Raw genomic sequence first — 115,343 nt, 5'->3', positions numbered from 1 at the left:
ATTGTAATAAAAGGATTGTATTCCTTCGCTTCCCACCGTATTTATTTCCTTGTCAAAAAAAACCTTGCCGTCTTTAACCAGACGAAGAGAAACGGGGATAGCAATCCCATCCTTATCAATATTTCCGAACAACTTATCCCGCCTTTCCATTTCAACAAAACCATTCCCATTAGCAAACAGCAGGGCAAACTGATAATCCCCAGCCTTTCTCTTGCTGATTTCAAAATCAATTTTGACTGATTGACCAGACTTCGATACGTCAATCGGTCTGTATATATCAATGTACTTAGAGCAGGCCATTAATAATGTACAGCTCATGAAAATAATCATATTGCGCCAGTTTTTGAACCTTTCGTGTATACGTAATACTTTCATTTCATCACTCCAAATAAAGCAAGGCTGCGAAAAACATTAACGGTCATTTATCTCAAACCCGGAAAACGGTGAATATAGCGAGCCGGGTTCACAGAGCTGCCCTCACGGCCTACCGTTCTCTCAGACTTTCATCTATATGTTGCTGCAATGGGCTCAAGAAATAATCGATCACGCGACGTTGATCAGTTTTTATTTCTGCCGTGATCGACATGCCCGGAGACAGTGGGACTCGCTGACCATTGACCATCACGTGATCAGACTTCAAACGAATGCGGCTGCTATAGATGAGCCCATGCTTTTCGTCCTCGATGGCGTCGTTCGACACGTTGAGCACTTCGCCGTCAACGGTGCCGTACTTGGTAAAAGTAAAAGTTTCCACTTTGACGGTGACCGGTTGACCAACATGGACAAAACCCACATCCTTGTTTTCCAGCCTGGCCTCCACTTCTACCGATTGGTCTGCGGGGACGATGACCATCAGCGGCTGAGCCGGTGTCACCACGCCACCAACGGTATGGATAGCGAGTTGTTGAACTGTGCCGGCCACCGGAGCTTTGAGGCTGGTCAAGGTTTCCTGATAGCGGGCCTTCGCCAGCTCCTGAACCAGGGTCGCTGCTTTTTTGTTGGCTTCCTGTTGCAGGTCGAGCATGGCGCGGCGATTTTGCGCAACAACAGCCTCACGACGACGTCGCGCCTCGTCCTGAGCGGCTGAGTACTGCAAGACACTGGCCTGCTGTACGCTTAACTGGCGTTGCAGATCCAGCCGAGCCTGCTCTTTTTCCAGATATTCATGCCGCGACACATACTGTTTCGTCAATAACCGCTGGTAATCCTCGGCCAATCGCGTAGCAATCGGCAGCGTTTTTCGCAGGCTAGCCACCTGGGCTTGGGCAGACTGGATTTCGGCGCTGCGTTGGAGGATTTCTGCGTCCACTAACTCTAGGTTGCTGCGGTATTCCTGGTATTGTCCTTGAAGCCAGCGTTGGGCACTGAGCACCTGCTCAGGGTTGGCGTTGTCAATCGTTCCTACCAGAGAAGCCGGTGACTTTTGTTGATTGATCGCGTCGAGCATGGCAGCACTCCGCGCACTGTCGATACGAGCAGCCAGCAGCTCGCTCTGTATCCGGCTGACGTCGGCGCTCGCCGCCGTCGGATCGAGCTCAACCAACAACTCGCCAACTTTCACCGACTGACCGTCATTGACGTGGATCGCTCTGACCACCGCCGTTTCACTGGATTGAATCAACTTGGTCTTGCCATTGGGAACGACCTTTCCCGGGGCGATAGCCACTACCTCGATTTTGCCAATGTAGGCCCAGAGCAACGCCAATACAGCGAAACCCAGAATACTCCAAGTGAAAATTCTCGGTGCTGGGTGAACCGGTGTTTCCTGCAACTCCAAAGCCGTCGGTAAAAACTGTAATTCATGAGCGAGTCGCGGCGACACCTCCATGCTTTTACGTTGTCGCCAAGACTGACGCCACGCGTAACGATAACGCTGCAATAAGGAAAGGGTGGCGCTCATTTGAAATTATTTTCCTTGAATCGAAGTATGTTTATCTTGGTCACATCTGCCTCTGATTGTGTTATTAACCATTGCGTTATTAGCCGTTGATTGTGTTATTAACCATTGACTGCGTTATTAGCCGTTTTCATCGTACGTTCTGGAAATGGAAGCCTTTCAGCCCTGCTGCATTCGATAAAGTCGTGAATAATGGCCGTCCTGACGTGCCAGTAACTCGGCGTGGGCTCCCTGTTCAACGATCTGCCCGCGATCCATCACAAGGATACGATGCGCGTCGCGTACAGCGGACAACCGATGAGCGATAATGATGACCGTGCGCCCCTTGCAAATGCTTTGCATGTTCTGCTGAACCACCCGCTCAGACTCGTAGTCCAGCGCACTGGTCGCTTCGTCGAAAATCAAAATGCGAGGATTGCCGATCAAAGCCCGGGCAATAGCCACCCGTTGCCGCTGACCGCCCGAAAGTGATGCGCCGTGCTCACCGACAATGGTGTCGTAACCTTCGGGCAGTTCAAGGATGAATTCATGGGCTCCAGCCATGCGGGCGGCGTGCATGACTACTTCGAGCGGCGCACCCGGATCGCTCAAGGCAATGTTTTCGCGAATGCTGCGGTTGAATAGCATATTGTCCTGCAACACCACGCCAATCTGCCGGCGCAACGAGGACACATCAGCCAATGCCAGATCCATGCCATCGACCATGACCCGTCCGCGCTCCGGAACATAGAGCCGCTGCAACAAGCGGGTTAGGGTGCTTTTGCCGGAGCCGGAGCGGCCCACCACACCAATGATTTCTCCCGCGCCAATGGTCAAGTTGACGCCACGCAGCACCTCGGAACCATCAGCCCGATAACGAAAATGCACCTGTTCGAACTCTACCTGCCCCTTGAGCGGTGGCACCGTACTACGTGTAGCCTGAGACAATTCAGTACGGGAATTGAGGATGTCTCCCAGACGCTGCACCGAGACCCCGGTCTGCTGGAAGCTGGTCCACAGTTGCGCCAGACGCATGATCGGGCCGCTGACACGGCCAGCCAGCATATTGAATGCGATCAGTTCCCCCACCGACAGCTGCCCCTCTATCACGAGACGCGCACCGAGCCAGAGTGTGGCGACCGTCACTAACTTGCCGATAAGCGAGACGCTTTCATTGGCGAGGGTGGATAAGGTCTGTGTTTTGAAACCTGCGGCAACATAAGCCGCCAGTTGGTTGTCCCACTTGCGGATAGCCTGCGGTTCAACCGCCATTGACTTTAGGGTATCGATTCCATTTACCGTTTCGACAAGGAATGCTTGGTTCTCGGCATTGCGTGTGAAGCTATCCTGTAATCGCTTACGCAAGAGAGGCGTAACCAACACCGAGACGAGTGCATAGAGCGGCAATGATAACACCACAACGAGGGTCAACCAGCCGCTGTAATAGAACATCACGAGGATGAACACCAGAGAAAAAAGCACGTCGAGCATCAGGGTAATGGCGTTGCCGGTAAGAAAACTGCGGATGTTTTCCAGTTCGCGTACACGAGCCACAGAATCACCGACTCTCCTGGCCTGGAAGTAAGCCAGCGGCAGATTAATCAAGTGCCGAAACAGACTCGATCCCAACTGCACATCAATACGGCTGGTCGTATGGGCAAACACATAGCTACGCAGACCGCTCAGAGCCGACTCGAACAGCATGATGCCCAGCAATCCCGCCGCGACCACATCCAGTGTGGTTAGGCCGTGGTGCACCAGTACTTTGTCCATGACCACCTGAAAGAACAGCGGAGTCACCAAGGCAAACAACTGCAAGGCAAAAGACCCCAGCAAAACTTCACCCAACAACTTGCGGTATTTGACGATAGCCGGGATAAACCAAGTGAAGTCAAAACGAGAAGTCTCTCCAGACAGACTGTTACTGGAACGCACGAGCACCAATTGCCCTGTCCAACGCTGCTCAAGTTGCTCGAAGCTGATAACTTCTGGGCGAGCCGAACGTGGGTCCTGAATCAGAGCCTGCTCTTTATCCAGCTTAGCCAAAATAAAAAACTTCCCATCTCGGTCAATAGCAATAGCGGGCAAGGGAGTATGTTCAAGTCTGGCAAGTGTTGTGTGTACAGCCTTGGCTTTTAGCCCTGAATGACGAGCAGCCAGCAGCAGCTCTTTCAGGGTAAGACCTTGGCTGGCAGTGGAAAATTCGTGTGAAAGTTGTTCAGTCGATATAGCGATGTTGTGAAACCTAGCCAACATAGCCAGGCAAATCAGGCCGGTGTCCAGCTCCGGGGAAGAATGGGGTGACTCAGTACTCATTTCATTATCCTGCATCAGACAACTTAATCCTTAAATCAAAAATCTGGATATTCATCTCACCCCTAGCAAGCTATCCAGACATATCCGCAATTCCGCAATCCGTTTAGTAAACAAATCACAATTCATATAATTAGGCGTTTATATCATCAAATAATAATAAATTTCATTTAATATATTCACAAAGTGTGACATTAACCACACAATAATATTAAAATTTATTAAATTTATAATTTTATTGTTTACATTTATAACAAAATATAAACATCAACAATTTGATTCAGTCATTGCAACTATTTTTGAATCTTTTGAATCGGTGAAATTAAGATATCGATCAGTATGTAGCCACCACGATGAAACTACTCGGCATTGCTGACTGAACGATTACGGCTCACAATCAATCAACATGAAGGACTAAGAAAAGATATTTCAATTGTAAAATAACCAAAATTTGGCATATGGGCAGTTTTAATATAAATTTATCTTGCATATATCAATATAATATATAACTCACTGTACGAGAATTTTTCAATCACCCAATCGAGAACTTTTTACAAAAATAAAAAGGCATATTTACCGAAGTCAGTACAGCCAATCAGAAAGCTCATTAAAGGTATTAATGACTTTCTTATCAGGCTTAAAAATCCCAAACCAACATCTGCGCAAACAATGATCAAAAAACGTCAGAGAAGAGATGACCACATCATTAATATATAAATTTTTCTACACCAGTTAGTCTATCAGAACAAGCTCTAATCCACCTGTAAGCTAAGCCGCTCTGCTAACCCGCTTCGCCTTTGAGTTGGCGTCTGGATTGCCTGACGCAATACCGCTTCATGTGCATAAAGCGTCAGTTTTTCTCTGGCGCGGGTTATCGCTGTATAGACTAGTTCACGGCTGACAACCGGCACAAACTGCGTTGGCAATACTAAAGCTGTATGGTCAAATTCTGAACCTTGTGATTTATGTACGGTCATCACATATGCAGTTTCATGTTGTGGTAAACGACTTGGCTGGATTCCTTTAATCTGTCCATCAGGCAACTGAAAATAAGCGCGCAGTTCATGATTTTCGTCTCTGAGCATAATACCGATATCACCATTAAACAGGCCCAGTGTGCTGTCATTACGCGATATCATGATGGGGCGGCCTGCATAACCACGGCTGAAAGTCCCGACTGGGCGACGAATAAGCCCCTGACGATGCAATAGCTGTTCTATACGCTCATTAAGCCCAGTGACACCAAATGGCCCTTCTCTAAGTGCGCACAACAAACGATAGCGGTTAAATTCATCTAAAATCTCTTTGACAGGCGCCTGCTTTGCCACCAGACACAAGTAAGCGTGATAACCCGATACCGTTTCTGTCAGCAACCGCTGATAATCTTCATCGTCGGACAATGGGTAAAAACAGATATCCTTCAACGGTTGCTGCAAAATAGAGAGAGCTTGCCGACTCTTTCCTTGATTAACGGCCGCAGCCAACTGACCAATTCCAGAATCTACATTAAAGCGGTAACTTTTGCGTAAAAGACACAAATGTTCACGAACCTCTGGAATATTTTGCTGCTCACCCGCAACTAACCGACATCCTGTCAATCTGCTTAGCTGTTGTGCCCTCGTTATGCTGTATCCCAGTTCAGCAAAACGGCAAATATCGCCCAACACCGCGCCTGCTTCCACTGATGCCAATTGATCTCGGTCACCCAGCAGGACAATTTTCGCTTTCGGTGGCAATGCATCAATCAACCTAGCCATCATGGGTAAATCCACCATTGAGGCTTCATCCACCACCAGCACATCCAGACTCAGTGGATTATCTCGGTCATAGCGTAATCGCTGGCTATCAGGCTGCGCTCCTAGCAAGCGATGAATCGTCTGCGCCTGATCGGGCATACATGCAAACTGTTCCGCCGTCAGCGGCAATTTTCTGACCGCACTATTAAGAGATTCGGTCAATCTGGCGGCTGCCTTTCCTGTCGGAGCCGCCAGTTGGATAACCCGTTTTTTATCAGGTTCAAGTTTAATTAAGGCAGCCAACAGCTTAGCAACAGTAGTGGTTTTCCCTGTTCCTGGTCCGCCAGAGATAACCGAAATTCTGCTAGTCACCGCGACAGCCGCAGCCACTTTTTGCCAGTCCACCATTTCCTCAGACAGCATGAATAATTCATCTAAAACAGCTCTCAGTTGCTGTTCCTGAATATTATCGATTGGTTGATTACCGGAAAAGAAAGCGGCCACCTGGCATTCGCTTTGCCACATTCTCTGCAAATAAAGCCGGTCATGGGAAAGTACAACCGGCGTTGGTTGAAAGCCGTCACTAACCGCAGCACAATTTTCCAGCGCTATCAGCAAACTCTGCTCATCAGGTTTTCTCGCAACCCGCCACAACTGCTCTGCAAATTCACGATGTCGCCCATCAAAAAAATATTCAGGTGTTATCCGATTAACCGGCAGGCAAACATGCCCGGCACCAGTTTCAGCACTCAACAGCGCCATCACCAACAACAAAACAGGATCTTTATTTTCAATCAATGCATGAGCAAACTGTAAGTCCAATGAACGCAAAAGCCTGAGGTTTACTGCCTGTTGTAATAACGAAATCATCAACTTTTCTCTTTCTCCGACTGTTCATTTCCACTGAAAAGCAGATCCAAAGCATCAACAAATTCAACCGATGGCCGACAACTGAAAATACCATTCCCCGGCTGTCGTTTATCTATTCCTCTCAGAAACAGATAAATCACTCCGCCGAAATGTTGTTGATAATCATAATTAACTAATCTGTGACGCAAGTAGCGATGCAGTGCCAGTGTATAAAGCTGATATTGCAGATCATAGCGATGCTCAATCATGGCTATTTCCATTGCCTGGCGGGTATAAAACTGGCTCTCCTCTCCCAACCAGTTTGATTTGTAATCCAGCACGTAGAATTTGCCTTGCCAACAGAAGACCAAATCAATAAACCCTTTCAACATTCCTTTCACCTGCTGAAATTCCAGTTGGGGGCAACGAGCAGAAATCGGATCATAACGACGCATCAGTGTATCCAATGTCTGAGATCGCAAAAGTTGCTCAACCGGCAGATAAAACTGCATTTCATCCTGTTGATGATGCAGCGGAATTTCTGCCAGTTGCACGCCTTCATCATTCAATGGAATGGTAAAAATATCGACCATCCATTGCTGTAATGTCCCACTCCAGCGTTCATCAAATCCGGCTGATTGCAGTTGTTCTACCAACCATTTCTCATCAGGTAATTGGCTGAAATTAAGTTCTTCTAAAATAGCGTGTAAAAAAGTCCCCGCGGAAGCTCCCCGAGGGAATGTATGGGGTGTCATTTCAGGTTGTTCTGCTAACTGCTTTTCACCACTAGCATCAACATCAAGCTTTGGCGCAATAGACTGGACAATTACGTCAATAGATTCTTCTCCAGCAAAATAAGCGGAAGCACTGCCACGATGAACCATAGAGTTCCGTAAACCAGAATAACTGGTAATACGCCAATCATCCTGGACTCTGCGTTTAAATTGCCTGGCCGACAGGACTAAATCATTTTTACTTGGCGACTGCCAAGGATGATAGTCAGTATCATTGATTAACGATACAACGATGCCATCCCCGCTTAATTCTTTAAGTGATGTCGCCAGAAAATCAGCATCCCCTTTAACTCCCTTTTGCAACAGGTAACCCAGAGCACACTGATGCAGATCAGTATCCCCGATCTTTTTTTTATTGCCTTTTACCAGCGGAGCCACGCCGACACTGCAATGGTAAACAGAACGCGTCAATGCGACATAGAGTAAACGCAAATCCTCTGCCAATCGCTCTTGTTCTGCCAGCTCAATCGCCTCGTCGTCAGGAAAGATATTGAGGCAAGCATTAAAGCTTGTCCGATCATGATATATCGCCTGCTTCTGCTCCCGGAAATTACAGACAAATGGCAGCCATACCAGCGGATATTCCAGACCTTTAGATTTATGGATAGTGCAAATTTTCACCAAATGACGATCGCTTTCCAGCCGCATCTGCTGGCTTTCAGATTGTGGATCAGGATGAGAAATTTGCTGAGCCAGCCAGCGAGTGACTGCATGTTCACTATCAAGTTGTAAAGATATTTCCTGCAACAACTCACCAATATGCATCACATCCGTCAAACGCCGTTCACCGTCATAACTGGCAAGCAAATTCTCAGCAATATGATGGTTGGCGATTACCGCTCGTAACATAGGTAACACACCACGGCGTTGCCACAGACGGAAGTAACCATCAAATTCATCAACTAACTGATCCCATGTCTTTTCATCATGATTCAACATGTCTATCTGCCTGGCAGTTAGACCAAATAAACCACTCGCCAACGCACTTCTCAAAACCCGTTCTTTTTCCGGTGATAACACCGCTTGTAATAACCAGAGAATATCCTTGGCTTCCGCGGTAGCAAATACACTTTCTCGGTTAGAAAGAAATACAGAAGGAATAGACAACAGGTTAAGTGCATTACGGATCAGTGTAGCTTCCTTTCTGCTACGCACCAAAACCGTAATATCAGCAGCCGTCACAGGTCGAGAACCTTCACTTTTATGTAATAAAGCCCGCCCTTCATTACCTGCCTGCAACCAATCACGAATTTGCGCAGCACAGAGCCGTGACATCGTTTGCTCATAATCTCCAGTAGAAACACCTTCTCCTGGTTGTAACCAGAAATTTAATGCAGCCTGTCCTTCGCCGTCATAACGAAAAGAGAGTCCTCGATTTTTCTCTGCCGCGGAAACCTCAATAAAAGGGATCTGCTCAAACAAAAATGGGTTTTCCGAACGCATAAATAGCTTATTTACTGCCTGTACCATTGAATAGGCTGAGCGCCAGTTTGTTTCCAGAGTATAGTGAGCACTTACCTGAGAACGGGCACGAATATAAGTGAAAATATCTGCGCCGCGAAATGCATAAATAGCTTGTTTAGGATCGCCGATAAACAACAACCCATTTTCAGACTGACTGCCATAGATGGTATGAAAAATCCGATATTGCTGTGGGTCGGTATCCTGAAATTCGTCGATCAACGCAACCGGATAGCGTCGGCGAATTGTCTCAGCAAGCAAATCACTGCCAGGGCCTCTCAGAGCATCATCTAGACGGGTTAATAAATCATCAAATCCCATCTGACCACGCGTTAATTTTTCCTGACAGATTGATTGGCGAATCTCAATAATAGCCTTGGAGATAATCAAATCACGTAAAGTAAGTGGTTGCTTATATAAATCATCTATCGCAACAAAAAGTGAATGTTCAGGCACCTCACCTTTTTTTGTCTTTTCTGCCAATACCGACTGTCGGAATTTTTCCAATGCTTTTGGCAACAGATAATCCTCTGTAGGCGCTTGAGCCCAATCCGAGACACTATTCAACCAATTTGGTAAGTGCTTACTACTGTAACTTCTTTTATCAACACCAGAGCCCGCAATTAAATCGTGCAATTCTCCAGCAACTTCATTCCATTGGTATTTAACATCGCTGATCAACTGGATAATTTTTTCATGGCGACTTAACAACGTTTCATCACTGTCCGGCGCATTAACAATATATGGCATATCCCCTTGTAAATAAGGATGTAATTCAGCCATCAGAGCTTCCGGCCCACTCCACTCCTGACTGATTACCTGTGCCATTGATAACGGCAATGGATAACAATGGCGCCGCCAGAAATCGGCACACCCCTGTCGTTCTAATGGCTGTTGATCCTGAATTAATGTCTGTTCAAACAAGATCCCAGCTTCAAAAGCATTATGCGCCAACATCCTCTGACAAAAACCATGAATGGTATAAATCGCGGCTTCATCCATTTGCCGCTCTGCGGCCAGTAACCAGATAGCCGCCCTCCCTTTATCTGGGATTTCATCCAATAGCTGTTGATAGGCTGGTTCTGCATCTTCTACTTCGTTTCGAATACAAGCGAGGCGAAGTTTATGAATATTTTCACGGATACGCCCACGTAACTCATTTGTTGCTGCCTCAGTAAAAGTAACCACCAGAATCTCTTCCACGCTCAAAGGTCGTGAAAAAGCGGCATCTTTCCCCAGTCCAAGTAAAAGACGCAAATATAAGATACCGATAGTGTAGGTTTTACCCGTCCCGGCCGATGCTTCGATCAGCCGCTGACCATTCAGCGGCAGAGTTAATACATTAAGCCTGTGAACAGATATCTCTGTGATCACTGCTCTCTCACCTCAACAGGCAACCGTTTCTGAAATTCAGTCACATTCTGATAGGTTTTCCAACCTTTCAATTTCGCATATCCATCCAAGTTTCCTGATTTACCAATCACTTGTGAAATTAATGACAGCCCCCGATGTTTGATTACCGCATTCCGATAGAAATTAATCAGTTGCTGCTGTGTAGTTTTCTTTAGAATCTCAAGCATTTTATCTCTGCTATCAAAATTAAAGTTATTGCGACTGAAATCACCAGAGAAGCGAGCAACTTCGGCATAGAAAGTTTGTGGCGGTTGCTGCTTTTCATTAATCAGCGCATTCTTGTACTGTTCAAAATCAGCTTGAGACATTGCTTTCAATTTATTACCAGCGTTCTGATAGAAATCTTGATAACGCTGATTCAAATATTTTGGTTGCTTACTATTACTTTGTAACAGGAACCCCAACCCCCACTGTTCCCCCACACTGGTATTGAAAGCAAACACCGCATACCCCAGTTGCTCTGTTGTTCTTAATTGATCATAGAACCACGGTTGGAGCATATTGCTCAACAAACTAGAATAAACATAACCTTCTATACGGTTATAACCTGTCGGAATATAAACCTCTGCTAAAGCACCATCTGTGCTGCTGCCAACACGCTGGAAATTAACCGGGTAATTTTTATCAATCACCACCTTATTCCCAATCCACCAGCCTGTTCCTTGATTAGCCAGTTGGTTATGGGCAGATTCAGCAATCACTTTGCTCTGCTGTTCGGTCAAGTTCCCAATGATCATCATCTGCAAGGCAGCGTTTTTTATCATTTCATGACGATACGTAACAATATCCTGAACCGTGATAGTCTCCAGCGCTTCCAGGCGAGTGGATTGTTCAGTGTAAGGCACCACAGAAAGGCGCTTCAATGGCTGCATAGCCATGTCATAAGCTTTAGCGTTATTAGAAACCGCTATCTGCTCACGATACCAGGACTTAGCCTGTGCCAGTTGCTCCTCAGTTGGCGTGAATGTCATGTAATTACTGATTAAAGAGGTTAAAAGCGCTGGCAGATTCTGAGTGTAACCACTTACTCCCAATTGCAGCCCCTGGGATGAACCCGTAGAAATATTCATTCCTGCAACAGAAGCCTGATAACTAAGCTGGTCAAGGGAAAGCCCTGCCAAATAATCAAGTAAAGAGGAAGTGACCTGCTCACGAGCGCTATTCAAACCTTCTGCGTTGTGCAAATCAAGCGTAATGCTGGCTTTAGGCTCATCAGCAAAATATTGGCTCGGCATGTAGAACAGGCGGACATTCTGCTGTTCAAGGATCATTTCTGGATGTTTTTGACTTTTACCGGCTTTTATCAGCTTCAAATCATCAGGAATATAAGGATTTGGTGCGGGCAGAGAAAAGCTCATCTGCTCCTCTAATTGCAGCCATTTAACTCGTTGCTGCAATGTAATTCGATCAACCTGATAAGGCGCCTGAACAAAATAAGCCTGTTTATTGTGCGGCTCTTTTGGGCTGATATACCAGATACGCGCATTTTCAGGAGTCAACTCATCAAGTCGGCTGGCAATAGCTTGCGGGTTATAGTCATCAGCCAGATAACCGGCATTAAGTACATTGGAAACAGGAACCCGCAACATAGCATCCGATAACCATTCGATATAATGCATATTACGAACAATAGAGCCATACTGGAACGATAGATTCAAAACCTTCGCGATTTCATCAAAATAACTTTTCTGAATACCTTTCTGTTTCAATAAATTAATATAAGCAAAAATAGCCGCAACAATCTGATCCCGTTGTGCAAGCCCTTTATCTGTCAACGTCACATAAATAAAAAAGATGCCTTTGTTGCGATCAACCATAGGTTCCGCGCCAGCACTGATACTTTCTGCCAACCCTTGAGTTTGCAGCCAATCTGATAATGTATTCAGGCTACGGTTGCTTATCATATAACCGAGATATTCATCAGTTTTACTGCGGAAATCAGTACTGTTATTGTCAATACTGAACTCCAATTGCAATGCCTTCTGCGGTTGGGCAGGAACATAATGGATGATAATCCCTTTCTCTTTTTCCGTTACTGCCGGCACAGTAATCACCGGCACACTCGCTTTTCTATCCGGTATCCGGCCAAAAGTATCAACAGCAATTTGAGTCAATTTATCAATAGGCTGATTACCGTAAATGACACCTTTCATCAGGTTGGCTGAATAATAACGCTGATAGAAATCCACCAGTTCTGTCTGTAATTTACTCCCCGGTTTATCTTTCAATGTTTCTAGATTACCACCAGAAAAACGGGCATTGGGATGTTTAGGATTCAAGGTTTCTGCCCGTATTTGAGCAACCCGCATCCCATCACGCGAACGCGCCATTGTCAGCTCTGCATTAACAGCGTTTCGCTCCCGATCTGCATTCACTGGGTCAAGTAACGGCTCAGCCAGTGCATCAGCCAGACGATCTGTGGCTTGAGCTAACGCTTCATTTTCTACTTCAAGATAAAAAGCCGTGCGGTAAGAAGCCGTGCTGGCATTATAGCTACCACCATGTTTTTGCAAAAATTCAGATAAATCACCTGATTGTGGATAATGTTCAGATCCCATTAGAACCATATGTTCCAGATAATGTGCAAGCCCGAGCTGGCTGTCAGGGTTTTCCATACTACCAACCGGAATTGCTACCGCTGCCAGAGATTTGGTTGCTTTCTCATCAGATACCAGCAAGACCGTCATATTGTTTGCCAGTTTGATTCCCTGATACTGACGATGATCACTCTCGCTTTTATAAATTGTCTCTTGCAGTAGCTGCCACTGTAGTTGTGGTGATTGCGCATAACTCGTCGTTCCCCAAAAAAGCAGGAACATCACAGTAATCATGCGAACAAAATATTTATGCATTATCTGATATTCTCCCTATGTATTCTGATATCGCGCTATCGGTAACAAATAACTGAGCGCTTCCTGTTTAAGTTTTGCCAAAAATGATTTATCCACTTGCCTGAAAGCTCGTTGAATATAAGGATCATCCCCTTCGCCTCTGCGTCCTTGATCTCCAAGCCATGCTTTCAATAACTGGCTTTCAGCTTTTGATTGAATTTCATCACTATCATCAATCTCACCAGTCTCTTTATTCATACATGCTGAAAGCCACGCCCAACCACTTTTACACAACAGCGGCAAAGGCGCTGATATTCCTCGCTGATAGCCTTCAATCAATTGATTCAGATAATCTCTAGCATGCGCTGAAGGTACAGGAGCAAAACGCCATTCGTTGCCATCACGCCCATAGCTGCGACTTTCACCTTCACCACCTGTCAGACAATAAGCCAGATGCTCAATCCACAATTGCATACCATCATTGGCTGTCAAACTGGCAGGCCGCCAACGTAGCAAACCATCCGGTTGCACCTTATTAATACGCCCCATCAGAATCACCTGGCCTAAATCATGATGTAAATCGACAGATAAAGTTTCCATTTGTTGTTCACGAATTTTATCCGCCAAAGGCTGCATCTCTTTTTGCTGTCTTAACCAATAAACCTCACCAAAAGCACCAAAAGGTAATCCTCCAGCAGCACGCAGCCGATTGAAAAGGGGTTCAGGCGATTGCTGTTCAATTAACGCATTCAACAATAACTGATTAAACTGATAACGTTGAAGATTATCTAAAACGAAAGGTTCTTCCTCTGGTAATTCCGTTTCTTCAATAACGAAATTTACTTTCAAGCAACGTTGGAAAAAAAACCGAACGGGATGGCGGTAAAAACTGCTCAAATTATCAAGTGTAATTTCTTGAATTTGCGCCATTTCAATAGATTGGCAAAATTCAGCGTATGCTGCACCTTGCTCAGTTGCCGCCGGGAACCACTCTCCGGCATAGCTTTGCTGATAACTGCCCGGTATAAAATTTTCCGGTGCAAATGGAACGCGGGCATGAAGATACAACAGATGTTTTCTAACATGGGTAGCACTTTCATCAACATTCAGTTTTTCATTTCCCGGTAAACAAAAACTTTGGCAAACATAATCCAGTAATTCATTCACCAACACAGAAGGATTACATTCCGTATCATCACGAATAGACTTACCAATATAGCTGATATAGAGAAACCGTTCGGCAGATATCAAGGCTTCGAGGAATAGATAACGGTCATCATCCCGCCGTTTTCTGTCTCCCCTCTGACCTTTTTCCGCCATCAGATCAAATCCAAGCGGTGGAATTGAACGGGGGTAGATACCATCATTCATTCCCAATAAACAGACAACCTTAAAGGGAATAGAACGCATCGGCATTAGAGTGCAAAAATTGACAGATCCGGCGAGAAAACGCTGACTGATTTTTTCATTATCAAACTGAAGTGCCAATTCATCTCGCAATAAAACCAATGGCACACTTTCCTGATAACGGGCATTCAAGCCATTGACTATGACTTTCTGCCATTGCTGTTCTATCATTGCCAGTACTAATTCAGTCTCATTATCTGATACAAAAAATGTTTCCAGCAACTGCTGGCAGACAGGTAACCAACCCGTTAATGTCCGGCTCTCAGCAAGAATTTTGCGCCAGTAGCTTAATTGCATTAAAAATTCAGCCAATTGGCCGGCAAGCTCCGCGGCTAAACCACTGGATTCATCATAAGGCAATACCTCTTTCCAAGGGCCCGATCGGCTATCCATTGCATAACCCAATAACATTCGGGTCAGTCCAAAACGCCAGGTATGCTGACCTGTCACCGGTAAAGATAGCTCTTCGACATTATCGTCATCCAGCCCCCAACGAACACCTGATTCTTCAACCCAACGTCTTAACAAACGCAAACCATCTTCATGTATGTCAAATTTATTCGCCAGCGCGGGTACTTCCAACAATGCTAAAACCTGTTCTGTCGTAAAACGGCTTTGAGGTAAATCAAGCAGTGTAATAAATGCCTGTAAAATCGAATGTGCCTGGAGGGCCTTACGATCAGAAATAGCAAATGGAATATAGCGTTCAACAGAGACATTACCAAATACTGCCTGAACATAGGGAGTATAACTGTCAATATCCGCGACCATCACAATAATATCCCTTGGCGTCAGCGATGGATTATCTTCCAATAATCTCAATAGCTGATCCTGTAAAACTTCCACTTCACGTTGAGGGCTATGGCAAACATGGAAAGATAAAGAACGATCCAACGGATCAAGTACTCTTTTTTTCAAACTGTTTTCAAATGTTTCTTTTGTTGAACCAATTTGGGCATGATCTTCCAGATAGAGAATATCCCTTTGCAATTGATGTAATAGATTATCCTGTTCTAATTCAACAAAAGCGTGAATATCCGAACTCTGCTCAAGTTGCGACAATAAATAGAGATTATCACGGCCCAACCGTCCCCACGATGCCAACAAGGGATTACTTACATCTTGTTCACCGTCACCGTTAAACAATGATTGAGCATTACCAGGATCTTTAAAATATTCCAACTCCTGTTCGCTCTTATAATGACGTGGTTTACGGCTACTCAGTTTTGCCAAAAAAGCATAATTCTGAATATCTCCCCAATAATATTTACATGGATTGGTAAACATCAGGTGAATATCAATGTGCCGTGCCAATGCCTGTAAAGCTTGTAAATAGACTGGTGGTAAGGCAGAAATACCACAGATAAATACCCGTTTCGGTAAACAAACTGAAAAGTCAGTACTATTTTCCAGTTCAGTACTATTTTCCAGTATCGAAATAAAACGCTGATACAAATTAGCACGATGCCATTGGGGTTGTTGTAACTGATGAGTATATTTCGTCAGTTCCAGCCATAATCTTTTCTGCCACAACTGATTATCACTCAAACCATCAATAAGCTGACCTTGCTGCCAACTTTCCAACCATTGCGGGCGATAAACGAGATATTGGTCAAACAGATCAGCAACCCGTCCAGCTAATTGATGAATCTTCCGTTTATCAAAATCTTGATCAAGGTAGTGCCTGAGTGCAACAAACTCTGCTTCAGGCAGCAATTGAGGCAATAACGCCATCAATTTCCATGTCATGGCATCTTTACTAAAAGCACTTTCTTTAGGAATATCAGGCAATACTTTGGTAAACATATCCCAAATAAACGTAGCGGGAAGCGGAAATGAAATATTAGCTGATATGCCTATTCTTTCGGCCAGTTGGATTTGCAGCCACTGTGACATACCTGGGCTTTGTACCAAAATGACTTCCTGCGCAAATGGATCAGTCAGTGGGTTACCCCCGATCAATATTGCTATCAATTCCTTAAGAAGATCTAATTGATTAGAATGATAAACCTTAAACATCGGAACTCCCATTTGAACAAATCAATCGGCTTGCTTTACTTTGCTGATTATAAGGCGTCATCACTATAACTGTAAGCTGATAGCAGCTAGACAACGGATAGGCCGTCTGAAATTCAGCATGCCATCCCGGTGGCAATGTTATTTCTGGTAAAGCATTTTGACCTGCAATTAATTCATATTGTTCCAGATACCCATAAGATAATTTATCCGCCTTTGATTGCTGCCAATGTTGCTGAAACCCAAATAATAACGCCTGATGATAACGCATTAATCCCAATAAAGAGACCGAAAAGACCATAACAGCAATCATTACTTCGGGCAAACTCATGCCTGCTTGATGCTCATAAAAAAGCTTTGACTTCATGAACAAAATCCCACATCTACCTCAGGACAAAAATCCAGCCAACCACTCTCTACCGGAATAAGGGAATCACTTCCACCAGATGAGTGTAATTTCATCCATTGATATAATCCAACAGATTGCCCGGATGCCACATCAGCCATACCTTTCAGTAGAAAAAAATGACTCGATTGCCTTTTTAAACAACTGGTCAAATGAAATTCTTGTTGTTGCTGGCAATACCACTCTTCTGTTTTATTACTATCAAGTGACCATGACTGAGCAATTCCCCATGCCAATGAAGATTCTGCTTGCTGAAAAGCTTTTAGATATCTGCGTTCATCGACCATCATGATTAAAGCGTTATCCAGATGATGATGCAAAGCCTTTAACATCATCAGGCTAACGGCCAGTAATATCAGCACTGAAATGAGCAATACATTACCTTGCTGATATTGAAAACAGACATGTGGAGAATGCTCAGCCACGGTACTTATCCCCTGATATTGCGCAAACGTATTACTGACTGATATTGGTAGTTTATCGATGGATGTTTAAACCAATGTGCAATAAGCACCAATTTGATAAAAACTAAGCCATCTTTTGCCGGTAATTTTTCAGCTTTAAAGGAATCTACCACTATTTCATTTGGATCAAACAGCCTTTCCCAACCATTTTCCTGACAGTTACCCGCCCCCCTTTTCCACTCTACTGACTTATTACTAAGACGATAGCCAAAGAATTCTGATTCACCGTGCTCTGGCGGCTCCCATTGGTTATTTATATTAAGATCGTATGCAATAATCAGGCATGAATCCTCACTCTCATCACTTTTATTATCGATGAATATTGGCTTTCCATCACAATAATGCTGACAATATCCAGCACGGCGAATATCCTTTTCTATAATATGTAATGTTTGTTTAATAAAATAACCTAAACGATATCTCTGATATAACTCCATGACTTGTTTAGTTAAAATAGGATAACTTTTAGCAATCGCTAGTAAGATAATACTACCAATAGCCATTGCTACAATAACCTCTAATAATGTCATTCCAGATTGGTTTTTATTTTTCATTATTCCAATAAAGTATCAATTATTTTAGTAGAAAAAGTATAATTAATCACAAGCTGGAATTTGATTAAACTTATTATTACTACATGATCTCATCCTACCTCGTGAAGAAAAAATAATGGATATTTCACCTGCGGAATTCGCCAAAGTAAAACTCGCAGGTATCATGGTGTTTCTTATTCCATGAAACTCTATCTGATCCTTAGTTGCTGAACTAATAATAACATCCTGATAGGGGGAACTTATTCCCTCAACATTTTCTAAATCACAATTAGCCAATACCGAATTAGAGAGCGCTATGCACCAGTTTTTTCCAGTTTTCAACCACAATATCACCCTTTTGTTCAAATAATTTGCCAAAGATTGTTGTCTGGATATAAATGTCAATATCTTCTGCGCTGATTCCTGTAACCTGGCTCTTTCCTGGTGATCGCCCCATTCCTGCACACCCCATAAGGAAAATATTGAAACCAAAACAATAACGATCATCAATTCCAATAAAGAAAAACCTGATTGATTATCAATATTATAATGACCGATTATATTCATATTATTTACCATTGATAATTACTTATTTCCTTTCGTAAAACATTTTATTCATTTTAAACACAGAGTAAATACATAATTGAATTTTATGCGAGAGTGCATCAATAAAAAAATAATAGTTTATCATTATTACATTTAAATTGCGTAGAGCTTCGCAAAAACCAATAAGAATAGCGATTTTTATTTATTATTATTGTCATGCATTGTAAGATTATATGGCTATGAGGAAGAAGCTTCATGAACATAATAAAGAAAAGATTGAGTGCTTGACATGAGGATGTTATTACTATTAATTTATTCTATAAAGATAAATAATATCAGACCAGAAAATAATTAATTGAGAATATTTTATTAAGTATAGCGTTCAATGTTTTAAATATATACCCTATGGATTTCAAGATGCATCGCGACGGCAAGGGAGCAAATCCCCGGGAGCATAGCGAACTATGTAACCGGGGTGAGCGAGCGCAGTCAACAAAGAGGCAACTTGAAAGACAACGGGTATATCAGTGTATGATCAGTAGTTGGTACAAGAGGGCAATTAAATCTTGGTTTGTGCTTGCGTATGCCAATATTTGAATTTCATCCCCAACTACATCATAAATAACACGAAATTGCCGATCTTTGGAAAGCCATTGGTGAAATTGCATTCCGTTATCCAGCAACATTGAACAATAGCCGTATGCTAACGGGTTCTCCCCTATCCGTTCCGATGATTCAATTAATAAATCATCCACCAAATTCTGAGCTGCTTCCAACCCTATAGTATTAGCCTTGTAGTCTTCAATAATAGAAAGTGTCTGGTAGGCTGTTTCGGTAATTTGAACTTTATATATCACACCCGACGTTCCTTGCGCCTACGAAGTGCTTCTTCAAGTGTCATTTTTCTACCTTCTATAGTATCTTTCTTAGACAACATCGCGATTTTAAGCAATGCTATCGCCTGTCGTTCTACGCCTCTTTCGGCCAACTCTCTCTCACGTTCTGCCATTGGTTGAATAAACAATTCAGATATCCCGTTTTTGGTAATAAACACACCACCCTCGAAATGCTTTGGATTACTAAGCAGATCCCTAGCTTTTTTTTGGGAAATAGTATTCATGGTCTTTTTCCTCTTAATTTCTACGTATCTGTATATTATATCATCAAAATGAAAAGAGGAACAATTTATTATAAATTGTTCCCCCAGATTGTCGACGAACATAGAAGCGCTATTTTAACCGCAACCGTTAAATAGCAACCGGAGCCTTTATTCCTGGATGCGGGTCATAATCGACTATTTCAAAGTCATCAAATTGATAATCAAAAAGTGATTCCGGTTTACGCTCTATCACCAATTTTGGCAGTGAGCGCGGCTCACGGCTGAGTTGTAACTTTGTCTGCTCCATATGGTTGCTATAAAGATGGGTATCACCACCAGTCCAGACAAAATCACCCACTTCTAGATCACACTGTTGCGCCATCATATAAACCAGCAATGCATAGCTGGCAATATTGAACGGTAAGCCAAGGAATACGTCACAGGAACGTTGGTAAAGCTGACAGGAAAGTTTGCCATCCGCAACATAAAACTGGAAGAATGCGTGGCATGGCGCTAATGCCATCTTATCCAGTTCACCAACGTTCCAAGCCGAAACGATGATTCTACGTGAATCTGGATCGCTTTTAAGCTGTTCCAATACGGTTTTCAATTGGTCAATCTGGCGACCATCTGCGGCTCCCCATGAACGCCATTGCTTACCATATACCGGCCCTAAATCACCGTTTTCATCCGCCCATTCATCCCAAATAGTCACTCCATTTTCATGCAGATATTTAATATTGGTATCACCATTCAGGAACCAGAGAAGTTCATGAATAATTGAGCGGATATGGCAACGTTTAGTTGTGACCAGCGGAAAACCATCCTGTAAATTGAAACGCATCTGATGCCCGAAAATCGAGAGTGTTCCCGTCCCAGTGCGGTCTGCTTTCGGAGTGCCCTCTGCAAGCACTCTTTTCATTAAGTCCAGATACTGTTTCATTTTACCTCTTGTACCTTATTACCTTGGTGTTTGTATGCCCATATCATCATTAATATTCCCGCCAAAATCATTGGTATAGAAAGAATTTGCCCCATACTGATCCCGTCGAATAAGCCCAGTTGTGCATCTGGTTGGCGGAAGAACTCGACTATCACTCGGAAAATACCGTAGCCAATTAAGAATAAACCGGAAACACTGCCCATCGGGCGAGGTTTACGGATATATAAATTCAAAATAATGAACAGAATGATCCCTTCCAACGCCATTTCATAAAGCTGTGAAGGGTGACGTGGCAGAACACCATATTGTTCAAGTACTGATAACAGTGAGGGATCTGTTGCAGCCAGTGCAATATCTTCAGCACGGGAGCTTGGGAATAACATCGCCCACGGCGTATCCAATGTGACACGTCCCCACAACTCGCCATTAATAAAATTACCGATTCTCCCCATGCCTAAACCAAAAGGGACTAACGGGGCAATGAAGTCAGCAACTTGTAAGAAATGGCGTTTCGTTCTGCGGCCAAACCACCACATTGCGCAGATAACCCCCACTAAACCACCGTGGAAAGACATCCCACCATCCCAAACTTTAAACAAATAAAGGGGGTTATCGAGAAATGCCGGGAAATTATAAAACAGGACGTAACCTAGACGGCCACCGACAAATACGCCAGCAAACCCCGCATAAAGCAAGTTCTCTACTTCGTTTTTTGTCCAACCACTATTGGGTTTCGCTGCCCTGCGTGTCGCTAGCCACATGGCGAATACAAACCCAACCAGGTACATGAAACCATACCAATGGAGGGCTATTGGACCTATTGAAAAAATGACCGGGTCAATATTAGGAAATGCCAGGTAGCTGTTACTCATCTTTCCCCACTTAATATTTAGCGTTAATGCCCTAAGGCAAGTGATTGAGAATCATAGCACAGGCCGTTAAACGGATTAAATGCCACCTCTGACCAAACCGCCCACCCCATGCTGCTCCATAAACGTTGCTGACAGCTCCTTTACTCTTAGGCTGGTTTCAGCTTGTAGTATTTCGGTCATTAATTTTTCAACCTGAGCCAACTCCAGATGACGTAATAAATACTTAATTCTTGGCACACTACAACCACTCATACTCAAACTGCGATAGCCAAGACCAATCAATAATAGCGCTCCCATAGGGAAACTTGCCATTTCACCACAAATGCTGATCGTAAGACCTGCCCGCTGGCTATTTTCAAATACCAGTTTTAATGCTCGAATCACCGCCGGATGTAAGCAATCATAAAGAGAAGCGACGTGAGTGTTATTCCGATCCACTGCCAATAGATATTGTGTTAGGTCATTGGTGCCAATAGACACAAAATCGACTCTGTTTTTGAGTTGTGGCAACAGAAAAATCATCGAAGGAACCTCAATCATGACACCGAGCTGAGGCATAGATATTTGGCGCGCCAACATTTGCTCGACTTCCTCTTTCGCTCTGTCTACCAATCGCTTAGCTTCATCAATTTCTTCTACACTTGTTACCATTGGCAGCAGGATTTTCAGATTACCCATATCAGCGTTAGCTCGGAGCATTGCCCGCAGTTGGATAAGAAAAATCTCCGGTTGATCCAGCGTCACTCGTATACCACGCCATCCCAAACAAGGGTTCTCTTCGCTGATCGGCATATAAGGCAGTTGTTTATCCGCACCAATATCAAGTGTACGCAATACCACTGGCTTATCGGGAAATAATTGTAACATCTCCTGATAACGCGCTTTTTGTTCATCTTCTGATGGGAAACCACAGTGCAGCATAAAGGGTATTTCGGTGCGATAGAGTCCAACACCATCAATACTATTACTGATCCGCAACTCATATTTCAGGCTCAAACCCGCATTAAGCTGAACCAAAATGCGCTCGCCACTTTTTAACCGTGCTTCCTGCTCAACATCTCCCTCAGCCAGTCTGCTAAGTGCTTTTTCTTCTTCGATAATCTGTTTATATTCCTGCGAAATCAGTGGCTCAGGTTCAATGAAAACTTCCCCACGGAAACCATCAAGAATTAGCATACGATTGTTCAGGAGTTCCGGCTGGATATCCGCCCCCATAATGGCCGGAATACCCATTGCTCGAACCAATATGGCAGAGTGTGAATGAGTGGCGCCATCACGAACAATAACCCCTGCTAATCTTTCCTGCGGCATTTCTGCCAATAGGTTAGCACTCAGTTCATCTGCAACCAGAATGAACCATTCAGGCCATTGATGGCTGGCAGTAAGTGAATCATCCAGATGAAATAATAATCGCTGTCCAAGTGCCCGTAAATCTGATGCTCTTTCCCGCATATAAGCATCCTGCAAGCAGGAAAATTGTTCTGCGTATTTCTCAATAACTTGTTTAACAGCCCATTGCGCAACAGAGCCCTGTTCAACACAGGAGAACAGATCTTGTTTCAACTGGGGATCATTCAAAAGGTAGGAATAAAGATCAAAAATCGCGGCGCTCTCTTTTTGAGAACCCGCGGTAAAACGTTTACTGAGCCGACGACATTCTGCTGTTGCATCTTCCAGTGCCTGAATTAAACGAGAACGTTCTGCTGCATGATCAAGGGTTGAGGCTTCAAAAATTTGGTCAAGTGAGGGTTGGGAGCAATCTTGCCATCCCTGAGCCATCACGATGCCATTGGAAATGGCCAATGCTTTAATTCTGGTCTGCCGATATCGACCAAACAAGCCTTTAGTCTGAGCTTGAGCAAGGATCACCGCGAGTTGTGTCGCAAGCGTCACCATAAAGGACTCTTCGGTTTCATTAAACAAGCGTTGTTCCTGCTGCTGAACGACCAAAACACCTTGCAACTGACGGTGGTAAACCACGGGAACGCCCAAAAAAGCGCGAAAGCTATCCTCTTTAACTTGAGGCAAATATTTGAAACTTGGATGGCTGCGGACATCCGCCAGATTAATCAGTTCAGACAATTGACCAACTTGCCCGACAACTCCTTCACCAAAAGCCAAACTGATAGTCCTTCCTCGGGGTTTTCTCAACCCTCGGGTTGCCATCAGGTAATAACACCGCCGTTGATGATCAGCAAGATAGATAGAACAGACATCCGTGCTCATTGCCAGACAGGTCTCGTTCACCAATAGCTCAAGCGCTTCGGCCAGATTGGTTGCCATAGCAACTTTTTCAACAATTTCCCGTAAACGCATGAGCATGGAACTCACCTAACTTCTTTTGCGACGGTAAAAATACGAAGAACGTGGCAGAGATACGCTTTCCTGCATTGGCATTACAACCGAAGCAAACTCTTTCATCACGCGCCGATAAACATCACGCTTAAAAGAGACTACCTGCCGAACAGGATACCAATAGCTGACCCAACGCCAACCATCGAACTCCGGGGTATTACTGTGTTGCACATTAATATCTTCTTCATTACAGAGCAGTTGTAATAAAAACCATCGCTGCTTTTGACCAATACAGACAGGTCGTGTATCCCAACGCACCAAACGCTTGGGTAATTTGTAACGTAACCAATTACGAGTAGAGGCCAGAATGCGTACATCTTTCCGACCTAACCCCACTTCTTCATACAGTTCCCGGTACATAGCCTGTTCTGGTGATTCCCCCGGATTAATTCCCCCTTGAGGAAATTGCCAGGAATGCTGCCCATAACGCCGGGCCCACAAAACCTGGCCTTGCCGATTACAAATTACAATTCCTACATTCGGGCGGTAGCCATCATCATCGATCACCAGACTACCTCGATAAACTAAATTTGAAAGATGACTAATTGTTTCACACTACCCTCAAGTGGTAAACCTCTATCATTGGACTTTGCAGTCGCTAGCTAAATCTCTACAATAGCGCCATCTCAACGGGGTGCTGGCTGTTTAAAACAGCCTTGCTGAGAGTAAACCCGCCGAACCTGATCCGGCTAATACCGGCGTAGGGATTTGAGCTGCTAACTATTTCACAGACGTTATCTCGCCGTTTAGCGCTTCCTCAAATCCTTTGCCAATCCTCTTAATTTAAGGAGAGCAAAGTGTTTAAGACGTTATTTTCCAAATTAATCGTACTGACAGTCCTATCAGCTCCTGCGTTGCTATTAAGTCAAATTGTACAGGCCAAGCCAGTATTAACGGTCTATACCTATGATTCTTTTGCCACTGAATGGGGACCCGGACCCGCAATTAAAAAAGCGTTTGAAGCTGAATGTCACTGTGAACTGAAACTGGTTGCTCTGGAAGACGGTGTTTCCTTGCTCAATCGCCTAAGAATGGAGGGCAAGCGTACTGCTGCCGATATTATTCTTGGGTTGGATAACAACTTGATTCAAGCAGCCCAACAAACGGGGCTGTTTACCGAAAGTCAAGTGGATACCAGCAAACTGACACTGCCGGTGTCATGGAATAACAAGGTATTCATTCCTTATGACTATGGCTATTTTGCCTTCATTTACAACAAAAAGACTTTACCAAACCCGCCAAAAAGCATGGATGAGCTAATCAACAGCCACAATAACTGGAAAGTGATCTACCAAGATCCTCGCACCAGCACACCGGGGCAAGGTTTGCTGTTATGGATGCAGAAAATTTACGGTGATGATGCCCCACAAGCCTGGCAAAAACTGGCAAAGAAAACGCTGACCGTTACCAAGGGCTGGAGCGAAGCTTATGGTCTGTTCCTCAAAGGAGAAGGCGATTTAGTGCTGAGTTACACCACTTCACCGGGTTACCACCTGTTATCTGAGAAGAATGACAATTACGCTGCGGCTACATTCAGTGAAGGTCATTACCTTCAAATCGAAGTGGCCGCACAACTGGCCTCCAGCAAGCAACCGGAACTTGCCCAGAAATTTATGCAGTTTATGCTGACTCCAACTTTCCAACAGGAAATTCCAACCACCAACTGGATGTATCCGGTCATTGATATCCCACTCCCGGAAGTATATTTGCAGCTTTCCATACCCGCAAAATCTCTTCAATATCGCGCGGAAGAAGTCGCAAAATACCGTAACCAATGGATTCGTACATGGCAAAGCGCTGTCAGCCGCTGATAGCCGGATGGCTGTTACCGGGGGCGATTGCCGCCGGTTTTTTACTGTTGGTCGCCTTACTGGCATTCGGAACGCTCTGGTTTAATTCACCTGCAAGTGACTGGCATTTATTGATAGAAGATCGCTATTTGTGGCACGTGGTACGCTTCACATTCTGGCAAGCCTTTTTATCAGCACTATTTTCTGTTATTCCGGCTATTTTTCTTTCCAGGGCACTCTATCGCCGTCATTTTCCAGGCCGAACCCTCTTTCTGCGCCTGTGCGCTATGACGCTGGTTTTGCCCGTGCTAGTCGCTCTATTCGGCATTCTGACGGTTTATGGCAGAGCCGGCTGGCTGGCTCAGTTCTGCCAATGGATCGACATCGATTACCATTTCATCCCTTACGGTTTACCAGGCATTTTGCTGGCACATATTTTCTTTAATATGCCACTGGCAACACGGCTTTTACTGCAATCGCTGGAAAACATTGCAGTGGAACAACGGCAATTAGCGGCGCAGCTAGGTATGAATGAATGGCAACATTTCCGTTTTGTTGAATGGCCTTATCTACGCCGCCAGATCCTGCCCACTGGCGCACTGATTTTTATGCTCTGTTTCGCCAGTTTTGCTACTGTGCTGGCGTTAGGTGGAGGACCTGCTGCAACAACTGTCGAACTGGCAATCTATCAAGCGTTAAGCTATGACTACGATCTTAACCGTGCCGCGTTACTGGCGTTAATTCAGATTACCTGCTGCCTTGGCCTTGTGCTCCTCAGTCAGAAACTTAGCAGCGCTCTATCTGTCGGCTACAGCAACCAACAGCAATGGCGTAATCCACAGGATACTTTGTTGAGAAAAATCTGCGACAGCCTGTTAATTATCACAGCATTATTACTACTCGTGCCACCATTGCTGGCGGTTGTCGTGGATGGCCTTAACAGCGGGTTGCTTAACGTATTGCGCCAGCCTGCATTGTGGCAAGCATTTATCACCTCAGCGGTGATTGCTTTAGGCGCGGGGTTATTATGTGTTTTATTCACTATGATGCTGCTGTGGAGCAGCCGTGAGCTGTACCTGCGTTATTCTCCTCACTGGGGACAAGCAATGGAGATGAGTGGTTTGTTAATCCTCTCTATGCCAGGCATTGTATTGGCAACAGGATTCTTTCTGTTGCTCAATGATACCGTCGGCCTGCCCCGTTCACCCTACGGTTTGGTGATTTTAACCAACGCACTGATGGCAATTCCCTATGCACTGAAAGTTCTGGATAATCCAATGAAAGATCTGGCGGCTCGCTATAATCCACTGTGTCGCTCCCTGAATATTCAAGGTATTAACCGACTGCGCTGGATTGAACTAAAAGCACTAAAAGTTCCGCTGGCACAAGCGCTGGCCTTTGCTTGTGTCCTTTCCATTGGAGATTTTGGCGTTGTCGCGCTGTTTGGTAATGAAGATTTCCGTACCCTGCCCTTCTACCTCTATCAGCAAATTGGGGCTTATCGTAGTCAGGATGGCGCGATCACTGCTTTATTGCTGTTATTGTTATGTTTTATGCTGTTTAGTTTACTTGAACGCTTACCGAGACCACGTAATGCTCAAACTTGAAAATCTGACTTACCGCTATGAACATCTGGTGATGCGCTTTGACTTGCAAATTCAGGCCGGAGAACGTATCGCAATCCTAGGCCCTAGTGGGGCGGGTAAAAGTACACTCCTGAACTTAATCGCCGGCTTTCAAACAGCAGAAAAAGGCTCCCTATGGCTGAACGGGGAAAATCATACCAGTACGTCACCTGCTCAACGCCCGGTTTCCATGTTATTTCAAGAAAATAATCTCTTCTCTCATTTGACAATTGAGCAAAATATCGGGCTAGGTTTACATCCCGGATTACGCCTTAATAGCATGCAGAAACAGACACTACAGCAAATAGTCTCTCAAGTTTCGTTGGAAAATTGTCTAACACGTCTGCCAGCTCAACTTTCTGGTGGACAACGGCAGCGGGCAGCATTAGCTCGTTGCCTAGTACGCCAGCAACCGATTTTATTACTTGATGAGCCCTTTTCAGCCCTAGATCCGGCACTGCGTAATGAAATGCTGGTATTACTGGAACAAGTTTGCCATGAACGCCAACTTACATTACTGATGGTTTCCCATAATCTGGATGATGCCGCTCGTATAGCTGATCGCGCTTTATTAATTGTTGATGGCAATATTCATTATGACGGTTCAACAAATGCACTGGTTGCCGGTACTGTTTCTGAAGCTGCTATTTTGGGGAGGAAAGTCGCTTCTATTTAAGTGTTATTAATGTCATCGCTATCAAAATAAACGGGAACAGGATATATACCCGTCATCTTTCAAGTTGCCTCTTTGTTGGCTGCACTCGTTCACCCCGGTCACATAGTTATCCATGCTCCCGGGGATTCACTCCCTTGCCGTCGCGATGCATCTTGAAATCCATAGGATATAGCTTAGTATTTCGATTATTTCCTTCTGTGACCAAAGTCTATATTTTAAAAATAAAACTGGGCAATATAAATCTTTTTTGTTATAAGTGTTTTTTATGTGTTAATTTTCCATAAAGGATTTAATAATGTCTAATTTGATTTATGCGACCATAAAAGGAAAGAACCAAGGGTTAATTTCAGCAGGCTGTTCTACTTTTGATTCTATTGGTAATAAATATCAAGAGAACCACAGGGATCAAATACTAGTTTACTCCGCTACACATTCTTTAACTCGAATACAACATGTAAGCCATCATCCTTTTAATATCATAAAACCCATCGATAAATCCTCTCCTTTACTTGGACTAGCAATTTCAAACAACGAAGAACTTCATATCCTGTTAGATTTTTATAGAACTTCATCAGAAGGTGCTCAAGAAAAGTTTTATTCAATAGAATTAACAAAAGCAAAAATAAATGCTTTTAATACTAATTACCCCCACTCTTTAACTCATGCAGAAAATCAGCCAGAAGAGAGTATCTCTGTCATTTATCAAAATATAACGTGGAGTCATCACATTGCTGGTACTTCTGCTTATAGCATCAGAGATGATGAGGTTTATTAAGAATGAATAAATTGCGTGACAGGGTATTAAGTAATAATTTTTGTACATATAACCCAAGTTCCAGGCCATCTTTTAGGCGATGGGATGAACTTGATCTTGTTATGTGGCAAGTCGATAAACATCTTCTAAGAAACAAAAATAGATATATAGACAGTTATAAAGATGCATACGTTAAATATAATCAGCAACTTATTTTAAAATATTCTCATTTAGAACAAATACCAACGAATCTTTTGGCTGCTGTTTCTAGAATAGAAGCAGGCGGTAAACCGGATATGTGGAAATTAAATACTATTGCAATGAGGCAATGGAACGAGCAGGTTTTTAATATTAATAAAACTCGCCATAAAGGTTCAAATGAAACCTCTACTGGTATAGTTGCAATGCAGATAAGACATGTAGCCGATATGATGGGGTTTGATTCAAACACATTAACCACTAGGGATCAGTTAGAAATTGCAACTTGCCTACAACTTGATGAATTTAATATTAAAATGGTCGCTCGACATTTAAAATATTTAATTCTCTATGATTATCCTAATGCAGATACTAGAAACTTAACAAAAGAACAGTATATTATGGTGGGTTCTAGATATAATCGAGGAATAACAAGAAAAAAAGACGATTTTATTAAAGCAATTTACAAATCAAAAGAGCAAAGGACATTAGCTGAAGATGAATGGGTCTCATACGGAGAAGCTGTATATAATCGACTAGATCATATAGATAATTTATTAAATAGATAAAAATGAAAATAAAATTTACAGACATTATAACATTCGTAGTATTGTCATTCTTATCTTTTCTTATTATTAACGGATTTGCCTTTAATATTAAGGAGCCTTATTTCGATTTTGGTTATGTTGATTGTGAACTTTGGCAATATAAAGAAGGCGGCATTGATATAATAACTCCTTTATTTATTTTAACTCCGCTTCTCCCTTTTTATATTGCATGTTTCTACAAGTCATTCGTTTTATTTAAAAAAAACAAAGTCAGATCTGTGATTTACTTCGTTTTTTCCGCTGTCTTTGTTCTTTATTGGTTCTATACTTACTACGCTAGATTTATGTTTTATTGTTAGATAAGATAAGAAAAATAGCTCTGGTTAAGTTATGAAATATAAAAACCTATCTCAATAGGAATTATCCATAGTAGATTATCATCCATAACTCATCTCTGACGAATTTTCGTAAAATGGAACACTTTATTCCTACCCATAAAGCCAGCCACTCTCTCGAACGTTACCGGATGGGTTACTCGTCAGATAAGATCTATACCCGTCATCTTTCAAGTTGCCTCTTTGTTGGCTGCACTCACCCCGGTCACATAGTTATCTATGCTCCCGGGGATTCACTCCCTTGCCGCCGCGATGCATCTTGAAATCCATAGGGTATAAATATTCCCAAACAATTTTTCTACTAATAATAACCACATTTTAATAACCATGATTTTTAACAATTTAAATAAATAGTTATTTAGAGTATTAAATATTTAGGTTCGTCAGGCATGCCTGCGAATATTACTATTCTATATTCCACCGTACCTTATGCCGGCAATGCTTATATATTAGCTAGACAAATGGGTGGTGACCATGAGGCAATGGCATCTATTATCACATGGACTACGTTATTATCCATCATTACTGTAACTTTAATTCTTGGTAGTATGTAATTATATAAATACAATTAAGAATAAAGCTAGATAATATTAAAAACATATTACTAATAACGAATGAAATACGTTTTCTACGACTATACTCTTATAGATATATTCAATAATACCTGCCTATCTCATTAGAGCTATTTTATTTTCCATTCTTTGCAATAAAGAGATAGTTTCGGCAATGTTTCGATTATCATTTATGCGCTACATCACAATATAGTGAGATTAGGCAACTGTATAAATAACCATGATTTAATGCTATAATTGTATACTCTATGGATTTCAAGATGCATCGCGACGGCAAGGGAGCGAATCCCCGGGAGCATAGATAACTATGAAACCGGGGTGAGTGAGTGCAGCCAACAAAGAGGCAACTTGAAAGATGACGGATATAGTTATTTTCAACAAATATAAGCGCCTGCCTCTATATGCAACAGAACCATGCTGAACAAGGTTTTATACTGACACGCCATTGGCGGGATACTCCCTCGGGTATTGAGGTGGAATACTGGCTGGTGACAGATCAGGGGCCACGTCATATAAAAATTCTTCACCAACAAGCTGTTGCTTTTATCTTGCAAGCTAATATGCCGCAGGTGGAAAAAATTCTGGCGCAAGAGCGCAACTACCATCTCCGCCCACTTTCATTGAAAGATTTCAATCGCCAGCCTGTTGCCGCGCTTTATTGCCAGCAATATCGCCAATTACAACGGATTGAGAAAGTGCTACAGCAACAGGAAATTCAGGTTTATGAAGCAGATATCCGTCCACCAGACAGGTTTATGATGGAACGTTTTATCACTGCTCCCATCTGGTTCAGTCAGGCACCTAATGGTAGCTATCAGATAAAACCTAACCCGGCTTATCGCCCAACATTGAAATGGGTATCCTTGGATATTGAAACCAGCCAGCATGGAGAACTTTATTCCATTGGATTAGCAGGATGTGATCAGCAAAAAGTATTTATGCTTGGCCCTGCTAACGGTAATGAGCACCCGGTAAATTTTGATTTGGAATATGTAGCAAGTCGTCCGCAAATGCTGGAAAGACTCAACGAGTGGCTGGAAAAATATGACCCTGACGCCATTATTGGCTGGAACCTGATTCAGTTCGATCTGCGGATTTTACAAAAACATGCTGAACGTTACGGTGTTCCACTGAAATTTGGACGGGCCGGAGGGTTACTGGAGTGGCGGGAGCACGGCTTTAAACCGGGGCACTTTTTCGCTTCCACGGCCGGTCGGTTGATTATTGATGGTATTGAAGCACTGAAAACCGCTACCTGGAATTTTCCTTCTTTCAGTCTGGAATATGTCTCGCAAGAACTATTGGGCGAAGGCAAAGCCATTGATACACCCTATCAGCGTATGGATGAGATTGACCGCCGTTTCCAGCAAGATAAGCCCGCACTGGCACAATATAATCTGCAAGACTGTATTCTGGTAAACCAGATTTTCGATAAAACCCACTTAATGAAGTTCCTGTTGGAAAGGGCAACAGTTACCGGTCTCGCCGTAGATCGCAGTGGCGGTTCAGTCACCGCTTTCACCCATCTTTACATGCCAAAAATGCACCGCATCGGTTATGTTGCCCCAAATCCAGGCGGGAAGTCTGAAGATAACAGCCCCGGTGGTTTCGTGATGGATTCTCGCCCCGGCTTGTATGATTCAGTGCTAGTGCTGGATTATAAAAGTCTGTATCCCTCGATTATCCGCACTTTTCTTATCGATCCTGTCGGTATGGTGGAAGGTCTGGCACAGCCGGACAGCGAGCATGCGGTTCCCGGTTTTCGCAATGCCTTCTTTTCCCGTACTCAGCACTGTCTGCCTGATATCGTGACGCAAATCTGGCATGAACGTGACGCAGCAAAAAAACAGCATAACGCCTCATTGTCACAAGCATTGAAGATCATCATGAACGCTTTCTACGGCGTTCTTGGGGCAGAGGGCTGTCGTTTCTTCGACCCACGCCTGACGTCTTCCATTACTATGCGCGGCCACGAAATTATGCTCCAGACCAGAAAGCTGATTGAATCTCAAAACTATCAAGTTATCTACGGTGATACAGATTCTATCTTTATATGGCTGAAACAGGCGCATGAAGAAGAACTGGCTCTCAGTATCGGCAAAAAACTTGCGCGATTCGTTAACCAATGGTGGCAAAAACACCTGCAAGAACATTTTGGGCTTAAAAGCACCCTTGAGTTGGAATTTGAAACTCACTATCGCCGTTTTCTGATGCCAACCATCCGTGGGGCTGAACAAGGCAGTAAAAAGCGTTATGCCGGTCTGAGTGGTGACCGCATGGTCTATAAAGGTCTGGAAACAGTACGCACTGACTGGACACCTCTGGCGCAAAATTTCCAGAAGCAACTGTATTCACTGATTTTTCATGAACAGCCTTATCAAGAGTTTATCCGTGGTTATGTTACCAGTACCCTAAAAGGAAAATTTGATGATAAACTAATCTACCGTAAAAGGTTGGGCCGTAAGTTGTCTGACTATCAGCGCAATGTACCACCCCATGTGAGGGCAGCAAGGCTGGCAGATGAATACAATCTGCAACATAACCGGCCCTTGCAGTACCAAAATGGGGGGTGGATAAGCTATGTCATGACACAATCCGGGCCGGAACCACTGGAAAATCTGCATTCATCACCAGACTATGATCACTATATCAATAAGCAACTTCAGCCTATCGCTGATGCTATCCTGCCGTTTTTACAGGATGATTTTATAACTTTACTCACCGGACAGATGGTAATGCCTTTTGGCTAATTACTATTTGGCTAATTACTATTTTTTGCAGGTGACGACCGGCTTTGCTTCCATTAACATATCGCCCCTTTGACGAGTGATAAGGGGATTGACGGGGTGTCTTGTTGTCTACCCATTATCTCCGTTAGATCAAATAAAAAGCTGTCGTCCTCCACCTATGAATAACATTATCTAACAGAAACTGAGTTAAAATTTATGCCATTTACCCTCGGTCAACGCTGGATCAGCGATACAGAAAGCGAACTTGGATTAGGAACCGTTGTTGCACTGGACGCACGAATGGTCACTTTGCTCTTTCCTGCCAGCGGTGAAAACCGCCTCTATGCACGCAATGATTCTCCTATTACCCGTGTTATGTTTAACTCGGGGGATGTTGTCACCAGCCATGAAGGCTGGCAACTCAAAGTAGATGAAATCCAACAAGAAAATGGCCTGCTGATTTATACAGGCACACGACTTGATACTCTGGAAGAAAATATCAGTCTGCGCGAAGTGTTCCTTGACAGTAAACTTACCTTCAACAAACCACAGGATCGCCTGTTTGCTGGTCAGATTGACCGTATGGACCGCTTTGCCTTACGTTTTCGCGCCCGTAAATACCAAAGCGAACAATTTAAACTGGCTGAAAGTGGTTTGCGGGGTATCCGCGCAAGCTTGATCCCTCATCAACTTCACATCGCAAATGAAGTCGGCAAGCGCTACGCACCAAGAGTTCTATTGGCCGATGAAGTCGGTTTGGGTAAAACCATCGAAGCCGGGATGATCATCCACCAGCAATTGCTGGCCGGTCGTGCTGAACGTGTTCTGGTGATTGTGCCGGATAGCCTTCAACATCAATGGTTGGTAGAAATGCTGCGCCGTTTCAATCTGCGCTTTGCCCTGTTTGACGATAGCCGCTATATCGAAGCACGGCACGACAGTGACAATCCATTTGAAACAGAACAATTGGTACTCTGTTCACTGGATTTTGCCCGCCGTAATAAACAGCGTTTTGAGCATATGCTTGAAGCCAGCTGGGATTTGATGGTGGTGGACGAAGCTCACCATCTGGCCTGGAGCGAGGATACACCTAGCCGTGAATATCAGGTTGTCGAACAATTAGCTGAACAGATCCCAAGTGTACTGCTATTGACTGCAACACCAGAGCAGCTAGGACAGGAAAGTCATTTTGCCCGTCTACGCCTACTTGATCCAAACCGTTTCCACGATTATCAGACTTTTATCGACGAACAACAAAAATATCGTCCAGTTGCCGATGCTGTCACACTGCTGTTATCAGGTGAACAACTTAATAATAATCAATTAAACCTAATGGGTGAGTTGATTAGTGAGCAGGATATTGAGCCTCTGTTGAAAGCCGCCAATAGTAATAGCGATGAAAGTGAAACTGCACGACGTGAACTGATTTCCATGCTGATGGATCGCCACGGCACCAGTCGTATTCTGTTCCGTAATACCCGTAATGGTGTGAAAGGCTTCCCCCATCGGGAATTGCACCAGATAAAGTTGCCTCTGCCATCCCAATATCAGACCGCCATTAAAGTCTCCGATATTATGGGCGCTAAAAAATCGCTGGAAGCACGCGCATGGGATATGCTCTACCCAGAACAAATTTATCAAGAGTTTGAAGGCGAAAACGCTACCTGGTGGAACTTTGATCCCCGCGTAGAATGGCTACTCGGTTTTCTGATGGCAAATCGCCATGAAAAAGTGCTGGTAATTTGTGCGAAAGCAACCACCGCTCTGCAATTGGAACAGGTACTACGTGAGCGAGAAGGGATTCGTGGTGCTGTTTTCCATGAAGGTCTATCACTGATTGAACGTGATCGCGCCGCAGCCTATTTTGCTTCCGAAGAAGAAGGAGCTCAAGTATTACTATGCTCCGAAATTGGCTCAGAAGGCCGCAACTTCCAATTCGCCAACCAATTAGTGATGTTCGATTTACCATTCAATCCGGATTTACTAGAACAACGTATCGGACGTCTGGATCGTATCGGCCAAAGCCGTGATATCCAAATTAGTGTGCCTTATCTGGAAAATACCGCCCAAGCAGTCCTGATTCGCTGGTATCACGAAGGTTTGGATGCATTCGAGCATACCTGCCCAACGGGTCGTACTATTTACGATCACTATTATGAAACTCTGCTGAACTATCTTGCCAAACCCAATAACCAGGAGCAGGAAAAATTTGGTGAATTTATTGATCAGTGCCGTCAGCAACATGAGCAACTCAAACAGCAACTGGAGCAAGGCCGTGACCGGCTGCTGGAAATGAACTCCAATGGCGGCGAGCATGGTTTGCGGCTGGCAGAAAAAATTTCAGAGTATGACAATGATACTGATTTGGTGAACTTCTCTCTCAATCTATTTGATATCGTTGGTATCAATCAGGAAGATCGCAATGACAATATGATAGTACTGACACCATCCGATCATATGCTGGTCCCAGATTTTCCTGGATTACCAAAAGATGGTTGTACTATCACTTTTGATCGTGAACAGTCACTGTCCCGTGAAGATGCCCAGTTTATCAGTTGGGAGCACCCAATTATCCGTAATGGGTTGGATCTGATCCTTTCCGGTGATACAGGTAGCTGTGCGGTATCCCTTTTGAAAAATAAAGCATTACCTGTTGGAACTCTGCTGGTAGAGCTGATCTATGTAGTTGAAGCACAAGCCCCTAAACGCCTGCAATTGACCCGCTTCCTTCCACCAACGCCATTGCGGATACTGATGGACCTAAAAGGCAATAATCTGGCGGGTCAAGTGGAGTTTGAAAGCTTTAACCGCCAGCTTAATGCAGTGAATCGTCATACTGCAAGTAAACTGGTCAATGCGGTACAAAAAGAAGTTCACGCTATTTTGCAACAGGCCGAAGGTTTAGTAGAAACTCAGGCAAAATCATTGATTGAACAAGCAAAACAGGAAGCAGATGAAAATCTTGCTGCTGAACTTTCCCGTTTGGAAGCATTGAAGGCGGTCAATCCAAATATTCGTGATGATGAATTGGAATCCATTGAAACCAATCGCCAACAGTCACTGCTTAACTTAAATCAGGCAAGTTGGCGTCTGGATGCTATTCGCCTTGTTGTCGTTACACACCAGTAAATATTAGCAATACCTGGAGGCTGGTCCGGGATAGGGTAACCTTTACTAAGAACCCTATTCCCGCGCCTCCCCTGATATTCAGCTACCGGAGCCTTAATGGAAGCTTATAATCCTCCTACCGATCCTTGGTTACATGTGCTCTATCAGGATCAATATATCATTGTGGTCAATAAACCCAGTGGGCTACTTTCTGTTCCCGGTCGGGCAGAAGAACATAAAGACAGCATTATGACGCGGATACAACAACAGTTTCCAGCGGCAGAATCTGTTCATCGGCTGGATATGGCAACCAGCGGCGTAATGGTAGTTGCACTGACCAAAGATGCAGAGCGTGAACTGAAACGTCAGTTCCGTGAACGAGAACCGGAAAAAACCTATATTGCGCGGGTTTGGGGACGTCTGGAACCAGAAACGGGTCTTGTCGATTTACCGCTGATTTGTGACTGGCCGAACCGGCCAAAGCAGAAAGTGTGTTTTGAAACCGGGAAATCAGCCCAGACTGAATACGAAGTACTCGCTTACGAAGATGAGGCAACTCGCATAAAACTCTCACCGATAACGGGTCGTTCACATCAGCTCAGGGTGCATATGCTAGCACTTGAACACCCTATTTTGGGAGACCGGTTTTACGCTCATCAGCAGGCAAGAGCAATGGCACCTCGCCTGCAATTACATGCACAAGAATTATATATCACACATCCGGTCTATGGAACGCCAATGCATTTTCAGTGTAAAGCCGATTTTTAATTAATAGACAAATACGGTAACCGAATCCAATGAAGCCAATATCAGACACAAGGCCAAGCCACAGCAAGCCAAAAGAACACGGATATTTGCCATTTTTTGCATTCCTCTCTAAGTTAAAACAAAATAAAACATAAAATATTCTAATATTTTAGAGGAATAAAAAATAAACTCAACAGCCGTAGGGGATATTATTCCCCTATACATTTAGTGACATGTTTTTAAAAATAAAAAATGGGTTATTTAAAACCCTTCTCTTTTTTAATGAGATCATAGGCAGCCTGAATTGACTGGGCCTTTTGTTTAGCAATCTCCATCATTTCCGGTGGTAAACCTTTTGCTACCAGCTTATCCGGATGGTGTTCACTCATCAATCTACGATAGGCACGTTTAATTGTCGTCGCATCATCCTTTTCACGCACCCCCAACACCTTACAGGCGTCCGCGAGTGTTGGCCCCTGCGCAGCCTTCTGATAATCGCCATACTGCCGTTGCTGCCACTCTCCTCCATCACCGAAATTGCGGCCACCTTCCATCATGGCAAGGAATTGTTCGAATTGGTTACGAGAGATCCCAAGTTCATCAGCAATAATAAACAGCACCGTCCTCTCGTTCGGATGCAATTGACCATCAGAAAATGCCGCCTGTAACTGGATCTCCAAAAACATGCGAATTAAGTCAGACCGGCCAAAACAGGCACGACGCAATTGTCTTAGTGTCTCACGCAAAGGAAAATTAGACTCTTTACCTTCACGAAAAGCCTGCTGTGCTGCAATCCTAGCTTGCCCGTGAAGTTGCATTCGTTCCATTAACTGGCTCGCAAGCCGGATATCTGTTTCAGTCACCCGCCCTTTTGATTTAGTAATATGGCCCATCACCTGAAAAGTACTGCTGAAAAATAGCAGTTGGCGAGACTGATTATTTGCAAAAAAACCTTGGTTTCTCCGTACACTGGCCCTATCAAGCATATGGCCAATAAATAGGCCAATGACAATACCCCAGAAGCCTGCTCCAGACACAACACCAAAGATCAGCCCAAGCAATTTTCCCCAATAATGCATATACTCCTCAATTCACCAATGCTCTGAGTGTAGTTTTGCATTATCATACTATTCATTCAGCTCTGTGCCTAACGGCAAGATATACCCTATGGATTTCAAGATGCATCGCGACGGCAAAGGAGCGAATCCCCGGGAGCATAGGTAACTATGTGACCGGGGTGAGTGAGTGCAGCCAACAAAGAGGCAACTTGAAAGATGACGGGTATAAGTAAAGGTATGACTTTACACTGGCGTATATTCATCGAGTACGCTAGTCTCTTGAGGTTTGCCCGGCATAATGCCACTGATGACGGAACCGCATAAATATCTATGAAGAAATGTTATCCAACTTTGCTGGCCACAACGGTATGGGCCGCACTTTATGGTCAGCATGCACATGCTGATCTCGCAGCGCAGTGTATGCTGGGGATACCTGTTTATGATCAGCCAATCATTAATGGCGATTTAAATCAACTTCCTATCAATATTCTGGCAGATGATTCACGCGCAGGTTATCCGCGTTCTGCTAAATTTATCGGTAATGTTAATATTAAACAGGGTAATAAAACCCTGACCGCCGATCAGGTACAACTTGATCAAACAGAAGATAAAGTTCCGTTAAGAACCGTAACTGCAACGGGCAATGTCCATTATGATGATCCCCTGATTATTCTGAAAGGTCCACGCGCTTGGTCTAATTTAAATAATAAAGATACCGATATGTATCAAGGTGATTATCAGATGGTCGGGCGTCAAGGACGCGGCACCGCAGACAAAATGAAACTGCGTGGTGAAAACCGTTATGCCATTCTGGATAACGGTACTTTTACTTCCTGCCTGCCGGGTAATAATAGCTGGAGCGTTGTCGGCTCCGAAGTCATTCTTGATCGCGAAGAAGAAGTGGCAGAAATATGGAATGCCCGTTTCAGAGTGGCTAACGTTCCCGTATTTTACAGTCCGTATCTTCAATTACCGATCGGTAATAAACGCCGTTCCGGTTTTCTTATTCCTAACGCCAGCTATTCCAAAAATGACGGCTTTGAATTTCTGCTGCCTTATTATTGGAATATTGCACCAAATTATGATGCCACGATTACACCGCACTATATCAGTAAACGTGGTTTAAAACTGGATAATGAATTCCGTTACTTGACCAAAGCAGGCACAGGAACCCTTGCTCTCGACTGGCTGAATAACGACGAACAGTATGTCAAAGACAAAAAGGCAAACACACGTACCGCCAGAGAAAGTGATAATCGCTGGTTATTTTATTGGAGACACAGTGGTGTGATGGATAGGGTATGGCGTTTTAATATCGACTATACCAAAGTCAGTGATCCCGAATATTTTTCTGATTTCAGCTCTCAATATGGTTCCACCACCGATGGCTATGCCACACAAAAATTCAGTCTGGGCTATGCTCAACAAAACTGGAATGCCACGCTATCAACTAAACAGTTCCAAATTTTTTCTAAAGATACCAGTAGAAAAGCTTACAGAGCAGAACCTCAGTTAGATTTGAATTATTACAAAAACGATCTGGGGCCATTTGACCTTAAAGTTTATGGTCAGGCGGCGAAATTTACCAGTGTAGGTAAAAATAACCCGGAAGCAACCCGCTGGCATCTGGAACCCTCCATTAACCTGCCACTCTCCAATGGCTGGGCCAGTATGAATAATGAAGTTAAGCTGATGGCGACTCACTATCAGCAGGATATTCCCAAAGCTACCGAGAATGCTGAATATAAAGAATCTGTTAACCGGGTTCTGCCACAGTTCAAAAGCGAAGCCAAAATGGTATTTGAGCGTTCAACGTATCTGAACAACAATTACACCCAAACGCTAGAACCGCAGGTTCAGTATCTGTATGTGCCATACAAAGACCAAGATAATATCAATAACTTCGACTCATCTTTACTGCAAACTGACTACAGCGGCCTGTTCCGTGACCGCTTTTATGGTGGCCTGGACCGTATTTCATCGGCCAATCAAGTGACTACCGGTCTCACTACCCGTATTTATGATGAAGGTTTGGTTGAACGTTTTAACCTGTCATTAGGTCAAATCTATTACTTTGAACGTCCACGCACCGGTAAAGAAACCATCATCAACAGTAAAGATAGTACCGGCATGATGACCTGGGCAGGTGATACTTACTGGAAAATTAATGATTCCTGGGGCTTGAAAGGGGGTATGCAGTACGATACTCGCCTGAGTAGCGTAACGATGGGAAATGCAGTACTAGAATATCGCCGTGATGAAGACCGACTTGTACAGTTGAACTATCGTTTTGTTGACAGAGATTATATCCAAGCTACAGCTAAGAGTGCTCCGGCTTTCCAGCAAGGGATTTCTCAAGTTGGTCTGGTTGCAAGTTGGCCGTTAAGTGATCGCTGGGGTTTAGTAGGTGCTTACTATTACGATACTAAAGAACAGCAACCAGCAAGTCAGTTAGTGGGTTTGCAGTACAACACTTGTTGCTGGGCAATTAACGTTGGCTATGAACGTAAGATCGTTGGTTGGAAAGACAACAATAGCGAATATGACAACAAATGGTCATTTAACTTTGAACTTCGTGGCTTAAGTAACAATCATAGTTTGGGTAGCAAAAAAATGTTGCAGTCTGGCATCATGCCATACCAACGTGCATTCTGATGCTATACCCTATGGATTTCATTTTGATATTAAACATGATAAATCCGCTATTGCGGAACCTACATATGATGGGAAAAGTATGAAGAACTGGAGAACTCTCATTTTCGGATTGATGTTTTCAGTGAGTACTGCCTTAGCTGCGCCTCAGCAAATGGATAAAATTGCTGCAGTCGTTAATAACGGGGTGGTACTGGAGAGCGACATCAATAACCGCTTACAATCTGTCAAACTGGATGCGCAACATGCTGGCCAGCAAATACCAGATGAACAAACGCTACGTCATCAGATCCTTGAGCGTCTGATTATAGATAATATCCTGCTACAAATGGCAAAACAGATGGGGATCACCATTCCTGATCAAGCATTGGATTCTACAATTGCCAATATTGCAGCCCAGAACCACATCACAGTGGATCAAATGAAACATCGCATTGCTGCTGACGGAATGAGTTTCGATACTTACCGTGATCAGATCCGTAAAGAGATGCTGATAGCAGAAGTGCGCAATAATGAAGTCCGCCGTCGTGTCACCATTTTGCCTCAAGAGATCGATGCCTTAGTTAAACAAATTAGCAGCCAGAATACTAACGATACTGAACTGAATATCAGTCACATTCTGATCCCATTGCCAGAAAATCCTGATCAGGCACAAATGGAAAAAGCCATGACGGTAGTGCAGAAAATTATGTCTGAACTTAAACATGGTGTTGATTTCGGTAAATTGGCTATCGCCTATTCTGCCGATCCACAAGCGCTGAAAGGCGGTAATATGGGTTGGAGTAGGCTTCAGGAGTTACCAACTCTGTTTGCTGAACAACTGCAATTAGCTCAGAAAGGTGCCGTTGTTGGCCCAATTCGTTCCGGTGTTGGCTTCCATATTCTCAAAGTTAATGACATCCGTGGCGGTAATCCAACCATCGCCGTCACTGAAGTTCATGCCCGCCATATTCTATTAAGAACTTCTCCTGTCATGACCGATGATCAAGCGCGTACCAAGTTGCAGCAAATCGCCAGTGATATTCGCAGTGGAAAAACTGATTTTGCCGATGCCGCCAAAGAGTTTTCAGATGATCCAGGCTCCGCCCTGCGTGGTGGTGATCTCGGCTGGACTACCCCTGATATCTACGATCCTGCTTTCCGTGACGCATTAATGCGACTGAACAAAGGTGAAATCAGCCAGCCAGTTCACTCATCTTTTGGTTGGCATCTGATCCAACTGCTGGACACTCACAAAGTTGATAAAACAGATGTCGCTCAGAAAGATCGTGCTTACCGTATGTTGTTCAACCGTAAATTCACCGAAGAAGCACAAAGCTGGATGCAGGAACAACGCGCCTCAGCTTATGTGAAAATTTTAGATGGCAGCGATGCACAACAATAAACCGATTGTTATTACCCCCGGCGAGCCTGCCGGGATTGGGCCTGATTTAACAGTGGCTCTTGCTCAACAAAGTTGGCCAATGCAATTGGTCGCTTGCGCAGACCCCAACCTGCTTCTCGACAGAGCCAGACAACTTAATTTACCTTTGCAACTACAAGAATATTCTGCTGACAAAACCCCCGAACCACAGGCTGCCGGGACGTTGACAATACTGCCAGTTCCTCTTCATGTACCCGCAATCGCTGGCGAATTGAATCAAGAAAACGGTAGATATGTCACCGAAACACTGGCACAAGCTTGTGACGGTTGTTTAAACGGGGAATTTTCAGCATTAGTCACAGGGCCAGTTCATAAAGGGAATATCAATGATGCCGGCGTGCCTTTTATCGGCCATACTGAATTCTTTGCCGACCGCAGCGGATGCCAACGAGTCGTCATGATGCTTGCGACAGAAGAACTTCGGGTTGCCCTAGCAACCACGCATCTACCCATTGTTGATGTACCAAAGTCCATCACTTTCGATAGTCTGCGAGAAGTGATTACTATTCTTAACCATGACTTAAAAACAAAGTTTGGCCTGGCAAAACCCTGTATTTATGTTTGCGGTCTGAATCCTCATGCGGGAGAAGGCGGCCATATGGGACGGGAAGAGATTGATGTTATTATTCCTGCGTTAGCCAGTCTGAGAGCAGAAGGCATCGTGCTGGAAGGCCCTTTACCGGCAGATACTTTGTTTCAACCTAAATATCTTCAACATGCAGACGCCGTACTCTCGATGTATCACGACCAGGGATTACCCGTGTTAAAATACCAAGGTTTTGGCAGAGCAGTGAATATTACATTGGGCCTGCCGTTCATCCGGACTTCGGTCGATCATGGCACAGCACTGGAACTGGCCGGGACAGGTCAAGCTGATGTGGGAAGCTTTATCACCGCATTAAATTTAGCAATTAAAATGATACAAAACAGTAATGAATAACAGAGTCCACCAAGGGCACTTTGCCCGTAAACGTTTCGGGCAGAACTTCTTAACCGATCAATTTGTCATTGATAGTATTGTTGCCGCTATCAATCCACAACCCGGCCAAGCAGTGTTAGAAATTGGCCCCGGTCTTGGTGCATTGACAGAACCGGTCGGCGAACGTATGGATAAAATGACCGTGGTTGAACTCGACCGCGATTTAGCCGCACGTCTACAAGTTCATCCACAATTAAAAGATAAACTGACCATCATCCAGCAAGACGCCATGACGGTTAATTTTGGCGAATTGTCTCAGCAAAGAGGGAAGCCGCTACGCGTCTTTGGTAATTTACCTTATAATATTTCCACGCCGTTAATGTTCCACCTTTTCAGCTATACTGATGCTATTGATGATATGCATTTTATGTTACAAAAAGAGGTGGTAAACCGTCTGGTATCTGGCCCCGGAAGTAAAGCTTTCGGGCGTTTGAGTGTCATGGCCCAATATTATTGTCAGGTTATCCCTGTGCTGGAAGTACCGCCAACCGCGTTTACTCCCGCACCTAAAATCGATTCAGCCGTTGTACGTCTGATACCGCACAAAAGCATACCTCACCCCGTCAAAAATATTCGTATGCTGAGCCGGATCACGACTCAAGCTTTCAACCAACGGCGTAAAACTATCCGTAACAGCCTCGGTGATCTTTTTACTGTAGAGCAGCTAACAGAACTTGGTATCGATCCAAGCACTCGTGCAGAGAATATTTCTGTTGAGCAGTACTGTAAAATGGCAAACTGGCTATCAGAACAACCTGAAATGCAGTCATAACAGGAGTCAATTATGATTAATACGCCCAGGGTTTCTATTCAGGTACAAAGTGTTTATGTAGAAAGCCAATCGTGTCCCGATCAACAGCGTTTCGTTTTTGCCTATACAATTACTATTCGAAATCTTGGGCGTGAACTGGTTCAGTTAATTAATCGTTACTGGCTGATTACCAATAGCGATAGCCATCAAACGGAAGTTCAAGGGGAAGGTGTTGTTGGTGAGCAACCCATAATCCAGCCAGGTACCGAATACCGTTACACCAGCGGCGCGATATTGGAAACACCCTTGGGTACTATGGAAGGCCATTATGAAATGGTTGACCACAATGGCGAACCATTTCGCGTTGCCATTCCGGTTTTCCGTCTGGCTATCCCAACGCTAATTAATTGATTATGTCTACATATCTCATTGGTGATATTCATGGCTGCTACCGTGAATTACGTGCTTTATTAACGAATGCTAATTTTGATCCTAAAAAGGATACATTGTGGTTAACAGGGGATTTAGTTGCCCGAGGCCCAAACTCTCTTAAAGTTCTCCGATATGTTAAACAGTTAGGTTCAGCCGTAAGAATGGTATTAGGTAATCACGATCTCCATTTATTGGGCGTTTATGCCGGGATCAGCCGTAATAAACCTAAAGATAAAATTGATACGTTACTATCTGCACCAGATGCCGATGAATTAATTAATTGGCTACGTAAACAACCATTACTACAGTTCGATGATGATCTAAAACTGCTCATGACACATGCCGGTATTACGCCTCAATGGGATTTGGAAACAGCCAAAATGTGTGCCAGCGAAGTTGAAACCATGCTCAACAGTAGCTGTTACCCTCTGTTTCTCAATTCCATGTATGGGGATATGCCAAACAACTGGTCACCAGAACTCTCTGGGCTGGCACGTTTACGTTTCAGTACTAATGCATTGACACGTATGCGTTACTGTTTTCCAAATGGTCAGTTAGACATGTTGTGCAAAGATAAGCCCGAAAACGCGCCTGCGCCGCTAAGACCTTGGTTTGAACTGGAACGTCAGATCCCATCAGAGTATGCCATCGTTTTTGGTCACTGGGCATCATTGGAAGGCCAGGGAACACCCGAAAGGTTTTATGCATTAGATACAGGCTGTTGTTGGGGAGGACAACTGACGATGTTGCGTTGGGAAGATAAGCAATATTTTACACAATCATCGTTACCGGCAGTAAAACAGCATTAAGCCAGACACGCCGTGAAAAAAGCTCATCGGCGTGTTCTATCAATTAGAGACGACGTTGCAAAATCTCAAAACAGTAGCTGTGAGAATTTAATTCATCGGCATCATGGTACTCAGTAAATACAGAATCCCATTCATCCGGTTCATAGTCAGGAAAATGTGTATCACCTATCACTTCTGCATCGATGTGAGTCAGGTACATACGACTCGCTCGTGAAATAAATTGGCCATAAACTTTACCACCACCCATGACCATAACCTCTTCTGCATCACCTGCTACAGCCAGTGCTTCATCAACTGAACTGACCCAAGTTACACGCTCGTCATTACCCAGCTGACTACTCAATACAATATTGAGTCGGCCGGGTAACGGGCGACCTATGGATTCATAAGTCACCCTCCCCATAATAACGGGTTTATTCAATGTATTACGTTTAAACCAGGCTAGATCCCCCGGTAGATTCCACGGCATTTTATTCTCCATGCCGATAACCCGATCCATAGCTAAAGCAGCGATCAAGCTGATATTCATTAAGCCACCTTAATAGGCAAATAGTATAAAAATTGATGACACTATACGGAAAGGGATGTACCCAGTCGATAGGCTCAACGCTTTCTTAAGTACAAAAGATTAATTTATACTTGGTTTATTACTTAAGACATTTATTGATCAAAATAATAACAAAGCTAATATTAACCATAGGGTACATTATGCTGGAAACATCACTAGTCGTCATCATTATCTCAACGTTGGGTATGCTCTCTCCCGGCCCCGATTTCTTTCTGGTAGTCAAAAATGCCATACGTTATCAACGTTCTGCCGCCATGATAACAGTTGCGGGCTTAATCGCCGCTATCACTTGTCATATGGCTTACTGTGTCGCCGGGTTGGCTATTGTTATCACCACAACGCCGTGGCTATTTAATCTGATGAAATATGCCGGAGCGGCTTATCTTATTTGGATCGGGATCAATAGCTTGCTTTCTCGCGGAGGCAATAGCATTCTCCTAGACAATCAGCCACGACAGATTATCACTTTCAAAAAAGCGTTTATGCAGGGGTTTTTATGTAATTTGCTCAATCCCAAAGCAACGTTATTCTTCCTGGCAATATTTACTCAGTTGCTAAATATCAATTCTGGTGTTAACGAAAAATTGTGGTATGCCTCTATTATCTGGGGATTGTCGGTCATCTATTGGCCACTGTTAGTCATATTGATCCAAAGCACACCGGTACGCCGCAGATTAGCTAAGGCTCAGAAGATCATCGATAAACTACTTGGCATTGTTTTGATTGGTTTAGGTGTCAAAGTGGCACTGGGATAAATAAATCATAACCCCAGCCACTGCTGGGGTCTGGTCAGAGACTAACTATTAATCATCGCATGCATTTCCTGTACAGAAATCACCTGCTCAGTTGGATCGGCACTCAGTGCCATTGTTGTAGCAAATCCACCATTTAATGTGGTGTCATAATGCACTTTATATTGCAGTGCACTACGGCGAATAAGTTTGGAATCCTCAATCGCCTGACGACCCGCAGTCGTGTTTACAATATAGCTATATTCACCATTTTTGGTTCTATCCTGAATATGCGGACGCCCTTCGTGAACTTTATTCACCAGACGAGGGTTAATCCCCGCTTCACCTAGCACAACCGCAGTACCGTGAGTCGCATCCAGTTCAAAGCCCTGTTTCAGCAACTTAGCGGCCAAATCCACAACCCGGCCTTTATCACCTTCACGCACGGACAAAAGTGCTCTACCATTTTGCGGCATTCTGGCGTTACATCCCAATAGTGCCTTTGAGAAAGCTTCGGCAAATGTACGCCCAACCCCCATCACTTCTCCAGTTGACCGCATTTCAGGCCCAAGAATCGGATCCACACCAGGGAATTTGTTGAAAGGCAATACAACTTCTTTCACTGAATAGTATGGTGGAATGATCTCCTGAGTTGCATCTTGCTCAACCAGAGATTGACCAACCATCACACGAGCCGCAACTTTCGCCAGTGGTAAACCGGTCGCTTTAGAAACAAATGGCACAGTACGAGCCGCACGCGGATTGACTTCAATCAGATAAACTTCGTCATTCTTGACAGCAAACTGGACATTCATCAAGCCACGTACACCCAATTCAAACGCCAGTTCTTCTACCTGCTGACGCATGACATCCTGGATTTCCTGACTTAGGGTGTAAGCAGGCAGTGAACAAGCTGAGTCGCCGGAATGCACACCGGCCTGTTCAATATGTTCCATAATGCCGCCGATTAATACACGCTCACCATCACAGATAGCGTCAACATCCACTTCTACTGCATCATCAAGGAAACAATCAAGCAATACTGGGGCATCATTAGAGACATTGACCGCCGTCTGGAAGTAACGACGTAGGTCAACTTCGTCATATACGATTTCCATCGCACGGCCACCCAAAACATAGGATGGACGAACCACCAACGGATAACCCAGAATATTTGCCTTCTCAACTGCCCGTTCTATCGTGGTCACTGTGGCATTTTCGGGTTGTTTCAGGCCGAGGCGATTTACCGCCTGTTTGAAACGTTCACGGTCTTCCGCACGATCAATCGCATCCGGGCTGGTACCAATAATGGGAACACCGGCAATTTCCAGTTCACGAGCTAATTTCAGCGGAGTCTGCCCACCATATTGAACAATCACCCCTTTTGGCTGCTCAACACGCACAATCTCAAGAACATCTTCCAAAGTCACCGGTTCGAAATAGAGACGGTCCGAAGTATCGTAATCTGTTGAAACGGTTTCCGGGTTACAGTTCACCATGATGGTTTCATACCCATCTTCACGCAGTGCCAAGGCCGCATGAACACAACAATAGTCGAATTCAATCCCCTGCCCAATACGATTAGGGCCACCACCCAATACCATGATTTTTGGCTTGTCACTATTCGGATTAGCCTCACACTCATCTTCATAAGTGGAATACATGTATGCAGTATCAGTGGCAAATTCTGCCGCACAGGTATCAACTCGCTTGTAAACCGGATACAGATTATATTTGTGGCGCAGTTTGCGGATCTCTTTTTCGGCCACACCGACCAGTTTCGCCAAACGTGCATCAGCAAAACCTTTACGCTTCAGATGGCGCAGGAAGTCGGCCGTCAAGCTGTTAATGCCCTGCTCTGCTACTTGCTCTTCCAATCGCACGAGTTCTTCAATTTGCACTAAGAACCAGCGATCAATATCAGTCAGGTTAAAAACACCATCAACAGACATACCCGCACGGAAAGCATCCGCGATATACCAGATACGCTCAGCACCTGCATCTTTTAATTCGCGACGAATTTTAGTCAATGCTTCTGGATCATCTAAACTGACTTTCGGGTCAAAACCGGTTGCCCCCACTTCCAAACCACGCAATGCTTTTTGCAGAGATTCTTGCTGAGTGCGACCAATCGCCATCACCTCACCAACAGATTTCATCTGGGTTGTCAGACGATCATTGGCTCCAGCAAATTTCTCGAAATTAAAGCGAGGAACTTTAGTCACTACGTAGTCGATAGAAGGTTCAAAGGAAGCTGGCGTGCGACCACCAGTGATATCATTCATCAATTCATCAAGGGTATAGCCCACAGCCAATTTAGCGGCAATTTTAGCGATCGGGAAACCTGTCGCTTTCGAAGCCAGCGCAGAAGAGCGAGAAACGCGTGGATTCATTTCGATGATAACTAAACGGCCATTTTTTGGGTTCACCGCAAACTGTACGTTAGATCCCCCAGTTTCTACACCGATTTCACGCAATACCGCCATCGAAGCGTTACGCATGATTTGATACTCTTTATCCGTCAGCGTTTGCGCCGGGGCGACCGTGATGGAATCACCGGTGTGAATCCCCATTGCATCAAAGTTTTCAATAGAGCAGACGATAATGCAGTTATCGTTTTTATCCCGCACAACTTCCATTTCATACTCTTTCCAACCAATCAGAGATTCATCAATCAAGAGTTCGTTGGTTGGTGAAAGATCCAGGCCACGCTCACAAATTTCCTCGAATTCTTCGCGGTTATAGGCAATACCACCACCGCTTCCGCCCATAGTAAAGGAAGGACGGATAATACAAGGAAAACCGACTTGATCAGCAACTGCCAGCGCTTCTTCCATTGAATGAGCGATACCAGAACGCGGAGTTTCCAAGCCAATCTTTTTCATTGCTATATCGAAACGGCGGCGATCTTCCGCTTTGTCAATCGCATCTGCGGTAGCGCCAATCATGGTAACGCCAAACTCTTCCAGTACTCCCTGACGCTCTAGTTCTAGCGCACAGTTGAGTGCAGTTTGTCCGCCCATTGTTGGCAGAATCGCATCGGGACGCTCTTTTTCAATGATTTTACGTACCACTTCCCAGTGGATCGGCTCAATGTAAGTGGCATCGGCCATTTCTGGATCAGTCATAATAGTAGCAGGGTTCGAGTTCACCAGAACGACACGATAACCTTCTTCCCGTAACGCTTTACAAGCTTGTGCTCCTGAGTAGTCGAATTCACAAGCCTGACCAATAACAATTGGACCAGCTCCCAGGATCAGGATACTTTTAATATCAGTACGTTTTGCCATTTTATTTTCTCCTGATTACTTGGTGTTATGACGATTATTTTTCTGACAATACTGCTCAATGAGTTCAATAAAGTGATCAAATAACGATGCAGTCTCATGTGGACCGGGGCTAGCTTCTGGGTGCCCCTGGAAGCTAAATGCAGGTTTATCGGTATGATGAATCCCTTGCAACGTGCCATCAAACAGAGATTTATGAGTAACGCGCAAATTTGACGGCAGTGATTTTTCATCCACGGCAAAGCCGTGGTTTTGTGCAGTAATCATTACAACATTACATTCAAGATCTTTCACCGGATGGTTACCACCATGATGGCCGAATTTCATTTTCATCGTTTCAGCGCCACTGGCTAACGCCAACAATTGGTGTCCAAGACAGATACCAAAAATCGGAATTTCTGTCTCAAGCAGGGTTTTGATTGCGTCGATTGCATAACCACAAGGCGCCGGATCTCCTGGCCCATTGGACAAGAAAATACCATCCGGATTCAGTTTCAGTACATCTTCCGCCGATGTCTGGGCAGGAACAACTGTCAGGCGGCAGCCACGATCCACCAGCATTCGCAAGATATTACGTTTTGCACCAAAGTCATAAGCAACAACATGATAAGGCAGATCCTGTTCTTGCTTATCTTCCGGTAATCCCCCCGCCAGCTTCCAGCTCCCCTGTAACCACGGATAAATCTGTTTAGTTGTCACCTCTTTTGCTAAATCCATCCCCTCCAGCCCCGGAAACGCTTGTGCTTTTTCCAGTGCAACCTGAGCGTCAATCTGTTTACCTGCTATAATACAACCATTCAGTGAACCCTTTTCTCTTAACAAACGCGTCAGTTTACGGGTATCGATATCTGCTATCGCAACAATATTATGACGTTTAAGGTAATCGGAAAGCGTTTCTTCGCAGCGGAAGTTACTGGTCAACAGTGGTAGATCACGAATCACTAGCCCTTGGGCTTGTACTTTTAGTGATTCTTTATCGACTGAGTTAACACCGACATTACCAATATGGGGATAAGTAAGAGTGACAATTTGGCGGGAATAGGAAGGGTCTGTGAGAATTTCTTGATATCCGGTCATCGAGGTATTGAAAACCACTTCCCCAACTGCCGCCCCTTCCGCACCTATGGCACGACCGTGGAATTGGGTTCCATCTTCCAGAACCAATATAGCTGACTTAATCAAAACACCCTCCAAAGAATAATTACTCGCAATTAGTGCATATTAATTCAGATTTATTCCTCAAAATCAATGCAAAAGCTGCTTTTTAGGCAAAATTTTGGCAAATTGCGCGCATTCTAATGATGAGAGGGAGAGTTGTCTACAAAAAATGTTACTTTTCTTATTTTTTTGCACACTTCGCCAGACAGACCAATGAAATAAGACTGAAAATAGCAATAAAGTTAATTTATAAAATGGTAATTAGCATAGAAGATTTGATTTTCAGATGAAAAGTTGAAAATAATCACAAAAAGGAGAAGAAAGCAGAAAATTAAGGTTATAAATAAGACAAAAATAGAAGAAATAAACCAAAAAACAATAGGATTAAACAAAGAAATTAAAAATCGCACAATAAAATATTTAATTATGCGATATCAATAAGTTACAAAAATAGCTTTTTAAAGTAAATCGAGATTTAGTACATCTTTCATATCAAAAAGGCCACTATTTTTACCACTTAGCCATAGAGCAGCCTTTACCGCGCCATTTGCAAACGTCATCCGACTGGAAGCCTTATGAGTTATCTCTACTCTCTCCCCAATATCTGCAAACATAGCGGTATGCTCACCCACGATATCCCCGGCACGGATAGTCGCAAAACCAATACTTTTCGGATCACGTTCACCGGTATAACCTTCACGGGCATAGACAGCACACGCTTTAAGATCCCGCCCCAAAGCATGAGCAATGGACTCCCCCATTGCTAAAGCTGTTCCTGATGGTGCATCCACTTTATGGCGGTGATGTGCTTCAATAATTTCGATATCACTATACTCGCCCATCACTTTCGCTGCTTTTTCCAATAATTTAAGCACCAGATTTACACCAACACTGAAATTCGCGGCAAATACAATCGGGATATCAGCAGAAGCCTCTTTAATTGCCTGTTTACCCGCCTCATCAAAGCCAGTTGTACCGATCACTATCGCTTTACCGTTCTGGCGACAAATTTCAAGATGAGTCAACGTTCCTTCCGGGCGGGTAAAATCGATAAGGATATCAAAATCATCAACGATACTTTTCAGGTCATCACAAACAGTCACACCGGTATGACCAATACCCGCCAACTCTCCGGCATCTGCGCCAATCAGAGAAGAACCGGAGCGTTCCAAAGCTGCACCAAGAGCAACACCATCTATTTGATATATGGCCTGAATCAACTGACGTCCCATACGCCCACCAGCGCCAACAATCGCAACACGAATATCTGTATCAGCCATAAGCCCTCACTATGAAGTTAGTCCTTTTCCTGATTTAACACAATGATCAGTCAGATGAATGTTTTAAATAAAATGTTTTAAATAAAGAATATTTGCAATACTTTATCCTTATTTATACCCGTCATCTTTCAAGTTGCCTCTTTGTTGGCTGCACTCGCTCACCCCGGTCACATCGTTATCTATGCTCCCGGGGATTCACTCCCTTGCCGTCGCGATCCATCTTGAAATCCATAGGGTATATATTGATAATTTAGCTAATTTCTTTAACTTCAACACGTAACTCTTTTGGCACTTCAAATACAATATTTTCTTCTCTACCGTGTAATTCTTGGACGGAATCAGCACCAAGATATTTCAGGCGTTCAATAACTTGCTGAACTAAAATATCCGGTGCCGAAGCGCCCGCAGTTACGCCAACCAAAGAGATGCCGGTAATCCACTCTTCTTTAATATCCTCAGCGGAATCTATCAGGTAAGCAGGTTTACCAACCCGCTGAGCTAACTCAGCAAGGCGATTAGAGTTAGATGAATTCTTCGAACCCACAACCAAGACAACATCGGCGTCAGACGCCAGATCCCGTACCGCTTCCTGGCGGTTAGTCGTCGCATAGCAGATATCATCTTTACGGGGACCAACGATGTTTGGGAATCGTGCATTAAGTGCATCAATCACTTCTGAAGTATCATCAACAGATAATGTGGTTTGAGTCATAAAACATATGTTGTCTTCATCTTTGACTTTCAAGTTCCATACATCTTCCGGAGATTCAACCAGATACATTCCACCTTCCGCATTGTTGTACTGACCCATTGTACCTTCAACTTCGGGATGTCCAGCGTGACCAATCAGAATAGCTTCTTTGCCCTTGCGGCTGGCTCTTGCTACCTCCATATGGACTTTAGTCACTAGAGGACAAGTCGCATCGAACAACATTGTCAAATTGCGAGAACGCGCTTCAGCACGAATAGCCTGTGAAACACCATGTGCCGAAAAAATCAGAATCGCATCATCCGGTACTTCTGAAATTTCTTCAATAAAGATAGCACCCCGCTTGCGCAGGTTATCTACAACATAACGGTTATGCACAACTTCATGACGAACGTAGATCGGCGCACCATATAATTCCAGTGCGCGCTCTACAATACTGATAGCACGGTCAACACCGGCACAAAAACCGCGGGGGTTAGCCAGCAATATCTGCATGGTTTTCCTCCAATCGTGGATCAATTTCCAACACTTCAATTTCAAACGTGACGTTCTGCTCAGCTAACGGGTGATTGAAATCAACAGTCACAGATTCTTCTGTTACGGCTTTGACTATGCCCGGCATTTCACTGCCATTCATTGCCGTAAATAACATTATAGTGCCAATTTCAGGAATACCCGTTTCAGCAAAATCACGCGGAGTAAAATATTGGATCAGATCAGGATTTGGTTTACCAAATACATTCTCACCAGCCAGAGTAAAGGTATGTTTATCTCCGTCTTTTAGCCCAGTAAGCTGCTGTTCCAAAGGTGAAGAAAGGGTTCCATCACCTAAACGAAATAATGCAGGTTTGCCCTGAGTGTGAGTGGAATCGACAATAGAGCCATCTTGCAGTTTTAAAGTGAAGTGCAGTAAAACTGCACTATTCGCCTGCACCTGGTTTGACATATTACTTATCCCACTTTGATGGTCTTTTCATCCGGGCTTAGAAAGCTATCAATGATAACCAATCCAGCCCCGATGCATATCGCCATATCAGCGATATTAAAAGTTGGAAAGTGCCAATCACCGACATAAAAATCAATAAAATCGATGACAAAACCATGAACCAACCGGTCAAACAGATTACCCAATGCTCCACCAATAATCAGGGCATAAGCGATATTACTCAGTTTCTTCTTTGCACTGGCACGATACATCATCACCATCAGTACAACTGAAATAGCAACGGCAATGAATGCAAAGAACCAACGCTGCCAACCATCTTTCTCTGCAAGGAAACTGAAAGCCGCCCCAAAATTCTGGGCATAAGTCAGATTAAAATAAGGTATCAATGGAACGGATTCATACAGATGAAAGTGTTGCAACACTAGCTGCTTACTACCCAGATCCAAAATCAATACCACAACAACTAACCAAAGCCAGCGAAGGCCGGTGGAGCAAATGGGTTTATTCATCAGGCAAACTTACGCTCTTCGCCGTTACCGGCAACATTAGTTACACAGCGGCCACAAAGTTCTGCTTGTTCCGCCACCAATCCCACATCTTTAGCGTAATGCCAGCAACGAGGACATTTTTCGCCATCCGCTTTGCAGAAAGCAATTTTCAGACTACCGATTTCGCTTTGTTGCGCATCTTCACCAGCCTGCTCATAATCTGCAACAACAACCTGAGATGTTAGCAGAACAAAACGCAATTCATCTCCGAGGCTATTCAGTTTGTCCGCCAATTCATTATCGGCGTACAGCGTCACTGCGGCTTCCAGTGAACTACGGATATGTTTGTCTGCACGTGCCTGCTCCAGCACTTTGTTAACCTCACCACGCACAGCCAACAAATCAGCCCAGAAAACATCATTCATTGGTTCGCCTGCGGCCAGACCAAACAAACCGTCGTACCACTCTTCGGTAAATACATATTGAGCACGTTTGCCAGGCAACTCATTCCAAACTTCATCAGCAGTAAAGGAGAGGATAGGTGCCATCCAGCGAACCAATGCTTCCGCAATATGATACAGCGCAGTCTGACAACTGCGACGAGCCAAACTATCGCTCTTAGCGGTGTATTGACGGTCTTTAATGATATCGAGATAGAACGATCCCATCTCCACCGAACAGAATTGCATCATACGTTGAACAACGGTGTGGAAATCATATCTATCGTAACATTTGGTAATGTCCGCCTGCGCCGCTTGAGCACGCCCCACAGCCCAACGATCCAACACAGCCATCTCTTCTGGTTTAACCCTATGCTGTTCAGGATCGAAACCATTCAGGTTTGCCAGCAGGAAACGCGCCGTGTTACGGATACGACGATATGCATCAGCAGAGCGTTTCAAGATCTCATCGGATACCGCAATTTCACCGGTGTAATCGGTAGAAGCAACCCATAGACGCAGAATATCTGCCCCTAATTTATCCATGACATCCTGCGGACTGATGGTATTACCGATAGATTTAGACATCTTACGGCCCTGACCATCCACAGTGAAACCATGCGTTAACACCTGACGGTAAGGTGCTTTACCTTTTATTGCCGTTGAGATCATCAGGGAAGACATAAACCAGCCACGGTGCTGATCTGAGCCTTCAAGATAGATATCCGCAGCATTACCTTGGAATTCAGGGCGAGCATCAACCACCGATGCGTGGGTTGATCCCGAATCGAACCAGACATCCAACGTATCAAAAATTTTGACATAGTTAGCCGCATCATCACCTAACAGTTCGGCTGGCTCCAGATCCCACCACGCCTGAATACCGTCAACTTCAACACGTTTTGCAACTTCTTCCATCAATTCGATAGTACGTGGATGAAGCTCTTCCGTCTCTTTATGGACAAAAAGAGACATCGGCGTACCCCAAGTACGTTGACGTGAAATACACCAGTCAGGACGGTTTTCAACCATTGCCTCAATACGGGCCTGACCCCAACCCGGTATCCACTGAACCCCTTTGATCTCTTGCAACGATTGTTTACGCAGACCATTTTGATCCATGCTGACAAACCACTGCGGCGTGGCACGGAAAATGATAGGTGTCTTGTGACGCCAGCAGCAGGGGTAACTATGCTGTAATTTTTCCAAATGCAACAATGCATTGTTTTCACTCAGGATATTCAGCACAATATCATTCGCCTTAAAGACAAACATGCCATCCAGAGAAGGATAAGTACCGGGTAGATAACAACCATTAGGTCCAACCGGATTTGCAACTTCCAAATCATATTTCTGACCGAGAACAAAGTCGTCCGGGCCGTGACCTGGTGCCGTATGCACAGCACCGGTACCCGCATCCAAAGTCACGTGATCACCCAGTACAACCGGTGAATCAAAACCCATAAATGGATGTTTAAAGCGCAATAACTCCAACGCAGCACCCGCACAATTCCCTAGCACTGCCCACGAGGTTATACCCGCACGCTGCATCACACTTTCTACCAAATCAGCAGCCAGGATCAGGCATTCACCCTCAATCTGTACTAATTGATAGCTAAATTCAGCATGCAAAGCGATCGCTCGGTTAGCCGGCAACGTCCACGGCGTGGTTGTCCAGATAACCAAAGAGACCGGTTGATCTGGTGCCTGCACACCAAATTTCTCACAAACGGCAGCTGCATTAACCGCATTAAAACGCACGTCAATCGATGGCGAAATTTTGTCGTAATACTCAACTTCAGCTTCGGCCAGTGATGAACGGCAATCGGTACACCAGTGAACAGGCTTGGCACCTTTCAACAAATGACCATTAGCGATAATACGGCTCAATGCGCGAATAATGTCAGCTTCGGTCTTAAAATCCATAGTCAAATATGGCCGTTCCCAATCACCTAATATGCCCAGACGGATAAAGTCTTTCTTCTGACCTTCGATTTGCTCTTTGGCATATTTGCGGCACTCGGCACGAAATTCAGCGGCGGAAAATTTTTCCCCCGGCTTACCAATAATCTGCTCAACCTTAAGCTCAATGGGTAAACCGTGGCAATCCCAACCAGGGATATATGGCGAATCATATCCCGCCATTCCTTTGGATTTAATAATAATATCTTTGAGAATCTTATTGACTGAGTGACCAATATGAATACTGCCATTCGCATAAGGAGGGCCGTCATGCAGAATAAATGTTTTTTTACCGGCTTTTGCTTTACGAATTACCTGATACAACTCATCTTTGTACCAACGTTTTAACATATCTGGTTCGCGCTTTGCTAAATCTCCGCGCATTGGAAACCCTGTTTCTGGCAGATTCAGGGTGTTTTTATAGTCACTCATTCGATTCTCAATTCCAATTTTCCGCTAGATACATGACACAGGTAGCTGCTTAAAAAATTCCTTCGCAGCAACCAAATCATTCGCAATTTGCTGCTTGAGTGCATCAAGGGAAGCAAACCGCTGTTCATTACGCAATTTTTTGCGTAACACCACATCAATATAACGCCCATAGAGATCCATTTGGGTATCAATTAGATGTACTTCAAGTTGTTGACCCTGACCAGAGACTGTTGGACGTGTACCAATATTGGCAACACCCGGTAAAGGCTGGTCTCCCAAACCATAGACTTCAACAACATAAACGCCGTGTACCGGAACCACTAATCGTTTTAACGGCAAATTTGCTGTTGGAAAACCAATAGTGCTCCCTAGTCGCTTACCATGAACGACCCGGCCACAAATGCTGTATGGATGTCCCAATAATGTTTCGGCTAATACCAAATCATCATCTTGCAGTGCTTGACGAATAGCTGTGCTGCTAATCCGTAAACCATCATCACAAAAACTTTCACTGCTGGTCACATCAAAGCCGTATGTCTCACCGGCTCGCTGCAAAAAGGCAAAATCACCACTGCGAGATTGACCAAAACGAAAGTCGTCTCCTACAGCGAGAAACTTAACACCCAATTTTTCCACCAGCAACCGTGAAACAAAGGCTTCTGGCGTATTTGCCGCAAAATTTCTATCAAATTTCACGCATAATAAATAATCCACTCCACATTGGGCGAGATATTTGGCTTTATCCCTCAATCTCGTTAGACGCGCAGGAGCATTACCCTTAGCAAAAAACTCCAAAGGTTGTGGTTCAAAAATCATGACCATTACTGGTAATCCCAGACGCTGCCCTTCGTGTTTTAAGTGTTTCAGTAGTGCCTGATGACCTCTGTGGACACCATCAAAATTACCAATCGTCAACACGCAACCGCGGTGACATGTCCGGATATTACGTATACCGCGAATTAGCTCCATAGCTGGCTCAATACCCTGGAAATTACCAAATTATACCTTGTACAAAGCTCAAGGTTAACCCACCATCATAAGATGATTTAAATCAATAGCCCTGATTCATACAACAAAAACGAGCAGGAATCCCGAAAAATATTCATTTTATTTCTATCTGGACTATTCAATGAGATTTTTATTGTGAAAGACTGTATTCCCACTAAGTAAACTGATAAAATCCTGCGCCATCACAACGAAACAAGTTGCCGCGGTACAACGGCGCTTATTTGCACAAATCCATTGACAAAAGAAGGTTGAACAGGCATATTCCTCGGCCTTTGAATTGTCCTCGATAGAATATATTTGGGAGTTGGACCTTGGCTAATATCAAATCAGCTAAGAAACGCGCCATACAGTCTGAAAAACGTCGTCAGCATAACGCTAGCCGTCGTTCTATGGTGCGTACCTTTATCAAGAAGGTATATGCTGCTATCGCTACTGGCGATAAAGAAGCTGCGCAGAAAGCATTTCATGACATGCAACCTATTGTCGATCGCCACGCCTGTAAGGGTCTGATCCACAAAAACAAAGCAGCACGTCATAAATCTAATCTGACAGCGCAAATCAACGCAATGTAATAATTTGCGTTTGAGTTACTGAAAAACCGGCCTGCGCCGGTTTTTTTGTGTTTGCAGTTACTATCAATTATTTTTTAAGTACGCTTCTTAGATAGCACATTAAACAACGCAGAAAAATCTTTATTACATACCCTTTGAACAGCCGGGTGTTGAATCATTCGCTCAGCAAAAATCACATAATACTCTTCCTGCACGGCATCCAACCGACCAATCTCGGCAATATCATTATCTGTAAAAATATCATTGGTATACAAAGATGGCGCCACGAAAATCGCATTATGATACATACCAAACGCTTTCATTAACGCAGCATCATCAAACTCACCTAGTACTTCAACCTGAAGATTTTTATTACGTATCCAAGTCAACAACTTACGCCCCAACATAGAGCGACGCCCTGGAACCAATAAGCGACGTTCCTCCAAACACTCCGGGAAAGGTTTTTCCGGGATAGGTTGTCGGCAGAAGAAACTCACATCACATTCACCCAGTTTTACCGAGAACAGCCCTTCCTGTTGGGAAGAATCCACCGGGCAATCAGACAATATCATATCGAGTTTGTGCTGGCTGAGTTGTTCCAGCAACAATTCATGGGTTGATTCAAAACAACGTAGATGAATCTGTTCATGTTCCACAACCGCCGTTTTCAATACCTGGCTAACCAGACGTTTGGACAGTGCATCAGCAACACCAACATCAAATAAAAGATTAGATTCACGGCTGTAATTAACGATATCCAACATCTCCTGGCTTAGCATAAACATCTTATCCGCATAGCGGAAAATAAGCTGTCCTAGCTCTGATGGCACTAATCCCCTGCCCTGACGTTTGAACAGTTTCCCTCCCAGACGCTCCTCCAGCGCTTTTATCTGTCCTGTGATCGTTTGAGGTGTTAGATAAAGCGCTTCTGCCGCCCCAACCACTGATCCTTCCTTGCAAACATGCCAGAAATAATAGAGATGATTAAAATTCAGATGTGACACCCGCATACGTTTTTCCTTATGTATCGCTTACGTCTGGTAGACAACGCCAGCCATACATTACTAATCCACCGTCTCCCGGTGATTTTCTGTTTTTTCACTACATAAAGTATCCGCGATACAATTTGAGTTGTTGTACCGCAAATACAAAAATGATGAGTCAGTCCAGAAATTTTCTCTAAAATGTAGAACTTCATTTGGCTAAGTTAATGAATTTATCCCCACTCTGCCATCACTTTTTCTTTGGTAAGACCATTCGTAACAAGCCATACCCTATAAACGCAGCGATGGTTGAACCCATCAGAATGCCAAGACGGGAATAGACACTGAAAGATTCATCCGCTCCTTCAAAAGCCAATCCTGAAATAAAGATAGACATAGTAAAGCCGATTCCACAAAGAACAGAAACCGCAAATATCTGTTTAAGATTAATCTGCTGTGGCAATTTAGCAAATCCGATCTTAATAGAAATATAGCTAAAAAGAAAAATGCCCAATGGCTTACCAAGAAACAGAGCCACAGCAATACCTAACGGTAATATATCGGTCAAACCATTTAACGTAACGCCATTCAGGGCTACACCTGCATTGGCAAATGCAAATAATGGCAAAATGAGATACGCCACCCAAGGATGCAAACCGTGCTCAAGTAATTCAGATGGTGAATGACCATTCTGACCACGCAGAGGAATCAGAAAACCAACAATGACGCCGGCTAGTGTTGCATGAACACCCGATTTCAAGATGCAAACCCAAAGGATAGTGCCAACAGCCAGATAAGCCGATGTTTTTTCGACACCGCGCCAATTCATCCAAACCAGCAAAGCAATCATTGCCGCTGACAATCCAAGCGCCACAAGAGAAACTGTTTTGGTATAAAACAGAGCGATAATCACGATAACGCCCAGATCATCAATAATCGCAAGTGCCAACAAGAAAACCTTGAGTTCTGTTGGTACTCGCTTAGACAATAGCGCCATCACACCCAAGGCAAAAGCAATATCGGTTGCCGCAGGAATAGCCCAACCCTGACGGGTAAACTCATCATTGCCATTAAAGAGTAGATATATTAGTGCCGGAGCGACCATACCACCTATCGCCGCTATCACCGGAAATAGTGCCTTATCACGCCCTGCCAAAGAGCCTTCCAACAGTTCCCGTTTTACTTCCAAACCAACAATCAAAAAGAAGACCGCCATCAAGCCATCATTAATCCACAACAACAAAGGCTTATTGATCTCCAGTGCAGCGAATTGTACTGCCACCGAAATATTAAGAAATTGCTGATAAATACCCTGTAATGGCGAGTTTGCCATTATCAACGCAATAATGGCAGTGATGATAAGAAGAAGCCCTCCAGCCGCTTCTAATTTCAGGAATTGACGAATAATTGCTGTCACGATGATTAACCTCTGAAACTGATCGGACTTAAATGGTACTCTAGCTATGGTTTCGAAAAAAATCGATTTTATGACCAGAATAATTCGCTATAACCGATCTATTGATGATCTACATCTCAATAAAATAGATTATCAATCAGAGGAAATCGTTAAGTGGAGCGTGCCTATTTATCTTACATTAGCACCAATTTCCCGCATCTTAGCCAAAATGCGGTTTAAATCATCTTCTGATAGTGTTAACTGTGTTGCTATATAAAATAGAATGTGCGGAGAAATAACACGTGGCATTTTCCCACCCGTGTATTTTCTCCATTGATTGTTACCGGAAACTCCCGCTAAATCGGCCATTTGTTCTCCCGTGAAACCTAATTCTTCTTTGAGTTTAATGAGATCTTCTGTAGTAGGAGGAGAATAATTGCCGATCAGTCGCATAAGTATTCCAGAACAAAGCCCCTTACGGGGCCAATCAATTAAATGAATTTGAGCAATAGAGTTGTGATAGTCGCTACCGCACCAATAAGAGTAGAAGCAACAACAATCGGATACCACGTCGCCTCACGATTTATCTTTGTCGTTTCTGCCATTAATTTTGCTATTTCAGCGTGGATTTTTTCGAGTTCAGCAGTAGTCATTTCAGTAGTGCTCATCGTTCTTCCTTTTTAGGGATGTCAGGCTGCGGCCATTCCGCTACCTTATATTATTACACAATAAAAAGTAGCCCTTTTAGGGTTAATTGTCAATGTAGATTGTTTAATTTTTCACCTCAAAATATGAGTATTCAATATGACTTAATATTATGAAAAATATATTTTTTCAGAATTTATATAGCTAGATAATTTCTAAGAATTCGACAGAAAAGATAAAATAAGACAATAATAACGAGAAAACAGCATGAATAATTAACAGGTATTAAAACTGGTCATATCGCAATCTTTAAATAAAAAAAAGCATTAAGAATATTATCAACATACACTAATTACTTGGAAAACAAATCAACATCGATTAATAACCAACAAATCATCTTTACATCCAATAACTCTTCTTCTTTTAGTCGGCATTATTGAGTGATATTCCTCACTATTAGTGACGATAATTGGCGATATAATCTGAATTTTATTCTCTTGAAGAAATTCCAGATCAAAATTAACTAATACCTCACCGGCAACCACTCTCTGCCCTTCTATAATTTGTAAATTAAATCCTGCGCCTTGCAAACCTACCGTTTCAATACCAATATGAATTAATAACTCTACTCCTTGATCGGAAATTAAACCAATAGCATGTCCAGTCGGAGTAATCATTGAAACCTTACCATTAAAAGGCGATTTAACCACACCTTCGGTAGGAATAATAGCAATACCATCACCAATAATTTTTTCAGAAAAAGTATCGTCAGGTACTCTTGAGAGAGATTCTATTGTGCCGGTCATCGGAGAACGTAATATGATTTTCTTCTTTTTTGAAAAGCATGGCTTTATTAATACTATAGAATCAACATTAGATTCTAATTTCATTAATAAAGTGGATATAAATGCCACTAAGAAACTACTAAAAATGCCAAGCAAAATAAAAATAAAATTATTGCTATCTTTTTGCATATAAAAAGGTAATGACACCAATCCCGGCACACTAAAAGCAAATATTTTCACAGAGAAAATACCTATAATAGCGCCACCAACGGCTCCACCCATTAATGCAGCATAAAAAGGTTTTCTTAATTTAAGCGTAACGCCATACATTGCAGGTTCAGTTACGCCTAAAAAAGCAGAGAATGAAGATGAATAAGCTAATGATTTCATTTGCCTGTCTTTAATTTTAATTGCGACTGCTAATGTCGCACCAGCTTGTGCAATATTACTCGCAAAACTGATAGGTAATAACATAAAATCGTATCCAAGAGACTTAAAGTTAGCAAAAACACTTGGCAAAAAGGCATAATGCATCCCAGTAATAACTAAAATAGGTATCAATCCACCTAACAATAATCCCGCAAACGGTCCAGCCACGGAAAATAATATTAAAAGCCACTTTTCAATATACAAACCAATTGTATTTCCCAACGGTGCAGCAACAATCAATAAAATAGGTGCAGAAATTAATAAGACCAATAATGGTGTAAATATTATTTTCAATACCGTTGGAATAAACCTATCTACCCATCTATGAATATAACTGAGCAACCAAACCCCTAAAATAATTGGAATGGCAGTATAACTATAATGAATAGCGGGAATAGTAATACCAAATACATTGAAATATTCGCCACCAGAACTGCTCACAAGGTCAGATAATGTTGGATAAATTAAAATACACGCTAATGTGGCGGCAATAAATTCATTTGTTTTAAATTTTCTTGCCGCTGAAAAAGCCAAAAGAACAGGCAAAAAATAGAGAGGTGTATCAGAAAAAATATATAATAACTTATACTCATTACTCTGCTCTGAAACCCAATCCATCATATAGAAAAAAATTAATCCGCCTTTAAGTAAACCCGCCCCTACAATTGCTGGCAATATGGGAACAAATATGCCTGAAATGACGTCAAGAATATGACTAATGAAACCCTTTTTTGGACCATAATGATTTCCTTCATTTTCTTTTAACTGCTTAATTATTTCACTAAATATTTCAACAACTCTATTACCAATAATTATTTGTAATTGCCCGCTGTGAAAATGCGCCCCAATAACCCCCTGCATTTTTCTAATCGCAGCAATATCCATTTTACTATCATCTATAATATTAAAACGCAATCTGGTAACACAATGCCAACTTTTATTTATATTTTCTTGTCCGCCAATAAATCTAATGATCTCTTTTGAAAAATCTTCATCTCTCATTTTATCCCCCACCTCTAATCTGTTACCCAAAAAATCTAAATCACATAAATATACTCATCTAATACCATTAGCGATTGACACTTATTTGACGATCCATTTACTTATCATTCTCTGCCCTTATAACTATCATTAACCACCCGTTCTATATGAATGACTAAATAAATCAATTCATCATCGGGCACTTTCCATTGGTATTTCTCCCTCAGATATTTAATTAGCTTAACTGCACAGTTGTAGCTTTTGAAATACTTTTCTTCTATCAACTCTTGCAGAGAAAAATCCACCTCAATCGCAGAAGAATGCTCATTTTTATTTTGTCTAATCAGGAAATAGCGCAAATGCGTAATAAAACGAGAGTAATTTACCGAGGTTGTATCAAGGTTAACATGAAAATAGTAATGAATGAGCTTAACCGTTTTATTAATCAAATTCGTTAATTTTAATGTATCTCCCATTGTTTGCCCTTCATATTGAGCATTGACAAAATGCAAGGCAATCAATGAGGCTTCTATCGGCGGTAATGGTTTTTCAATCTGGTCATTAATATAGATAAGCGCCTGTTTACCGACTTCATATTCCAACGGGTAAAGATGAGGGATCTCCCATTGTAAGACATTACCAATCTGATACCCTTTACTCACACGCTCAAATGCAAAGTTTAAATGCTCTGACAAAGTAATGAGTAATGAATCGTTGAGAGATTTGCCAAGAAGATCTTTCCCTAATGCGATAATTTTCTCGGTTAGCTCTATAACTGAGACTGGAATAGTCGCAATAATTTGATTAATTCTATCGTTCTTTTCAACAGTGAAGACTTTTGCAACATCTTGAATATTCAGCCTATCACCTTTTTTTCTATTAAAACCTATGCCCTTATCCATTAGAATAACTTCATTATTATTCTCATCAATGGCAAGAACGACATTATTATTTATGAGTTTTACTATCGTTAACAAAAGAGATACCTTACAGGATAAACTATTATATGCGCCAACCTAAGCCTATAAAATAGGTGAAATATATTTGTGACCTGGTTGTGCCTGATCTTATCAGTAACACTCCTGTACACTATATTCATTATGTTATCTTTCAGGCTAAGGCATTATTTTTACAAAGTCAACGACACAGCAACATATCCACTTACCCAAGGTATTTATGATAAGCATCACATTTTTACCAAAATTACATTTAATAACTTGCAAGTATCGCAAGGAGTAATTAGTTTTTGACCAACTGATATAGGCTTGTTACCGACTTAGTTGCGACTGACGTCGGGCAAAACCTAATCCATCACGTCACGATCCCCTTATTCCAGGACGATTGTAGATGATGGATTAGGTTTTTTTTTGCCTTAAATTCGGTCTTTCGCTGTTTTCAGCGTATTAAATGAAGGGGAAGTCTAATGAGATACGAAAGTCTGGCAGAGAAAATAGTTAGCGCAATAGGTGGGAAAGAGAATATATCTAGCCTGGTCCATTGCGCGACTCGTTTACGATTTAAACTTAAAGATAGCAGTCTGGCCAATAGCGAATTACTCAAACAGACTAAGGGAATTATTACCGTAGTAGAGAGTGGTGGGCAATATCAGGTCGTCATCGGTAGTCACGTAGGGGATGTTTACGATGATATTAATCATAAATACTTACAAGATGATGCAGAAGCAGCACAAAATATAACTTCACAGCAAGAGATAAAACGAGATAACGCCAGAGGTTTAAAACGCATTCTTGATGTCGCCATTGATATTATTTCCAGTATTTTTACCCCGCTATTAGGTGTATTGGTCGCCGCCGGATTAATTAAAGGCATTCTCGCTTTATCCAACGTATTCAATTGGATGAGCATAGACAGCGGGACCTATAAAATTTTATACGCTACCGGTGATGCCATGCTCTATTTCATGCCTATTTTATTAGGGTATACCGCAGGTAAGCGGTTCGGAGGCAACCCGTTTATTACGATGGTTATCGGGGCCGCTTTAACCTATCCCACCATGACCGAGGCATTTAAACTTTCGCAAACGACTCCTGCTGTTCACCTCAATTTCCTTGGCATTCCTATCTCTTTCATTAATTATAGCTCAACCGTTATTCCCATTATCTTATCAGCATGGTTTAGCTGCTTGCTGGAAAAGAAGTTTAATAGCTGGTTTCATTCCTCCGTCAAACTGTTTGCCACACCTTTCCTGTGTCTATTGATTACGGTTCCTTTGACTTTTGTAGTTATTGGCCCTATAGCAACAGAGCTCAGTGATAGCCTGGCTGCCGGATATCTCTTTTTCTATCAATTAAATCCGGTCATTGCTGGACTTTTTATGGGTGCATTGTGGCAAGTTTGTGTCATTTTCGGTCTGCATTGGGGACTTATCCCAATAATGATCAATAACATGATGACCCAGAAAAAAGATATGCTCTCCCCACTGCTCCAGCCAGCAATATTTGGTCAAGCAGGCGCAACTCTGGGGGTATTTTTACGTACACGTGATAAGAATATGAAAACATTATCAGGTACCGCACTGATATCAAGTCTCTTTGGCATCACCGAACCTGCTATTTATGGTGTCACACTACCACTAAAACGTCCATTTATTATCGGTTGTATTGGTGGGGCGCTTGGCGGGGCAATTGTCGGTTTCTATTCAGGAACAGCATATAACGTTGGCGGCATGGGTATCTTTGCGTTTACCTCATTTATTTCTCCCGCCGGCATAGATAGTGCTTTCTGGAGTGTCATATTAGGTTCGTTAGGTTCATTTGTCTTCTCCTGTATCGCAACCTATTTATTCGGTTTGCCATCAGAAGTAAAAGTTCCACTAATAACATCCCATGCAAAAAATTAATTTAAACTCTGAAATGAAGAATCATATTAAGAGAATATCTTCCAAGTTTAACGAGCAATTAACAAGAGGAAAATCATGAAAAAACAATTTCCAAATAACTTCCTTTGGGGAGGAGCGCTGGCGGCAAATCAAGTTGAAGGTGCCTATCAAATAGATGGCAAAGGGTTATCAACCTCAGATATGCAACCTTGTGGAGTCATTGGTCACAGCATGGAACGCAGTTTGGGTGATTTTCATATTAAGGATATTGGCATCGATTTTTATCATCGTTATCCCGAAGATATTGCGCTATTTGCTGAAATGGGATTTAAATGCCTGAGAACCTCTATCGCCTGGACACGCATATTTCCTGAAGGAGATGAAAAAATACCGAACGAAAATGGTTTAGCTTTTTATGATCGCCTGTTTGACGAAATGATAAAATATAATATTCAACCACTCATTACGCTTTCCCATTTTGAAATGCCTTATGGCTTAGTAAAAAAATATGGTGGTTGGGGAAATCGTGAAACAATTGCGTTTTTTGACCATTATACCAGAACTGTTTTTAAACGTTACCAACATAAAGTAAAATATTGGCTGACATTCAATGAAATTAACATGTCTTTATTCTCTTGTTTTACCGGCGCAGGATTACCAGAAAAAAGTAAAATTCAAGATATTTATCAGGCGCTACATTATCAATTAGTTGCCAGTGCTAAAGCAGTTAAAGCCTGCCATGAAATTATTCCTGATGCAAAAATAGGTAATATGGTGGCAGCGGCCCCTTATTATCCATTGACTTGTCACCCTGATGATATATTAGAATCATTGAAAAAGAATCGCGAATGGTTGTTCTTCTTTGATGTACAAGCTCGTGGATATTATCCATCCTATATGTCCCGTCTATTTGAAGAACAAAATATTACACTTGATATCACAGATGAAGATAAAAAAGCACTCAAAGAAACCGTTGATTTTCTCTCTTTCAGTTACTACATGAGTAGCTGTGCAACGACAAATCCTGAGATTATCAAGACCTCAGGGAATATCATTAATCCGGTGAAAAATCCTTATCTGTCCAGCTCAGAATGGGGATGGCAAATCGATCCCCAAGGCATTCGCTATCTTCTCAATATGCTATATGACCGTTACCAGAAACCCCTGTTTATTGTAGAAAACGGTTTGGGTGCCAGGGATGTTATTCAAGACGATGGCTCTATTATTGATGATTATCGGATTAACTATCTCAACGATCATTTATTTCAGATACGGGAAGCCATTGAAGATGGTGTTCAATTATTAGGATATACCTCATGGGGGCCAATAGATTTGGTCAGCGCCTCTACAGCAGAAATGTCAAAACGGTACGGGTTTATTTATGTCGATCGCGATGACCAAGGTAATGGGACATTAGAACGGCGGCGTAAAAAAAGTTTTAGTTGGTATAAAGAGGTGATCAGCAGTCACGGTAATACCCTTCAAGCCCCGGAGGTAGAAAATGAAAATAACCAATAAATTTCTTTTACTCACGATTCCACTTATTTTGCTTTATAACAATATCACGGTAGCAGCGGAAAATAACTGTCACTCGTATGATACCCTTTTACCAAGAGGACTAGAAACACCTTCGGTTTCATCTGCATGCGATACAGTATTTCCTGAATGGGGCGGCCTTAGAAAAGAGATGGCCGATCGTGGCTTTTATGCAAATTTTCAACTACTTACTAATCTAACCTACGATATATCAAGAAGCTGGAAAAATACGCCTAATCCCAATTATATGGGACAGCGCTTAACGACCGGTAATATCGCCGCGACAGAACTCACTTATGATTTATCACGGATTGGTTTCACTGATAAAGCGCAACTGCGTTTAGGTTTAACCTATGCTTATAATAACTTCAAAAATAATGGTCAAGATGGACATCCTTTTGTCTCAGCCTTTTCCATTAATCAACCCTTATTGAATGATCGAGTCATATTAAATTATGGCTATACGACACTACTCTCCCATTTTTATGGCTTATTTTTGGGTAGCAGTACAGCATCATCAGCGCTAGGGCCAACCAGTGTGATGTTGTCCCAAGCTGGACTAACCATTAGCAAACCAAGTCCATCGATAGATATTCGGTTTTTATCGGAAAATAAACGTTGGTATGACCACATTGGCGTTGCCAGAAGTCAAAGCTCAGAAGGTTTAAAAACCGATTCAAAATATAATACCTATGGTCTGCGCTGGAAACTTCCCAGTGCAGGAACCTTAGTCATCAACGAATTAGGTTATCGTGTTAATGCCAATGAAACGGAGAATATGATCTGGCTGCGGGGTGGATCGGTATTCAATAAAACACCTTATTTTAACTATAACAATTCAGAGTATGAAGATTACACTTACTCTCATTATATCGCAGCTACCCACCAAATAACCAAGCCGGATACGTCAATGCCTTTCCGTGGCTGGTATATTGACGGTAAAGCCAACTATGCGCCAAAAGATCGTAACCTGTTTAATGCCGACATTTCATTATCACTGTTCAGTATTGGTCCATTTGATTCGCGTCCAAACGATATGGTTACTTTTGGTCTGGCTTATAATAAGTTCAGTGACGATGCAAAAAATTATTTCTCTCGCAATGGTCAACTTGCTGAAAGTTATAGTGCAACCGCTTCCGTAGCCTATAGTTATCGTGTTTATAACGGAATCTATTGGACTAATAGCTTATCGTATACTCATCACCCATCAGTGACACCAAAAGAGGATGATGCCTATAATTTGCTCACACAAATTACGTTTAGTTTATAATTCTTAACCAAAACAAAAAGTCCTCATCCAAAACGAGGACTTTTTACCCATAATTCGAGCTTTATTTAACAATCCAGCTCTATTATGTGAAGATATTTACTTGGTCAAATCATCAAAAAATTTCTTTACGCCATCGAAGAAACTTTTAGAACGTGGGCTATTCGTTTCTTCGCCGGCCCCACCGAAAGATTCACCCAATTCGCGCAGTAATTCTTTCTGTCTTTCATTTAATTTAACCGGCGTTTCTACCACTACCCGGCACAATAAATCACCCTGAACACCACCGCGGACAGATTTAACACCTTTGCCTTTCATGCGGAACATTTTACCTGTCTGGGTTTCCGCAGGTATTTTCAATTTCACACGGCCATCGAGAGTTGGAACTTCGATTTCTCCACCCAGTGCCGCCATTGCAAAGTTAACCGGCACTTCACAATAGAGATTACTTTCTTGACGCTCAAAAATATGGTGTGATTTCACCTGTACCTGAACATACAAATCACCTGCGGGTGCGCCTTTAGCCCCCGCTTCACCCTCACCACTCAAACGAACACGGTCACCGGTATCCACACCCGCCGGGATTTTGACAGACAGGGTTTTGTATCTTTCAACTCGCCCATGACCATGACATTTATGGCAAGAATCTTTGATGATCTGACCACGGCCATGACAGTGTGGGCAAGGTTGCTGAACGGTGAAAAATCCCTGACGCATATGAACCTGACCAGCACCTTGACAGGTTGAACAGGTTACAGGGCTGGTTCCTGCTTTAGCGCCGCTACCATGACAGATATCACAAGTTTCCAGTGTCGGGATACGGATCTCTTTGGTCACACCACGAACCGCTTCTTCCAGCGTCAATTCCATGCTGTAACGCAAATCAGCACCGCGGCTTGGACGCTGTTGACGACGACCACCACCGAAAATATCACCGAAAACGTCACCAAAGATATCGCTAAAATCAGCTCCGCCGCCGCCCATGCCGCCTTGTTCAAAAGCAGCATGACCATATTGATCATAAGCAGCCCGTTTCTGGTCATCCGTCAGAATTTCATAAGCTTCTTTAACTTCTTTGAATTGGCTTTCTGCCTCTTTATCGCCCTGATTACGATCAGGATGATATTTCATCGCCAGCCGCTTATAGGCTTTTTTAATCTCTTTTTCGCTCGCTGTTTTGGAAACCCCCAAAACCTCGTAATAATCTCTTTTCGCCATCTCTTATTTTACCCTTAACATGCGCACACGGGCGCAGAGTTCCCTCAACGCCCGTGCCGGTTAATCAGCAACAGTTATCATCATCTAACTGTCACCGCGCCCGCTAAGGGCTATTATTTTTTATCTTTAACTTCTTCGAATTCAGCGTCTACAACATCGTCATCTTTCTTCGCACTGTCACCAGCATCTGCGGTTGCACCAGCCTGAGCCTGCTGCTGAGCAATCTCCAACAGCTTAGCGGAAGCCTGAACCAAAGCCTGAATTTTCGCTTCGATATCCGCTTTATCTTCGCCTTTAGCAACTTTTTCCAACTCAGCTACAGCGCTTTCAATCGCGGTTTTATCTTCTGCTGGCAGCTTGTCACCCGCTTCTTCCACTTGCTTACGCGTGCCGTGAACCAGTTGATCTGCCTGGTTACGAACTTGTACCAACTCTTCAAACTTACGATCAGATTCAGCGTTAGCTTCTGCATCACGAACCATACGTTGAATTTCGTCCTCATTCAGACCAGAAGAGGCTTTGATAGTGATCTGCTGTTCGCGACCGGTGTTTTTGTCTTTGGCAGATACATGCAAAATACCGTCAGCATCAATATCAAAAGTCACTTCAATCTGAGGCATACCACGAGGTGCTGCTTGGATACCATCCAAATTGAACTGGCCCAAAGATTTGTTATCGCCGGCACGTTTACGCTCACCCTGCAACACATGGATAGTTACCGCAGACTGATTGTCTTCCGCCGTAGAGAACACCTGGCTGTGTTTGGTTGGGATCGTGGTGTTTTTCACAATGAGGGAAGTCATAACGCCACCCATTGTTTCGATACCCAGAGACAGTGGTGTAACATCCAGCAACAAGACATCTTTCACATCACCAGCCAGAACACCGCCCTGTACCGCAGCACCCATTGCTACCGCTTCGTCAGGGTTCACATCTTTACGTGGCTCTTTACCGAAGAAGTCAGCAACCACTTTCTGTACCATTGGCATACGGGTCTGACCGCCCACCAGAATGACATCGTTCACATCAGAAACTGACAGGCCGGCATCTTGCAATGCAACTCGTACAGGCTCCATAGAACGTTTAACCAGATCTTCTACCAGTGATTCCAGTTTCGCACGGGTCACTTTGATATTCATGTGCTTAGGACCAGTTGCATCTGCGGTGATATATGGCAGGTTCACATCGGTCTGCTGTGCGGAAGAAAGCTCAATTTTAGCTTTTTCTGCTGCTTCTTTCAGACGTTGCATTGCCAATGGGTCGTTACGCAGATCAATGCCCTGATCTTTCTTAAATTCGTCAACCAGATAGTTGATCATACGGCTATCGAAATCTTCGCCGCCCAAGTGAGTATCACCGTTGGTCGCCAGTACTTCATAGGTTTTTTCGCCGTCAACTTCATCGATTTCGATAATAGAGATATCGAAAGTACCACCACCGAGGTCATAAACCGCGATAGTACGGTTACCCACTTCTCTGTCCAAGCCATAAGCCAGTGCAGCGGCCGTTGGTTCGTTGATAATACGTTTTACTTCCAGACCTGCGATACGGCCCGCATCTTTGGTTGCCTGACGCTGAGCATCGTTAAAATATGCAGGTACGGTGATTACCGCTTCAGTCACTGGCTCACCCAGATAATCTTCTGCCGTTTTCTTCATTTTCTTCAAAACTTCAGCAGAAACCTGAGGAGGAGCCATCTTCTGGTCTTTCACTTCCAGCCATGCGTCGCCATTATCTGCCGCAATAATTTTGTATGGCATGATAGCTACATCGCGTTGCGCTTCTTCGTCTTGGAAACGACGGCCAATCAGACGCTTAATAGCAAACAACGTATTTTGCGGGTTAGTAACAGCCTGACGTTTAGCCGGTTGACCAACCAGAGTCTCTCCATCCTGGGTATAAGCAATGATGGAAGGGGTTGTGCGATCACCTTCGCTGTTTTCCAGCACACGAGCTGTCGTGCCATCCATAATAGCTACACAAGAGTTGGTAGTTCCCAGGTCGATACCAATAATTTTACCCATCTAAACGCCTCCAAAGAAATTCGTAATCAATCAAGTTGCTAATCAATATGAGGATAACTCTCTGCATTTCAATGGCACCTATTTTTTGCCTCTACGCGATTCCTCACCCTTGCTTATAACACCGGCTGTATAGGACAGCGATTAGCAACTGCGGTTGATTATAAGATGGGGTCGTTAAAGCTATCATCAAGGGGGGATGCGAAAAAAAAACCTTTTTATTATTTCAAAGATTATTGTTTCATTGCTGACAGATCATTATGATTCGCCACCTTTGCTATTTATACCCTATGGATTTCAAGATGCATCGCGACGGCAAGGGAGCGAATCCCCGGGAGCATAGAAAACTATGTGACCGGGGTGAGTGAGTGCAGCCAACAAAGAGGCAACTTGAAAGATGACGGGTATATGACTTTCTTTCAGAGGACTTATGAACGCGAATCAATTGGCTAACCCCGGCCCCTTAGGGCTAATGGGCTTCGGCATGACAACCATTCTGCTTAATCTGCATAACGCAGGTTTCTTTCCACTGGCATCCGTTATCCTGAGTATGGGCATTTTCTACGGCGGCCTGGCTCAAGTACTGGCAGGGATTTTTGAATATAAGAAAGGCAATACCTTTGCCGCAACGGCTTTCACCTCCTATGGGTTGTTTTGGCTCAGTCTGGTCGGGTTATTATTTCTGCCTAAAATGGGACTGGCAGAAGCCACCAGCAGCCAATATTTAGCGGTATATCTTGGCCTATGGGGTGTGTTTACTCTGTTTATGTTCTTTGGCACCTTCAAGGCTAACCGCGTACTACAGTTTATCTTTGGTGGCCTGACACTGTTGTTCGCTTTGTTAGCGATTGGCAACTTTACCGGAAATACCACTCTTCTGACGATTGCCGGTTATGAAGGGATAATTTGTGGTGCCAGCGCATTTTATCTGGCAATGGCGGAAGTGCTGAATGAGCAGTATGGACGCACTATTCTGCCCATTGGCGAGATAAAACCGTAATAAACCGCGGGTTGGAAGAAGGCAAATTTTTCCCCCTCTTCCAGTCCGTTATGAGCATATTGCTATCCCATTTTTCAATGTCTATACCCGTCATCTTTCAAGCTGCCTCTTTGTTGGCTGCACTCACCCCGGTCACATAGTTATCTATGCTCCCAGGGATTCTTTCCCTTGCCGTCGCGATGCAACTTGAAATCCATAGGGTATATTGTATTATCAATATCAATATGTTGCTCAATTATTCCAACTTCAGCTTTTGGTCCTAAACGTTGTTTCATTGTGTTATAAATACCAAAATCTTTATTGTGACTTTTAAAAGTTAAGACAAATGATACCTCTTGTTCAGATAGTTCATGGTGTGATGACATATCAAACTGATATAAATCACGGGTAAAAATTCGAGCATAGAGTCTTAACTTCGTATTATCAACGGATACTCCTGAAAAAGATTTTCCATGATGTCTTATCGGGCTCCATTTAGCTAACTCTTGGCGAGACTGAAGTTCTTTTTCTTTAGATTCCTTCATAGTACCAAGAAGATTTTTTACTTTACCGTCGTTACTAATGCTCTGCAAAGAGCACTGTAGCCTAGTAGCAAAATAATTTTCGCCTCCCAATTCAGAAACCAAGGGTTTTAATATTGCTGTTAATATTATTTCTCCTTTAATTTTTCCATCTTCCAACATTTCAGTAGGTAGAGGAATATCATTCCAATAATATGCAAACCCTGCACGAATTTTACTATTCCAAGCGAGAGTAACTGTCCCTTCATCACAATACCAAGGAAGGTTATTACCTTCTTTCCAAGGTGAGCCCCAACCTAGACGCAAATCATGTGCACACCTCTCAGCTTTATTTATTAACAATGCTCTAACTAAATCAGGAGTAGGTTCTTTTAGATTTTTAAACACATGTGCTGCTATTGATGAAATAAGAGGTGTACTATAACTAGTTCCAGTATCTATTACCCCACCAATCATTCGTAACGTTGAAAACCAAGATAGTTCCGGCTTTTTCATCCCTGCCGGAGCAGGCCCTCGCAAACTCATCGAGCAAGGTGTAGTTGCCATACCATTTTCATCCGCACATCGTCCCGCTATAGTTAAAGCAGATTCACAATCGGCAGGAGGACACAATCTTATACTATTTGATCTGCTTACATTACCGATTGAAATAATTGGTAATATGTTAAACTTACGGGCAATTCGATTAACTTCATGCCCTAAATAACTAATTTCTTCATTCGAATAATATGGCTCACTCTCATTAAATGAAAGATTCCATACCTGAGATATCCCTTTTGTCTCATTAGCAACATCTCTAAGATAGTTAATAAATTGTTCGGTCGTTGGTTGGATAGCTACTCCTTTTTTATTAATTGCTTGAACGCTAATAAACTTGCACGCCAACTCAGGTAAAGCAAGATTATTATTCCATGCAGATCCTTGGCAAATTACTGAAGTAACCTTATTACCATGCTTTAAATCTGCATCATGCTGATCTACTAATGGAGTAATACTCATTACGTTAAAAGGTAAATAAGAAACAGCAGAGCAACCACCATCAACAATTACTACTGTTGGGATATTTTTCAAGTTAGATAAATTAGGTATCGGTTCTTTACCGCTACCTGGTGGCACTGATTTTGCTGAAACATTATGTACCGGCTCAATTCTATAAACAATACCAGAGCTAATTAACTTATTAAAATTCTCTAAATTATTTATTACCGTGGTAAATGATAATGTTCCGTCGATTAAATACTCATCCAATTTTCTTGGGAAATATCTATTTCCCTTTTTTTGTATTTCTTCATTTTTAAAAACATTATCAAATTTAGAATGACCAAAACCAATAATCTTCTGATTAGCAAATTCTTCAAGTTCTTTCTTAACAGATACTCTTGCTTTTTTATCATGGAATGGTAAAATCCAAACATTGAATTGCTTTTCTACATCATCGAACGCTTCAAAAACAGCTTTTGCCTTTCTTCCTCGTAATACTTGATTTTTATCAAAACCAATAATACTTTCAAGACGAGAAATATCGACTTTAATTCGAGCATTTTTCGCTTTTTTTATTTTCTCAATCAAACTAGAGATTCTAGAACCTGAGATTTCGACTAAGTATCCATCAAAAGCCGGAGCAACTATTCTTGTTAAATCATCTGCTTCAAATAAATCATCAGGGGTCCAAGATGGTGCAAGAGAATCATCAAACATTTTAGCTAATAGATGAATTTTACCTGAATGGGAAACAATACCATCATCTTCGCTAATACGTCTAAGCTCTTTCGATAGCTTCTCTTTTTGATCATCTAATCGTGCCCAAATTATACCTTTAGAGTTTTTCCCGCCACCACTCACTGTATTGGGAACTGGCTTATCTAAAAAAGATAGTACAGGATTTAATAAAGGACTTCTAACACCCTCAGCCATAATTCCTATTCCTTAAGATAGCTTGAAATTGTCTGTCTACTTAGTTTCAAAAAACTACCGATTTCAGCCTGAGTAAACAATTTAGTTTCGGAAAGCAAATTAACGATGTTTTTTTTATTATCCGAGCTTAACCCTTCTCTGTAAGGTATAATCGAGTTATGTGAATCACCCCCAATTATTGCTTGAATGACCGCTACAATATCAATATCCGAATTAGTCAAAATTGCCTGTCTTCTTGCCGCTATTGCTATAGTTTCAATATCTGCTCCACTTAATCCGTCTGATATTATAGATAGTGCTTTTAACTCCTTTGATATCCCCTTATCTTGGAAAAGGAAATGATTCCAAAGAGACTCCCTAACTTCTAGGTTTGGCATACCAAAGCGAATTTTATATGGAAAACGTCGCCAAATCGCGGGGTCTAAAAGATCTGCGTGGTTAGTTGCCGCAATTACTACTGCGCTATCATCCAGTGAATCTAAGCCTTGTATCAAAGTATTCACAACACGTTTAAGCTCACCTATTTCGTGCCGATCATCACGTATCTTAGCAACCGCATCAACCTCATCTAATAACAATATGCCGTTTCTAGAAGGTACATAATCAAAAATTTGCCTTAAATTCTTAGCTGTATCACCCAATAATGATGATATTACTGAATCTAATCTGACAACGAATAACGGCCTATTTAGTTGAGAAGCAACATGACCAGCAATCAATGTCTTACCGGTACCCGGTGGACCTGATAACAGCAACCCCAATCTTCCTGATAACCCATTTTCAATTAGCTTTTTTTGATGCTTAACACTTTCAATAAAAGCATTGAAAGTAATACTCTCAGACTCGCCCAAAAAAATAGGAGTCACTGACCACTGGTGTTCCTCAATTAAAGGCATTCTTGATTTAGGGTCAACAGGTAAACTATCACTATATCCCGAACTACGAAGTGGAACTCCCTTACGTCTTACTATGGATTTAATTTTTTTAGCAACATCCATATCATCAGCACTGATAGATTTAGCTATTCTATTACTGACACTTCTAACTTCTGTATAATTAGCATCCAAGGACGCTTCTATGAGGGCAACAATGTCCTCAGCAACGATATTCATAACCAACCTCTTAAATATAATGACAATCAAAAATGATTTTTTGTCATGCCAATATGCATGAATGTCATGAATAATGTCGATTTTGTCAACCTAAAAAACAAATTATCACCACAATTACAGGCAGGAGTTAAGGAAAAAGCTTAGTCTTTGGGTTCGGTTTTATCAGCACACTGTCTTTGACGTTGTATACGTCAAATTTAACTTCCGAGGAGTTACCATCAATAAGATACAAGGCGCAAGTTAGCCCGTAGGCGATTACTTTTAACATATGACGTTCAGTGAAAAACTATAAGGCCGCTTTAATCTGAGAGGTATCAAGCCCTGTACAACATGATCAGTGTCTCGTGATATCAGGCAGGGTTATCTGTATGCCGAAACAGATTGTTGCTGTACGTGCTGCTGGTAGCTTAAAAAACCGTAAAGCAAATCCAGCTCCAAAAGCTCACTTTAAAAAGACCGGCTTTTCTTGCTAAGGGCGAGGGGCTGTGATTTATTTTAATTTCACTTTCTCAAGCGCAGAGAAAATTTGCTGTTTATCCGAATCCTTTAAATTGTGTTGTTGAATATTCCTCATAAACATTTCCTTGTCAGAAACGCTTATTTTCTCTCCGGCTTTGAGCAAGATCGCAATTTGTTGGAGGATTTCCGTACTCAGCCCGCTAATTTTAATCCGAACATCATCTAGCGGCTTCGGTTGCCAACTATTTTCAGGGAGAGGCAACCAATCAGCTCGATAGCGATATTGAATCGCCTTTGCCGCATTCATCTGAATTATAATGAACGGTGTGACTGATTCTCCATTTAATCCGAAAGATTCAGCCTCACTTATTGATTTAGCAAGAACCTTCTTTTCTTGAGCCAAAACCTCAACAGGTAAATGGTTTTCAGCCTTGTATCCCGCCACATCTTTCATGTAAGAAAGGCGCTGATTAATTAACTGAGCTACCGTCGCCTTTGCCTCCATTGCTAGCGTCACCGTTGGTGCCATTGCACTCATAACCAATGCCAAGCCAACAATAAAACCAGTCCTTACTTTTTTTGACCGTTGCATTTTTTCACCCCGAAATTTATTCCAAACAAACTAATCAACAATACCAAACTAATTATAAGCTTAAAATGTTGAAATTACCTTTCGATAGGTGGCGGATAAAAGTTCGATTTTTTGATTCTTTCTACAATCAACTCATTGTTCAACGACGAGCACTTTTCGGTCTAAAAGCCGCGACTACCTTATCATCGGTTTCCACATATGGGCCATCTAGCAATTGGATACAATACGGCACACTGGCAAAAATGCCGGATACCAGAACTTTGCCATTTTCGTCTTTCAAGCCTTCCAACGTTTCTGCGATTGCTTTTGGTTGCCCCGGCAAATTCAAAATCAGCGCCTGCCTGCGGATAACACCAACCTGACGGGATAAAATTGCCGTTGGAACAAATTGCAAACTAATCTGACGCATCTGTTCGCCATAACCCGGCATTTCACGGTCTGCAACCGCTAATGTAGCATCAGGCGTCACATCTCGGCGTGCGGGGCCGGTTCCACCAGTGGTCAAAACCAGATGACAGCCGATTTCATCCACTAGCTCACACAAGGTTTGTTCAATGATGATCTGCTCATCCGGGATCAGACGAGCCTCTATCTGAAAAGGGGTGGTAATCGCACTTTTCAGCCACTCTTCTAATGCCGGAATCCCTTTGTCCTGATAAATACCGCTCGATGCACGATCAGAGACGGATACCAAGCCAATGCGCAGTTCATTCATATAAACCTCAATTAACACAATTTAGTAGCAAAAAGGCGGCCAATTATGCCGCCTTTAACGCTAAAAGAATAGTTTATCGCCTATCATTACAGCAGATCAGAGATCATCTTCTCAAGTTTGCCCTGATCAATAGCAAATTTACGGATACCATCCGCCAGTTTTTCTGTTGCCATTGCATCCTGATGATGTTCCCAATAGAACTGAGCTTCATTCAATGGTTCTGGGCGCACTTTAATTTCACCGGTATAACCCAGTTTACGTTCAACTTCACCCTGAGCTTCAGACAACTCTTTCAACAGTGCGGGAGCAATAGTCAAACGGTCACAACCCGCCAATTCCAAGATCTCACCAGCGTTACGGAAACTTGCTCCCATAACCACAGTGTTATAGCCATGTTGTTTATAGTATTGGTAGATTTCAGTTACAGAAATGACGCCCGGATCTTCGTGTGGAGCAAACTCTTTCTGATCACTGTTCGCTTTATGCCAGTCAAGGATACGGCCAACAAATGGCGAAATCAGATAAACCCCGGCTTCCGCACAAGCACGCGCCTGAGCAAAGGAAAACAGTAGTGTCAGGTTACAGTTAATCCCTTCTTTTTCTAGCTGTTCAGCCGCACGGATACCCTGCCAAGTTGAAGCCAATTTGATCAGAATCCGATCATTGCTGATACCAGCCTCGTTATATAGCTTAATCAAGCGCTTAGCTTTGGCAACACTGCGTTCGGTGTCATAAGACAAACGGGCATCAACTTCTGTCGAAATACGGCCAGGGATCAGTTTGAGAATTTCCAAACCAATATTTACCGCCAGTTTATCACTGGCATCCACAATCTGCTGCTCGCGGGAATCGCTCTGTTCACGCGCCCACGCAATTGCTTCATCAATTAATTTACGGTATTCAGGAATTTGTGCAGCGTTAAGGATCAGAGATGGGTTAGTTGTCGCATCTTGTGGCTGATAAAGCTTCATCGCCGCAATATCCCCGGTATCTGCCACTACTGTTGTCAGTTTACGCAGGGAGGTTAGTTTATCGGTCATTTTGTCATATCTCATCGTTATGCGTGAAATTGTGGCATTGTTATTGAGCCATCCACTGATAATAACACGGTAAAACCTTGCTGCAAGGCGGTAAAACGATCACTCACACCGGTCACAGAGTTATACTCTGCTCCCGGGGATTAGAAGATAAATTTTTTCACAAAAAATTACTTTAATGTGAGTTTATTCTCAACGTCAGCACTTATTTTCTTTGCAACAAAAACTGAGCTCAAAGAACACATTGCAAAAAAGAGAAATAAAATACTACTTCCTAGCAAAGGGATTAACCCTATTATGATAATACCAAAGGCTGACTGGTAACTTCTTGAAATTGCATCCGAAGACGATATTATTCTAGCAAAATATTTTTCTGGGGTCAGCTCTTGCCCTGATGTATAGAGAGATATCCTTAAAAAAGAGAGTCCGATAAAAATAAGCATAGTTCCCAAAGTATAAAATAACAGGACACTTTTTGACAAAGGCATAGCCCAAAGAATACTCCCAACTGCAATCAATAGAGAACCAAGAAAGAAAGATTTTTTTAATTTACTTATATTGAAATAGTAGCTAGAAAAATAAGATCCAAATAACATCGAAACAGAAGCTAAAAAGGAAAAATAAGCAATTAAATCAGAAAAAGAAAACGAATATAATTCACTAAATAAAGAGACAATTGTTGCATAGTGAGAAGTCATTATATAGGTTGAAATCACTTGGTATGACACCATTGCAGTTAAAATACTTATCCTGAATAATAATATATTTCTCTGAGTATTATTCTTGATAATATATTCTAAACCACCATATTTCATAGAAATATCTTTTTCCTTTATTCTAATTCCCCAATCGCCGATAAAAAAGAGAAATATAATTGATAAAATAAAACACATTGATTCAATAATAAATAAAAAACGTATCGATGTTATATTTATCAAAAAACCTGCTATCAATGGAGAAGATATAGAGAGCAACCCATAATAGAATTGTTGCTTTGATATAAAAGCCACTCTTTCTTCTGAGCTGACAAATGCCTGGTATGCCACTGACCTTATCGATATATTCAAACCTGAAAAAAATGATAGAAGAAAAGATATGAAAAATAATAAATATATATTATTGACAAATACAGCAAGAAATATTGTTACTGCCCGGAAGAAATCCGAATAAATACAAATAGCCCGCATACTAAACCGAGCAGTTAGCCCGCCAATAACCACAAAAACTAATATACTCGCTGTTAACCTTACAGATACCATTAAAGACGTATCTATCTCCGACTTGGTAATTGAATATACAAGCGAAAGAAGCGCTATTTCACTTATTCCTGTACCAAAGATAGATATTATATCAGAGGATAATAGCCTATTTTTATTCTCCATACCTTATCTCACTTATATTTTATTTATCCAATCGATTTCATTAATGGTATTTCCCCGACTTCAATCAAATAAGAAACTGGTAATATTGTACACTTTCTCACTTTTAGAATAATTACTATATTACAATCCAAGAAAAATCGATCAAACTCACAAAAATTAATATTTTAATAAGCCAAAAAACTTTATTTTAATTTATATATAAATTAAAATTAAAATATACCTTTATAAATTATTTAAATGTTTTTAACGTTAAGTGCAGTATATACCCTATGGATTTCAAGATGCATCGCGACGGCAAGGGAGTGAATCCCCGGGAGCATAGGTAACTATGTGACCGGGGTGAGCGAGTGCAGCCAACAAAGAGGCAACTTGAAAGATGACGGGTATAGATCAATAAAATAGAGTGCAAAATTATCAGCTTGTTACCCTACAGATATCACGCACACAGTTTCCGCTATCGTCGTGATTAATTCTTTATTATCCTATCTTCTGTTAAAGTATCCTCATCTGAACAACCGGGACGATATTATGCTTATTACTATTTCACCTGCAAAAACTCTTGATTATGAAAGCCCGCTTGCCACGGAGGAATATAGCCAACCAGAATTACTCGACCAATCAAAGCGGTTAATCCGTATTTGTCGCGAACTGACGCCTGCCCAAATTGCGAGTTTGATGGGTATCAGCGATAAACTTGCCGGCTTGAATGCCGCCCGTTTTGGCGAATGGCATGCTGATTTCACACCTTTAAATGCCCGTCAGGCTATCCTGGCATTTAAAGGTGATGTTTATACCGGTATGCAGGCTGAATCTTTCTCCGATAAGGATTTTGATTTTGCTCAGAATCATCTGAGGATTTTGTCTGGCCTTTACGGTGTACTTCGTCCGTTAGATCTAATGCAACCTTACCGGTTGGAAATGGGGATCAAACTGGAAAATAAACGCGGTAAAGATCTCTATGCTTTCTGGGGAGATTTGATCACAGAAAAGCTCAATGAGGCGCTGGAACAACAAGGTGATAATGTGTTGGTTAATTTGGCTTCCGATGAATATTTCAAATCCGTGAATACGAAAAAGTTAGCTGGTAAAATTATTAAACCTGTATTTCTCGATGAGAAAAACGGTAAGTATAAAATCATTAGTTTTTATGCGAAAAAAGCCCGTGGGCTGATGAGCCGGTTTATTATTCAGAACCAATTAACACAAACTGACCGTCTGGTGGAGTTTAATCTGGATGGCTATGCCTTTGATGAATCGTTATCCAAAGGGAATGAGCTGGTATTTAAGCGCCCAGAACAATATTAAGACCTTATTATCAATAATAAACGCCGCATGATCTGTGCGGCGCCCACTTTCATAATGACTAGGGTGCTCTTTCCATCAAGAAATATCGCAACCTAGCAAAATCTGCCGGTAAGTAATGGGATAGCAACTCCAGATCAGCCCGTTCAGCCAAAGCTTTGGGCAATGGTAATTCCTCACCCAGAATCTGTTCCACACTCTCTTTAAATTTCGCTGGATGAGCCGTACCGAGAAATAGCCCATATTCACCGTCTTGTAATTGATCACGCAGAACACGATAAGCAACCGCAGCATGAGGCTCAGAGATATAACCCAATTTAGCCAATTCCTTAATCGTCTCTTTTGTCACATCATCATTGACTACACCATACCCCAATTCACTCAACGGCCAGGATTTACGGTGGAATAGTTCTTCAATACGTGGCCAGTTGTTTGGCTGACTCACATCCATTGCGTTGGAAAGCGTAGCAACCGTTTGATGAGGCAACCATTTTCCATCCGTTAAATAACGTGGCACCGTATCGTTAACATTAGTAGCAGCGATAAAGCGTTTTACCGGCAATCCCATCGATTTTGCCAATAAACCCGCGGTCAAATCACCAAAATTCCCACTCGGTACAGAAATAACCAGTTGTTCACGTTTATCTTCTGGTAGCTGAGCAACCGCTTCAAAGTAATAGCAAATTTGCGCCAACAAGCGGCTGATGTTAATTGAGTTAGCTGAATTGAGATACAGAGCTTGTTTCAACTCTTGATCATCAAACGCTTGTTTAACCAACGCTTGGCAATCATCGAAATCGCCGTCAATCGCCACTGTGTGAATATTACTGCCCAAGGTACAAAACAGTTTTTCCTGTAACGGGCTGATTTTGCCCTGTGGATAGAGGATGACCACTTGTACGTTATTTAGCCCATAAAAGGCGTGCGCTACTGCGGCCCCCGTATCGCCGGAAGTCGCCGTCAGGATAGTGACTGGCTGCTCACCGGCAACTTGTGCCAACATTTGCGCCATAAAACGGCCGCCAAAATCCTTAAATGCCAGTGTCGGGCCGTGGAATAATTCCAGCGTTGCAACATCATTTTCCACGTCGGTAACAGGCGCCGGAAAAGTAAAAGCATGCTTAACTCGTGTCGCCAGTTGTTCTGGCGGAATTTCCTCGCCAATAAATGCTGAAAGAATGCGACCGCTGCGGGTGACAAAATCCAGTTTTAACAGTTGGTCAATTTCTTCACGACTGAATTCGGGTAAATCTTGCGGAAAGAAAAGCCCTTGCTGTTTACCTAACCCCTGTTTGACTGCTTGTGCAAAACTCACCTGCTCGCGGTTGTCTTTCAAGTTATACAGTTTCATTAGTTACCCTATTTGTCGTGCGCCTGCGAGATCCAGACGGCAAATGTGTACAAAACCTTCATCATTCTGAACATAATGCTGTTGCAGCCACTCAGCTATTTCCTCTGCGGTCGCCATATCATTACAAATGGAGAACAATGTCGGGCCAGAACCAGAAATACCACACGCCAATGCCCCTACCCGTTTTGCTGTTTCACGCGCATTAGCAAAACCCGGTAACAGTTGGGTACGATATGGTTCAGCAACCACATCTTTCATCAATCTGGCTGCCAGCGCTGGTTGCCGTGTATGACAGGCATGAATAAACCCGGCAAGGAAACGTCCATGATCGATAACATCCTGCTTCGAATATTTTACAGGTAAAATTGCTCTGGCTTCCGCAGTAGAAACTTTGATGCCCGGATAGGCCATCACCCATAACCACTCATCAAACGTTGGTACTGGCTGACAGATAATATCTCCTTGTTCCATAATCAGTTGCAAACCGCCGAGATAACATGGCGCGACATTATCATAGTGAATACTGCCGGAAATACGTCCTTCCAGTTGCCCCATCATTGCCAGTAATTGGCTTTCATTAAATGGGAGACCTGCAAACTCGTTCAGTGCCATCAAACCTGCAACAACAGAACAAGCGCTGGAGCCAAGGCCAGAACCAATTGGCATATTTTTTTCCAGCGTCATTTCCACTGGTAATTGTTTGCCCAAACACTGGCAGAATAATTGCCAGCATTGATAAACGATGTTGTGCTCCAGCTTCTCAGGTAACTTCCCTACAAACTGCCCTTCATTACGCAAACTGAAACTCTTCGCTGCCCGGACAGTAACGCAGTCACCTAATAAAGCACCATTAACTGGAGAGACCGCCGCTCCCAGTACATCAAACCCAACACTGACATTGCCAATAGATGCAGGCGCATAGACTTTAATCACAATTAAACTCCCTGTTTCCAGGACAAGGTACGCAGCATATCTGCGAAAACTCCGGCGGCAGTAACATCATTACCCGCCCCGTATCCCCGCAGTACCAACGGTATTGGCTGATAGTAACGCGTGTAGAATGCCAACGCATTTTCGCCATTTTTGACTTTATAAAGCGGATCATTACCATCCACTGCGGCGATTTTCACCTTACAATGGCCCTCTTCAATTATGCCAACATAACGCAATACTTTTCCCTGCCCTTTGGCTTCTGCCACACGCTGGTTGAAAACCTGATCAAGAGAAGGTAAACGTTCCAGGAAAGCATCCACCTCCCCTCGGTTATTAAAGGAGGCTGGCAGTACAGGTTCCACATCAATATCATCCAATTCAAGTTCATAACCTGATTCACGAGCGAGGATCAACAGCTTACGGGCAACATCCATACCGGACAGATCATCACGCGGATCGGGTTCGGTATAACCTTTCTCTTTTGCCAGTAACGTTGCCTGAGATAGTGACATTCCTTCATCCAGCATACCGAAAATAAAAGAGAGAGAACCAGAAAGAATGCCATTGAACTGAATGAGTTCATCACCCGCATTAAGCAGGTTTTGTAAGTTTTCAATAACAGGCAGGCCAGCCCCTACGTTGGTGTCATACAGAAATTTGCGTTTAGATTTCTCTGCCGCCTTACGAATCTGATGATAATAAGCCATTGACGAAGTATTGGCTTTTTTATTCGGCGTGACCACATTGAAGCCATCACTCAGGAAACTGACGTATTGATCAGCAATTTGCTGATTAGAGGTACAATCCACTATCACCGGGTTCAGTAAATGGTACTCTTTCTCCAAACGGATCAGGCGGCTCAAACTAAAAGGTTCTTTGGCCTCTGATAAATGTTGCTGCCAATTATCAAGGCAAATACCTCTCATATCCGTCAACATGGCCCGTGAATTAGCAATACCACATACCCGTAAATCAATGTGTTTTTGCTTCAACCATGTTTGTTGACGACGGATCTGTTCAATCAAAACACTGCCTACACCACCAACACCGACAACAAAAACTTCGATCACCTGATCGGTATTAAATAACATCTGATGGCACAAACGAATAGCTGTCGTTGCCACTTCATTATCGATAACCGCAGAGATAGAACGTTCAGAAGATCCCTGTGCGATTGCAACAATATTGATGTTACCGCGCGCCAATGCAGAGAAGAAACGGGCAGAGATGCCACGCAAGGTACGCATACCATCGCCAACAACAGAGATAATGGAAAGATTTTCCATCACATCCAAAGGATCAAAAACTCCCTCTTTCAGCTCAAGATAGAATTCTTCACTCAATGCCTGACGCGCGCGTTCCAATTCACGTTGAGGGACACAGAAGCTGATACTGTATTCTGAAGATGACTGAGTAATCAGCACAACAGAGATCCCTTTGCGGGACATGACAGCAAATACCCTTGCCGCCATACCAACCATCCCCTTCATACCCGGGCCTGATACGTTAATCATTGCCATATTGCTCAGGTTGGTAATCCCTTTTACCGGCGTACTTTCATCTTTCTGCCCGTCACCGATCAGTGTTCCCGGCGCATCTGGATTGGCGGTATTTTTAATCAAACAAGGGATCTGAAATTGAGCAATTGGAGCAATGGTCCGTGGATGCAATACCTTGGCACCGAAATAAGAGAGCTCCATCGCTTCCTGATAGGACATGCCTTTTAATAACCGTGCATCCGGCACAATTCTGGGATCACAGGTATAAACACCATCCACATCAGTCCAGATTTCACAACATGTCGCCCGCAAGCAAGCCGCCAAAACTGCAGCAGAATAGTCAGAACCATTACGCCCCAGGACAACTAGCTCCCCTTTATCATTTCCAGCCGTAAATCCAGCCATCAGGATAATATGGTCATCAGGAATATTCAGAGAAGCAATGCGCTTCGTAGACTCGTTGATATCTACCGTAGATTCAAGGTAATGACCTTGTGCCAACAAATTTTCTACCGGATCAATCACCGTGACCTTGTGACCACGTGCCTGCAATACAGACTCCATGATGGCGATAGAGAGTTTTTCCCCACGACAAATCAGGGAAGCGTTAATGCTGTCCGGGCATTGGCCCAGTAACGAAATACCATGCAGAACCTGTTTCAATTGAGCAAATTCTTGCTCAACCATCATTTTTAACCGTTCATAAGCAAAACCGGGTTGCGCCTGTGCCACCCCCTGTAATAAATCAACAAAGATCTGCTCAGCATCGTGCATATGGGTAATGATCTCTTGCCCAGCTACCGTTTTTTCAATCATAGCCACCAAATGATTGGTAATTTTTGCCGGAGCAGAAAGCACCAACGCAACCCCTCCTTGAGAAAGTTTTTTCTCTGCAATATCGGCAACGCTCAACACTCGCTGGTAATTAGCGATCGAAGTTCCTCCAAATTTAAGCACTCGCATTAACATTTTTCTCCTGATTCCGCGCCAAAAAAAAGCCCGCATCTGATTTGGATGCGGGCTTTTTTCTCTGTTTTATATATGCGTCAGCCCGCCCCGCAACCTGTGGTTCCGGTGGTGGTAATCATTGTGGTTTTCAGGCTGATAGTTTGCATAGGTTCCTGTCTGTCATTTAATGAGTTCGACCCTATATTGGTTAAATGAATTTGTGCGCAAAGTCAAACATTTTCTCTAAATAACCTTACGCTTTTGATATTTTTAATATTGAAATAATTCATTTCATGGTCATCAAGACAAACAAATATTTCTTACCGAACCCAATCTTTTAGTTGTTAAATCCATTTTTAACAAAATTAACAATATATTTTATCTTTTCGTAAAAATCAGTTCTTTTTGTTCACCGCCAAGCTCATGGGGGATTATTTTTCGCACAAAACCACTCTGTGCGTTAACAAGAATTTGTCATTTGCATGACAGAATACAAGGTATAAAATAACCAATATAAATAATATTAACGTGCTACAATCAATTTTGATGTACGTCAATAAAAGGTAGTTTTTTTAGATGGTAAATGCATTGCAAGCTGTTATATTGCTGTTAATGGACTAACATAACACTGTTTAACCAGTTTTTTTGGGTATATACCCACCAAAGGAAAAGCAACTTTTACTTTCAGTGTAAAACATATCAATAAAATGTTATTACTGATTTGGGCTATCATTTCAGTGATGACAAATAATAACCAGTAAATATCCTGAGATAAGAGTAGTTTGAATCATTCTGATTTATTTTTAAGCGATTCTAGGTAGCAACCATGCAAACCCCGCACATTTTGATTGTTGAAGACGAAATTGTCACTCGCAATACCCTAAAAAGCATTTTCGAAGCTGAAGGGTACATAGTTTATGAAGCCACCGATGGTTCAGAAATGCACCAAATTCTGTCAAACAACGACATTAACCTGGTGATTATGGATATTAACCTTCCAGGCAAAAATGGCTTGTTACTTGCCCGCGAACTGCGTGAGCAAGCAAATGTTGCCTTGATGTTCCTGACCGGCCGTGATAACGAAGTAGACAAAATCCTTGGCTTGGAAATTGGTGCAGATGATTACATCACTAAACCATTTAATCCGCGTGAATTGACTATTCGCGCCCGCAACCTGCTTTCTCGTACCATGAATCTGAGTAATGTCAGCGAGGAACGCCGCCAAGTTGAAAGTTATAAATTCAACGGTTGGGAATTAGATATCAATAGCCGTTCTCTGATAAGCCCAGCTGGTGAGCCGTATAAATTGCCACGCAGCGAGTTCCGCGCCATGCTTCATTTCTGTGAAAATCCAGGCAAAATCCAAACACGCGCAGATTTACTGAAAAAAATGACAGGTCGTGAATTGAAACCTCACGACCGTACTGTTGATGTAACGATTCGTCGTATCCGTAAACATTTTGAATCGACGCCAGATACGATGGAAATTATCGCCACCATTCACGGTGAAGGCTATCGTTTCTGTGGTGATTTGGAAGCATAACTTGAACTATACCCTATGGATTTCAAGATGCATCGCGACGGCAAAGAAGCGAATCCCCAGGAGCATAGCGAACTATGTGACCGGAGTGAGTGCAGCCAACAAAGAGGCAACTTGAAAGATAACGGGTATATCAGTAAGTCTCTAACAATGACAGGATGGGATATCCCTGTAGGAACCCATCCTGCCCCTCAATTTTCCACCGTCTTCCACGGCATAATGGGTACAGCACTGAGCGCATTCTTCGGTGAACCATCGATCATCTTATCGGAATATGTCAAATAGACTAATGCATTACGGTTTGCATCATAGAAGCGAACGACTTGAAGTTTTTTAAACACCAGTGAGGTTCGTTTCTGGAAAACCACCTGACCTTTTTTGCTGCTCTTTTTAATCTTGTCTGTGAGTTCAATCTCTCCAACCTGCTGACAAGAAATAGCCGCATCAGAAGTATCTTCCGCAAGTCCTAAACCCCCTTTTATTCCGCCTGTTTTTGCCCTACTCAGGTAGCAAGTCACATTTTTAACATCAGGATCATCAAATGCTTCTACGACAATTTTGTGATCAGGCCCGATAAATTTAAAAACAGTGTCTACCGAGCCAATCTCTTCAGACAGAGCCACCACAGGTATGCACAACAATGTCGTTGTTACGAGTATCTTTATGATTTTTAACATATATAGTCTCATTCCTTAATTAATTCAGCGTAAAATTTCACCACTGAGATACCAAATAAGATGGTAATACCATCAATAGAAATAATTAATCATTAATATAATTTCATAAAGTAATGAGTGAAATAATAATACGAACAAGTATCCTATTGTAAATATAAGACTTGTTTTACACTTAGTGCTCATATCCAGTAGAGTTATTGTTGAATGCCACGCTTGTCAATAAATTATGAACATGAACAGCACGCAGAAATCAGAACAGACATACGATGTACAAGGAATGATTCGTTTTACCACTCTGTGGGACTGTTCAAGTGGCAAACAACATAGCCCAGTAGTATAGGTTCTTATATACCCTATGGATTTCAAGATGCATCGCGACGGCAAGGAAGCGAATCCCCGGGAGCATAGCGAACTATGTGACTGGGGTGAGTGAGCGCAGCCAACAAAGAGGCAACTTGAAAGATAACGGGTATGTTGTTCTTTTGGTCTTAATGACTAAGGAGATGTATGGATCAAACCGGCATCATTCGTGATTTATTACGTTGGCTAGATAATCATTTAGATCAACCATTATCACTCAATAATGTTGCAGCTAAAGCAGGTTATTCTAAATGGCACCTGCAACGTATGTTTAAAGACATTACCGGCCAGGCTATTGGCTCCTATATCCGTGCCAGAAGGTTATCACGGGCAGCCGTTGCTTTACGTTTAACCAGCCGCCCTATTCTGGATATTGCTTTACAGTACCAGTTTGACTCCCAACAAACTTTCACTCGCGCATTTAAAAAACAATTCAATAAAACACCAGCACTTTATCGACTCAGTGAGGAGTGGTGCGCCACGGGTATTTGTCCGCCCATATTGCTGGATAAAAGGTATATTCCCGAAGCAACCTATCTCACACTAGAGGAACAACCACTGGTGGGTATAGAACAGACCTGTTCCTATACGCTGGAACAATGGTCCAGTTTTTGTACTGAAATGCGCCACAATTTCTGGACATATTATCTGCAAAATGCAGAGGTGTTACCTCCTGTACTTTATGGTCTTCACCATGCAACTCCCAATCCAGAAAAAGAAGATGAACAAACCGTATTGTACACAACAGCGGTAGAACCCCAATATGCCCAGTTTGATGTGGCAGGCAGCCAACCTGTTACATTACCGGCCGGAGAATACGTCTCATTTAGTTACTACGGTACCAAAGATGGCTTACAGGACTTCCTGTTTACCGTCTATGGTATTTGCCTGCCAATGCTAAACTTGACACGTAGGAAAGGATACGACATCGAGCGATATTATCTTACCAATACCAATGATAGAGACAAGGAAGCGGCGAATCATATCATCGAATTTCAGTATCTCATTCCTATCCAGCATTAACGTTGTAATTCATCCAGTGCGGGCGTATCCAGATGTGTGATATCGCCTGCCGTTTCTACAATCCAGCCCGACGCTAGCCACGGACTGTGCTGATAATCCACTCTGGACAGAGAGCAATTTCGCAAGCGAAGACGACGTTCAGCATGTGCGGGCAATCCCAGTATTGTGCCAACCAAACATCCCAAAGCGATGCCATGACTGACTAACAACGGTCGGCTACCAACAGGCAGATGACGACAGCCCTCCAGCGCAGCCCTCATACGCACAGCCAGTTCATCCATAGATTCTCCTTTGGGGATACGTCCCCCAGGTGTGCCATCAAGGACTTTCTTACGCCAGTTCTCTTCTTCCGATGTTAATGAATCAATATTTCTGCGTTCAAGAACCCCCATGTGCAATTCACGCAAACGGGGCTCCAGAATAATTTCACAACCACAAACCTCAGCAATGATTTCCGCCGTTCGACGTGTACGTCCAAGGTCACTGGTAATAATATGGGTAATACTTTCAGATTTTACTCTTTGCGCCACTAATCTGGCTTGATGTTCGCCTGTTTCAGTCAAAGGGCTGTCAGATTGTCCCTGAATACGACGTGCTGCGTTCCATTCAGACTCCCCATGCCGAACAAGATATACCTGTAACATTTTCATTTTCCGTTATACTGCGTAAATACTCGTTCAAAGGATAACTCATCTATTATGTATCACGTTATTGCCGCAACCACCAACCCTGCAAAAATTAAAGCCATTAGTCTCGCCTTTGATGATGTTTTTGGGCCAGGTACTTATCGGATCGAAGATATCAATGTAGACAGTAGCGTCCCACAACAACCTATTGGTAACACAGAAACCCGTACTGGTGCCCGTCAGCGTGTCATGGCGGCCAGACAAGTTCGCCCTGAGGCAGACTTTTGGGTAGGTGTGGAAGCGGGTATTGAAGACGATATGACATTTGCCTGGATGGTTGTGGAATATCAGCAAATTCGCGGAGAATCTCGTTCAGCCAGTCTGATGCTACCAGAAAAAATTCTTGATGGTATCCGCGAAGGTCGGGAATTAGGCCATGAAATGGCTTACCTTACAGGTATTGATAACATCAAGCAGAAAGAGGGTGCAATTGGCTTTTTTACTGATGGCATCCTGACTCGTACCAGCGTGTACCACCAAGCTCTGATATTGGCTTTAGTGCCCGTACATCATGAAATGTATAAAGAGCTGAATGCCCGTTAAACAAACATTCCGCCTAGGCCGCAATTGGCGGCCTGCTATTTCAGTAATTGCTGTTCCAACCAAGCCTTAACATCGTTTGAGGCAAATTTCAGGCTATTAGAGCCGCGCGTAATCGTCGCAATACCCACTCCAAGTTCATTTTTCAGCTCACGCTGGCTCATTTTTCCACTCATCAACTCCTTGATAATGCGTACCCTGGTAGCCAGTGCTGTCCGTTCATCTGGTGTCAATAATAACTGCAAAATCGGATGCTGTAGATTTTCAGCAAAAGCCTGTTGGAGTAATGTCACGAAACATTGCCAATCTTCATGATCTTGCGGCGAAAGTGCCGGATCTGTCAGATAATTCGTCGTCATAATCAATCAGCCATCATACTATTTAACTAGTACAGCAGCATAACATAGTTTGCTATAAATCAATAACGCCTTTGCCATTCCGCGTTAGTCAGCACATTTGATGCTTTGCCCATGAAATGACTATAGAAAACATCATAAACCAAAACATTTTTGACATAATTGCGGGTTTCAGAAAATGGAATGCTTTCAATAAAGGCTATCGCATCGAGTCGCCCACCACTGTCAGATAACCAGCGATCTACCCGAGTTGGTCCGGCATTATAGCCAGCACTGGCAAGTATCCGATTATTTCCAAAACGCTGATAAACCGATTCGAGATAAGCAGTACCAATTTCGATATTCGTCAGCGGGTTTATAAGTTGGCTACTGTTCATATATCCTTGGATTCCATTTTTCTTAACCGTATCCTCTGCCGTTTCTGGCATTACCTGCATCAACCCAATTGCCCCAACTGGCGAATTAGCTTGCGGATTCCAGGCACTTTCCTGGCGGGCTATCGCCATTGCATAGCTTTGAGAAATTCCTTTATTTGCAGTGAAGTGACTAAATTCCCGCAGCCATGCTAATGGAAAACGCTCTTCAAGGTAGTCCCACATTTTTCCGGTTATTGTCGCCTGTACACTAAGCGCTGCCCATTTTTGATTGAAAGCATAACGCGCCAGTTGCTGTTGTTTTAATTTAGCCTGGCTGGCGACCAGATAGCTCCACTCTACGCGAGCAAGATTATCCATTTGCCAATATATCAATTCTCTGACTCTCTGCACTTCAGGTATTGAAGCAATGGCAGCATCTGGCTTTTTTGCGATACTTATCGTCAGCGGATAGTTGACATTCAGTTTTTGCGCAGCAGCCATTGGATAAAAACCACGGCCTTCTGTCAGCTTACGCAGTATCGCTTCACCTTCACTTTTATTACCCTGTGCCAATAGAATGTTGGCTCGCCAATAACGCCATTCCTCTTTGCCTTGGTCCTCTAACGGCAGCAATTTTATCCATTGAGCCAAACCACGTTTATCTGCATGACCCAATGCCAACCGAACACGACGCTCAAGCAATGCAACAGATTGACTACTGCGGATCGCATCATCACGCCACTTTTCTTGTTCATCGCTCACATCCCCCATTAACTGCCAGGCAACAATATCTTTCAACCGCTGACGTTCACTTGCATTCATCTTTTGCACTCTGACAATTGATGGGATGATCGCTCTTGCCTGCTCCGGATCTTGACGAGCGAAACGCGAGAAAGCCGCTAAAGTAGCTACACGGATAAAATCAGTCGGCCCGGTATGATTAGCAAAATCCGCCACGGTAGCCGGATCATTCTGCAACTTAATCAGATCTTCACTGATACTTTTGTATCCCAGTGGCAATTGTTTAGCGAGGTAACTGACCAGTGACGTATTCCCCGCTTTTAACGCGAGACTAATACGCTGTAATATCAGTTTCACTGATAAATGACCCGTTTGCTGCCAAACATCAAATAATTTATCGCAACTGGCGGGTAAAGAACGCCCATTCAACCAAATTTCTTTTGCTCCCTGCCAGGCAACCTGTTCCTCACCTGTAAACCATTTAGCAAAATAGTAATGACAGCGAGCTGTAATAGATTTCGGTGCTGTAGGAGTGAATGCCAGTATCCCGCGCCACTCTTCGCGGCGTGCAAGCTCATTGATAAAACGGGATGATAAAGAACGTGTAGGGGGCAAATTAGGGTAACGATCAATAAAATCACGGACCTGCGTTGGTGTGACAAGTGCCAAATCCTGAGTCAGCTCCCGGTATTCCAGATAAGGATAAAGAGGATAGTTTTTCAATGTCGGCATCAGCCTCGCGATTTCATCCCTATCACTGACATTCCACGCTTGCTTAATCTGCTGATATCTCTGCCGCTGATTTTCCAGAGAATCAGCATTTGCTGCTACAGAGATAAAAATCAACCCTATAGCCATCGCAAGGTATTGCCACTTAGCCATTATCACGTTCCTCCGGGAGATAAAATCAAACAGGTTAATATTACGAATGCATAAACACCATAATAATATAATCACCACCGCTTACCACATAAATTTACCATAAAATGAGATATATAATCATATATTTATAATAGGTTAGTTTTTTATATAATAAATTAATTCGCTTTAACAAACTCAACCTAGGATCATTTTATTCGAGCAATTGGGTTATAGAGTTTATTGACTTAAATCGGGTAAACTGTGATAAATCGCGCTCAAACGAGCATAAATAACCTAACTTGATATAATCAAATACCAACACGCCCTGTTCATGCGACTGGCTTCGCAAAACAGGCACTATAACAATCAGAGATAGCGAGGCTTATAGCAACGTGGCTCAATATGTCTACACCATGCATCGGGTCGGTAAAATTGTTCCCCCGAAACGTCATATCCTGAAAAATATCTCCTTAAGTTTCTTTCCGGGAGCAAAAATTGGTGTTCTTGGCCTTAATGGCGCCGGTAAATCGACCTTACTGCGTATTATGGCTGGCATCGATAAAGACATCGAAGGAGAAGCTCGCCCACAATCAGGAATTAAAATTGGCTATCTACCGCAGGAACCTAAATTAAATCTTGAGTACACTGTCCGCGAAGCAGTGGAAGAAGCGGTTAGCGAGGTAAAACATGCGCTGACCCGGTTGGATGAAGTCTATGCAGCCTATGCTGATCCTGACGCCGATTTTGACAAACTGGCTAAAGAACAAGGTGAGCTGGAAGCGATTATTCAGTCCCACGACGGCCATAACCTTGATAACCAGCTTGAACGCGCCGCTGATGCCCTGCGTCTGCCACCGTGGGAGGCAAAAATCGAGCATCTATCTGGAGGGGAACGCCGCCGTGTGGCAATTTGCCGCTTACTGCTGGAAAAACCCGACATGCTGCTACTGGACGAACCCACTAACCACCTTGACGCCGAATCTGTCGCATGGCTGGAACGCTTCCTGCACGATTACGAAGGTACCGTTGTTGCAATTACCCACGACCGTTACTTCCTTGATAACGTTGCCGGCTGGATTCTGGAACTTGATCGTGGTGAAGGTATTCCATGGGAAGGTAACTACTCTTCATGGCTGGAACAGAAAGATGCTCGTCTGGCTCAAGAAGCCGCAACAGAAGCCGCACGCCGTAAATCCATTGAGAAAGAGCTGGAATGGGTTCGCCAAAATCCGAAAGGCCGTCAGGCAAAAGGTAAAGCACGTCTGGCCCGTTTTGAAGAATTAAATAGCGTTGAATACCAGAAACGTAACGAAACCAGCGAACTGTTCATTCCACCTGGACCACGCCTGGGCGACAAAGTTCTGGAAGTGGAAAATCTAACCAAATCCTATGGCGACCGGGTTCTGATTGATAATCTGAACTTCTCTCTGCCCAAAGGGGCGATTGTTGGGATTATCGGGCCTAACGGTGCAGGTAAATCTACTCTGTTCCGTATGATCTCCAACCAGGAACAACCTGATTCCGGCACCATCACGTTAGGTGAAACCGTCAAACTCGCTTCTGTCGATCAGTTCCGTGACAACATGGATGATAAGAAAACCGTTTGGGAAGAGATCTCCGGCGGCCAGGATATCATGCGTATCGGTAACTTTGAGCTACCAAGTCGCGCCTATGTTGGCCGTTTTAACTTCAAAGGTGTTGATCAAGGCAAACGTGTCGGTGAATTGTCTGGTGGTGAAAGAGGACGGCTACATTTGGCTAAACTGCTGCAAGTCGGCGGTAACATGCTATTGCTCGATGAACCAACCAACGATCTGGACATTGAAACTTTGCGCGCACTGGAAAACGCCTTGCTGGAGTTCCCAGGTTGTGCAATGGTTATTTCCCATGATCGTTGGTTCCTTGATCGTATCGCAACCCACATCATTGATTATCAAGATGAAGGTAAAGTCACTTTCTTTGAAGGTAACTTTAGTGAATACGAAGACTATAAGAAGCGGACTCTCGGAGCAGAAGCACTGGAACCGCATCGCATTAAATATAAGAAAATCAGCAAATAATCATATTGAAAATGGCCTGGCAACAGGCCGTTTTCCACTCAATTATTTAGATATAAACTCATAGTCTTATTCATTATGCTATGTGTAAGATAAGTATCATGGATAATCTTTCCTTCTTTCAAAGTAATAATACGATCTGCATGTTTAATAAGCCTATTATCCTGTGAAGCCACAACAACTGTACCTCTTTGGTTATGAGCAATAAAACTTAAGATATCAATAGCTGTTTGGCAGTCATAATTATTAAGATGACGGGTTGGCTCGTCAGCAAACAAATACCGAGGGCTTTTCACAATGGCGCCAGCTATTGCCATCCGTTGTTTTTCATTATCACGTAATTCCTTGGGATATATATCTTTCTTGTGTTTCAGGCCAACAATATTGAGTGCCTTAGTTGCCCTGACTATTGCTTCCTGATGAGAGATCGTGATTCCACAAGAGAGAGATAATAGCAAATTATCCAAGACCGTAAGTTCATTAGATAAATTAATTCTTTGAAAGATAAAACCACAATTTATCAAATGGAATCTATCTAACTCGAAGTTATTCATCCTCCCCAATTCATTATCAGCAATTAATATTTTTCCTCCGTCGAGAGGCAATAACCCAGAAATCATTGCCAGCAAAGTACTTTTTCCTGAACAAAGATCCCCATTAATCAAAGTAAATTCACCTGGAAAAATAGAAAGAGTGATGTCTGAAATCATTTTCTGGTTAGCTTTACTTTTCGAAAAACCATATGAAATATCAATGGCTTCAATCGTAGCGATTTGATTCAAATTCATTATCTCAGCATAATTAATAGTGTAAGAAATCTGGCATTATCAGTAACTCTTACAGCCAGAGCAATCCGTAAAAATACAGATATTCATCATTATAAGATTACACAAACGAGGGAAAATCATATAAGAAATATCTCAATTGAAAGTATATCAATATTTCTACCAGTGACTATTTCAAATGACTATCTGTATGCTAAAATCAAAATTTTACTAAACAAGATCAACCCATTCCTATCAACCATTCATTAGCAACAGGCCATTATTTTGTTTGTACAAATAAAAAAATAACATCAGACAAATAATTTTTTATAGATAAAAACACCTTAACATCATAACATCATGTTAAAATTAATATTTAATTACCATAATAACAATGATACTTCTAACATTAAATTATTAATAGAAAAATCAACCTTCTCCTTATTCTCCAACCAATCAAAAATACAAAAAATTTTATTTAAAAATCAACTGGGAAGTATTTAATTATTAATCTTGTTTTTATTCAAGAAATAAATAATCAATAGAAGTATCAAAAATATTAATAGCTGTTATATATTTTATTACTTACAGGAAACAAAAATATCCAGCCACAATGCATATTGTGATTAGATATATATTTACTAATTTATCATATAAAATATTATATAAAAATCTAATAATATACCTTATGGATTTCAAAATGTATCGCGACGGCAAGGGAGCGAATCCCCGGGAGCATAGATAACTATGTGACCGGGGTGAGTGAGTGCAGCCAACAAAGAGGCAACTTGAAAGATAACGGGTATAAACGATTCAACTGACGTATCATTTAGGATTAGCCGCTAAAAGTTGCTGAATAAGTTCAATACAACGTAGGAAACGCTGATCATAATCGGGTGAATCCACATTGACATATTCAATATTATTACTTTTCAGCATATCCTCCAGCAGTTGCTGGAACTCTTTACGATCCTGCTCGCTGCCAAGGCTACGCAAACCGTCAGCAACCCAAGGAGTGTTGTTTTCCAGTAGAATGACCAAATCAAATCGATATTCATCAATTAATGCCTGAACAAACGGGTGTTCACGTCCTTCATATCGCTTACAGAAGGCTTGGGTAGTGACAAAATCGGTATCTATAAATGTCACCTTATTCGCATATTTTACGGCAAAATCAATATATTGGGCTTGTCCCAATGCAATCTTGTCATAGTCCGAATATTGTAGCGCCATCTCATCTCCCCCCAGATGAGAAAAAACATAATCACGACCATATTCCCAAGCACTTGTCGTATTAAAAATATTTGCCAATTTGTTAACTAACGTAGATTTACCACTGGACTCTCCACCAAGAATCGCTACGGTACGAACAAAGAAAGGTTTCACTTCCGTAGGAATATATTCCCAATGACGGAATGGGTCTTGGCGAATATGCCGACCACTGATTTTCATAAACGAACGTTGTGGATCGATAAGAATTGTCTCAATTCCTAAATGTTCTTTATATCGGGGAGAATCCTGAGTTTCGCTGGAATATATATAAGTTGGATTGATGCCTTTTTTTGACATAAAGGCTTTCATGCCGTCACTCCACACATCCCAACCATGTGGATAGGGCTCAATTCCCTGTTCATCAAAAGAGTGAATATGAATATTTTTCTGATATTTAAATGTTTGAAGCAACCAGCGCAGACGATCACTCACCGTAGGTTGCTGAGACATGGAACTGCTCATAAACAGCTCCCGATCTCTCGGCTCATCATGGCAAAGGATAATATGCAACTCATCCACCTGACTACAGGCCCGTTGAATCAGATAGATATGCCCAGTATGCAATGGATAGAATTTGCCAAATACCACTCCAACAGTTTTATTTTGCACAGGATATTGCAACCTCAGATAGTGATGAAGAGCAGCCAGTTTTTGGGCACTGGGACTTTTAATTTTGTCATTAATTAATTGGCTGAGATAACCTTTGGTCATACCACTTGCATCGGCAACCTGCTGCAACGTATGACCTGTCTGTTTAATCGCTTCTTTAAGGTAGTCAAATTGCCCCATATCTCCTCCCTGTTTAACCAAAATCTTCCATAACAGATAACGCATCCGCCAACTTTTTCACACCAAAAACTTCCATTCCTGGCTGTACTTTTTTCGGCATATTGGCATAAGGCACTATCGCCCGTTTAAAACCATGTTTAGCGGCTTCGGATATGCGCTCCTGTCCACTGGGCACAGGACGGATTTCCCCTGCTAGCCCCACCTCTCCAAATACAACCAAATCACGGGGTAACGGCCGATCCCGAAAACTGGAGACTAAAGAGAGCAGTAAAGCGAGATCCGCGCTGGTTTCCGCAACTTTAACGCCACCCACAACATTCACAAACACATCCTGATCGGACATTTGCAAACCACCATGGCGATGAAGGACAGCCAACAGAATAGCTAACCGGTTTTGCTCCAAACCCACAGCCACCCGCCGTGGATTGGTCATCATAGAATGATCCACCAGCGCTTGAATCTCCACCAACAGAGGACGAGTCCCTTCCCACACCACCATGACAGAACTGCCAGCGGTAACTTCATCACCACGGCTCAGGAAAATCGCTGATGGGTTACTAACCTCACGCAATCCTTGTTCTGTCATGGCGAATACACCAAGCTCATTAACGGCCCCAAACCGATTTTTATGACTGCGTAAAGTGCGAAAGCGGGAATCTGCTTCACCATCAAGCATCACTGAACAGTCAATACAGTGTTCCAACACCTTCGGACCCGCCAACGAGCCATCTTTGGTCACATGACCAACCATAACAATGGCAACACCACGAGTCTTAGCAAACCGAGTAAGATAAGCGGCAGTCTCTCTGACCTGAGCGACACTCCCCGGCGAAGATTGAATATCCGCCATATGCATCACTTGAATGGAGTCAATCACCATCAACTTTGGCTGCTCCTGCTCCGCAATCAGACAAATTTGTTCAATACTGGTTTCTGACAACATATTCAGATTATCAGCCGGCAATCCCAACCGGTGCGCACGCATTGCCACCTGCTGTAACGACTCTTCCCCAGTGACATATAAAGTTTTCATCTGTGCAGACAACTGACACATCGTCTGCAACAATAAGGTACTTTTCCCTGCTCCCGGATTACCGCCAATCAGAATCGCGCTACCGGGAACAACACCACCGCCAAGCACCCGATCGAACTCTTTAAATCCCGTAGAAAAACGAGGAAGTTCTTCCAGACTGATCTCTGATAATTTCTGAACCCTGCTGACACCAGCATCTCCCGCATAACCACTGAACCGCTCATTACGGGAGGAAGGTGCTGCGGCTAAGCGCACCTCCGTAATGGTATTCCAAGCATGACACGCACTACATTGCCCCTGCCAGCGCGGATAATCCGCCCCACATTCATTACAGACAAATGCCCGCTTTGCTGCTTTCGCCACTCTGTACTCCTAAAGGGTATATTAACGCTCTTCGTGTTTAAGACCGCCACTTAACACACACAATACTCCCATGAGATCAGCATGACGGATGGTCACTTTCGACTGTGCATAAACTTTCGGCTTAGCGTGGTAAGCAATACCTAACCCTGCTTTGCGGATCATCTTCAAGTCATTAGCGCCGTCACCAATCGCGACAGTTTGCTCCAATGAGATATCCAGTTTTTTTGCCAGTTTCACCAATGTGGCAGCTTTATATTTAGCATCAACAACGGGTCCTATAACCTTACCTGTCAACTTACTATTTTTTACTTCTAACTGATTGGCTACCGCAGCCACCAAACGTAAATTCTGGCGCAAATGGTCAGCAAAATAGGTAAAACCCCCCGATGCGATTGCCACATGCCAATCAAAGGATTGTAACTTACGCACCAGACTGGTCAGCCCCGGCATAAGTGGTAAATTTTCTACAACCTGTCGCAGAATATCAGCATCAGCCCCTGCCAACTGGGCAACTCGCTCCCGCAGACTATCAGAAAAATCCAGCTCTCCTTGCATTGCCCGCTCGGTAATTTCGGCTACTCTGTCACCTACGCCAGCCAAACGGGCAATTTCATCAATACATTCAATTTGAATTGCTGTTGAATCCATATCCATCACCAGCAAACCTGGGGACCGCAACCGTGGGATCTGCCCCAAAGGAACCACATCTAACCGACACTCATCAGCCAGCCGTTTAATACGAGCAGTCAAATTTCCGGCAATACGTACTACCTGATAATCATCAATACGCCATGAAGAAACGATGACAATAGCAGCACCAAGCCGATGTTGAAAATTACTAATACGTTGTTTATCCAGGCCACGGCCATATATCAACCAACCACTGTCACCCGCTCGGTAATCCAACGGCATAACTTCTTCACCACTTAACGAAAGTGGTAATCCCGGCCACTTATGGACCTCTTCCGGCAAATAGTGATAAGCCAGGTTATTAGACATTAATCCCTACTCCTGTAATCCCACATGATTTGACAGCAAAAAATTGTGCTTCAAACTATCCTCTCTGTACTGCATCTGGCAACATTGCGTTGACCAAAGCTTGGAAGAGATAACGATGATCAAAGCTAAATTAAAATTCCGACTGCATAAAACAGCTATTATCTTGATTTGCATTGCTTTATTAGTATTTCTAATGCAGGGTGTTTCTTATTTTAGCCGTTCTCACCAACAAGCCCAGATGGATCAATTTGAGGAATTGGCAAAAACCTTGGCAAAACAAGTCGCATTCAGCTTATCTGATTATATGGAGAGTGGCAGCAAAGATCTTAATAATGAGCGGATACTGGCTAATTTGCATCATCTGACGACAAACAGTCGCATACTTGATGCCAGTGTTTATCTTAATAATGGGACTCAGATTGCTCATAGCGGGGAGAACGTTTCGGTGCGGGATCGTCTATCTTTGGATGGTAAAAAAGCGGGCAGCTACTTTAACTACCAGATAGTCGTCCCCATCCCAGGAAAAGATGAGCCCAAAGGCTTTCTGCGTCTGACGCTAGATACCCACAAATTGGCAACCGAGTCCAAGCAGGTGGATAACACGACTAACTTACTCCGGATCATGATCTTACTCGCTTTAGCAATTGGTTTTATTCTGGCACATAACCTATTGCAATTAACGCCAAGTCGATGGCAACAATCGCCTTATTTACTGACAGCTAACAGTAAATCAAGTGCAAATGAAGAAGAAGAGAAATAAGATGAAAATTTCTTACTAAATCATTTTGATATTTAAACTAATAGAGGCGGTTATTTCTACCATCCCATTATCTCAGTCACTTCGTAGATGGAATTAGGGCATGGCTCGTAACATTTAATTGTTGCTAGAGCCTCCTTTGCCAAGAAATTTCATAGCCGAATAAACACGCTGTAACTAATAAAAAATCATCAATCTTAACTGAAAGAAACAAGCTCTCCCATTATATAATAACCAAAGTAATAGTTTATTTAGTTACTTTAACTTAAATTACATAATAATATTCTCAGTGACATATATCACATATTTATCAATATATAGAATTAAATTAGAGCATTTGGCAACGCCCACATAACCAATTAATTAATAAAGCATTTTTTATTATCGCTCATTTTATAACAAAACCATATCCAATTGTTTTTATTGATAATTTATAACAATCCGTATTTCTCAATTATAGCATTAAGTAATATTTACATATTGATTATTAAGTCAAATTCATGACTAATAGCGCCCCAAAAATTATATGAAGCGTGCGGGATGCCAAAGAATAATGAAAAAAAAGATTATTATTTTTACTAGTTTTCTTATTGTTACTACCGATGTTAAAGCCGCCGAAATTTCAGATCAGCAACTCATTCATCAACAAGAACGACAGAAAGCACTGGAAGCCCAATTAACACCACCACCGGCGGATATTCGTCTGTCTGTTCCTGAAACAGCAGTACCTTCTAAATTTCCTGACGATACGCCCTGCTTTCCCATTACGCATGTCGTTCTTGAAGGCACGGAACATTTTCCTCACTGGTTACCTTTAAAACGTTTAGCCCAACAGGGAGAAAACCAATGTCTGGGTACCCAGGGGATTAATATATTAATGACTCGGATACAAAACCGGTTAATTAATCATGGCTATGTCACTAGCAGAGTATTAGCTCCCAGTCAGGATCTTAATTCCAAGACATTAAAACTCATGATCATACCGGGCAAAATTGGGCATATTCGCTATACCGCTGAAAGTGGCAATTATATTCAACGGATAACCACATTTCCTCCCCGCGAAGGAGAGCTGCTTGACTTACGGGATATTGAGCAGGGATTAGAAAATTTACAACGTTTTCCTACCGTTCAAGCTGACATGGAAATTGTACCGAATGAACAATTAGGAGAAAGCGATATCGTGCTGAACTGGCGTCAGTCAAGACATTGGCGACTCGCTAGCTATCTGGACGATTCAGGTTCTAAAACTACCGGACGTTACCAAGGCGGATTAACTTTATATCTGGATAATCCTCTTGCGTTGAGTGATCTATTTTATATCTCCGGTGGACGCGATATTTACTCTCCTTCTGGTCGCAGCAGCAAAAACTACACCATCCACTACTCCCTACCAGTGGGATACTGGATGGCAGGCATCACTGCCAGTAATTACGATTACAACCAAAAAGTAGCCAGGCCAAATAGAGACGACAAATACAGTGGCGAAAGCAAAAACCTGAATGTCCAACTCAGCCGGATCTTGCATCGTAACGCTAGTCAAAAAACCTCGGTTAACGGCGAAATTTATCGTCGCACATCCAAAAGTTTCATTAATGACCTGGCAATCGGCGTACAGCACCGGGAAACGGCTGGCTGGAAATTGGGATTATCTCATCGTCACTATATCGGTAGTGCGACCTTGGATACCGGAGTGACCTACCAACAGGGAACACGCTGGTTTGGAGCTCAACCCGCACCAGAAGAAGTCCGTGGTGAAGCCACTGCCTTACTTAAAACAACCCAGTTTTCTGCGGCACTATCGGCACCATTTACCCTATTTTCTCAGCCATTCATCTACAAAACCCAGTACCTGCGCCAAATAAGCGCCAGAACGTTGACGCCACAGGATCAATTTTCAATTGGCAACCGCTGGACCGTACGCGGATTTGACGGCGAACGCACGCTAAATGGAGATCATGGTTGGTACAGCCGTAACGAACTGGAATGGCAAACGCCACTGAATGGTCAATCCCTATATATGGGCGTGGATTATGGCGAAATCGGTGGGCCGGGAAATGAGCAACGTCTGGGAAAACATCTGGCGGGCGGCGTTCTAGGTTATCGCGGCACTCTTAAAGGCGTGAGCTATGACCTGTTTGCCGGTATCCCGCTATCCAAACCGGATGGCTTTCAAACCTCATCAGTCACAACTGGATTCAGTGTGTACTGGCAGTACTAACTCAAAATAACAACGCAGCCAAAGTTATCGCAGATAAAAAGTGTTAGTGGAGAAAAACAATGAACAAGCATCTGTATCGTATTATCTTTAACAAAGCCCGGAACATGTTGATGGTCGTGGCCGATATTGCAACTTCCGGGCAAGGTAGTACGGTACGCCGCCGCAGTCGTCGGCAATTACCACAATGCCTTTGCCGGTTAACAGCGTTACGACTGAGTTTGTTATTGGCAACCGGCTGCATCTCCCTAACAGCGCAGGCCAATATTGTGGCCGACGGACAAGCACCGGGTCATCAGCAACCGACTATCCTGAACAGTGCAAACGGTACGCCACAAATCGATATTCAGACCCCTAACGCCGCGGGTATCTCGCGTAATACCTACAGCCAATTTGATATCGATAAACGAGGCGTCATCCTTAACAACAGTCACAATGCTGTCCAAACTCAACTGGGCGGTATGGTGGCAGGAAATCCTTGGCTTGCCAAAGCGGAAGCCAAAATCATTCTCAATGAAGTGAACAGCATTAACGCCAGTAAACTTAATGGCTGGATAGAAGTCGCCGGACAAAAAGCCGACGTTATTATTGCCAACCCGGCGGGCATCACCTGCAACGGTTGTGGATTCATTAACGCCTATCGCGCAACACTCACCACAGGACAGGCCATGATGGAACAAGGCCGACTGAAAGGCTTTGATATTGAGCGGGGAGAAGTGCGCATTGAAGAGCTAGGAATAGACAGTTCACAACAAAATTATACCGCAATTATTGCCCGCTCGGTGGTAATCAACGGCAAACTGCACGCGAAAGATCTAAAAATCACAACCGGACGTAATATCGTTGATGCTGCTCACCAGAACATTAAGAAAAAATCTGCTGACGGCAGCAAGAATCTATCATTTACGCTGGACGTAGCCGCACTCGGTGGCATGTACGCCAATAAAATCGTGCTGGTGGGTACCGAATTTGGTGTAGGGGTACGTAACGTCGGCCACATCGGAGCAATCGCTGGTGAAGTCCGCCTCACGGTTGATGGACGGATTGAGAACAGTGGCACAATTGCCGCGCGAAGTCATACCACAATCAAAGCGGAGTCGATACAGAGTGCCAAAGGCAGTATTCTGGCCGCCGGAATTGATGATAAAGGGAAAGCCACGCTGCCCGGATCGCTGACACTGACCGCCAAACAGCAAATTCAGGCCAATGGACAAAACTTGGCGACCAATACTCTGGAAGTACAGAGTAAAAAGATTGATCTTAGCGGCAGCCAAACTTCTGCCAACAACATTCAACTCACTGCCAGTCAGCAAGAGATTAGCACCGCCAACGCTACAGTCACCGCTGACCGTTTTACAGCTAAAACACCAGGTCAATTTAACAATGACGGCGGCACACTGGTAGCACGAGAAATCAACTTAACGACGCCAGACTTATCCAACAAGCAGGGGAAAATTAATCAAACCGGCAACAGCGAGCTGGTACTGAACACCCAAACACTGAGTAACCACAGCGGAATCATTCTCAATGAAGGGAAACGGCTGGCTATCACCACAGGAAATCTGGACAACCGTCATGGAAAAATCGCCAATAATGGAGATGACCTGAACCTAACCGTCCACAAGGAGGCGAACAACACGGAAGGGGGGATAATTCAACTCGCCGGCAAAGGTAAACTGTCACTCAACACCCATCAATGGATAGGTGACAGCGGAGAACTGCTCTCCAATGGTAAACTGGATATACAAGCCCACAACCTGCAACTGAACAAAAAAGCAGTCACTACCGCCGACAAAATTACAATAAAAACAGATACATTAAGCCATCAGAGTGGAGTAATGCAGCAACAGAGTAAGGACAAAATGTCCCTTACTGCCAAGACGCTGAATAACCAAAATGGCGAGATTCAAAGTAATGGCAACCTGAAAATCGATGCCACCACCTTAGATAACAGCAAAGGCAAAATCGCTGCAACCGGTGGCAGCACAGAACTGATCATTGGGAAAAACATTGAAAACGTTGACGGACGAATCGAAGCCAAAACGACGCTCACCACAAAAAGTCAGGCGTTGAATAACCATCAAGGATCATTACTGGCTCAACAGATAGACAGCCAAACCAAAGGGCATAAATTCACCAACACCGCGGGACAAGTTATTGCCCAAGAAAAACTCACCCTAAACAGCGGTGAACTGGATAACACGTCTGGTTTGTTACAATCTGGCAATGACATGATAGTCAATACTCATGGACAGAAACTGACTAACACTAAAAATGGTGACGAAAAAGAGATCAAAAAAGGCACCATATTAAGCAACGGCAATCTGGAACTCCGTACAGGAGATATCAACAACACCGCCGGCATTATCTCTGCTAAAGGAAAAACCACCCTTAACGCCGGTAACGTTGACAATACCGACGGCCAACTCTTATCACAACAGATGGCGGAACTGACCACACAGGCATTAAATAACACTCGTGGACAGATCCAATCAGAGTCAAGCCTGTTGCTGGATACCCAAAACCAAGCCCTGACCAATACCGACAGTGGCAAAACTGGCGGTATTATTGCTAAAGACTCATTACGTATTTCCAGTGGTAAACTGACTAATAACTCGGGCGCTATCCTTGGTCATGGCATTCACATCAACACCCATGAACAACGGCTAAGCAACCAAAAAGGCACCATAGAGAGCAAGAAAAATCTGCAACTTGACAGTGGAGAACTCGACAGTACCAGTGGACAAATAAAATCTGATGGCAACATGACATTAGACACCCACGGGAAAAAGCTCACCACCGCAAAAAGCAGCGACACTGGTGGCGTGGCCAGTAAGGGAATACTCACCTTAAAGACAGGCGAGATAGACAACCACGATGGCACCATCACTGGAACAGGGACGACAACGATAACGGGTGGAGAACTCCACAACCAACGAGGAAAACTTGTCAGCAAAACCAGCTCCCTGACATTAACGGTAAACAACACTGACAACAGCGGTGGACTACTGCAATCTGCGGGTGATCTGACACTGGATACGCAAGGTAGGCTGCTAACCAACACCAACAGCGGCAAAGACCGGGGCATAATCAGCATAGGCAACATGAAGCTGACAACCCAAGGCGTTAACAACGATGCGGGCCTAATCCATGCGGGTAAAAACCTGATCCTTGACGGGCAAAAAGGAACCATAACCAACCGCAATAGCCAGCCTCATCAGGGTATCCGTAGCTCAGGAGACTTGACGCTGACTGCAAGTGGTATTGATAACCATCAAGGATCTGTAGAAGCGGATAAACAACTCACCGTGACATCCGGGACCGTTGACAATACCGGTGGCCTGTTGAAATCCGGCACAATCCTGTCGCTCAACATCCAAGGCCAAAAGCTGATTAACGCACAGAGCGAAGAAAAACGCGGTATCCGCAGCGGCAGTGATCTGACACTGGAAGCCGGTGAAATTGATAACACCGCTGGCGTGATAGATTCACAAGGTGAAACCACGCTGACTAGCCAAAACCTCAACAACACCAGTGGTAAAATCCTCTCGCGGAAAAAAGCCAATCTGACAACACAAGCAGTCAACAACCAAAGTGGACAGATACAATCCGCAACCCGTCTGAAATTAGATACACAACAGCATGAACTCACTAACACCGATAGCGGTAAAAACGGCGGAATCATCGCGGAAGATGCCTTGGAACTGACTACCGGTAAACTGATCAATGACCGCGGATCTATCCGTGGCGGTGAAACCCACATTAACACCCATCAGCAAGCGCTAAACAATGTGGCTGGCACCATAGTCAGTAAGAAAAATCTAAAACTCGATAGCGGAGAACTTAACAGTACCGGCGGGAGAATAGAGTCCACCGGCGATATGACGCTGACCACTGGCGATATTGACAACCAAGACGGTGTGATTATTGGTACAGGAACAACAACCGTAACCGGCGGTGAACTAAAAAACCAAGGCGGAACCCTCGCCAGTGAAACCAACACACTCACATTGACCGTGAAAAAAACCGACAACAGTGGCGGCCTGTTGAAATCTGCGGGTGATCTGACACTCGATACACAAGGTAAGCTACTGACTAACCTCAACAGTGGCAAAACCGGGGGCATAATCGGTGCAGGCAATGTCAAGCTGACGGCTCAAGGCATCAATAATGAAGCTGGCTGGATCCATGCGGATAAAAACCTGACTCTAGATGGACAACAAGGCAAAATAACCAACCGCAACAGCCAACCTGAACAGGGGATCTCAAGCCTGGGAGAGTTGACAATAACCGCAGGCACCATCGATAACCAACAGGGAAGAGTTATCGCCGATAAGCAGCTCAACGTGACATCAACAGGTACCGTTGATAATACCAGCGGTAAAATGCTCAGCCAGCATCAACAACTGGCACTGAATACCGGCGAACTGAATAACACAAGTGGTCTGCTGCAATCCAACACCACCCTTTCACTCAACACCCACGGCCAAAAGCTGACTAATACGCAAAGTGGGGATGACCTCGGCATACTCAGCGGCAGTGATCTGACACTGGACGCCGGTGAAATTGATAACACCGCTGGCGTGATAGATTCACAAGGTGAAATCACGCTGACTAGCCAAAACCTCAACAATACCGACGGTAAAATCCTCTCGCGGAAAAAAGCCGATCTGACAACACAAGCGGTCAACAACCAAAGTGGACAGATACAATCCGCAACCCGTCTGAAATTAGATACACAACAGCATGAACTCACTAACACCGATAGCGGTAAAAACGGCGGAATCATCGCGGAAGATGCCTTGGAACTGACTACCGGTAAACTGATCAATGACCGCGGATCTATCCGTGGCGGTGAAACCCACATTAACACCCATCAGCAAGCGCTAAACAATGTGGCTGGCACCATAACCAGTAAGAAAAATTTAAAGCTCGATAGCGGCGAGTTAGACAGTACTGGCGGGAGAATAGAATCTACCGGTGATGGTGATATCACACTGGACACACATGGAAAAAAACTGACCACCGCCAAAAGCGGCAAAACCGGTGGCGTTATCAGTACAGGAACATTGATGCTGACCACTGGTGAAATCGACAACCAAGATGGTTTTATCAAAGGTAGAGGAACAACCACCGTTAACTCTGGTGAACTTAAAAACCAAGGCGGAACTCTCTCCAGTGAAACCAGCACACTCACATTGACCGTGAAAAAAACCGACAACAGCGGCGGCCTGTTGAAATCCAAGGGTGATCTGACACTCGATACACAAGGTGAGCTACTGACTAACCTCAACAGTGGCAAAACCGGGGGCATAATCGGTACAGGCAATGTCAAGCTGACGGCTCAAGGCATCAATAATGAAGCTGGCTGGATCCACGCGGATAAAAACCTGACTCTAGATGGACAACAAGGCAAAATAACCAACCGCAACAGCCAACCTGAACAGGGGATCTCAAGCCTGGGAGAGTTGACAATAACCGCAGGCACCATCGATAACCAACAGGGAAGAGTTATCGCCGATAAGCAGCTCAACGTGACATCAACAGGTACCGTTGATAATACCAGCGGTAAAATGCTCAGCCAGCATCAACAACTGGCACTGAATACCGGCGAACTGAATAACACAAGTGGTCTGCTGCAATCCAACACCACCCTTTCACTCAACACTCACGGTCAGAAACTGATTAACACTCAAAGCGGAGATAAACATGGCATACTCAGCGGCAGTAACCTGACACTGGAAGCCGGTGAAATTGATAACACCGCTGGCAAGATAGATTCACAAGGCGAAACCACGCTGACCAGCAAAAACCTCAACAATACCGACGGTAAAATCCTCTCGAAAGGAAAAGCCGATCTGACAACACAAGCAATCAACAACCAACGTGGGCTGATACAATCCTCAGCCAGTCTGAAATTAGATACACAACAGCAGAAACTGACGAATACCGATAGTGGAGAACTTAACGGAATCCTCGCACGGGATAGCCTAAAACTGATTACAGGTGAACTCATCAATGATCTCGGATATATCCGTGGCGATGAAACTCACATCAATTCTCATCAACAGACATTAAGCAATCTCACTGGCACTATAGTCAGTAAGAAAAACCTACAACTCGATAGCGGCAAGTTAGACAGTACCGGTGGACTAATAAAGTCTGGCGGCAACATGACGCTAGATACTCACGGAGAAAAACTGACCAACGCCAAAAGCGGCGATAACCGTGGCGTTATCAGTAAAGGGACAATGATCCTCACTACCGGTGAAATCGACAATCAGGATGGTGCGATCATCGGTACAGGAACAACGACAGTTACTAGTGGTGAACTGAAAAACCAAGGCGGAACACTCACCAGCGAAAAAGATGCGCTGACATTATCGGTGAACCAAACTGACAATAGCGGCGGCTTGTTGCAATCCGCAGATAAGCTGACTCTCAATACGCACGGCCATTCCCTGACGAATAAAAACAGTGGTGATAAGGGTGGCATTCGCAGCCAAGGCGACATATTAATTACCAGTGGTGATTTACATAAGACACAAACGGGCAGCTACTGAACAACCAGCATGGCCGTATTATTGGCGATGACAACACCACCGTGACCAGTGGCAAACTGAATAACCAACACGGACACATTCAGGGCAAAAAACTCACCATCGACGCCGGGCAAGCCGATACGGATAACCAGGACGGTAAGCTATTGTCAACAGACACCATGAGCCTGAATACCCTACAACTCGACAACCGCCGCGGGCAGGTCAACGCCGTAGGTGACACGACGATTAACGCGCGAAAACAAACGAACAACACTGGCGGTTTTATCCACAGTGACCAACAACTGACACTCAAAACAGCAGAACTCATTAACCGGGAGACTAATCACCCTGACCAGGGTACCGAAGCCCAAGACCTGATAATTGAAGCTCAACAGGTGGATAACACCCAGGGAACATTACAGGGAGTCAACCGCCTGCAAGCCATCATTAACCAGTCGCTGAAAAACGAACAAGGATTGGTTTCTGGTGGAAAACAACTCACCATCGAAGATAAAACCCAGAAACTGACGGTGAATAACCAACAAGGCACACTGATTGGAAGTGAAAAGGTCAATATTAAAGCCAATGCCTTGAGCGGTGACGGTCAAACCTTATCGCAGGGCGATATGGAAGTGAAATTAAAACAGGACTTCCACAACACTGGTAACATCGCCGCCGACGGTAAGCTGTCTCTGGAAACCGACAGCAACATTATCAATGACAGCACAATTAAAGCCGGGCAAACATTGCATCTGGGAGCCCAAAACCTCACCAATACCCAGACTGCGGAAATCAGTGCCAAGCAAACCGAAGTCAACGTCCGCAACACACTGACCAACACGGGGTTCATTGACGGCGAACTGACCCATCTCACCGCCAAAGTACTGGACAACACCGGAACCGGACGTATTTACGGTGACCAAATAGCCCTCAAGACTGGCACTCTCAATAACACAGCGAAAGATGGCAAAGCCGCTGTCATTGCCGCCCGAGACCAATTAGATATCGGTACCGGAACCCTCAACAACAGTGACCATGCCCTGATTTACAGCGTGGGTGACATGCGCATTGGTGGACAACTGGATGAGAACCTAACTGCTACTAGTCAGGCCGGGATGCTCGACAACGACGCGGCAACCATTGAGGCCGGTGGTAACTTAAGTATTGATGCCGCTATTATCAAAAATACCAACAAAGGTCTAGTCACCCAAGTCGTCGAAACAGAAAAATCCCAGCGCCATGAAGCGGTATTAAGCGGCCACACCACCCGCTATGACTGGTCACAAGTAGACACTTCTTACAGTAACAAATACGGAGTACACACCGCTGTTATGCCGGATGGTAGCAGTGATGATGAGTTTTACGAGTACCGATATACCCGTACCATCAATGAAACCCAGATAAAAGAGAATGAGCCGGGTAAAATCCTGTCCGGGGGTAATATGACCCTGAACAGCACAATGCTAACCAACAACGACAGTCAAATCGTGGCAGGCGGAACCCTGAGCGGTGATATTGACGAATTGCGCAATAACGCCACCAAAGGCGAACGTATCATCACGGATGAAGGTAGCGAAATCCGTTGGTATGCCAAAAAGAAAAAACGTCGATTCAGAGGAACCAAAACCTCCCAAGGAAAAGACTGGGACGACTATAACCCAGCACCGATAACCGAAACCATTGACCTGAAAGCCCTAGCCTGGCAGGGCAACACTCGTCCAAACTCTACCGGCATAACAATAGGTGACAGGCAGACAAGCCGTGTTCAAAGTGCGCCAACCGGGATTAATCTGACCCCAAGAATGGCGGAAGCCGGTGAAGTTACGTTCACAAATGCCACTATCAACACCATCACACTGCCGAACAGGGACATACTGATTGATCGTCCATTACTTTCTCCTACGAGCCAACAAACTGAGCAGGTATTACCATCCGGCACAGTAACACTACCGAACAGAGACGCACTGACTGAACACCCAATACTTTCTCCTACAGGCCAACAAACTGAGCAGATATTATCGTCCGGTACAGTGGCACTACCAAACAGAGACGCACTCACTGAACACCCGGTACTTCCCCCCGCTCAACAAACTGAACGGGTACTCCCCCCTGTGACGGTCACTCTACCCCATAGTGGTACATTAGATGAGCGCCCGCTGGTGTTACCAACAGGCCAACAATTTGAACTAACGCTACCGTCTGATAACGTTAAAGGCCAAAGCGTCGAACCCCTTATCCGTATCGTTGCTCCAGACACCCGCTTGCCGAACAACAGCCTGTTTGTCGTACAACCGAGCAGTGACAGCCATTATTTGGTGGAGACCGACCCTAAATTCACCCAATACAAAAAGTGGCTAGGCACGGATTACATGCAACAACAGTTAACCCACGACCCGGCATTGGCACACAAACGCCTGGGCGATGGGTTCTACGAACAGCGCTTGGTGCGTGATCAAATCACCCAACTGACCGGGCAGCGTTATCTGGCGGGCCACAACAACGATGAAACTCAGTTCAAAGCGCTCATGGAAGCCGGCGTTGCCTTCAGCAAACGGCAGCAACTTACCCCCGGTATTGCACTGAGCCCATCGCAGATGGCACTGCTCACCTCAGACATTATCTGGTTGACCAACCGGACCGTGACTCTGGCCGATGGCACAAAACAAACCGTGACCGTGCCACAAGTCTACGCTCGCGTGAATAAAGGCGACTTGACCGGTGACGGTGCCCTGCTCTCCGGTAAAAACGTGACAATAAATAGCCGAGGAGATATCACCAACAGCGGCGCCATCAGAGGACGTGAAATCACCCAACTGACAGCAAACAATCTAACCAACAGCGGCTTTATCCAAAGCGGTAAAGTGGATTTAACCGCTCGGCAGGACATCACCAACCTCGGCGGACAAATTCGGGGCCACGACCGCGTTTCCGCGCTGGCAAACCGGGATATCACCAGTGCCTCTACCCTGCGCGGAGAAGGTGCTGACCGCTGGCTGGATCGACCCGCGGGCATTTATGTCCAGAATGACAACGGCACTTTAGCGCTGAAAGCCCTCAACAACATCCGTCTCACGGCCAGTGAAGTAAATAACGCGGGCAAAGACGGCCAGACAGAGATAACCGCGGGCCTCGACCTGACTCTGGACACCCTGCGCACTCATCGCACAGAAAACAGTGACTGGGGGAGCGACAACTATCGCCATCTGACACAACAACGTGACGTCGGTAGCCAAATAACCACCGCCGGTAACCTGGCACTGCGAGCGGGCAATAACCTCAATGCTACTGCGGCTAACGTGAGCGCTGGTCAACAACTTACCGCTCAGGCCGGGAATAACATCACCCTAGATGCCGGTACCGCCTCATCAGACCTGGTAGAACACAGCAAGCAGACCAGTAAAGGCTTACTCTCCAAATCCTCCGTCGAAATCCACGATGAGGTGCATGAACGCCGGGCGCAGAGCACCACGCTCAGCGGCGACAGCGTAACCCTACAAACCGGGAATGACCTCAACATCATCGGCAGTAACGTGGCTGGCACTCAGGATGTTAATCTGGCCGCAGGCAATCAGCTCACCATCACCACCGCTGATGAAGCCCGTCATGAAACGCACTTCAAACAAGAGAAAAAATCCGGTCTGATGGGGACCGGCGGTATCGGCTTCACCATCGGCAAAGCCAGCCAAAAATCCACCACCGATATCGACAGTAACCTCAACAAAGGCAGCACGGTAGGCAGCAGCCAGGGCAGTGTGACATTCAGCGCCGGAAAACAGCTCAACCTTCACGGCAGTGATGTCGTGGCGGGCCGCGATACGCAACTTTCC

85 protein-coding genes, 1 riboswitch and 1 other annotated feature (1 of these 87 running past the window's edge) are annotated in these 115,343 nt (G+C 43.5%); of the genes, 32 read left to right on the top strand and 53 right to left on the bottom strand.

Annotated elements, in window-relative coordinates:
- The 17 genes from ACGF49_RS07795 to rppH all read right to left on the bottom strand — a co-directional run.
- Nucleotides 1-375: the 5' portion of a DUF5625 family protein gene (locus tag ACGF49_RS07795; RefSeq protein ID WP_271866141.1), read on the bottom strand. It extends 153 nt beyond the left edge of the window; the window shows 375 of its 528 coding nt (coding positions 1-375); its start codon is at nt 373-375; the stop codon falls past the left edge of the window.
- 109 nt (nt 376-484) lie between these two features.
- Nucleotides 485-1,900, bottom strand: a complete 1,416-nt coding sequence (locus tag ACGF49_RS07790; protein WP_387490428.1) for an HlyD family type I secretion periplasmic adaptor subunit — start codon at nt 1,898-1,900, stop codon at nt 485-487.
- Between the two features lie 156 nt (nt 1,901-2,056).
- A complete protein-coding gene (locus ACGF49_RS07785; RefSeq protein WP_228899960.1) occupies nt 2,057-4,192 on the bottom strand; it encodes a type I secretion system permease/ATPase in 2,136 nt (711 codons plus the stop codon).
- A 749-nt stretch (nt 4,193-4,941) separates the two neighbouring features.
- The gene (gene recD / locus ACGF49_RS07780; RefSeq protein WP_228899923.1) at nt 4,942-6,795 is read right to left on the bottom strand and encodes an exodeoxyribonuclease V subunit alpha; all 1,854 of its coding nucleotides are present in this window, start codon (nt 6,793-6,795) and stop codon (nt 4,942-4,944) included.
- Nucleotides 6,795-10,400 (bottom strand): exodeoxyribonuclease V subunit beta, encoded by a 3,606-nt coding sequence (gene recB / locus ACGF49_RS07775; RefSeq protein ID WP_228899957.1) that lies wholly within the window; start codon nt 10,398-10,400, stop codon nt 6,795-6,797. Before recB ends, recD begins: the two co-directional genes overlap by 1 nt.
- On the bottom strand, nt 10,400-13,294 hold the full coding sequence (ptrA, locus tag ACGF49_RS07770; protein ID WP_387490426.1) for a pitrilysin: 2,895 nt from the start codon (nt 13,292-13,294) through the stop codon (nt 10,400-10,402). The genes recB and ptrA overlap by 1 nt, the downstream gene beginning before the upstream one ends.
- Before the next feature lie 15 nt (nt 13,295-13,309).
- Nucleotides 13,310-16,699 (bottom strand): exodeoxyribonuclease V subunit gamma, encoded by a 3,390-nt coding sequence (recC, locus tag ACGF49_RS07765; protein WP_387490423.1) that lies wholly within the window; start codon nt 16,697-16,699, stop codon nt 13,310-13,312.
- Nucleotides 16,692-17,063 (bottom strand): prepilin-type N-terminal cleavage/methylation domain-containing protein, encoded by a 372-nt coding sequence (locus tag ACGF49_RS07760; RefSeq protein ID WP_387490420.1) that lies wholly within the window; start codon nt 17,061-17,063, stop codon nt 16,692-16,694. The genes recC and ACGF49_RS07760 overlap by 8 nt, the downstream gene beginning before the upstream one ends.
- Complete coding sequence (locus ACGF49_RS07755) at nt 17,060-17,527, bottom strand: YgdB family protein (protein ID WP_112876476.1); 468 nt, start codon at nt 17,525-17,527, stop codon at nt 17,060-17,062. Before ACGF49_RS07755 ends, ACGF49_RS07760 begins: the two co-directional genes overlap by 4 nt.
- A 5-nt stretch (nt 17,528-17,532) precedes the next feature.
- Entirely contained in the window at nt 17,533-18,120 is a 588-nt protein-coding gene (locus tag ACGF49_RS07750; protein WP_113041555.1) for a prepilin peptidase-dependent protein, read from the bottom strand.
- A gap of 42 nt (nt 18,121-18,162) precedes the next feature.
- Nucleotides 18,163-18,666 carry a prepilin peptidase-dependent protein gene (locus ACGF49_RS07745; protein WP_262977647.1) on the bottom strand — a complete coding sequence of 168 codons (504 nt, stop codon included), beginning with the start codon at nt 18,664-18,666 and terminating at the stop codon, nt 18,163-18,165.
- A 503-nt stretch (nt 18,667-19,169) separates the two neighbouring features.
- Complete coding sequence (locus ACGF49_RS07740) at nt 19,170-19,502, bottom strand: type II toxin-antitoxin system RelE/ParE family toxin (protein ID WP_387490416.1); 333 nt, start codon at nt 19,500-19,502, stop codon at nt 19,170-19,172.
- Nucleotides 19,499-19,765: a hypothetical protein gene (locus tag ACGF49_RS07735; RefSeq protein ID WP_011145000.1), complete on the bottom strand. Its 267-nt coding sequence runs from the start codon at nt 19,763-19,765 to the stop codon at nt 19,499-19,501. The genes ACGF49_RS07740 and ACGF49_RS07735 overlap by 4 nt, the downstream gene beginning before the upstream one ends.
- Before the next feature lie 127 nt (nt 19,766-19,892).
- Nucleotides 19,893-20,687: a thymidylate synthase gene (gene thyA / locus ACGF49_RS07730; RefSeq protein ID WP_349010398.1), complete on the bottom strand. Its 795-nt coding sequence runs from the start codon at nt 20,685-20,687 to the stop codon at nt 19,893-19,895.
- On the bottom strand, nt 20,684-21,559 hold the full coding sequence (lgt, locus tag ACGF49_RS07725) for a prolipoprotein diacylglyceryl transferase (protein WP_262977644.1): 876 nt from the start codon (nt 21,557-21,559) through the stop codon (nt 20,684-20,686). Before lgt ends, thyA begins: the two co-directional genes overlap by 4 nt.
- Nucleotides 21,560-21,634: 75 nt before the next feature.
- Nucleotides 21,635-23,881 (bottom strand): phosphoenolpyruvate--protein phosphotransferase, encoded by a 2,247-nt coding sequence (gene ptsP, locus ACGF49_RS07720; protein WP_228899916.1) that lies wholly within the window; start codon nt 23,879-23,881, stop codon nt 21,635-21,637.
- A gap of 9 nt (nt 23,882-23,890) precedes the next feature.
- Nucleotides 23,891-24,421, bottom strand: coding sequence for an RNA pyrophosphohydrolase (gene rppH / locus ACGF49_RS07715; protein ID WP_112876470.1), 531 nt, complete (start codon nt 24,419-24,421; stop codon nt 23,891-23,893).
- A 113-nt stretch (nt 24,422-24,534) separates the two neighbouring features.
- Nucleotides 24,535-24,639: riboswitch (TPP riboswitch) on the top strand.
- 99 nt (nt 24,640-24,738) lie between these two features.
- On the opposite strand from rppH, the gene thiB reads away from it, so the two are divergent.
- The 10 genes from thiB (at nt 24,739) to rluA (ending at nt 37,077) form a co-directional block, all read left to right on the top strand.
- A complete protein-coding gene (gene thiB, locus ACGF49_RS07710) occupies nt 24,739-25,725 on the top strand; it encodes a thiamine ABC transporter substrate binding subunit (RefSeq protein ID WP_387490450.1) in 987 nt (328 codons plus the stop codon).
- A complete protein-coding gene (gene thiP / locus ACGF49_RS07705) occupies nt 25,701-27,311 on the top strand; it encodes a thiamine/thiamine pyrophosphate ABC transporter permease ThiP (RefSeq protein WP_262977642.1) in 1,611 nt (536 codons plus the stop codon). The genes thiB and thiP overlap by 25 nt, the downstream gene beginning before the upstream one ends.
- The gene (gene thiQ, locus ACGF49_RS07700; RefSeq protein WP_113041547.1) at nt 27,298-28,005 is read left to right on the top strand and encodes a thiamine ABC transporter ATP-binding protein ThiQ; all 708 of its coding nucleotides are present in this window, start codon (nt 27,298-27,300) and stop codon (nt 28,003-28,005) included. Before thiP ends, thiQ begins: the two co-directional genes overlap by 14 nt.
- Before the next feature lie 295 nt (nt 28,006-28,300).
- A complete protein-coding gene (locus tag ACGF49_RS07695) occupies nt 28,301-28,780 on the top strand; it encodes an Hcp family type VI secretion system effector (protein WP_113041546.1) in 480 nt (159 codons plus the stop codon).
- 2 nt (nt 28,781-28,782) lie between these two features.
- Nucleotides 28,783-29,526 (top strand): hypothetical protein, encoded by a 744-nt coding sequence (locus ACGF49_RS07690; protein ID WP_387490410.1) that lies wholly within the window; start codon nt 28,783-28,785, stop codon nt 29,524-29,526.
- A 451-nt stretch (nt 29,527-29,977) separates the two neighbouring features.
- Nucleotides 29,978-30,163, top strand: coding sequence for a hypothetical protein (locus ACGF49_RS07685; RefSeq protein ID WP_229015745.1), 186 nt, complete (start codon nt 29,978-29,980; stop codon nt 30,161-30,163).
- A 546-nt stretch (nt 30,164-30,709) separates the two neighbouring features.
- On the top strand, nt 30,710-30,859 hold the full coding sequence (locus tag ACGF49_RS07680; RefSeq protein WP_228899896.1) for a hypothetical protein: 150 nt from the start codon (nt 30,710-30,712) through the stop codon (nt 30,857-30,859).
- Nucleotides 30,860-30,873: 14 nt separating this feature from the next.
- Nucleotides 30,874-33,222 carry a DNA polymerase II gene (locus ACGF49_RS07675; protein ID WP_387490406.1) on the top strand — a complete coding sequence of 783 codons (2,349 nt, stop codon included), beginning with the start codon at nt 30,874-30,876 and terminating at the stop codon, nt 33,220-33,222.
- A 195-nt stretch (nt 33,223-33,417) separates the two neighbouring features.
- Nucleotides 33,418-36,330 carry an RNA polymerase-associated protein RapA gene (gene rapA / locus ACGF49_RS07670; RefSeq protein WP_387490403.1) on the top strand — a complete coding sequence of 971 codons (2,913 nt, stop codon included), beginning with the start codon at nt 33,418-33,420 and terminating at the stop codon, nt 36,328-36,330.
- Nucleotides 36,331-36,426: 96 nt separating this feature from the next.
- Nucleotides 36,427-37,077, top strand: coding sequence for a bifunctional tRNA pseudouridine(32) synthase/23S rRNA pseudouridine(746) synthase RluA (rluA, locus tag ACGF49_RS07665; RefSeq protein ID WP_112876462.1), 651 nt, complete (start codon nt 36,427-36,429; stop codon nt 37,075-37,077).
- A gap of 236 nt (nt 37,078-37,313) precedes the next feature.
- On the opposite strand, the gene djlA is transcribed toward rluA, so the two are convergent.
- The gene (gene djlA, locus ACGF49_RS07660; protein WP_228899890.1) at nt 37,314-38,135 is read right to left on the bottom strand and encodes a co-chaperone DjlA; all 822 of its coding nucleotides are present in this window, start codon (nt 38,133-38,135) and stop codon (nt 37,314-37,316) included.
- A 35-nt stretch (nt 38,136-38,170) separates the two neighbouring features.
- Between djlA and ACGF49_RS07655 the strand changes: the two genes are divergently transcribed.
- From ACGF49_RS07655 to apaH, 7 genes are all read left to right on the top strand, one after another.
- Entirely contained in the window at nt 38,171-38,347 is a 177-nt protein-coding gene (locus ACGF49_RS07655) for a hypothetical protein (protein ID WP_158536511.1), read from the top strand.
- Between the two features lie 97 nt (nt 38,348-38,444).
- Nucleotides 38,445-40,769, top strand: a complete 2,325-nt coding sequence (gene lptD / locus ACGF49_RS07650; RefSeq protein WP_113041540.1) for an LPS assembly protein LptD — start codon at nt 38,445-38,447, stop codon at nt 40,767-40,769.
- A gap of 79 nt (nt 40,770-40,848) precedes the next feature.
- Nucleotides 40,849-42,150 (top strand): peptidylprolyl isomerase SurA, encoded by a 1,302-nt coding sequence (gene surA / locus ACGF49_RS07645; RefSeq protein ID WP_113041588.1) that lies wholly within the window; start codon nt 40,849-40,851, stop codon nt 42,148-42,150.
- On the top strand, nt 42,137-43,129 hold the full coding sequence (pdxA, locus tag ACGF49_RS07640; RefSeq protein WP_191214786.1) for a 4-hydroxythreonine-4-phosphate dehydrogenase PdxA: 993 nt from the start codon (nt 42,137-42,139) through the stop codon (nt 43,127-43,129). The genes surA and pdxA overlap by 14 nt, the downstream gene beginning before the upstream one ends.
- Nucleotides 43,122-43,940 carry a 16S rRNA (adenine(1518)-N(6)/adenine(1519)-N(6))-dimethyltransferase RsmA gene (gene rsmA, locus ACGF49_RS07635; RefSeq protein WP_113041538.1) on the top strand — a complete coding sequence of 273 codons (819 nt, stop codon included), beginning with the start codon at nt 43,122-43,124 and terminating at the stop codon, nt 43,938-43,940. The genes pdxA and rsmA overlap by 8 nt, the downstream gene beginning before the upstream one ends.
- A 12-nt stretch (nt 43,941-43,952) precedes the next feature.
- Entirely contained in the window at nt 43,953-44,330 is a 378-nt protein-coding gene (gene apaG / locus ACGF49_RS07630) for a Co2+/Mg2+ efflux protein ApaG (RefSeq protein WP_113041537.1), read from the top strand.
- A 2-nt stretch (nt 44,331-44,332) separates the two neighbouring features.
- A complete protein-coding gene (gene apaH / locus ACGF49_RS07625; RefSeq protein WP_112876455.1) occupies nt 44,333-45,160 on the top strand; it encodes a bis(5'-nucleosyl)-tetraphosphatase (symmetrical) ApaH in 828 nt (275 codons plus the stop codon).
- Between the two features lie 43 nt (nt 45,161-45,203).
- Here the strand turns inward: apaH and folA are convergent, their stop codons facing one another.
- Nucleotides 45,204-45,689 (bottom strand): type 3 dihydrofolate reductase, encoded by a 486-nt coding sequence (gene folA, locus ACGF49_RS07620; protein ID WP_113041536.1) that lies wholly within the window; start codon nt 45,687-45,689, stop codon nt 45,204-45,206.
- Between the two features lie 179 nt (nt 45,690-45,868).
- On the opposite strand from folA, the gene ACGF49_RS07615 reads away from it, so the two are divergent.
- Nucleotides 45,869-46,483, top strand: coding sequence for a LysE family translocator (locus ACGF49_RS07615; protein WP_113041535.1), 615 nt, complete (start codon nt 45,869-45,871; stop codon nt 46,481-46,483).
- 41 nt (nt 46,484-46,524) lie between these two features.
- Here the strand turns inward: ACGF49_RS07615 and carB are convergent, their stop codons facing one another.
- The 8 genes from carB to ribF all read right to left on the bottom strand — a co-directional run bounded on the left by carB (nt 46,525) and on the right by ribF (nt 58,130).
- Nucleotides 46,525-49,749: a carbamoyl-phosphate synthase large subunit gene (carB, locus tag ACGF49_RS07610; protein WP_112894955.1), complete on the bottom strand. Its 3,225-nt coding sequence runs from the start codon at nt 49,747-49,749 to the stop codon at nt 46,525-46,527.
- A gap of 15 nt (nt 49,750-49,764) precedes the next feature.
- Nucleotides 49,765-50,928, bottom strand: coding sequence for a glutamine-hydrolyzing carbamoyl-phosphate synthase small subunit (gene carA / locus ACGF49_RS07605; RefSeq protein ID WP_112894956.1), 1,164 nt, complete (start codon nt 50,926-50,928; stop codon nt 49,765-49,767).
- A gap of 434 nt (nt 50,929-51,362) precedes the next feature.
- On the bottom strand, nt 51,363-52,184 hold the full coding sequence (gene dapB / locus ACGF49_RS07600; RefSeq protein WP_113041534.1) for a 4-hydroxy-tetrahydrodipicolinate reductase: 822 nt from the start codon (nt 52,182-52,184) through the stop codon (nt 51,363-51,365).
- A gap of 250 nt (nt 52,185-52,434) precedes the next feature.
- Nucleotides 52,435-53,388: a 4-hydroxy-3-methylbut-2-enyl diphosphate reductase gene (ispH, locus tag ACGF49_RS07595; protein ID WP_113041533.1), complete on the bottom strand. Its 954-nt coding sequence runs from the start codon at nt 53,386-53,388 to the stop codon at nt 52,435-52,437.
- A complete protein-coding gene (gene fkpB, locus ACGF49_RS07590; RefSeq protein WP_113041532.1) occupies nt 53,369-53,839 on the bottom strand; it encodes an FKBP-type peptidyl-prolyl cis-trans isomerase in 471 nt (156 codons plus the stop codon). The genes ispH and fkpB overlap by 20 nt, the downstream gene beginning before the upstream one ends.
- A 5-nt stretch (nt 53,840-53,844) precedes the next feature.
- The gene (gene lspA / locus ACGF49_RS07585; protein WP_011144971.1) at nt 53,845-54,348 is read right to left on the bottom strand and encodes a signal peptidase II; all 504 of its coding nucleotides are present in this window, start codon (nt 54,346-54,348) and stop codon (nt 53,845-53,847) included.
- Nucleotides 54,348-57,161, bottom strand: coding sequence for an isoleucine--tRNA ligase (gene ileS / locus ACGF49_RS07580; RefSeq protein WP_271866130.1), 2,814 nt, complete (start codon nt 57,159-57,161; stop codon nt 54,348-54,350). Before ileS ends, lspA begins: the two co-directional genes overlap by 1 nt.
- A gap of 24 nt (nt 57,162-57,185) precedes the next feature.
- Nucleotides 57,186-58,130, bottom strand: coding sequence for a bifunctional riboflavin kinase/FAD synthetase (gene ribF / locus ACGF49_RS07575; protein ID WP_112876442.1), 945 nt, complete (start codon nt 58,128-58,130; stop codon nt 57,186-57,188).
- 350 nt (nt 58,131-58,480) lie between these two features.
- Between ribF and rpsT the strand changes: the two genes are divergently transcribed.
- The gene (gene rpsT, locus ACGF49_RS07570) at nt 58,481-58,741 is read left to right on the top strand and encodes a 30S ribosomal protein S20 (protein WP_112876441.1); all 261 of its coding nucleotides are present in this window, start codon (nt 58,481-58,483) and stop codon (nt 58,739-58,741) included.
- Between the two features lie 74 nt (nt 58,742-58,815).
- Here rpsT and nhaR read toward each other — a convergent pair whose 3' ends face one another.
- The 6 genes from nhaR to ACGF49_RS07540 all read right to left on the bottom strand — a co-directional run bounded on the left by nhaR (nt 58,816) and on the right by ACGF49_RS07540 (nt 64,916).
- Entirely contained in the window at nt 58,816-59,730 is a 915-nt protein-coding gene (gene nhaR, locus ACGF49_RS07565; protein WP_112876440.1) for a transcriptional activator NhaR, read from the bottom strand.
- A gap of 223 nt (nt 59,731-59,953) precedes the next feature.
- Nucleotides 59,954-61,120, bottom strand: coding sequence for a Na+/H+ antiporter NhaA (nhaA, locus tag ACGF49_RS07560; RefSeq protein ID WP_113041530.1), 1,167 nt, complete (start codon nt 61,118-61,120; stop codon nt 59,954-59,956).
- Nucleotides 61,121-61,288: 168 nt separating this feature from the next.
- Nucleotides 61,289-61,552 carry a helix-turn-helix transcriptional regulator gene (locus tag ACGF49_RS07555; protein ID WP_113041529.1) on the bottom strand — a complete coding sequence of 88 codons (264 nt, stop codon included), beginning with the start codon at nt 61,550-61,552 and terminating at the stop codon, nt 61,289-61,291.
- A gap of 38 nt (nt 61,553-61,590) precedes the next feature.
- On the bottom strand, nt 61,591-61,767 hold the full coding sequence (locus ACGF49_RS07550) for a hypothetical protein (protein WP_158536510.1): 177 nt from the start codon (nt 61,765-61,767) through the stop codon (nt 61,591-61,593).
- 345 nt (nt 61,768-62,112) lie between these two features.
- Nucleotides 62,113-63,960, bottom strand: coding sequence for a beta-glucoside-specific PTS transporter subunit IIABC (locus ACGF49_RS07545; protein ID WP_113041528.1), 1,848 nt, complete (start codon nt 63,958-63,960; stop codon nt 62,113-62,115).
- 104 nt (nt 63,961-64,064) lie between these two features.
- Nucleotides 64,065-64,916 (bottom strand): PRD domain-containing protein, encoded by an 852-nt coding sequence (locus tag ACGF49_RS07540; protein WP_113041527.1) that lies wholly within the window; start codon nt 64,914-64,916, stop codon nt 64,065-64,067.
- Nucleotides 64,917-65,362: 446 nt separating this feature from the next.
- Between ACGF49_RS07540 and ACGF49_RS07535 the strand changes: the two genes are divergently transcribed.
- The 3 genes from ACGF49_RS07535 (at nt 65,363) to ACGF49_RS07525 (ending at nt 69,584) form a co-directional block, all read left to right on the top strand.
- Nucleotides 65,363-66,799: a PTS transporter subunit EIIC gene (locus tag ACGF49_RS07535; RefSeq protein WP_113041526.1), complete on the top strand. Its 1,437-nt coding sequence runs from the start codon at nt 65,363-65,365 to the stop codon at nt 66,797-66,799.
- Between the two features lie 75 nt (nt 66,800-66,874).
- A complete protein-coding gene (locus ACGF49_RS07530) occupies nt 66,875-68,296 on the top strand; it encodes a glycoside hydrolase family 1 protein (RefSeq protein ID WP_113041525.1) in 1,422 nt (473 codons plus the stop codon).
- The gene (locus ACGF49_RS07525) at nt 68,280-69,584 is read left to right on the top strand and encodes a carbohydrate porin (RefSeq protein ID WP_387490387.1); all 1,305 of its coding nucleotides are present in this window, start codon (nt 68,280-68,282) and stop codon (nt 69,582-69,584) included. Before ACGF49_RS07530 ends, ACGF49_RS07525 begins: the two co-directional genes overlap by 17 nt.
- Nucleotides 69,585-69,680: 96 nt before the next feature.
- On the opposite strand, the gene dnaJ is transcribed toward ACGF49_RS07525, so the two are convergent.
- The gene (gene dnaJ / locus ACGF49_RS07520; RefSeq protein ID WP_011144959.1) at nt 69,681-70,799 is read right to left on the bottom strand and encodes a molecular chaperone DnaJ; all 1,119 of its coding nucleotides are present in this window, start codon (nt 70,797-70,799) and stop codon (nt 69,681-69,683) included.
- Nucleotides 70,800-70,912: 113 nt separating this feature from the next.
- Nucleotides 70,913-72,823: a molecular chaperone DnaK gene (dnaK, locus tag ACGF49_RS07515; RefSeq protein WP_262977632.1), complete on the bottom strand. Its 1,911-nt coding sequence runs from the start codon at nt 72,821-72,823 to the stop codon at nt 70,913-70,915.
- Between the two features lie 427 nt (nt 72,824-73,250).
- Here dnaK and satP point away from each other — a divergent pair, with 427 nt between their 5' ends.
- Nucleotides 73,251-73,820, top strand: a complete 570-nt coding sequence (gene satP, locus ACGF49_RS07510) for an acetate uptake transporter (RefSeq protein ID WP_113041522.1) — start codon at nt 73,251-73,253, stop codon at nt 73,818-73,820.
- Nucleotides 73,821-73,960: 140 nt separating this feature from the next.
- On the opposite strand, the gene ACGF49_RS07505 is transcribed toward satP, so the two are convergent.
- The 6 genes from ACGF49_RS07505 to ACGF49_RS07480 form a co-directional block, all read right to left on the bottom strand.
- On the bottom strand, nt 73,961-76,255 hold the full coding sequence (locus tag ACGF49_RS07505; protein WP_262977631.1) for a S8 family serine peptidase: 2,295 nt from the start codon (nt 76,253-76,255) through the stop codon (nt 73,961-73,963).
- A gap of 5 nt (nt 76,256-76,260) precedes the next feature.
- On the bottom strand, nt 76,261-77,367 hold the full coding sequence (locus tag ACGF49_RS07500; RefSeq protein ID WP_113041520.1) for an AAA family ATPase: 1,107 nt from the start codon (nt 77,365-77,367) through the stop codon (nt 76,261-76,263).
- A 490-nt stretch (nt 77,368-77,857) separates the two neighbouring features.
- On the bottom strand, nt 77,858-78,418 hold the full coding sequence (locus ACGF49_RS07495) for a chorismate mutase (RefSeq protein WP_113041519.1): 561 nt from the start codon (nt 78,416-78,418) through the stop codon (nt 77,858-77,860).
- Between the two features lie 139 nt (nt 78,419-78,557).
- Nucleotides 78,558-79,133: a molybdopterin adenylyltransferase gene (mog, locus tag ACGF49_RS07490; RefSeq protein ID WP_113041518.1), complete on the bottom strand. Its 576-nt coding sequence runs from the start codon at nt 79,131-79,133 to the stop codon at nt 78,558-78,560.
- Between the two features lie 86 nt (nt 79,134-79,219).
- Nucleotides 79,220-80,173, bottom strand: coding sequence for a transaldolase (gene tal, locus ACGF49_RS07485; RefSeq protein WP_113041517.1), 954 nt, complete (start codon nt 80,171-80,173; stop codon nt 79,220-79,222).
- A 167-nt stretch (nt 80,174-80,340) separates the two neighbouring features.
- Complete coding sequence (locus ACGF49_RS07480; protein WP_113041516.1) at nt 80,341-81,552, bottom strand: MFS transporter; 1,212 nt, start codon at nt 81,550-81,552, stop codon at nt 80,341-80,343.
- 528 nt (nt 81,553-82,080) lie between these two features.
- On the opposite strand from ACGF49_RS07480, the gene yaaA reads away from it, so the two are divergent.
- Complete coding sequence (gene yaaA / locus ACGF49_RS07475; RefSeq protein ID WP_113041515.1) at nt 82,081-82,857, top strand: peroxide stress protein YaaA; 777 nt, start codon at nt 82,081-82,083, stop codon at nt 82,855-82,857.
- A 58-nt stretch (nt 82,858-82,915) separates the two neighbouring features.
- Here the strand turns inward: yaaA and thrC are convergent, their stop codons facing one another.
- The 4 genes from thrC to ACGF49_RS07455 form a co-directional block, all read right to left on the bottom strand.
- Nucleotides 82,916-84,205, bottom strand: coding sequence for a threonine synthase (gene thrC, locus ACGF49_RS07470; protein ID WP_113041514.1), 1,290 nt, complete (start codon nt 84,203-84,205; stop codon nt 82,916-82,918).
- Nucleotides 84,206-84,208: 3 nt separating this feature from the next.
- Nucleotides 84,209-85,138 carry a homoserine kinase gene (gene thrB, locus ACGF49_RS07465; RefSeq protein ID WP_228902407.1) on the bottom strand — a complete coding sequence of 310 codons (930 nt, stop codon included), beginning with the start codon at nt 85,136-85,138 and terminating at the stop codon, nt 84,209-84,211.
- Between the two features lie 2 nt (nt 85,139-85,140).
- The gene (gene thrA / locus ACGF49_RS07460; protein ID WP_228902409.1) at nt 85,141-87,600 is read right to left on the bottom strand and encodes a bifunctional aspartate kinase/homoserine dehydrogenase I; all 2,460 of its coding nucleotides are present in this window, start codon (nt 87,598-87,600) and stop codon (nt 85,141-85,143) included.
- 25 nt (nt 87,601-87,625) lie between these two features.
- Nucleotides 87,626-87,745: a sequence feature (Thr leader region), on the bottom strand.
- Entirely contained in the window at nt 87,684-87,752 is a 69-nt protein-coding gene (locus tag ACGF49_RS07455; protein ID WP_110826484.1) for a thr operon leader peptide, read from the bottom strand. It overlaps the preceding feature by 62 nt.
- Before the next feature lie 659 nt (nt 87,753-88,411).
- Here ACGF49_RS07455 and arcA point away from each other — a divergent pair.
- Nucleotides 88,412-89,128, top strand: coding sequence for a two-component system response regulator ArcA (gene arcA / locus ACGF49_RS07450; protein WP_113041512.1), 717 nt, complete (start codon nt 88,412-88,414; stop codon nt 89,126-89,128).
- Between the two features lie 188 nt (nt 89,129-89,316).
- Here arcA and creA read toward each other — a convergent pair whose 3' ends face one another.
- On the bottom strand, nt 89,317-89,802 hold the full coding sequence (gene creA / locus ACGF49_RS07445; RefSeq protein WP_112896438.1) for a protein CreA: 486 nt from the start codon (nt 89,800-89,802) through the stop codon (nt 89,317-89,319).
- Nucleotides 89,803-90,309: 507 nt separating this feature from the next.
- Between creA and robA the strand changes: the two genes are divergently transcribed.
- Nucleotides 90,310-91,185, top strand: coding sequence for an MDR efflux pump AcrAB transcriptional activator RobA (robA, locus tag ACGF49_RS07440; RefSeq protein ID WP_036777055.1), 876 nt, complete (start codon nt 90,310-90,312; stop codon nt 91,183-91,185).
- Here the strand turns inward: robA and gpmB are convergent.
- Nucleotides 91,182-91,829, bottom strand: coding sequence for a 2,3-diphosphoglycerate-dependent phosphoglycerate mutase GpmB (gene gpmB, locus ACGF49_RS07435; RefSeq protein WP_113041510.1), 648 nt, complete (start codon nt 91,827-91,829; stop codon nt 91,182-91,184). The genes robA and gpmB overlap by 4 nt on opposite strands.
- Nucleotides 91,830-91,883: 54 nt before the next feature.
- On the opposite strand from gpmB, the gene yjjX reads away from it, so the two are divergent.
- The gene (gene yjjX, locus ACGF49_RS07430) at nt 91,884-92,414 is read left to right on the top strand and encodes an inosine/xanthosine triphosphatase (protein WP_113041509.1); all 531 of its coding nucleotides are present in this window, start codon (nt 91,884-91,886) and stop codon (nt 92,412-92,414) included.
- A gap of 35 nt (nt 92,415-92,449) precedes the next feature.
- On the opposite strand, the gene trpR is transcribed toward yjjX, so the two are convergent.
- Complete coding sequence (gene trpR / locus ACGF49_RS07425; protein ID WP_113041508.1) at nt 92,450-92,770, bottom strand: trp operon repressor; 321 nt, start codon at nt 92,768-92,770, stop codon at nt 92,450-92,452.
- A 59-nt stretch (nt 92,771-92,829) separates the two neighbouring features.
- A complete protein-coding gene (gene sltY, locus ACGF49_RS07420) occupies nt 92,830-94,746 on the bottom strand; it encodes a murein transglycosylase (RefSeq protein WP_271866121.1) in 1,917 nt (638 codons plus the stop codon).
- A gap of 371 nt (nt 94,747-95,117) precedes the next feature.
- Here sltY and ettA point away from each other — a divergent pair, with 371 nt between their 5' ends.
- Nucleotides 95,118-96,785: an energy-dependent translational throttle protein EttA gene (ettA, locus tag ACGF49_RS07415; RefSeq protein ID WP_271866120.1), complete on the top strand. Its 1,668-nt coding sequence runs from the start codon at nt 95,118-95,120 to the stop codon at nt 96,783-96,785.
- A 38-nt stretch (nt 96,786-96,823) separates the two neighbouring features.
- Here ettA and ACGF49_RS07410 read toward each other — a convergent pair whose 3' ends face one another.
- The 4 genes from ACGF49_RS07410 to serB form a co-directional block, all read right to left on the bottom strand.
- Nucleotides 96,824-97,570, bottom strand: a complete 747-nt coding sequence (locus ACGF49_RS07410; protein ID WP_228902413.1) for an ABC transporter ATP-binding protein — start codon at nt 97,568-97,570, stop codon at nt 96,824-96,826.
- 801 nt (nt 97,571-98,371) lie between these two features.
- The gene (gene nadR / locus ACGF49_RS07405) at nt 98,372-99,607 is read right to left on the bottom strand and encodes a multifunctional transcriptional regulator/nicotinamide-nucleotide adenylyltransferase/ribosylnicotinamide kinase NadR (RefSeq protein WP_113041586.1); all 1,236 of its coding nucleotides are present in this window, start codon (nt 99,605-99,607) and stop codon (nt 98,372-98,374) included.
- A gap of 13 nt (nt 99,608-99,620) precedes the next feature.
- Entirely contained in the window at nt 99,621-101,003 is a 1,383-nt protein-coding gene (radA, locus tag ACGF49_RS07400) for a DNA repair protein RadA (RefSeq protein ID WP_113041504.1), read from the bottom strand.
- 21 nt (nt 101,004-101,024) lie between these two features.
- Nucleotides 101,025-102,002 carry a phosphoserine phosphatase gene (gene serB, locus ACGF49_RS07395; protein ID WP_113041503.1) on the bottom strand — a complete coding sequence of 326 codons (978 nt, stop codon included), beginning with the start codon at nt 102,000-102,002 and terminating at the stop codon, nt 101,025-101,027.
- A gap of 115 nt (nt 102,003-102,117) precedes the next feature.
- Between serB and ACGF49_RS07390 the strand changes: the two genes are divergently transcribed.
- From ACGF49_RS07390 to ACGF49_RS07375, 4 genes are all read left to right on the top strand, one after another.
- On the top strand, nt 102,118-102,762 hold the full coding sequence (locus ACGF49_RS07390) for a YtjB family periplasmic protein (protein WP_113041502.1): 645 nt from the start codon (nt 102,118-102,120) through the stop codon (nt 102,760-102,762).
- A gap of 550 nt (nt 102,763-103,312) precedes the next feature.
- Nucleotides 103,313-104,977 carry a ShlB/FhaC/HecB family hemolysin secretion/activation protein gene (locus ACGF49_RS07385; protein ID WP_271859224.1) on the top strand — a complete coding sequence of 555 codons (1,665 nt, stop codon included), beginning with the start codon at nt 103,313-103,315 and terminating at the stop codon, nt 104,975-104,977.
- A 59-nt stretch (nt 104,978-105,036) separates the two neighbouring features.
- Nucleotides 105,037-111,537 (top strand): filamentous hemagglutinin N-terminal domain-containing protein, encoded by a 6,501-nt coding sequence (locus ACGF49_RS07380; protein WP_387490371.1) that lies wholly within the window; start codon nt 105,037-105,039, stop codon nt 111,535-111,537.
- Nucleotides 111,538-111,578: 41 nt separating this feature from the next.
- Nucleotides 111,579-115,343: hemagglutinin repeat-containing protein (locus ACGF49_RS07375; RefSeq protein ID WP_387490369.1), on the top strand; the 3,765-nt coding region annotated here is incomplete at its 3' end.

The organism is Photorhabdus sp. RM96S (genome assembly GCF_042879335.1).
Taxonomy (GTDB): domain Bacteria; phylum Pseudomonadota; class Gammaproteobacteria; order Enterobacterales; family Enterobacteriaceae; genus Photorhabdus; species Photorhabdus kayaii.
This window is presented reverse-complemented; position numbering and strand designations above follow the sequence as displayed.

What these genes read in the sequence shown, in the direction of transcription:
- ACGF49_RS07380 (WP_387490371.1), top strand. Translation starts at nt 105,037, where the DNA reads ATGAACAAGCATCTGTATCGTATTATCTTTAACAAAGCCCGGAACATG.
- recD (WP_228899923.1), bottom strand. Translation starts at nt 6,795, where the DNA reads ATGATTTCGTTATTACAACAGGCAGTAAACCTCAGGCTTTTGCGTTCA.
- ACGF49_RS07550 (WP_158536510.1), bottom strand. Translation starts at nt 61,767, where the DNA reads ATGAGCACTACTGAAATGACTACTGCTGAACTCGAAAAAATCCACGCT.
- rluA (WP_112876462.1), top strand. Translation starts at nt 36,427, where the DNA reads ATGGAAGCTTATAATCCTCCTACCGATCCTTGGTTACATGTGCTCTAT.
- thiQ (WP_113041547.1), top strand. Translation starts at nt 27,298, where the DNA reads ATGCTCAAACTTGAAAATCTGACTTACCGCTATGAACATCTGGTGATG.
- yjjX (WP_113041509.1), top strand. Translation starts at nt 91,884, where the DNA reads ATGTATCACGTTATTGCCGCAACCACCAACCCTGCAAAAATTAAAGCC.
- ACGF49_RS07675 (WP_387490406.1), top strand. Translation starts at nt 30,874, where the DNA reads ATGCAACAGAACCATGCTGAACAAGGTTTTATACTGACACGCCATTGG.
- pdxA (WP_191214786.1), top strand. Translation starts at nt 42,137, where the DNA reads ATGCACAACAATAAACCGATTGTTATTACCCCCGGCGAGCCTGCCGGG.
- yaaA (WP_113041515.1), top strand. Translation starts at nt 82,081, where the DNA reads ATGCTTATTACTATTTCACCTGCAAAAACTCTTGATTATGAAAGCCCG.
- ACGF49_RS07685 (WP_229015745.1), top strand. Translation starts at nt 29,978, where the DNA reads ATGGAACACTTTATTCCTACCCATAAAGCCAGCCACTCTCTCGAACGT.
- ACGF49_RS07555 (WP_113041529.1), bottom strand. Translation starts at nt 61,552, where the DNA reads ATGCGACTGATCGGCAATTATTCTCCTCCTACTACAGAAGATCTCATT.
- robA (WP_036777055.1), top strand. Translation starts at nt 90,310, where the DNA reads ATGGATCAAACCGGCATCATTCGTGATTTATTACGTTGGCTAGATAAT.
- nadR (WP_113041586.1), bottom strand. Translation starts at nt 99,607, where the DNA reads ATGGGGCAATTTGACTACCTTAAAGAAGCGATTAAACAGACAGGTCAT.
- ptrA (WP_387490426.1), bottom strand. Translation starts at nt 13,294, where the DNA reads ATGCATAAATATTTTGTTCGCATGATTACTGTGATGTTCCTGCTTTTT.
- ACGF49_RS07695 (WP_113041546.1), top strand. Translation starts at nt 28,301, where the DNA reads ATGTCTAATTTGATTTATGCGACCATAAAAGGAAAGAACCAAGGGTTA.
- dnaJ (WP_011144959.1), bottom strand. Translation starts at nt 70,799, where the DNA reads ATGGCGAAAAGAGATTATTACGAGGTTTTGGGGGTTTCCAAAACAGCG.
- ACGF49_RS07545 (WP_113041528.1), bottom strand. Translation starts at nt 63,960, where the DNA reads ATGAGAGATGAAGATTTTTCAAAAGAGATCATTAGATTTATTGGCGGA.
- creA (WP_112896438.1), bottom strand. Translation starts at nt 89,802, where the DNA reads ATGTTAAAAATCATAAAGATACTCGTAACAACGACATTGTTGTGCATA.
- rapA (WP_387490403.1), top strand. Translation starts at nt 33,418, where the DNA reads ATGCCATTTACCCTCGGTCAACGCTGGATCAGCGATACAGAAAGCGAA.
- fkpB (WP_113041532.1), bottom strand. Translation starts at nt 53,839, where the DNA reads ATGTCAAACCAGGTGCAGGCGAATAGTGCAGTTTTACTGCACTTCACT.
- dapB (WP_113041534.1), bottom strand. Translation starts at nt 52,184, where the DNA reads ATGGCTGATACAGATATTCGTGTTGCGATTGTTGGCGCTGGTGGGCGT.
- gpmB (WP_113041510.1), bottom strand. Translation starts at nt 91,829, where the DNA reads ATGTTACAGGTATATCTTGTTCGGCATGGGGAGTCTGAATGGAACGCA.
- ACGF49_RS07615 (WP_113041535.1), top strand. Translation starts at nt 45,869, where the DNA reads ATGCTGGAAACATCACTAGTCGTCATCATTATCTCAACGTTGGGTATG.
- lptD (WP_113041540.1), top strand. Translation starts at nt 38,445, where the DNA reads ATGAAGAAATGTTATCCAACTTTGCTGGCCACAACGGTATGGGCCGCA.
- ACGF49_RS07760 (WP_387490420.1), bottom strand. Translation starts at nt 17,063, where the DNA reads ATGAAGTCAAAGCTTTTTTATGAGCATCAAGCAGGCATGAGTTTGCCC.
- nhaR (WP_112876440.1), bottom strand. Translation starts at nt 59,730, where the DNA reads ATGCGGGTGTCACATCTGAATTTTAATCATCTCTATTATTTCTGGCAT.
- ACGF49_RS07480 (WP_113041516.1), bottom strand. Translation starts at nt 81,552, where the DNA reads ATGGAGAATAAAAATAGGCTATTATCCTCTGATATAATATCTATCTTT.
- ACGF49_RS07535 (WP_113041526.1), top strand. Translation starts at nt 65,363, where the DNA reads ATGAGATACGAAAGTCTGGCAGAGAAAATAGTTAGCGCAATAGGTGGG.
- dnaK (WP_262977632.1), bottom strand. Translation starts at nt 72,823, where the DNA reads ATGGGTAAAATTATTGGTATCGACCTGGGAACTACCAACTCTTGTGTA.
- lspA (WP_011144971.1), bottom strand. Translation starts at nt 54,348, where the DNA reads ATGAATAAACCCATTTGCTCCACCGGCCTTCGCTGGCTTTGGTTAGTT.
- ileS (WP_271866130.1), bottom strand. Translation starts at nt 57,161, where the DNA reads ATGAGTGACTATAAAAACACCCTGAATCTGCCAGAAACAGGGTTTCCA.
- rsmA (WP_113041538.1), top strand. Translation starts at nt 43,122, where the DNA reads ATGAATAACAGAGTCCACCAAGGGCACTTTGCCCGTAAACGTTTCGGG.
- carB (WP_112894955.1), bottom strand. Translation starts at nt 49,749, where the DNA reads ATGGCAAAACGTACTGATATTAAAAGTATCCTGATCCTGGGAGCTGGT.
- recC (WP_387490423.1), bottom strand. Translation starts at nt 16,699, where the DNA reads ATGTTTAAGGTTTATCATTCTAATCAATTAGATCTTCTTAAGGAATTG.
- ispH (WP_113041533.1), bottom strand. Translation starts at nt 53,388, where the DNA reads ATGCAGATATTGCTGGCTAACCCCCGCGGTTTTTGTGCCGGTGTTGAC.
- thrA (WP_228902409.1), bottom strand. Translation starts at nt 87,600, where the DNA reads ATGCGAGTGCTTAAATTTGGAGGAACTTCGATCGCTAATTACCAGCGA.
- thiP (WP_262977642.1), top strand. Translation starts at nt 25,701, where the DNA reads ATGGCAAAGCGCTGTCAGCCGCTGATAGCCGGATGGCTGTTACCGGGG.
- ACGF49_RS07735 (WP_011145000.1), bottom strand. Translation starts at nt 19,765, where the DNA reads ATGAATACTATTTCCCAAAAAAAAGCTAGGGATCTGCTTAGTAATCCA.
- djlA (WP_228899890.1), bottom strand. Translation starts at nt 38,135, where the DNA reads ATGCATTATTGGGGAAAATTGCTTGGGCTGATCTTTGGTGTTGTGTCT.
- ACGF49_RS07785 (WP_228899960.1), bottom strand. Translation starts at nt 4,192, where the DNA reads ATGAGTACTGAGTCACCCCATTCTTCCCCGGAGCTGGACACCGGCCTG.
- ACGF49_RS07390 (WP_113041502.1), top strand. Translation starts at nt 102,118, where the DNA reads ATGATCAAAGCTAAATTAAAATTCCGACTGCATAAAACAGCTATTATC.
- surA (WP_113041588.1), top strand. Translation starts at nt 40,849, where the DNA reads ATGAAGAACTGGAGAACTCTCATTTTCGGATTGATGTTTTCAGTGAGT.
- ptsP (WP_228899916.1), bottom strand. Translation starts at nt 23,881, where the DNA reads ATGCTCATGCGTTTACGGGAAATTGTTGAAAAAGTTGCTATGGCAACC.
- ACGF49_RS07500 (WP_113041520.1), bottom strand. Translation starts at nt 77,367, where the DNA reads ATGAATATCGTTGCTGAGGACATTGTTGCCCTCATAGAAGCGTCCTTG.
- ribF (WP_112876442.1), bottom strand. Translation starts at nt 58,130, where the DNA reads ATGGAGCTAATTCGCGGTATACGTAATATCCGGACATGTCACCGCGGT.
- satP (WP_113041522.1), top strand. Translation starts at nt 73,251, where the DNA reads ATGAACGCGAATCAATTGGCTAACCCCGGCCCCTTAGGGCTAATGGGC.
- ACGF49_RS07750 (WP_113041555.1), bottom strand. Translation starts at nt 18,120, where the DNA reads ATGAAAAATAAAAACCAATCTGGAATGACATTATTAGAGGTTATTGTA.
- thyA (WP_349010398.1), bottom strand. Translation starts at nt 20,687, where the DNA reads ATGAAACAGTATCTGGACTTAATGAAAAGAGTGCTTGCAGAGGGCACT.
- ACGF49_RS07745 (WP_262977647.1), bottom strand. Translation starts at nt 18,666, where the DNA reads ATGAATATAATCGGTCATTATAATATTGATAATCAATCAGGTTTTTCT.
- trpR (WP_113041508.1), bottom strand. Translation starts at nt 92,770, where the DNA reads ATGACGACGAATTATCTGACAGATCCGGCACTTTCGCCGCAAGATCAT.
- tal (WP_113041517.1), bottom strand. Translation starts at nt 80,173, where the DNA reads ATGACCGATAAACTAACCTCCCTGCGTAAACTGACAACAGTAGTGGCA.
- sltY (WP_271866121.1), bottom strand. Translation starts at nt 94,746, where the DNA reads ATGGCTAAGTGGCAATACCTTGCGATGGCTATAGGGTTGATTTTTATC.
- ACGF49_RS07690 (WP_387490410.1), top strand. Translation starts at nt 28,783, where the DNA reads ATGAATAAATTGCGTGACAGGGTATTAAGTAATAATTTTTGTACATAT.
- ACGF49_RS07385 (WP_271859224.1), top strand. Translation starts at nt 103,313, where the DNA reads ATGAAAAAAAAGATTATTATTTTTACTAGTTTTCTTATTGTTACTACC.
- apaH (WP_112876455.1), top strand. Translation starts at nt 44,333, where the DNA reads ATGTCTACATATCTCATTGGTGATATTCATGGCTGCTACCGTGAATTA.
- apaG (WP_113041537.1), top strand. Translation starts at nt 43,953, where the DNA reads ATGATTAATACGCCCAGGGTTTCTATTCAGGTACAAAGTGTTTATGTA.
- ACGF49_RS07530 (WP_113041525.1), top strand. Translation starts at nt 66,875, where the DNA reads ATGAAAAAACAATTTCCAAATAACTTCCTTTGGGGAGGAGCGCTGGCG.
- ACGF49_RS07495 (WP_113041519.1), bottom strand. Translation starts at nt 78,418, where the DNA reads ATGCAACGGTCAAAAAAAGTAAGGACTGGTTTTATTGTTGGCTTGGCA.
- ACGF49_RS07790 (WP_387490428.1), bottom strand. Translation starts at nt 1,900, where the DNA reads ATGAGCGCCACCCTTTCCTTATTGCAGCGTTATCGTTACGCGTGGCGT.
- thrC (WP_113041514.1), bottom strand. Translation starts at nt 84,205, where the DNA reads ATGAAACTGTATAACTTGAAAGACAACCGCGAGCAGGTGAGTTTTGCA.
- mog (WP_113041518.1), bottom strand. Translation starts at nt 79,133, where the DNA reads ATGAATGAACTGCGCATTGGCTTGGTATCCGTCTCTGATCGTGCATCG.
- folA (WP_113041536.1), bottom strand. Translation starts at nt 45,689, where the DNA reads ATGAATATCAGCTTGATCGCTGCTTTAGCTATGGATCGGGTTATCGGC.
- ACGF49_RS07410 (WP_228902413.1), bottom strand. Translation starts at nt 97,570, where the DNA reads ATGAATTTGAATCAAATCGCTACGATTGAAGCCATTGATATTTCATAT.
- ACGF49_RS07505 (WP_262977631.1), bottom strand. Translation starts at nt 76,255, where the DNA reads ATGGCTGAGGGTGTTAGAAGTCCTTTATTAAATCCTGTACTATCTTTT.
- serB (WP_113041503.1), bottom strand. Translation starts at nt 102,002, where the DNA reads ATGTCTAATAACCTGGCTTATCACTATTTGCCGGAAGAGGTCCATAAG.
- arcA (WP_113041512.1), top strand. Translation starts at nt 88,412, where the DNA reads ATGCAAACCCCGCACATTTTGATTGTTGAAGACGAAATTGTCACTCGC.
- ACGF49_RS07525 (WP_387490387.1), top strand. Translation starts at nt 68,280, where the DNA reads ATGAAAATAACCAATAAATTTCTTTTACTCACGATTCCACTTATTTTG.
- lgt (WP_262977644.1), bottom strand. Translation starts at nt 21,559, where the DNA reads ATGAGTAACAGCTACCTGGCATTTCCTAATATTGACCCGGTCATTTTT.